Source organism: uncultured Ruegeria sp. (assembly GCF_947500045.1).
In the GTDB taxonomy this organism is placed as follows: Bacteria; Pseudomonadota; Alphaproteobacteria; order Rhodobacterales; family Rhodobacteraceae; genus Ruegeria.
Map to the genome: position 1 here is coordinate 1 of NZ_CANMQQ010000001.1, position 111,426 is coordinate 111,426.

Consider the following 111,426-nt stretch of genomic DNA (forward strand, 5'->3'; position numbering starts at 1 on the left):
AAGTCGGTAGGCCGGGCTTCAGCCCGGCTCATCGGTGAGACTAATGAAGGCCGCTCCACATCGGGGCGGCCTTTTTCTTTTTGAAACGTGTTAGCTATTTCTAAGAAAACCCACGCCTTCGCGCAGCCATAGCGCGACCGTCACGTATGCTCATCCCCATTAATGTCAGGTTTGTCGCCCCGGCGATCAATTCGATAACTTGGATTAAGTAAAAGCTAGTATCGAAAGACCCCGCAGCAGCCTTTGCGTTCAGATAGAGAGCGGCAGGAACAAGGATGAGCAAGCCGTTTGCAGCGATGAACGGCATTCTTTTCTTTTTTGCCAATGCCTGAGCGTCTTTACGACGACGCCCCATCGATATTCCGGTTGCACCTACAATTGCCATTGCAGGAATCAGTAGAAACAGGCCGTTTACGATCATGGATTTAACGACTGCAACGGTCGAGTAGGATGTGAATAGCTCGCTGATTAGCGTGGAAGTCCAGAATGTCAGGATTGTTAAAAACCCAACAACTCCGGCGATGGGGTGGATTACCCTAACCATGTGTCACCTTTGAATTTGGCACTATGCAACGCAGTGATTGTCGACGGACAACTTCCGTAGAAGGTGGGGGCGCGTTACTGCGCTTTCTGGGTAATCAGCAATGCGACGCTGGAACTCAGGATTGGTAAAAGCGTCGCGAAAGCTTTTGACGTCTTGCCAAACGGCATAGTTCACAAAGGTCGAACTGTTAGCGATGCCTTTGTGAAGCTGGGTTGAGATATATCCCGGTTGGGATTTCATAAAGTTGGCGTCATGAGTCCATGCGCTCAACAGGGCCTCTTCGTCGTTGGCGTCAACTGTAAACAAGTTAATAAGAACAATAGGACCTTCATCAGTTTCCATCTGATCACCTAGGGTTGCGATATTGTCCAACTCTTCAATGCGCGCCATCTCGTTCTCCTTTCGGCAATTAAAACATAGCAAGCTATATAATATTGCATAGCTAGCTATGCAAGTGTAAATTGATCGTATGAAGTTCGAAAAAGAAGATTCAGCTGGATATTTGATCAACCACATGGCGCGATTGTTCGCGAAAGAACTGCAGCAGCGTATTTCCCCTTTGGGTATCGTAGTAGGGCAGTTCCCAATCTTACTGGAGCTTTGGCTGAAGGACGGCGTATCCCAAAAAGACCTGCTGAGCAAAATTGATGTTGAGCAGGCAACCCTTGCTAATACTCTTAGTCGAATGGAGCGGGATGGTCTGATAAAGAGGACCAAGAACCCTGCCGATGCCAGGGCTCAATTGATATGGTTGACTGAAAAAGCCGCAGCTCTTCGCAATGATGCCTACCAGTCAGCCCAGAACGTAAATTTGCAAGCCCTGACGGTTCTTAACTCCACGGAACAAACCCAGTTCTTGGAGTTAATGCGCCGAGTAATTTCCGGCATGCGAAAGTAACAACAGGTCGACTTACTCAGATTTCATTTCCCCCTTGCCAAACCCCTCACACCCCTGTAGATCGCGCGAGTTCTCTACAAGAACATCAAGGCGGGGTGATTCCCGCCTTTTGGGTTCGATGAGGGTTGGCGATGCGCGCTTGTCCTCCTCTCAACCTCAACGCCTGATAAAAGGCTGTTATTATGCAAAGCCAAAATATCCGTATTCGGCTGAAGGCATTTGACTATCGCGTTCTGGATGCCAGCACGCAAGAGATCGTCAACACTGCCAAGCGGACCGGCGCGAACGTGCGCGGCCCGATCCCGCTGCCGAACAAGATCGAGAAGTTCACGGTTCTCCGTGGCCCTCACGTTGACAAGAAATCCCGCGACCAGTTCGAGATCCGCACGCACAAGCGTCTGCTCGACATCGTTGATCCGACCCCCCAGACCGTTGACGCGCTGATGAAGCTCGACCTCGCTGCTGGTGTGGACGTCGAGATCAAGCTGCAGTCGTAAGATCGGAGGGTATAGATTATGCGCTCTGGTATTATCGCAAAAAAAGTAGGCATGACCCGCCTGTTCATGGAAGACGGAAAGCAGATTCCTGTGACCGTTCTTCACCTGGACAACCTGCAGGTCGTTGCACAGCGCACCGATGACAAAGACGGCTACACCGCCGTTCAGTTGGGTGCCGGTGCTGCCAAGGCAAAACGCACCTCGAAGGCCATGCGCGGCCACTATGCCGCTGCCAAGGTCGAGCCCAAGCGTAAGCTGGCCGAGTTCCGCGTCTCTGCTGATGGCCTGATCGAAGTGGGTGCCGAGATTTCGGCAGAACACTTCCTGGAAGGTCAGAAGGTTGACGTTTCGGGAACCTCGATCGGTAAAGGCTTTGCTGGTGCAATGAAGCGTTGGAACTTTGGTGGTCTGCGCGCCTCGCACGGTGTTTCGATCAGCCACCGTTCGCACGGTTCAACTGGCCAGTGTCAGGACCCGGGCAAGGTGTTCAAAGGCAAGAAGATGGCCGGTCACATGGGTGCCGCCCGTGTTACCACCCAGAACCTCGAGGTTGTCAAAACTGACGCCGACCGTGGTCTGGTCTTCATCAAAGGCGCCGTTCCCGGACCGAAATCGGGCTGGGTTACCGTCAAGGACGCCGTCAAGAAGAAAGCACCCGAAGGTCTGCCTTTCCCGGCAGCCGTAAAAGGTGCCGCAACTGAAGCACCTGCGGAAGAAGCTCCCGCGGAAGGTGGTGAAGCATGAAACTTGATGTAATCAAACTGGACGGCGGCAAAGCCGGCAACATCGAGCTGGATGCAGACCTGTTCGGCCTCGAGCCGCGCGCAGACATCCTGCACCGTGTGGTCCGTTGGCAGCGCAACAACGCGCAGGCTGGCACCCACAAGGTAAAGACCCGCTCGGAAGTGTCCTACTCGACTAAGAAGATCTATCGCCAAAAAGGCACCGGTGGCGCTCGCCACGGCGCTCGCTCGGCACCGATCTTCCGGGGTGGTGGCGTTTACAAAGGTCCGGTCGTGCGTTCGCATGGTCACGACCTGCCGAAAAAGTTCCGTAAACTCGGTCTGCGCCACGCGCTGTCTGCCAAAATGGCAGCTGGTGAACTGGTCGTGATCGAGAACGCCGAAGCCGAAGGCAAGACCGCCGCTCTGGCCAAACAGGTTGCAAACCTGGGCTGGAAACGCGCTCTGGTCATCGACGGGGCGACCGTGAACGAAGGGTTCCTGAAAGCGTCCAAGAACATCGAAGGTCTGGATATCCTGCCGTCGATGGGCGCAAACGTCTATGACATCCTCAAGCGTGACACCCTGGTGCTCACCAAAGCGGCTGTCGAAGCACTGGAGGCTCGTCTGAAATGAGCGCGAAGGCAGAACACTACGACGTGATCCGCAAGCCGATCATCACCGAAAAGTCGACCATGGCGTCCGAGAATGGCGCGATTGTCTTTGAAGTGGCGATCGACAGCAACAAACCGCAGATCAAAGAAGCGGTTGAATCGCTGTTTGGTGTCAAGGTGAAGGCGGTTAACACCACCATCACCAAAGGCAAGGTCAAGCGGTTCCGCGGCCAATTGGGCAAGCGGAAAGACGTAAAAAAAGCATATGTGACCTTGGAAGAGGGTAACACCATCGACGTATCCACCGGTCTCTGATCGGAATTGTCTTTGGAGAGATCAAGGCCCCTGCGAGAGCGGGGGCCTTTTTTTGTGGCCGAGACACCAAGAATTGAATGAGAAACCATCGCCTCATTGAGAATTCACTTGCCTTGCCGGGGTGGTAGTCTATCCGGTTCCTAATAACCAGAAGACATGGCAGGCGTATGACCAAACCCTCTCTCCCGACCCGGAACAAGCCGGATGTAACTGCCGCGCGTGATTGGGTGACGACGCTTGCCAAATACCGAGAACCTAATCAATTGCGCAGCTCGTTCGAGCTTGGCATAAGCGTAATCCCCTTCTTCGCACTCTGGGCGATATCCTGGGCATCGCTGTCGTTCAGTTATTGGCTGGCTTTGGGGTTCTCAGTCTTGAACGCCGCTTTTCTCTTGCGACTGTTTGCTATTCAACATGATTGCGGGCACGGAGCGTTCTTCAAAAACCGAGCCGTCAGCGACTGGGTCGGGCGTTTGATCGGAGTGCTGACCCTGACCCCATATGATGTCTGGCGACGTACACATTCCACCCACCACAACTCGTCTGGAAACCTGGACAAGCGCGGCATGGGTGACATTCACACGTTGACGGTGGCCGAATACCGCAGGCTGACACCCATGAACCGATTTTGGTACCGATTGTATCGCCATCCTATTACCTTGTTCGGCTTTGGCCCCGGTTACTTGTTTCTGTTCCAGAACCGGCTGCCGCTTGGCCTGATGGGAAGCCTAAAATTCTGGGTCAGCGCGATGGCGACAAATGCGGCCATTCTGTTTGCGCTAATTCTTATCTACTATTTTGGCGGCCTGATGCCGGTGCTGTTGATTTTCCTGCCGTCGACTCTGATTGCCGCAACGGCCGGAGTATGGCTGTTTTACGTCCAGCACCAATTCGAAGAAACGCAATGGGATCCCGATAAGGATTGGCAACTGCACGAAGCCGCGCTGCACGGAAGCTCGCATTATATCCTGCCATCCGTATTGCAGTGGTTCAGCGCCAATATCGGCATCCACCACGTTCACCATCTGTACAGCCGTATTCCATTCTACCGTCTGACCGAGGTTCTTCGCGATCATGATGAGCTGGCCAACAGCAACCAGATGACCATCCGCGAGAGCCTCGCCAATGCGCGACTGCACCTGTGGGACGAACAGAACCGCCGTCTGCTATCATTCGCTGAGGCGCGCGCGCTTTATGGGTGATGTGCGTCCCTGAAAGACGGCAACGCCATCGACGTGTCTACCAATATCTGATGAACCTGTCTTTGGAGACAGGTCGATAGTTCCCCGAATGATGGGGGCCTCCGCCATGTGGTTCTGAATTGCGCTGGCTGTCTGGGTATCCGTTAGTTTGGACAGGTTTGGTTCTGCTCCGCCTCGATGAATGCCTGCCAACCGTCTGCCTTGCCAAATGTGCGCATCCGATCATGCAGCATAGGGCCGTAGATGGACCACATGCGTTTCCGCACGTCTCGGCCCTTTTCAGTGATTTTCAGAACTTTGCCCCGCCTGTCGCTGCCGAGTTCGACAAAATCGATCAGACCTTCCGCTGCGATACGCTTGCTCAGATGGGACAGGTTCGACTGTTCGAATATGGTGTCCTGTGCAAGCTCAAAGGGGCGCAGTTGTCCACCGTGGCGTTCAAGCGACCAAAGCACATCGTACCACTTCAACGGTGGAAGACCCGCTTCCTTCAAGGCCGCGCTGATATCCGACTGGATGCGCCGGGTGGCCCGGTTCATTGCCACCCATATATCTGTTTCAGAATCCGTCGGGAGATCGTTCTTCACAACTTCGTGTTCATTTCAATTCTGATTGCTGTCTTTGCTCGATTCATTTAGATGAAAATTCATCTAAAATCCAGTGCCTATCGGATGAAAGGAATACCACCATGACATTCAAGTCCATGATTGCCGCCGCTGCCTTGACAATTGCTGTTACACCGGCCTTTGCACAGACCTACAAAACCGATCAGGGGCACACCGAAGTCCGGTTCGGTTGGAGCCACGCAGGCGTCTCAACCCAACATGGAGAATTCACCAAAGTTGACGGCGTGCTGGATCTGAATGCCGATGATATAGAGGCTTCGACGCTGAACGTGACGATTGACACCAGCAGTTTGGCTTCGGGCTTTGGGCCGTTGGATGATCACCTGAAATCTGCGGATTTCTTCGAGGTTGAAACCTATCCCGAGATCACGTTCGTCAGCACCGAAATCAAACGGACCGGCGATTCCACAGCAGACGTAACCGGTGACCTGACCATCCATGGCGTGACCAAACCCGTGACCCTGCAGGCGACGCTGACCCATCAGGGCGAGCACCCGCTGGGCAGTGCCATCGAATATTACGCGGGTGACTGGGTGGCATTCACGGCGGAAGGTGAGATTGACCACACCGAATTTGGCGTAGGGCCATTCTCAACCGGGCCGATCACCATCGAGATTGCGACTGAAATGAAGGCTGACGGCTAAGCTGGGCAGTCGGAAAGACGTCAACAAAGCATATGTGACCCGCGAAGAGCGTAATCCCATCGACGCATCCACAGCTCTCTGATCGGACCCGTCTTTGGAAAGAGATACCGACCCCCGCGAACGTGGGGGTCTTTTGTCATGCGAACGTCTGTTCTGAAACTGCGCTCTCAGATTGCCCTGCGATCCTGCCGTTGCTTCGAGTGCGCCGAGCAGATAGGCATACACGCATGAAACATGTCCCCAAAGAAACTACAGATGACGCCCTTATTCAGGAGTTCCTGGATAAAGGAGGCAAAGTAAGCGTCGGCAAGACCAAACCCGCGCCCGCTGAGCTTGGTCTGAGTAAGAATGTCTGGAACGCCAAGCTGACCAAAGAAGAGAAGGCCGCACGCGACAAGAAGTGATCGTGCGAGGCCAGTTGGGCAGGCGGAAAGACGTCAAAAATCGCATCTGACCCGGGAAGAGGAGCGCACTCGACGTGTCCAGCGCTCTCTGATCGAACCCGATTCCGGAGCGGCAAAGGCCCCAGCAAAAGCAGGGGCCTTACTTCGTGAGGATTGACACAAAACTGTTTTTGGCACGCTGACCGTGTCTAGTAGAGGTCGCCGTCCGAAGCCTGCAGGATATTGACCACGCCTTCGTCGATCATCTCTTGCAGAACGCTGAGGCGGTCAAAGTCTTCGGGGCTGTTGTAGTTCTGCACATGTACCATGACGATGCCTTTGACACCGCTGTCATCTTGCAGCTTCTTCATGTCTTCGGGGAACATGTGGTAGGCGCCGATGACCTTCACTTTTTCTTCCTCGGACTGACCGCCCCACGGTGCAAACTTGATGTTCTTGCGGGTGATACCTTCGACAAATAGCAAATCGGCATCCTTGGATGCATTCACCAGCCCTTCTGAATAGTGTCCGTCGCCGCCAAAGACGAGAACACGGCCGTCGGGTTTGGTCGTAAACCTGTAGGCGTGGGTGTTCTCCAAAAACCCGTGCGCTGTGGGGAAGGCTTCGACCAGAACATTGTCATCTTCGAATATCTTACGTCCGTTGACGTCAACATGTGGCCAAACCGGCACCCCAACTGCGGTCGCACCGTCGAATTTCTGCACCGTCGACCCTTGTGCCATTTCGTTGCGGTCTATGCGCCACGCGTCGTTGATGCTGGCCATCATCTCGTCGACACCGGCGGGGCCGTAGACCTTCTTGTCGACGACAGCCAGGTTCGACCCGAATTTGAACGGATTTAGAATGAAAGACGGCAACCCAACGGTATGATCTTCGTGCAGGTGGGTCAGGAACATGTACTTGATGTTCGGCACGTTCATGATTGTTGCCAGATCCATCGCGTCCTGAGACTGAACCGATTTACCTAGTGCGCGCCACCAGCCTTCTCCAGCGTCAATGAAATAAGGATAGTCGTTTACGATGACCGCCAGAGCCGGGCCATAACGATAGGGGTTTGGGTTTGGGTCGCCGCTTCCCATGACCAGAACTTTGGACGGCTTGTCGGCAGGCGAACGATCCAGTGGTCCTCGGTTCTCAAATATCGGCCAGTTTCCGGGCGAACTGAAAGCGGTCTTCATGTTCTTCATCTGCGTGAAAGGCACGTTGAGATGGTTCTGTTCGGTTGTGGCAGCACCTGCGGCAAGATTTTCTTCCCAGGTTTGCGCAGTTGCAGTTGCGGCAATGACGCAAGCTGTCGCGAGTGTCGCTGATAAAAGTTTCTTAGGCATCGTACATCCCCCTTGAGGTCTGAAATCCCCATCCATTCGAATATGTATGGAGGGTACCTAATGGTATGCTCCATACCTAATAGTCTGTAAAGTACTTTTTGGTATGTATGTCTTGACGGCACGCAATTATGGCTTAAAAACAAGGCATGCGCGACACTCAAAAATCACCACCTCTTCCTCGATATGACCGCGAAAGATGGTTAGAAACAGCCCTTAATGTCCTTGCAACTGAGGGGGGTGCGCGGCTGCGAATCGACTCTCTCGTCAAAAACCTTGGCGTCACGAAGGGCAGTTTTTACCACCACTTCAAAAACCGTGATGAGTTTGTTCGGGCGCTGATCGATTACTGGTCCAAGGAGTTTACGGAATCGGTCATCAACGATGTCAATACGTCCGAGGCTTCACCTTCAGAGCGCCTGTTGTCGTTAACGCAATATGTCGAGGCTGAAGGGCTTGATCAATTTGATATCGCTTTCCGATCCTGGGCGGCTCAGGACCCCGTCGTGGCCGAAGCCCTGAGAGAAGTCGATCGCAGACGATATGAGTTTGTGAGGGGAGTCTTTGCGGCTATTGGCTTTGAGGGGGCCGAACTGGAAATGCGGGTCAGGCTGTTTCTTGTATTCATCAGCGCCCGCCGATCTGTTTACACGCCCCAAAGCGCGTACGATTCAGCAAGTGAAACACTCCTGAGGCATGAGTTCCTCACTCAAAAACATTAATTGATATGCAAACAAATAAGAGGCTCGAAAAGTTCTTCTTCGTTCAGTGGGTGAATGGGAGTGAGACGCATACACAATGTTTCTGATTCCTATAGACACCCACCCCCAACACGGCTATATGCACCCAATCTTACGGCCTCGGATTCGTTCCGGGGCCTATGATATTTGAAACCGGGGACCTTCGGGGCCCTATACCCTTGGCACCTACGGGGGCCTATCACATAGCGGGGAAATCCCCGCACTTGCTAAACGGAAGACAGAAAGCATGGCACTCAAGTCGTACAAGCCGACGACGCCGGGCCAGCGCGGGCTGGTGCTGATCGACCGTTCGGAGCTTTGGAAAGGACGTCCGGTCAAGTCTCTCACTGAGGGTTTGACCAAATCGGGCGGCCGGAACAACACCGGACGGATCACTTCACGCCGCCGCGGCGGTGGCGCAAAGCGTCTCTACCGGATCGTTGACTTCAAACGGAATAAATTTGATGTCGCGGCAACCGTCGAACGGATCGAATATGACCCGAACCGGACCGCATTCATCGCACTGGTAAAATACGAAGACGGCGAGCAGGCATATATCCTGGCTCCGCAGCGTCTGGCTGTTGGTGACAAAGTCGTGGCATCCGCCAAGGCCGACATCAAGCCGGGCAACGCAATGCCGTTCTCGGGCATGCCCATCGGTACCATCGTCCACAACATCGAGATGAAGCCCGGCAAAGGCGGTCAGATCGCACGTGCGGCCGGTACTTACGCTCAGTTCGTTGGTCGCGATGGCGGCTACGCTCAGATCCGTCTGAGCTCGGGCGAGCTGCGCATGGTCCGTCAGGAATGCATGGCCACCGTCGGTGCCGTGTCCAACCCCGACAACAGCAACCAGAACCTCGGTAAAGCCGGTCGTAAACGCCACATGGGCGTGCGTCCGTCAGTTCGTGGTGTTGCAATGAACCCGATCGATCACCCGCACGGTGGTGGTGAAGGTCGTACCTCGGGTGGCCGTACACCGGTTACTCCATGGGGTAAGGACACCAAGGGTAAGCGTACCCGCAACAAGAACAAAGCGTCCCAGAAGCTGATCATCCGCTCGCGGCACGCCAAGAAGAAGGGACGTTAATCTATGTCTCGCTCTGTTTGGAAGGGTCCTTTCGTCGATGCTTACGTGCTGAAAAAAGCCGAAGCAGCGCGCGAGTCGGGCCGCAACGAAGTCATCAAGATTTGGTCGCGTCGTTCCACCATTCTGCCCCAGTTCGTGGGTCTGACCTTTGGTGTGTACAACGGCCATAAGCATATCCCCGTCAACGTCTCGGAAGACATGATCGGTCAGAAGTTCGGTGAGTATTCGCCAACTCGCACCTATTACGGTCACGCCGCTGACAAAAAAGCGAAACGGAAGTAAGTCATGGGCAAGGAAAAGAACCCCCGCCGCGTGGCCGAAAACGAAGCAATGGCGAAAACGCGCATGCTCCGTACCAGCCCGCAGAAACTGAACCTGGTTGCGCAGATGATCCGCGGCAAGAAAGTTGAGAAGGCTCTGACCGACCTGACTTTCTCGAACAAGCGTGTCGCGCAGGACGTCAAGAAGTGCCTGCAATCTGCAATCGCCAACGCCGAGAACAACCACAACCTGGATGTCGACGAGCTGATCGTCGCCGAAGCCTGGGTTGGCAAGAACCTGGTCATGAAGCGCGGTCGTCCGCGGGCCCGTGGCCGTTTCGGGAAAATCCTGAAGCCGTTCTCGGAGATCACCATCAAGGTGCGTCAAGTTGAGGAGCAAGCCTAATGGGACATAAAGTCAATCCGATCGGCATGCGCCTTCAGGTCAACCGCACCTGGGACAGCCGCTGGTATGCAGATACCAAGGACTACGGCGATCTTCTGCTGGAAGATCTGAAAATCCGTGAGTTCATCAACAAAGAGTGCAAGCAAGCCGGCATCGCCCGTGTGATCATCGAACGTCCGCACAAGAAGTGCCGCGTTACGATCCACACAGCACGTCCGGGTGTCATCATCGGTAAGAAAGGCGCGGACATCGAAGTTCTGCGCAAGAAAATCGCTCTGATGACCGACAGCGAACTGCACCTGAACATCGTCGAAGTGCGCAAGCCCGAGCTTGACGCACAGCTGGTTGCCGAGTCCATCGCTCAGCAGCTGGAGCGCCGGGTTTCGTTCCGTCGCGCGATGAAGCGTTCGGTTCAGAACGCCATGCGCATGGGCTCTCTGGGTATCCGGGTGAACGTCGCTGGCCGTCTGGGCGGCGCCGAAATCGCACGGACCGAGTGGTACCGCGAAGGCCGCGTGCCTCTGCACACCCTGCGTGCCGACATCGATTACGCACAAGCCGAAGCGATGACTCCTTACGGGATCATCGGGATCAAGGTCTGGATCTTCAAAGGTGAGATCATGGAGCACGATCCGCAGGCACGTGACCGTAAAGCACAGGAACTCCAGGACGGCCCTGCACCTCGTGGTGCTGGTGGCGGTCGTCGCTAAGGAGGGAAAGATATGCTTCAACCAAAGCGTACTAAATTTCGCAAGATGCACAAAGGCCGGATCAAGGGCGAAGCCAAAGGCGGCTCTGATCTGAACTTTGGCACCTATGGCCTGAAAGCTCTTGAGCCTGAGCGTGTAACTGCACGCCAGATCGAAGCTGCACGTCGTGCCATGACGCGTCACATGAAGCGTCAGGGCCGCGTCTGGATCCGCATCTTCCCCGACACTCCGGTCACTGCAAAGCCGATCGAAGTTCGTATGGGTAAAGGTAAAGGTTCCGTCGATCGTTGGGCCTGCAAGGTCAAGCCTGGCCGCGTGATGTTCGAGATCGACGGCGTCAATGACGACATCGCCCGCGAGGCCCTGCGCCTGGCCGCGATGAAGCTGCCGATCAAGTCCCGCGTCGTGGTTCGCGAAGACTGGTAAGCGACCCGGGGCAACCCCGTTCGTGACAAGATTAACCCCCGTCGGGACACCGGCGGGGGTTTTCTTATGCGTCAGCCTAATGTGACCCGTCCCATCGTTTCGTGAAAAAAGTCGACGTTTGTCCATGGCCCCCATAGGCTGCCAATTGTGAATGGGAGGGTCTTATGTTTCAGCTGCGCAAGAAGGTGTTCATCAAAGAGGTCATAACCACCGACCAACTGGGGCAACCATGTGCTCCGGTTTGCCGGGTCGCAGCTTTGGCAGTCATACAGAACCCACTCGCAGGTAAATTTTCGGAAGACTTGTCCGAGCTGTTTGAAATAGGTGGTGCGCTCGGCGCAGACCTCGCGGCCGAGGCTGTTTCTCAACTTGACGGTGCTCCGATTTCATACGGTAAAGCAGCGATTGTTGGCTTAAATGGCGATCTGGAACAAGGCGGCGCACTGATCCACCCGAAACTTGGCGCTCCTATGCGCGCTACAGCGGGTGGGGGCGAAGCGGTCATCCCGTCCAATGCCAAACTTGGGGCACCGGGATGTGCGATCGATCTGCCGCTTGGGCACAAGGACAACCCATGGTCCTTTGACCATTTCGATACCATGACTTTGAATATTCCGGATGCGCCGAAACCGGACGAGATTGTTATGTGTCTGGCCTACGCAGATGGCGGACGCCCGATCCCGCGCTGCGGTTCAGGGCCGGTCAAAAACTGAAGGCTGGCTGGGGCTGGTCTTGGATCAGGGCTTGGGCTATGCCCGACCCATGGCACAGATTGAATCACTCTTCGTCACCCGTCTTTATCGCGCAGCCTTGTCCGAGTTCGATCCCAAGATCGACCCGGAAGAGTTGGAAAGCTCCTGCCTTGTCATCGCCGAGGATGATGAAGCCGGGCAGGAGTGGTGCGAAGAAAACGGCTATCCCGGGTACACCAGCTATGCCTCGCTGACAGATTTGCCCTGGCGGTTTCCGATCTTCGCTGATCTGGTCGCGGCACTGGATCTGCATGTCGCGGCGTTTGCCAAGGATCTGGAATTCGATCTGGGCGAAGGTGAGCTAAAGCTTGAAGACCTGTGGATCAACATCCTGCCCGAGGGCGGGATGCATTCCAGCCACCTGCACCCGCACAGCGTCATTTCAGGAACGACTTATGTGGCCATGCCCGAAGGGGCGAGTGCCCTTAAGCTGGAAGACCCCCGCTCCGGCCGCATGATGGCCGCACCGACGCGCCTAAAGGGCGGGCGGCGCGATTTGCAGCCGTTCATCTATATGAAGCCTAAGGTGGGTGACGTCCTGCTGTGGGAAAGCTGGCTGCGCCATGAGGTGCCGATGAACATGGCCGAGGACGAGCGGATCAGCGTCAGCTTCAACTACCGGTGGGACTAGCAAACTGTCGCCGAAGGCATTCACTTTTCAACCTAATTTAGGAATATGTCTTGCAATATAGCCCGACATGACCCATGTGAGGCGCGCTAACGTTTTTCTTTTTCGACCACTGTCTCCCGTTCTTCGGCGTTCAGTCTCTCGATCCAGACCGACTACGCCGCGCTGTCGCAATTCCGCGGACAGCAACTTACTAGGAGACTACGGATATGGCCAATGGCACCGTAAAATGGTTCAACACAACTAAAGGTTTTGGCTTCATCGCACCGGAGACCGGTGGCAAAGACGTGTTTGTACACATCTCTGCTGTCGAGCGCTCGGGTCTGACCGGCCTGGCCGACGACCAGAAAGTAACATTCGACATCGAACCCGGCCGTGACGGTCGCGAGTCGGCTGTGAACATCGCTCTGGCGTAAGTCACTCAGACTTAGACAGTTGAAGACGCGGTCTCGTGCAAACGAGGCCGCGTTTTGCGTTTTTCTGCGGTAGGTTTAGATGTGAGCAGATTAGTGCCAGATTTTAGCATTAATTTAGCTGCCTCTGTTGTATCGGCGCTGATCGTTATCAAATCTGCAACTAGATCGATGATAGAGCAATGAGGCTTGCGAAGAACAAAAGTACTGACCATATTAGTTGTGTGTTGAGGAAATAACTGATGGCAACGGCAGCAAAGAAGACGACGGTCAAAGGCGGCTATATCGTCCGGGACGCAAAAACAGGACGTTTTACGGAAGTGAAATCTTCGTCGGGTGTCAAGAAACCCGGCTTCAAATCTGTATCTGCTGTCAAGGAGGCTTCGAAAAAACGTCATTCTGCGTTGAAGCGCTTGGCCGATAGGTAAGAAGCACTACACAGTAACTTTGGCTGACGCGATTGCTGCGCATGATGAGGCTTTGACTTTTGGCGGTCGCGACGGTGTGGCGAGCCTTGATCTCGTAGAGTCTGCGTTGGGCCGCCCATATTCCGGATATCATCGTTCTATTTCCCGCAAGGCAGCGGCACTATTGCAAAGCATGATCGGCAACCATGGTTTTGTTGACGGCAACAAAAGAACCGCTTGGTTGGTTGTTGAGATTCTTATCGAAAGAAGTGGTTATTGCCTAGAAATAGACGATGACGAACCCATCGACGATTTGGTCGTTGCCGTTGCCGCCGGTGAATTGGGTTTTGTTGATCTTCATGCTTGGTTTAAGGGGCGATTGAAGAGGGTTTCGTAAGCCCTCAGAATCTTTCCCTTGCCACCCACCTCCTAACCCCCTATAGAGCGGCATCTTGCGGTCCCCCGGCTGAGTCGGGGGATTCGTATGTCTATCATTCATCCACCAGGTCAAAGGTGACCCGTATACGGGGCCTTCTGGTGTTTTGAGCAAAGGAAAAGGCGATGAACGCCCAAGAACTGCGTGACAAGACCCCCGACCAGCTCCGCGAGGAACTGGCCAACCTGAAGAAAGAAAGCTTTAACCTGCGCTTTCAACAGGCAACCGGTCAGCTGGAAAGCACCGCCGGCATCAAAGCGGCCCGCCGCAATGCTGCCCGCGTCAAAACCATTCTGAACGAAAAGGCCGCTGCTGCGGCATCGGAGGAGTAATCCTATGCCCAAGCGTATCCTGTCCGGCACCGTAACCAGCGATGCCAACGCACAAACCGTAACCGTTTCCGTCGAGCGTCGCTTTACGCATCCGGTTCTGAAGAAAACCATCCGTAAGTCCAAGAAATACCGGGCTCACGATGAGAAGAACACCTTCAAGGTAGGTGACAGCGTCCGCATCATCGAATGCGCACCAAAGTCGAAAACCAAACGCTGGGAGGTTCTGGAGGCATAAGCCTACAGAACTTTTCCAATTTGTCGAAACCCTGGGGGATTTAACTAGACCAGCCCTCACAGGTCGGGAGAAACCACATGATCCAGATGCAGACCAATCTGGATGTCGCTGACAACTCCGGCGCACGCCGAGTTCAGTGCATCAAGGTCCTGGGTGGTTCCAAGCGTAAATACGCCTCCGTCGGCGACATCATTGTCGTCTCGGTGAAGGAAGCCATCCCGCGCGGCCGCGTAAAGAAAGGTGACGTCCGTAAGGCCGTCGTCGTACGCACCGCCAAAGAAGTCCGTCGCGAAGACGGCACCGCGATCCGCTTTGATCGCAACGCCGCCGTCATCCTGAACAACAACAACGAGCCCGTAGGTACACGTATCTTTGGCCCCGTTGTTCGTGAACTGCGTGGCAAGAACTTCATGAAAATCATCTCGCTTGCTCCGGAGGTGCTGTAATCATGGCTGCTAAACTCCGCAAAGGCGACAAGGTCGTCGTGCTGGCCGGCAAGGACAAGGGCAAAGAGGGTACGATTACCTCGGTTAACCCCTCTGCCGGTAAAGCTGTTGTTGATGGCATCAACATCGCCATCCGCGCCACCCGTCAGACCCAGAACAATCAGGGCGGCCGTTTGCCTCAGGCAAACCCGATCGAGCTGTCGAACCTGGCTCTGCTGGACAAGAACGGCAAAGCAACTCGCGTTGGCTTCCGCATGGAAGGTGACAAGAAGGTACGCTTCGCCAAGACCACGGGGGACGTGATCGATGCTTGATACTGCAAACTACACCCCGCGTCTGAAAGCTCAGTACGCTGAAACCATCCGTGCCGCTCTGAAAGAAGAGTTTGGCTATAAGAACGATATGGAGCTGCCCAAGCTGGAAAAAATCGTTCTGAACATCGGTTGTGGTGCAGAAGCTGTTCGTGATTCCAAGAAAGCCAAAGCGGCTGTCGAGGATCTGACGGCGATTGCCGGTCAGAAGGCTGTTGCGACGCTGGCGAAAAAGTCGATCGCGGGTTTCCGCGTCCGGGAAGATATGCCGCTGGGTGCCAAGGTAACCCTGCGCGGTGACCGGATGTATGAATTCCTGGATCGCCTGATCACCATCGCGATGCCGCGTGTTCGTGACTTCCGCGGTGTGAAACCGTCTTTTGATGGTCGTGGCAACTTTGCCATGGGCATGAAAGAGCACATCGTATTCCCGGAAATCGACTTCGACAAGGTCGACGAGGTCTGGGGCATGGATATCGTAATCACCACCACAGCGAACACCGACGCTGAAGCAAAGGCATTGTTGAAAGCATTCAACATGCCGTTCAACGCGTAAGCGCCGGGAGGATTGAGACATGGCTAAAAAAGCAATGATCGAACGCGAGAAGAAGCGCGAACGCCTGGTGGCCAAGTATGCCGCAAAGCGTGCCGAGCTTAAAGAGATCGCGAATGACGAGAGCAAGCCGATGGAAGAGCGTTTCAAAGCGCGTCTGAAACTGGCGAAATTGCCGCGCAACAGCTCGGCAACCCGTCTTCATAACCGCTGTCAGCTGACCGGTCGTCCTCATGCTTACTATCGTAAGCTGAAGGTCAGCCGTATCGCGCTGCGCGAGCTGGGTTCTGCAGGTCAGATCCCCGGCATGGTGAAATCGAGCTGGTAAGGGAGAGAATGATATGAACGATCCTATCGGCGATATGCTCACCCGTATCCGCAACGCGCAAATGCGCGGCAAGTCCACCGTTTCCACCCCAGCTTCTAAGCTGCGCGGTTGGGTTCTGGACGTGCTGGCGGACGAAGGTTACATCCGTGGCTACGAGGCGACGACTGGTGAAAATGGTCATCCGGCCATCGAAATCAGCCTGAAATACTACGAAGGCACCCCTGTTATTCGCGAACTGAAGCGGGTCTCAAAGCCCGGTCGCCGCGTATACATGGGCGTCAGTGACATCCCGCAGGTCCGTCAGGGCCTGGGCGTGTCGATTGTCAGCACTCCGAAAGGTGTGATGTCGGACCAGAACGCACGCTCCAACAATGTTGGCGGCGAAGTGCTATGCACCGTCTTCTAAGGAGGTCTGTCAATGTCTCGTATTGGTAAACGTCCGGTCGAATTGCCCAGCGGTGTAACCGCTTCGGTTTCCGGCCAGACCATCGAAGTCAAAGGCCCCAAAGGCGCCCGCAGCTTCACCGCGACTGACGACGTTACGCTGTCAGTCGAAGACAACGTGGTTACAATCAACCCTCGCGGCATGTCCAAGCGCGCGCGCCAGCAGTGGGGCATGAGCCGCACTATGGTCGCTAACCTGGTGGCCGGTGTGACCGAAGGCTTCAAGAAAGAGCTGGAGATTCAGGGTGTTGGTTACCGGGCTCAGATGCAGGGCAATACCCTGAAGCTGAACCTGGGCTACAGCCACGACGTTGATTTCGTTGCTCCGGAAGGTGTCACCATCACCGCACCGAAGCAGACCGTTATCATTGTGGAAGGCAACGACCAGCAGCAGGTGGGCGAAGTCGCGGCGAAGATCCGCGAATGGCGCCGTCCCGAGCCCTATAAGGGCAAAGGCATCCGCTACAAGGGCGAGTTCATCTTCCGCAAAGAAGGCAAGAAGAAGTAAGGACGCAAACAATGGCAAACAGCAAAAGAACCCTGTTTCTGAAGCGCCGCCTGCGCGTTCGGAACAAACTTCGCAAGGTCAACGCGGGTCGTCCGCGTCTGTCCGTACACCGTTCGAACAAGAACATCTCTGTTCAGTTGATCGACGACGTACGTGGCGTGACCCTGGCCTCGGCCTCGAGCCTGGAAAAAGACCTGGGTCTCGTTGGCAAGAACAACGTCGAAGCGGCCACCAAAGTGGGCGCGGTCATCGCCGAGCGTGCCAAGAAGGCAGGCGTCGAAGAGGCCTATTTCGATCGTGGTGGCTTCCTGTTCCACGGCAAAGTGAAGGCCTTGGCCGACGCTGCGCGTGAAGGTGGTCTGAAGATCTAAGACTTGCGGGCAGCTTTGCGGCTGCCCCGATGATCCGGGGGCCTCGGCGACAGTCGGGGCTCACTTGGATTGAACAAACGGCGCCGATAGCGCCACAGTATAAGGGATGCCAAAATGGCAGAACGTGATAACCGCCGGGGCCGTGGTCGTGACCGCGATGAAACTCCGGAATTCGCAGATCGTCTGGTTGCGATCAACCGTGTGTCGAAAACCGTAAAAGGTGGTAAGCGCTTTGGCTTCGCCGCTCTCGTGGTTGTCGGCGATCAGAAAGGCCGCGTCGGCTTTGGTAAGGGTAAAGCGAAAGAAGTACCCGAGGCCATCCGCAAGGCAACTGAACAAGCCAAGCGTCAGATGATCCGCGTGCAACTGCGCGAAGGTCGGACCCTGCACCACGATATCGAAGGCCGTCACGGCGCCGGTAAAGTTGTCATGCGCTCGGCACCTGAAGGTACCGGTATCATCGCCGGTGGTCCGATGCGTGCCGTGTTCGAAATGCTGGGCGTCAAGGACGTTGTGTCCAAGTCGCTGGGCTCGCAGAACCCGTACAACATGATCCGCGCAACCATCAACGGCCTGACCAAAGAGCAGAGCCCGCGTTCGGTTGCACAGCGTCGTGGCAAAAAGGTTGCTGACATCCTGCCCAAGCGGGACGAAGCACCAGCTGCTGCTGAAGCAGAAGCATAAGGAGAGCGACCCATGGCAAAAACCATCGTCGTCAAGCAGATCGGTTCCCCGATCCGCCGCCCCGCCGAACAGCGCGCAACCCTGATCGGTCTGGGCCTGAACAAGATGCACAAAACCCGTGAGCTGGAGGATACTCCTTCGGTCCGCGGCATGGTCAACAAGATCCCGCATCTGGTAGAGATCATCGAAGAGCGCGGCTAAACGCGGCTCGTTCGAATGAAAAGAAACGCCTCCGACATCGTCGGGGGCTTTTTTTGTTACGACAGCTTTGTGCAACTTCCTTTTTTGATCCCATGCCGGGTAACTCTACAAGCGCAGCATGTCCCGCTTATCTTTCCGAGTGAGCGTCAACAGCAGCTTGGCATCTACCCGGCAACGCTCTCATAACGCTGAACTGGAAAAACGTGCGTGGGCTGGGAGGCGGGTCCAAATCTGAAGAAACCTGTCGCAAAACCCCGGCTATGGCGGGTTGGGCCGCAAGAACGATGCCATATTCACGCTCGGCGCACCGAGCCACCACAAATCCTGGTTGTTGGCTGTCGGTTAAGTCAGCACTTCCCGCCACCTTCAGGCTACTATCATACCAAGCCCGGGCCGCTTCTTCGACTTCGTCCCACTCGGCCCAGTCCTGCCAATCGTTAGCGTATTCAGCTTCAAGGACAGGACTTTTCCCCCACAAAATGCAACCCGTCACATTATCAACTGGTGAAGGGAAAACGTCGGCGACAAGCGTTCCTTCAACGGTATCAAGTCGAATCCGCTGCCCACGTTCATTATGGTCGAGTTCGACGCCAAGGCTTAGCAAAGGCGTGTTCGTGCTCTCAACAACGCTGGCTTCGCAAGCGGCAAATGCATCGTTTAAAGATACGTCTGCATTCGCACCGACTGGTAACAAGCTTAAGCCACAAAAGACAACCACAGCAAAGATCAGTCGAGACAATTCGATTCTTCCTTCAGCAAAAGCGATTTTCGACTTCAGTACGGCGGACTAACTGTCGCCAGTGAATACCGGTGTCGCGCCCCGCAGTCGATGCGAGAAAATGTCCGACGCTGTTGCGCTACGCGGGTTAGAGCAACAATCGGCGTCAGGTGCCAATCGTGCTCCGCCATTCCCAAAGCGCATACCGGCTAGACCGAAACTCCCGTTGTTAGCGTTAGCCACCGCGCCTATCTCAATCCTGTCCGAACAAGGAACAAATAAGTGACATCGGGGAATGCGCCCCGACATTCGAAAGGAATAATGATATGGCACATACAGCTACACTGACACATGGCGGCTTCAACCTGACCGCTCGTATTGCAAACCTGATCGAGCGCGTGAGAGAAAACCGCGCCCGGGCGAGCGAGTACAATCGCACTTTCCGCGAACTGCAAAGTCTGACCAACCGCGAGCTGGATGATATCGGCCTGCGCCGCTGCGACATCGCAGACATCGCGCATGAGCACGCATACTGCTCGTAACACATCACCGCTCACCAACACAGAGGCGCCATTAGGGCGCCTCTTTTCGTTTCAGGTGCGGCGTGACAACAAACCTTGCAACCGAAGGCGCAACGCTGTACAGCGCTCCGGTGGCATTGTGCCCACGAGAATCAAAACCAAGAAATGCCGCGTCTGACCCATCACGCTTCGGGGTCATTTCCGGCGAAGGAGAAGCGAAATGAAACTGAACGAATTGCGCGATAACCCAGGCGCCACACCGAAACGGACCCGCGTTGGCCGTGGTCCCGGTTCCGGTAAAGGTAAAATGGGTGGCCGTGGTATCAAAGGTCAGAAATCCCGTTCGGGTGTGGCCATCAATGGCTATGAGGGCGGCCAGATGCCGCTGTACCAGCGCCTGCCCAAGCGCGGCTTTAACAAGCCGAACCGCAAGGCATTTGCCGTCATCAACCTGGGCCTGATCCAGAAATTCGTCGACGCCGGCAAGCTGGACGCCAAGGCAGCGATCACCGAGGACGCGCTTGTTGCGTCCGGTCTGGTCCGTCGCAAGCTGGACGGTATCCGTGTTCTGGCCAAAGGTGAGATCAGCGCCAAAGTGAACCTGGAAGTAACCGGTGCTTCGAAATCTGCCGTTGAGGCAGTTGAAAAAGCTGGCGGTTCACTTACGGTCACAAAAGCGGCTGCGGCAGAGTAAGCGCTTGTGAGCGGGCAAAGACCCGCTTACATAGACCACAGAGTTTTCCAAGACGCCGCCCGAGCCGGAAAACGGTTCCGGGCGGTGTTTTCATAAGAGAGACCGATTTATGGTATCAGCAGCAGAACAAATGGCAGCCAACACAAGCTGGTCTGCCCTTGGTAAAGCCACCGATCTGCGCAACCGCATCCTGTTCACGCTTGCATTGCTGATCGTCTATCGTCTGGGCACCTTTATTCCGGTGCCAGGGATCGACGGTGCAGCCCTGCGCGAGTTCATGGAACAAGCGGGGCAGGGCATCGGCGGCATGATTTCGATGTTCACCGGCGGGGCGCTGGGGCGGATGGGTATCTTTGCCCTCGGCATTATGCCCTATATATCGGCCTCGATCATCGTACAGCTGCTGACCTCGATGGTTCCCGCGCTTGAGCAAATCAAGAAAGAGGGTGAACAAGGGCGCAAGAAGATCAACCAGTACACCCGTTTCGGCACCGTGGCGCTGGCCACCGTTCAGGCCTATGGTCTGGCCGTTTCGCTGGAATCGGGCGATCTGGCCACCGATCCGGGCCTCTATTTCCGCATGTCGACCATGATTACGCTGGTTGGGGGCACCATGTTCCTGATGTGGCTTGGTGAGCAGATCACCGCACGCGGCATCGGCAACGGTATCTCACTGATCATCTTCGTGGGCATCATCGCCGAAGTTCCGGCCGCGCTGGCCCAGTTCTTTGCAAGCGGTCGCAGCGGTGCGATCAGCCCAGCCGTGATTGTGGGCGTGATCTTGATGGTGATCAGCGTGATTACCTTTGTGGTGTTCATGGAACGCGCCTTGCGCAAGATCCACATCCAATATCCGCGCCGTCAGGCCGGTATGAAAGTTTATGAGGGCGGCTCCAGCCACCTGCCAGTCAAGGTGAACCCGGCGGGCGTGATCCCGGCGATCTTTGCCAGCTCGCTGCTGCTGTTGCCGGTCACGATCTCGACCTTCTCGTCTGGCGTGACCAACGGGCCGGTGATGTCCTGGCTGCTGGCCAACTTCGGCCCCGGTCAGCCGCTGTATCTGCTGTTCTTCGCTTCGATGATTGTGTTCTTTGCGTATTTCTACACGTTCAACGTATCGTTCAAACCGGATGATGTGGCGGACAACCTGAAAAAGCAAAACGGCTTTGTGCCTGGCATCCGTCCCGGCAAGAAAACCGCCGAGTATCTGGAATACGTGGTCAACCGCGTGCTGGTACTTGGTTCGGCCTATCTGGCGGCTGTCTGCCTGTTGCCGGAGATCCTGCGCGGTCAGTTTGCCATTCCGTTCTATTTCGGCGGCACCTCGGTTCTGATTATCGTCTCGGTGACCATGGACACGATCCAACAAGTCCAGAGCCATTTGCTGGCGCATCAATACGAAGGGCTGATTGAAAAGTCCCAGCTGCGCGGCAAAAGCAAGAAACGCGGCAGAAAGGGAGCTGCTCGTCGATGAACATCATTCTTCTGGGCCCCCCGGGGGCAGGCAAAGGAACGCAGGCGCGTCACTTGGTTGAAACCCGCGGCATGATCCAGCTGAGCACAGGTGATATGCTGCGCGAGGCGCGGACCAGCGGCACAGAGATGGGCAAGAAGGTTGCGGCCATCATGGACGCAGGCAAGCTTGTCACCGACGAGATCGTAATCGGCCTGATCGAAGAGAAGCTGACCACCGAAAAAGGGGCCGGATTCATCTTTGACGGCTTCCCCCGCACATTGGCACAAGCCGACGCCCTGTCGGCCTTGCTAACCAAGCTGGGCCAGTCGCTTCACACGGTGATCGAGATGCGCGTCGACGATGATGCGCTGGTGGACCGGATCACCGCACGTTCGACCTGCGGAGGGTGTGGTGAGGTCTATAACGACAAGACCAAGCCAATCCCCGCCGATGGCGTCTGCACCAATTGCGGCCAGAAGAAAGAGTTCACACGCCGTGCCGATGACAACGAAGACAGCCTGCGCACACGGCTGATGGAATACTACAAAAAGACCTCCCCGCTGATTGGCTATTACTATGCCAAAGGTGATCTGCGTCCAGTGAATGGACTGGCTGATATCAGCGAAGTGACCGCGTCGATTGAGGCTGTGCTGGGTTGAAGCCAGACACCGCGGTTGATGTTCCGACTGAACTAAGCGCTGCGTTTGATCGTTATGGTGACCTTCTAAGGCTCGAACTACGCTTGTGTGGGCTTGTCCTTGTCATCGGCTTTCTGGTGTTCTTTCCAGCGGCGGCGCTTTTTTTTGAGTGGTATGCTGCACCCCGATCCTTTAGCGATCTATCGTTTTTGTCGTTGAGTTATTGGGGAATATTCATCGTTGGCATCTGGGTAGTCGTTCGAATTATCTGGAGACCCATCGAGGAAAAGAAGAGAGTAATTGAAGCCGAGTTTTCGCAACGCGGGCTTCGAATTTTTCAAGTCAAAGGTACAAAGTTTGACATTGCAGAACTCGAAGATAAGTGAAGCTGCCAAATGGCCTTGACGCCAGCGCCAAAAGCCCATATCGACCCCCATCCCTAAAGGGAATCAAGATCGCATGTGGGATTCGTCCCAAATGCCCCGACCACCTCGAATAATACTGGGCCCGCTGGCGTCACTGCCAAGGTCGAGTGTTGTGAAAAAAGGTTCCGGAGTTACGGAACCGCAACAAAAAGGAAAGTGACACGTGGCACGTATTGCCGGCGTAAACATCCCGACTGCAAAGCGGGTACCTATCGCCCTCACATATATCACCGGTATCGGAAACACCTCGGCGCAGGCCATCTGCGAAGCCGTAGGCATTGAAGCGCACCGTCGCGTTAATGAGCTGTCCGACGCCGAAGTTCTGGCCATCCGCGAGCACATCGACGCAAACTTCACCGTTGAAGGTGACCTGCGTCGTGAAGTTCAGATGAACGTCAAGCGCCTGATGGATCTGGGCTGCTATCGCGGTCTGCGCCATCGTCGTAACCTGCCCGTTCGCGGTCAGCGTACTCACACCAACGCTCGTACTCGCAAAGGCCCCGCAAAGGCCATTGCCGGTAAGAAGAAATAAGGGGGGTCTGACTGATGGCACGCGAAAAGACTCGTACCAAGAAAAAAGAGCGCAAGAATATCGCATCGGGCGTCGCCCATGTGAATTCGACCTTCAACAACACCAAGATCCTGATCTCGGACGTGCAGGGCAACGCCATTGCATGGTCGTCGGCTGGGACCATGGGTTTCAAAGGGTCGCGTAAATCTACTCCGTATGCTGCTCAGATGGCTGCGGAAGACGCAGGCAAGAAAGCACAGGATCACGGCGTCAAGACGCTGGAAGTCGAAGTTCAGGGCCCCGGTTCGGGTCGTGAATCGGCTCTGCGTGCACTGGCTGCAGTGGGCTTCAACATCACGTCGATCCGTGACGTGACCCCGATTGCTCACAATGGTTGCCGTCCGCCGAAGCGCCGCCGCGTCTAAGCGAATTAGAATTGAGCTGGGGCCCGCGTTTTCGCACGGCCCCAGCACGTCATTTTGAACCTCGGGCGTCTGCACCTTGTTGGTCATGGGGCGCGGACAGGAATGGAGGGATTACATGATCCATAAGAATTGGGCAGAATTGATCAAGCCAACCCAGCTGGATGGTAAGCCGGGCAACGATCCCGCACGTCAAGCCACTCTGGTCGCCGAGCCGCTGGAACGTGGCTTTGGTCTGACATTGGGCAACGCGCTGCGCCGCGTATTGATGAGCTCGCTGCAAGGCGCGGCCATCACCAGCGTTCAGATCGACAACGTTTTGCACGAGTTCAGCTCGGTCGCAGGCGTTCGTGAAGATGTCACCGACATCATCCTGAACCTCAAGGGCGTGTCGCTGCGCATGGAAGTCGAAGGGCCCAAGCGCCTGTCGATCAATGCCAAAGGCCCCGCCGTTGTCACCGCTGGTGACATCAGCGAAAGCGCTGGCATCGAGGTTCTGAACCGCGATCACGTCATCTGCCACCTGGACGATGGCGCTGACCTGTTCATGGAACTGACCGTCAACACCGGCAAAGGTTATGTCTCGGCTGAAAAGAACAAGCCCGAAGACGCACCTATTGGCCTGATCCCGATCGACGCGATCTATTCGCCGGTCAAAAAGGTTGCCTATGACGTTCAGCCGACCCGTGAAGGTCAGGTTCTGGACTATGACAAGCTGACCCTGAAGATCGACACCGACGGTTCGATCACACCCGAGGATGCGCTGGCCTTTGCCGCGCGCATTCTGCAGGACCAGCTGTCGATCTTCGTCAACTTCGACGAGCCGGAATCGGCAAGCCGTCAGGACGACGACGATGGTCTGGAGTTCAACCCGCTGCTGCTGAAGAAAGTGGACGAGCTGGAGCTGTCGGTCCGTTCGGCAAACTGCCTGAAGAACGACAACATCGTTTATATCGGCGATCTGATCCAGAAAACCGAAGCCGAGATGCTGCGCACCCCGAACTTCGGCCGCAAGTCGCTGAACGAGATCAAAGAAGTGCTGTCCGGCATGGGCCTGCACCTCGGCATGGATGTCGAGGATTGGCCGCCCGACAACATCGAAGATCTGGCGAAGAAATTCGAAGACGCTTTCTAAGCCAACGGGTGGGGAAATCCCCACCTCAAGGTTTGTACAACACGGACGCTCCGCCATCTGCGGGGCGTACAACACGAAAGACCCGGGCAATCCCGCCCCAAGGAGAGCCGGTGACACGCATCGCCGGCCAGACAAAGCAAAAGCTTAAGAAGGAAAAAAGAAAATGCGTCACGCACGTGGTTACCGCCGCCTGAACCGTACTCATGAGCACCGTAAGGCTCTGTTTGCAAACATGGCAGGCTCGCTCATCGAACATGAGCAAATCAAAACAACTTTGCCCAAGGCAAAAGAACTGCGCCCGATCGTTGAAAAACTGATCACTCTGGGCAAGCGCGGCGACCTGCACGCCCGCCGTCAGGCCGCATCGCAGCTGAAAGAAGACCAATACGTCGCAAAGCTGTTCGAAGTTCTGGGCCCCCGCTACGCCGAGCGTCAGGGCGGTTATGTCCGCATCCTGAAAGCAGGCTTCCGCTATGGCGACATGGCTCCGATGGCGATCATCGAATTCGTTGATCGTGACGTCGATGCCAAAGGTGCGGCTGACAAAGCCCGCGTCGCCGCCGCAGAGGCCGCAGACGAAGAATAAGTTCCGGAACATAAGTCGGATAAGAACCTCCGCGCGGGCGCCCGGGCGGAGGTTTTTTGTTTCTATGGTGCCAGTTCCAGAATACTCAACGACTGCGGCGCACGCGCCAATCCCAATGGCCCAGCCACCGCATCGCAGATCATAGGCACTTGCATTCAGCGCCCCGGCTTCGCATATCTTCGACCATTCCTGACTGGAGGTCGCATGTTCCGCAGTATTCTAGCTATGTGTCTAATGGCGTTCGCAGCGACTGCCTCTGCCGAAACGAAGGTACCTCGATCGCAGGCCGAGATTGGATTGGGGTTTGCCCCGGTGGTCCGCAAGGCTGCACCGGCAGTGGTCAACATCTATGCCAAGATCATCCGGGAAGGGCGGACCAATTCGCTGTTTACCGATCCGTTTTTTCAGGATTTCTTTGGTCGGGGTTTTGGAGAGCCGCGCCAGCGAGTGCAAAACTCACTTGGGTCTGGCGTCGTTCTGTCCGAAGACGGGTATGTCGTGTCGAATTATCATGTGGTTGGTACGGCTACTGAAATTCGTGTGGTGACCACAGATCGCCGTGAGTATTCGGCCAAGGTTGTGCTGGGCGATAAGGAAAGTGACATTGCCATCCTTCGACTGGAAGAAGCGGGCGAGCTGCCTTTTCTGCATCTGCGTGATTCCGACCAGGTTGAGGTCGGGGAACTGACGCTTGCCATTGGAAACCCATTTGGCGTGGGGCAAACTGTGTCTTCTGGCATTATCTCGGGGTTGGCGCGAACCGGAACTGCAACCGGGAACGCGCGTGGTTATTTTATTCAGACCGATGCCGCGATCAATCCGGGCAACTCCGGCGGCGCATTAATCGATGTGAATGGCGAATTGATTGGAATAAACACGTCGATTCTGACCCGGTCGGGTGGATCGAACGGAATCGGTTTTGCAATTCCGGCAAATCTGGTGGCCGAGTTTTTGCGTCAGGCACGGGCGGGGAACGAAAGATTCGTTAGCCCGTGGGCAGGGATGGCCGGGCAGCACATGAGCGCGGATATTGCCGAATCTCTAGGCATGGTCATCCCGATGGGCGTTGTGGTCTCAGACCTGCATGCGCTTAGCCCATTGGCCGAAGCAGGTCTGCGGGTGGGTGATGTGGTTACCCATGTGGATGGGGATGAGGTGAACTCTCCTGCGGAGATGAAGTTTCGCATGGTGGTCGCAGGAGTGGGGGGGAAGTCGGTTCTGACCCGATTGCGAGGCGAAGACCGCGCGGATATCGAGATTGCGTTGATCAAGGCACCCGAAACACCGGCGGCCAATGAAACGACTTTAGGAGAAGATACGGCGCTACCAGGTTTAATTGTGTCCGGGATCAATCCTTTGGTCATCGTGCAGCACGGATTGAAACTGTCCCAAACAGGTGTCGTTGTTGTTGATCCCGGGCCGTATGGCGCACGGGCCGGGTTGCGCGCTGGTGATGTATTGGTGGGCATCAACGGCGCCAAAATCGATACCTCCGAGGATGCCACTGAGGCTTTGACCGACACGGGTCGCCGGGTCCAGGTTGAGATCGAACGAGGCGGCCGGTCAATTTCTTTACGGTTCCGGTTGTAGCCCGTGAGTGATCTGTTCGATACGGGGTCTTCCGAACCCACGGCCTCGCCCCACCGACCGCTGGCGGATCGACTGCGTCCGCAATCCTTGTCTGAGGTGATCGGGCAAGAACAGGTGTTGGGACCGAATGCGCCGCTGGGTGTGATGTTGGCCTCGGGCAGCCTGTCCAGCCTGATCTTCTGGGGGCCGCCCGGGGTTGGTAAGACGACCATTGCCCGATTATTGGCGCAGGAAACCGAACTGCATTTCGTGCAGATCAGTGCGATCTTTACCGGTGTCCCGGATCTGAAGAAGGTTTTTGAGGCTGCCAAGATCCGTCGACAGAACGGGCAGGGCACCTTGTTGTTCGTGGACGAAATCCACCGTTTCAACAAAGCACAGCAGGACGGGTTTCTGCCGCATATGGAGGATGGGACTATCTTGCTGGTCGGTGCGACCACCGAAAACCCTTCGTTCGAGTTGAATGCAGCGCTTCTCAGCCGGTCTCAGGTACTGGTTCTCGAACGTCTATGTCTCAGTGATCTTGAACGCTTGACCCATCGTGCCGAGAAAGAACTGGAACGGGCTCTGCCCCTGACCCCTGCGGCCCGTGAAGCACTACAGGAGATGGCAGATGGGGACGGTCGGGCGCTGTTGAACCTGATTGAACAGATTGCCGCCTGGAAAGTGGATGCAGCTCTGGACGCGGAGGCATTGTCGACGCGTCTGATGCGGCGGGCCGCGAAATACGACAAATCCGGGGATGAGCATTACAACCTGATCTCGGCCCTGCACAAATCGGTGCGCGGATCGGACCCTGACGCAGCGCTCTATTGGTTCGCGCGGATGCTGACAGGCGGGGAAGATCCGAGATATCTGGCCCGCAGGATCACACGGATGGCGGTTGAGGATATCGGCCTGGCCGACCCGCAGGCGCAGTCGATCTGCCTGCATAGCTGGGAAACCTACGAAAGGCTGGGGTCGCCTGAGGGTGAATTGGCGCTGGCGCAAGCGCTGGTCTATCTGGCGCTCGCCCCGAAATCGAACGGGGCTTATGTTGGATACAAAGCTGCGATGCGGCTGGCCAAGCAATCGGGCAGTGAACCACCGCCCAAGCATATCCTGAATGCACCCACATCCCTGATGAAGGACCAGGGATATGGCGCAGGCTATGCTTATGATCATGATGCCGAGGATGGCTTTTCGGGGCAGAATTATTTCCCCGACGACATGGACCGCCCCACTCTTTATCAACCGGTCGAGCGTGGTTTTGAGCGTGAATTGAAAAAGAGGTTGGAGTATTTCGCCAAACTGCGGTCTCAGCGTAATCCGGGCTAGGCTTGACTCTGCATCCGATGCGCGCGACAGACGCGCATGATTTCTAGGGCACTGAAACAGGCACAATCCGGGCGGATCAGCCGTGCGGAACAAGGGGCAATGGCATGAGCGGCGTACAGGTGATCACCATAGCAGAGGGCGATGGCGACCAGCGGCTGGATCGCTGGCTGCGGCGTCTGTTCCCACATGTCAGCCAGGGCCGGATCGAGAAGATGTGCCGCAAGGGCGAACTGCGCGTTGATGGTGGGCGGGTCAAGGCCTCGACCCGGCTGGAGGTTGGACAATCGGTGCGCGTGCCTCCATTGCCGGATGCCGATCATAAGCCGGCTGTGGTGAAGCATCGTATCTCCGATGCGGATGCAAAATTGATTCAGTCCTGCGTGATCTACAAGGATGATCAAGTTCTGGCACTGAACAAACCGCATGGGCTGCCGGTGCAGGGCGGAAGCGGTCAGACCCGCCACGTGGATGGCCTGTCCGAGGCTTTGCGATTTGGCTACGATGAGAACCCTCGCCTTGTGCATCGGCTGGATAAAGACACAACCGGTGTTCTTCTGATGGCCCGCACGCGAGAGGCGGCCAAAGGGCTGACTGCCGCGTTCCGGCACCGCAATACGCGCAAGATCTATTGGGGGCTCGTGGCCGGGGTGCCGACCCCGTATCTGGGTGAGATCAAGACCGGTTTGGTCAAGGCATCGGGTCACGGTCCGCAGGGCGAAGGCGAGAAGATGATCGCCGTGCACCCCAGTGAAGTGAACGATACACCGGGCGCAAAACGCGCGCATACGCTTTATGCAACGCTCTACCGTGTTGCCGGACGGGCGGCTTGGGTCGCGATGGAGCCGGTGACCGGCCGGACCCATCAATTGCGGGCGCATTTGGCGGCGATCGGCCATCCGATCATCGGAGATGGAAAATATGGTGGCTCAGGACAGGAGAATCTGGGCGACGGCTGGGGCGCGCAACTGGGCGGCGTCATCAGCAAGAAACTTCACCTGCATGCCCGCAGCCTGTCCTTCGAACACCCTGAGACCCGCAAACCCATCACGATAACGGCGCCTCTGCCCGCGCATATGACGCAAAGCTGGGAGATTCTGGGCTGGACAGAGGACCTTGCGGCAGTCGATCCATTCGAGGAATTGCGATGAGCCCCGCGTTGCGGTTGGTCCTGTTTGATGTGGATGGCACGTTGGTTGACAGTCAGGGCGCGATCGTATCGGCCATGACCGCCAGTTTTCAGGCGCAGTCTTTGCCGGTGCCGGACCGCACTGAAATTTTGTCCATCGTTGGCTTGTCACTTCCCCATGCAATGGCACGCCTTGCCCCGGATCAATCCGATCAGGCGCAGAACGTGCTGGTTGAGGGATACAAACAGGCCTATCACGCCCAGCGATTGGAACAGGGTGCGGCAAGCTCACCGCTTTATCCCGGTGCCCGGGAAGTGATTGAGACACTACACGCCAAACCCGAAGTGTTGTTGGGTGTCGCCACCGGTAAATCCCAGCGCGGGCTGGATGCCCTGCTGGAGGCGCACGGGCTGGAGCAGTACTTCGTAACCCGACAGGTTGCCGACCATCACCCCTCGAAACCGCATCCATCGATGATCGAAACGGCAATGGCCGAGACGGGCGTGAGTGCCGCCCAAACAGCCATGGTTGGCGATACCAGCTTTGATATGGAGATGGCCGCCGCCGCCAAGGTTACTGCGATTGGGGTTAGTTGGGGATATCACGACCGATCAGCCCTAAGTGCCGCCCATCAGGTGATCGACGGTTTCGAACACTTGCCAGAGACTCTGGCCAATATCTGGGACTGAAGAGATGAGTGATTTGAAACCGAAACGCTTCTGGACCTCTGGCGCAGTAGTCGAAACTGAAGGGGGTTATACAGTCGAACTGGACGGTCGACGCGTTAAAACACCCGCAAAAGCTGCGTTGGTCCTTCCCACGCATTCCATGGCAGAAGCTGTGGCCGAAGAATGGGACGCACAGGAAAAAGAGATCGACCCGACCACAATGCCCTTCACCCGTTCGGCCAACGCCGCCATCGACAAGGTACAGCATCAGCATGGCGAGGTTGCCGAAATGTTGGCGGATTATGGCGATTCGGACTTGCTGTGTTACCGGGCAACTCACCCGGAAACTCTGCAAAAACGGCAATCAGAAGCATGGGACCCTGCATTGGATTGGGCCGCCGAAATGCTTGGTTCAAGGCTGATTCCGATTGCTGGGGTGGTTCATCAACCACAGGACGACAAGGCACTGCGACGGTTGCGCAGTCGTGTACACGCTCTGAACGCGTTTCAATTGGCGGCGTTCCATGATCTGGTCAGCTTGTCGGGGTCATTGATACTTGGATTTGCCGCTGCACAGGATTGGCGTGAACCAGATGAGATTTGGCAAATTTCCCGATTGGACGAGATTTGGCAGATCGAACAATGGGGGTATGATGACGAGGCGCACGCTGCTGCCGAGGCCAAGAAATCAGCGTTCCTGCACGCGAAGCGATTCTATGACCTCTCGATCTGAGACCAAATCAGCTCAAATCGTGATTTTACACCTCATTTTGCCCAAATTTACCAATCGTTTTCCCTGATCCAGCCCTTGACGTTTGTTGATGAATGCGCCCAAACTCGGGCCACTAAAGGGGAGAGACCTTTTGGGTAACCTTTCTGGCGTGCGCGCCGGATCGAACCGTCCCGCTAAGGGATGGAAAATCAGGAAGAGGTAAAAATGAAAAAATCCGTAATCTTGGGCATGGCAACAATTGCCGGCCTGGCTGCTGGCGCAGCTGCGGCGGGTACCGTTGACGACGTCAAAGCACGCGGCAAGCTGAACTGCGGTGTGACCACCGGTCTGGTCGGTTTTGCTGCACCCGACGCAAATGGCGAATGGAAGGGCTTTGACGTTTCGCTGTGCCGCGCTGTTGCAGCTGCTGTTCTGGGCGATGCAAGCGCTGTTGAATTCGTTCCGACGACCGGTAAAACACGCTTTACAGCGCTGGCTTCGGGCGAGATCGACATGCTGGCCCGTAACACCACCTGGACCTTCAGCCGTGACGTAGACCTGAAGTTCGAATTCACTGGCGTCAACTATTATGACGGTCAGGGCTTCATGGTTCCAAAGGCACTGGGCGTGACCTCGGCCAAGGAACTGGATGGCGCAACCGTCTGCATCCAGACCGGCACCACCACCGAGCTGAACCTGGCGGATTTCTTCCGCTCGAATAACATCAGCTACGAGCCGGTTCCGATCGAAACCAACGCCGAAGCGCAGCAGCAGTACCTGGCTGGTGCATGTGACGTTTACACCACCGACGCATCGGGCCTGGCCGCAACGCGCGCCACGTTCGAAAACCCCGGTGACCACGTTCTGTTGCCTGAAATCATCTCGAAAGAACCGCTGGGCCCGCTGGTCCGCCACGGCGACCACGAGTGGGGCGACGTTGTCCGCTGGACCCTGAACGCGCTGGTTTCGGCTGAAGAGCTGGGCGTGACTTCGGCCAATATCGATGAGATGGCAGCTGGCACCGACAACCCGGAAGTAAACCGTCTGCTGGGTACCGAAGGTACTCTGGGCGAGATGCTGGGTCTGGACGCCGACTGGGGAGCCAAAGCCATCAAAGCCGGTGGTAACTATGGTGAAATCTTCGCCACGAACATTGGTGAAGAAACTCCAATTGGTCTGGCACGCGGCCTGAACGCACAATGGACCGATGGTGGTCTGCTGTACTCGCCGCCGTTCCGCTAAGACATCGACAGAAGAGGGCGCGGGGCAACCCGCGCCCTCTTCTCATCAAAATGCTGCGGACAGCTCATGAGCAGGGAAAACCCTGCCGATAATTAAGAGTCCGCAAGCCACGGGGATCCCAAAATATGTCGACTATGACTGACCCGCCGAAATCTGATTTTCGGCTGTCGATGCTCATAAATGATACCCGCTATCGCTCTCTTACGTTTCAGGTGATCGCGGCTGTCGTTATTGCGCTTTCCATCTGGTATCTTGGCAATAACCTGATCCAGAACCTTCGGGCCGCAGGGCTCAATATTTCCTACTCATTTCTAGGCGACCCTTCGGGGTACGATATCAACCAGCGTCTGATTGAATATGACAGCCAGTCTTCGCACGGGAGTGCTGCGATAGTCGGCCTACTGAATACGCTTCTTGTCGCATTCCTGGCCTGTATCACTGCCACTGTTTTCGGTGTGGTTGCGGGTGTGCTGCGCCTGTCGAACAACTGGCTCGTCTCAAAAATTATGGCGGTCTATGTCGAAATATTCCGGAACATTCCGGTTCTGATCTGGATCATTATCATCTTTACCATCATGACGGCTGTATTGCCCGGGCCAAGAGCCTTCCGTGGCGATAGCCCCACATCCAGCATGCTGTTCGACCTGTTCGCCTTTACCAACCGTGGAGTCTATATTCCACGACCTGAATTCGCGAATGGCTTGTTTGGTTCTACGTTCTTGAACTGGCTGTTGGTCATTGCTGTGCTTGTCGGTTCCTTGTTCGCATCGCGTGAAATCGAGAAGCGCGCAACACTTAAACAAGAGCAAACCGGTGAGCGTCCCAAGACTGGTCTGGTGAAGTTGGCTGTTTGGCTGGTTCCATTGGCCATTCTGATGGTGATCATGGGTCTGACCTGGAATGTGCCTGCGCTGAAAGGTTTCAACTTCAGCGGCGGTATCAAGATCGGCGGGCCGCTGATTGCTTTGTGGTTTGCTCTGTCGATTTATACCGGCGCATTCATCGCGGAAAACGTGCGCGCGGGTATTCAGGCGATCTCAAAAGGCCAGACCGAGGCCGCAGCTGCGCTGGGCCTACGTCAGGGTCGAATAATGAACCTCGTGATCCTGCCACAAGCGCTGCGGGTGATCATCCCGCCTCTGATATCGCAGTATCTGAACATCACCAAGAACTCCTCTCTGGCGATTGCCGTGGGGTACGCGGATATCACCGCGACCTTGGGTGGCATCACACTGAACCAGACCGGGCGTGCGATTGAATGTGTTCTGTTGCTGATGCTGTTCTATCTGACAGCCTCACTGCTGATCTCGACTGTGATGAACGTCTATAACGCATCCGTCAAGTTGAAGGAGCGCTGAGCCATGGCTGATCAAACAACAAATCCGATCGCCTTCGTGGCTGATGGCACCATTCCTCCGTCGCCTCCACCGGCGAACCAGACGGGTGCGGTTAAATGGCTGCGCGAGAACCTGTTCTCGGGCGTGTCAAACACGATCCTGACAGTTCTGTCGCTGATCCTGATCTATGTGCTTTTGAAGAACACGATGCCATGGATCTTGAATGGGGTGTGGAACGCAAACTCTCTGGCTGAATGTCGCGAGATCCTCGCCGGCAAGACCGGGGCGTGTTTCGCGGTTCTAACCGAACGCTGGCCTCAGCTGATCTATGGGTTTAAATACCCTGTTGATGCGTACTGGCGCCCAAACTTGGCCTTTGTGCTGATGCTTGTAGCCATTGCACCGGTCCTGTTCTTTGACCTTCCGCGCAAACTTCTGATCATTACGGCGCTCTATCCCTTTGTCGCTTTCTGGCTGATTTGGGGTGGCACGATTCTTGTGCCCATCGTTGCGTTGGTTGGCTGCGTTGCTGCGGGGGCTGTCTTTCAGAAGTTCGGGAAGAACAGTTTTGCTGCTGGATTCTTCGGGGCCATCATCGTTGCATTGGTTGTCTGGAAGCTAGGCGGTGCGTTGATCCCTGAAGGCGCGTCCGACGGGGCATGGCTTTCGGCTGTTCCCAGCCGCGATCTGGGGGGCTTTATGCTCAACATGATGCTGGGCCTGGCCTGCGTGTCGTTGTCTGTGCCTTTGGGGATTGCGCTAGCACTGGGTCGTCAGTCGAACATGCCGCTGATCAAGTGGGTTTGTGTCATCTTCATCGAATTCATTCGCGGTGTGCCTCTGATCACGCTGCTGTTTGTGGCTTCGGTGATGTTGTCATACTTCTTCCCGCCTGACAGCACTGTCGACCTGTTCCTGCGCGTTGTGATCATGATCACCATGTTCTCTGCCGCCTATATCGCCGAAGTGATCCGAGGTGGATTGGCAGCGCTTCCGCGCGGACAGTATGAAGCAGCGGACAGTCTGGGTCTGGATTACCCCCAGGCCATGCGACTGATCATCCTGCCACAGGCATTGAAGATTTCAATCCCAGGTATCGTGAACGTGGCCGTGGGCCTGTTCAAGGATACCACACTGGTTTCGGTCATCTCGATGTTTGATCTGGTGGGTATGATCCGGGGTCCCATCCTGGCGTCGACCGAATGGAACGGCGTCTATTGGGAGCTTCTGGGCTTTGCCGCACTTCTGTTCTTTGTCGTCTGCTACGGCATTTCTCAATATTCACAGTGGCTCGAGCGTCGTCTTGCCACTGATCATCATTAAGGAGTTCAACACATGTCTGAACTTGCAATTGACCGCGAAATCGACCGCTCGAAGATGCAGGTGAGCGATGAGATCGCCATCGACATTAACCAGATGAACAAGTGGTACGGATCTTTCCACGTGCTGCGCGACATCAATCTGACCGTCAATCAGGGCGAACGGATCGTTATCGCGGGACCGTCCGGTTCCGGAAAGTCCACTCTGATCCGCTGCCTGAACGCGCTGGAAGAACACCAGCAGGGCACAATCATCGTGGATGGGACAGAGTTGTCGAATGACCTCAAGAACATCGACAAGATCCGCTCCGAGGTTGGCATGGTGTTCCAGCACTTCAACCTGTTCCCGCATCTGACCATTCTGGAAAACTGCACGCTGGCCCCAATCTGGGTGCGCAAGACGCCCAAGAAAGAGGCGGAAGAGCGCGCGATGCACTTCCTTGAGAAGGTGAAGATTCCGGAGCAGGCGGATAAATATCCTGGCATGTTGTCCGGTGGTCAGCAGCAGCGTGTGGCAATTGCCCGCTCGCTGTGCATGATGCCGCGGATCATGTTGTTTGATGAACCGACCTCGGCGCTTGACCCTGAGATGATCAAAGAGGTGCTCGACACCATGATCGAGCTGGCCGAGGAAGGCATGACCATGCTCTGCGTGACGCACGAGATGGGCTTTGCCCGTCAGGTCGCCAACCGCGTGATCTTTATGGATGCGGGTCAGATCGTTGAGCAAAACGAACCGGAAGAGTTCTTTAACAATCCGCAAAGCGAACGGACCAAACTGTTCCTGAGCCAGATTTTGGGGCACTGAACCCTTTGCAATCGCGAAAAAGGCGGGGCTTCGGTCTCGCCTTTTTCTATTCAAGAACCTCGCGTGGGATGGCAAATTCCAGCACTTTCCCACTGCGCCATTTAACGTCCGACCAATCCTCATGGTCGAACTGGATCACCGTTGTCGCGCAGGTTGGATAATCCAAAAACCGGTCATGATCCGGGGCGTGCGCTACGATACGGTTGGCGAATTCAGCAATGCCCGGGTTGTGCCCAAGCATCAGAACCGACCTGCCCGATGCCTCGGACAGGCGGGTTAGCATTGTGTCTGGGCTTGCCAGATACAATGTGGGGAGAAACCGCATGGTCCTGGCGGTCATACCCATCAACTGCCACGTCTCTCGGGTTCGGATGGCCGTTGAGCTGATGACCTCGTCGGGCATCCATCCTTGGCGCTGCAACCACGCGGCCATTGCAGGGGCTGATTGGCGTCCGCGCTTGTTCAGTGGTCGATCATGATCGCTGAGTGCCGGGTCATCCCAACTGGATTTTGCGTGGCGCATCAGGATCAACAGGCGGGTCATGACGGGTGGAACGCGTGCATATGGTGTGCAGATTGTTCTGGATCACGCTTCGCCCCGGCACTGAGTGGGCACGCTAATCGAGCGAGGCATCCGCCGGTCATGCAGGTCTGGCCCTCTTCCGTGTTCAGGTGATCATGGCAAGCGGCGACATCATAGAAACTGCGTGCGTTTAGCGCCCTAACTGGGCAAGCTGTTGCGCAGGGGGCGGGGCAGTTGATACAGGGCGAGGCATTGCGGGCTTCCGGAATTGCGAATTCTTCTGCGAAATGCAGCGCACCCCGGTACGAGATCAACATCCCCACTGTGTCATGCACCAAGGCCCCAACCGGACTGCTAAAAGTCCGGCCGGATTTGAGCGCCCAATCTATGAAAGGCGCGTAGGGTGGACCGCCAAAGGGGAAATGTGCCTCAGCGCCGAGCGTTTGCGCCATCTGGCCAATAACGCGTGTCGACCACCGATCTACCGGATCTGATCCCTGCCACTCCGGGGCCTGTTTCAGCACCGGCCAGAATGCGCCAGCAGTTCCCAGCAGTATCAGAGTGCCCGTCTCAAGCTGTTTGGCTTCGGTTGAACGAGGGTGCAATGCGCCCATGATGATGAGGCCTGCGGCCTCTGTGGCTTGCTTGACGCGTGCGAACTCAGGGCTGGTATCTGATGAGGTGTCTGATTGGTCCATCATCGTAGCCCCCATCGAAGCGGTCAGTCGGGTCGGATCAAAGAACCGGCGCCATGTTCCGTGAACAGTTCCAGCAAAACGGCGTTTGGGGCGCGGCCATCCAGAATGACCACCGCCCGCACACCGCTGTGCAGGGCGTCGAGCGCGGTTTCGGTCTTTGGGATCATGCCGCCTGCAATCGTGCCCTCTAGCGTCATCTCACGGATCTGACCAGCCTTCAGCTCGGTTACCACGTCTCCTGCGGCGTTCTTCACGCCAGACACATCGGTGAGCAACAGAAGGCGATCCGCCTTGAGCGCCGAGGCAATCGCACCCGCAGCCGTGTCGCCGTTGACGTTGAATGTCTCGCCCTCGCGACCCGCGCCCAAGGGGGCGATCACGGGGATCACGTCGTGCGAGAACAGATCATGCAGAACCTTTGGATTCATCTCGGACGGTGAGCCCACAAAGCCCAGCGATGGATCGGTCTGGTCGCAGATCATCAGATTGGCATCCTTGCCCGATAGACCCACGGCCGAGCCGCCCTGACTGTTGATCGCCTGCACGATACGTTTGTTCACGAGACCCGAGAGCACCATCTCGACCACTTCAACGGTGGCATTGTCTGTCACGCGCTTGCCGCCCACAAATTCGGACTGAATATCCAGCTTATCCAGCATTGCGTTGATCATCGGCCCGCCGCCATGAACAATGACCGGGTTTACGCCCACCTGTCGCATCAGAACGACGTCGCGGGCAAAGCTCTCCATCGCTTCGTCGCTGCCCATGGCATGCCCACCCAGTTTGATGACGACAATTGCGCCATCATAACGCTGCAGGTAGGGCAGGGCGCTGTTCAAAGTTGCGGCTGTGGCGATCCAATCCCGGTTCATATCTCGTGTCTGCATAGCTAAAGTTCCTCTGACACACCGTGTTAGGGCCTTTGAATGGCGCTGCCAAGGGTGAAGCTATTCCAGATGTGCGATGATCGAACGGAGTGTCGGAATCCCGTCGCTTTTCTCGGACGAAGTCAGCACAATCTCGGGGAATGCGGCGGGATGTTTGGCCAGCGCACCGCGCACCTGATCAAGCACTTTCTCACGTTCATTTGCCTTTACCTTATCTGCTTTGGTCAAGACACATTGGAAGGTGACAGCGCTGGTATCCAGCAGCTTCATAATCTCGGCATCGACAGGCTTTACCCCGTGGCGCGCGTCGATCAGCACAAAGGCGCGCCGCAGGGTTTGACGCCCGCTGAGATATTGCTTCAGCAGTCGTTGCCACTTTGCCACGACCTTCACCGGTGCATTGGCGTAACCATAGCCGGGCAGGTCAACCAGATAGAGCTCTGGTCCTTGGGTGAAAAAGTTGATCTCTTGCGTCCGGCCCGGTGTGTTCGACGCGCGTGCCAGCCCCTTGGTGCCGGTTAGTGCGTTGATCAGGCTGGACTTGCCAACATTCGAACGCCCCGCAAAGCAGACCTCGAGCCGGTCGGGCGCGGGTAGGCCATCCATTGCGACGACACCTTTGACAAACTCGGATGGTCCGGCAAACAGCTTGCGCCCGGTTTCCGTTGCGAATTTATCCGGGGTTTCTGCCAGTGGGAAACGAAGCGTGGTCACAGCACCTGTACCTCGTCTCCGGTGCGGATGGTGCCGCCTTCCAGAACTTCGGCGTAGACACCAAAATCCTGATGGTCCCAGCTGCTCAGCGCACCCAATGTGTCTGCATCGCGTTCACCCGTTTCCGGGTTGGCGGTCGTGGCCAAACAACGAGTGATGCGTTCGCGGATGTGAAAGATAGCCTCGCCAATGCGAATGTTACGGCCCAGCCAATCGAACTCTTCCCACAGGGGCAAGCCATCGAACCAGATGTTGCCCCGCCAGCGCGCGATGGACAGGTCACAGCCTAGTTTTTGTTCGACTGCACGGTGCGAAGCCACATTGCAAAGGCTGATCGAGGGGAACGGGCTGTCGGTCATCCCGCGCCCGGGAACGCGTATGATCCGGGTCGAAGCGGCCCGGTCGGCGGGCATCAACGGCTTGACCCAATCCAGAAACGCGTCCTGTTGGGTATCGGGCTTAAACGTCAGATCAGGGCGATCAGGATGTCGAAGCGTGACACTGTCATCTTCCAACTTTGCCCAGATAGCCATTAGTAGAGGCGCTTTCGCGCCGCGGCTGAAATTGGCGCAAGACACCCATTCCGACCCATCGGCTTTGGACGCTTCATGTGCCACCGCCCAAACACGATCCCCGGGCATGGTCTGCCCGGGGGTCATGGTGACGTGATCAAGGCTTTCGCGCCCATGGCTTTTGATCGGGTGCCGCCACAGGCTGGTGACTGCCCCGCTCATTTGTCATCCGTCTTTGGCGTTCGTTTAAAACCCGACTTAATGTTGCCAAACACATCAGGTTTGTAGCCCTGAGTGCGCATGATCAGGTACTGCTGCGTAAAGGTGATCGTGTTGTTTGCAATCCAGTACACAACCAGACCGCTTGCGAAACTGCCCAGCATGAACATGAACACCCATGGCATCCAGGCAAAGATCATGGCTTGTGTCGGATCGGTTGGTGCCGGATTCAGCTTTTGCTGCAGCCACATCGAGATTCCCAGCAGCAGCGGCAAAATGCCAAGGAAGATGGTCGCCATCAACGTGCCGGGCTCGGGCCCCGCCCAAGGCATCCAGCCAAAGAAGTTCATTATTGAGGTCGGGTCAGGCGCGCTGAGGTCACGGAACGGGCCGAACCAGGGGGCCTGCCGCAATTCGATCGTGACAAAGATCACCTTGTAGAGCGAGAAGAAGATCGGGATCTGCATCAAGATCGGCAGACAGCCCGCAGCGGGGTTCACCTTTTCCTTCTTGTACAGCTCCATCATGCCCTGCTGCACCTTCTGACGGTCGTCGCCTGCAGCTTCTTTCAGGGCTTCCATCTGCGGCTGCAATTCCTTCATCTTCGCCATCGAGACGTAGGATTTGTACGCCAGCGGGAACAGGATCGCTTTGATGATCAAGGTCAGGCCGATAATCGACCAACCCATGTTACCGATCAGTGCATTGATGTTGTGCAACAGCCAGAAAATCGGCTTGGTCAGGAAGAAGAACCAACCCCAGTCGATGCTATCAATGAACTTCTGAACGCCTTCTGATTGATATTCCCGGATTGCTTCCCATTCCTTGGCACCAGCAAACAGGCGGGTCGTTACCTCGGCGGAGGCACCTGGGGCAACCGTCACTGTCGGCATGACTGTTTCGGTCTGATAGATTTTGCGACGCGAATCGTATTTTGCCGCCGCTTTGAATGTGGTGCCCGGCTCGGGGATCAGCGTGGTCATCCAGTAATGGTCCGTAAAGCCGATCCAGCCATCTTCCTTGACCTGATAAACCTCGGCCTGCGCCCGTTCATTCGGGTCGATATCAAAATCGCGCACATCGCCATAGTCGACCTCGGACAGCGTGCCGTCCGCCATGCCGATTACACCCTCGTGCAGGATGAAAAAGTTCTTCAGGCCCGGAAGATCGCCATCCTCACCAATGCCGTGCCGGGCGAGGATGCCGTAGGGTGCCATGCCCACTTCGGATTGCGTCGCGTTTTCAACCGATTGGGTGACGGTGAACATATAATCCTGATCGACCGATATGGTGCGGCGGAAAGTCAGGCCATTGCCATTTGCCCAGACCAAAGTGACCGGGCTATCCACACCAAGTGTCTCGCCCTGTTCCAAGGTCCACAGCGTGTTGGGGCCGGGAACATCCGCACCCGCAAGACCCGCGCCCGGGGCCCAGCCGTAGATGGCATAGTAGGCTGATTCCGACCCGACCGGAGAGAGAAGCTCGACAATGGGTGCGCCTTCTTCGATGGAAACCTTGTAATCCTTCAGGGACAGCTCATCGATCCGTCCGCCCGACAAGGACAGGCTGCCCTGCAGACGTGGTGTGTCGATCGCAACACGAGGGGCCTGTTCTTCGGGCAGAGTTTCTTCGGTGGTTGCCGTTGCCTCACCCACAGTGCTGGTGGCGCTGGGTGTTTGCACCGCTTCGCCGTCCAAAGCCGCAATTTCCGCTTGATCCTGCAGCGTGGATGGTTCCGGCGGCGGAAACAGCACGAACCAAACTAGGATCACCAGAAAGCTGAGCGCGGTTGCTAGGATGAGATTTTTGTTCTGATCGTCCATCGGGGACAGCCACCTTGAGCAGTGAAACACACCCGGTGGGTTCAACAGAGTGCAGCCCCAAAGGTCAAGCGGAATCGCCCCCTAAATCGCCGCAGCATTGGATTTGGCGTAACGAAACGACTGATTTCATCCCATTTTGCGGCCGATCTTGGGCGCGCCCTGTAGCTTGGCGCGATGTGTCTTGATCCATTCCACCGTCTGTTCGAACGGCATCGGCTTGGCAATCCCGAACCCTTGCACGTGGTTGCTGCCCAATTGCGCCATCAGCGCGTGCTCGCCGGGGGTTTCAACCCCCTCAGCAAGAGTCTCAAGATTCAGTCGTTCAGCCATAGTCAGAATTGCGCTGACAAGTTGCTGCTGGCTGGGATCCAGATCGGATTTCGCGACAAAAGTTCGGTCAATTTTGATGCGAGAGACATCAAATCGCTTGATCGACGCGATCGAGGCATGACCAGTGCCGAAATCATCCAGATCGATGCAACATCCGAGCGCCGCCATGCCTGCGACGTTCCGCGTGATCACATCATCGGGCCGGCGCGAGAATACGGTTTCCAAGATCTCAACAGCCAGCCTGTCGGGCGTAAGTTCAAATTGATCCAGCTCCCATTTCAGACGGTCGAGCAGGCCGGGATTGCGTAGTTCATCGGACGAGAAATTTATGCCAATCCGGGGTATGACAGTCCCGACACTATCCCAAGTGCGCATGGCCTCAAATGCGTGGTGGCGCATGACCTGCCCCAATCGTTCCATCAGCTCGGCCTGTTCGGCGAAAGGTAAAAACACCTGCGGTCCAAGGACACCCTTGACCGGATGTTCCCACCGGGCCAGCGCCTCGAACCCTGTGATGTTACCAGTGTCGGTCGACACCTGAGGCTGGAACCACGGCCGGATTTCTCCATCGTCCAATGCCGCCTCGAACTCCTTCCGTAGATTGGCCCGAACCAGCGACCGCCGTCTGGTCGCGATTGAATAGGCGCGTATAGTCGAAGGCCCGCTTCGTTGCGCCTCGGCAAGGGCTGCGCTTGCCGCGCCGATCCATTCGTCAACCTCGGCCTGGCGCAAATCAGAGAGCAGACAGAATCCAATAGAACAGGATTGATAAACACCTGCGCCATTCAGCAAAAGCGGTTCTTCGATGGCGCTTTGGATGCGACCTGACATTTGAATGCAGGCTTCTAGGTCAAGATGTGTGGATGGATGTAGGCCGATCAGAAACCGATTCTGGTCGATCTGGGAAAAGATATCCTGATCGCGAATGATCGAGAGTATGCGGTCGCTGAACTGTTGCTTTACGTGATCGGCGGCGGCCTGTCCGTGTAAATCCTGAAGGTCTGCATAATCATCTAACGCAATTGCGATGCAGGCGGCATTCTCGCCCCGGTTTTTTGCCGCTTCACTAATTAGCTGCAACTCAGACTGAAACACGTCATATGTGACCGAGCCGCTGGGCCGCATTCCTGAGCTGTGGGCGCTGTAGGATCGACTGCCCCATTTACCGGTTAGGGCAAGAACAAGTGGCAAACCAAGCGCTGTGATGACAAGGGCGCGTTCACCACCCAGCCAGAACGCGGCCAGGCAGACGGCCGGGACAAAGGCCAGGATCTGAGGCCCGGTAAAGAGAACTCGCAATGCATCAAGGCATTGATCAACAGAGAGATTTTTCCGCATCGGTTTTACGGCCTTCGGCTTGGGCAGGGATCGCGCAGGCCAACCGTAGGAAATCAATCTGAGTCAGTCGTTAACGTAGCTTGGGAATTTCGTCCGAATTTTCGTCTTTTTGAATCGGATCAAGCGAAAGGTTAGCAAAATCAAAGAGCTTTGGGTCCAGCAGATGTGAGGGGCGGGCGTTTGTCAGCGCCCGGAACATCACCTGCCGCCGCCCCGGCGCGTTCTTTTCCCATTGGTCGAGTATTTGTTTGACCTGTTGGCGCTGCAGCCCGTCCTGACTGCCGCACAGATCGCATGGGATAATGGGATAGTTCATCGCGTTGGCGAACTTCTCGCAATCTGCCTCGGCCACATGCGCGAGGGGGCGGAAAACGAACAGATCACCCTCTTCATTCACCAGTTTGGGCGGCATGGTTGCCAGGCGCCCACCGTGGAACAGGTTCATGAAAAAGGTTTCAAGGATATCGTCGCGGTGATGGCCCAACACCACCGCAGAGCAGCCTTCTTCGCGCGCGATGCGGTAGAGGTTGCCCCGGCGCAGGCGCGAACACAGCGCGCAATAGGTGCGCCCTTGTGGGACTTTATCCATCACAATCGAATAGGTGTCTTGATATTCAATCCGATGCGGCACGCCCATGCGTTCAAGAAACTCGGGCAAAACAGTCGCGGGAAAGCCCGGCTGGCCTTGATCCAAATTACAAGCCAGCAAGTCGACCGGCAGAAGCCCGCGCCATTTCAGTTCATAAAGTACCGCCAGAAGGGTATAGCTGTCCTTGCCGCCGGAAAGGCAGACCAGCCAGCGGGGTGTGGCGCCTTGTTTGCGGTCCACCATCCCGTAATGCTCGATCGCTTCGCGGGTCTGGCGCACGATGCGTTTGCGTAGCTTCTTGAATTCCGTGGTCGAGGGCGCACCGGAAAAGAGCGGATGGATGTCGTCTGCTTCATCAAACATGGGCGGGGCCTATCGCAGAAGGGTGAACCGGGCAAGGGTCAGGGTGTTTCGTCCGGCACAGGGTCATAGCCGTCGCCGCCCCACGGATGGCAACGTCCGACGCGTCGGACGGCCAGCCACGTGCCTTTGATGGCGCCGTGCTTTTCCAGTGCTTCCAGTGCGTAGGCCGAGCAGGTGGGTTGGTAGCGGCAGTTAAACCCAACCCAAGGGCTGAAGATCAACCGATAGGCTCGGATCGGCAGGGCAAGCATATGTGAAACTAGCGTCATTTGCCGCCGTGCAATTTGCGCAAGGCATAGCGCAGATCGTCTTTCAAAGCGTCGAAGGGGCGGGCGGCGGTGACCTCGGCGCGACCTATCAGAACATAGTCCCAACCCTCACGACCCTGAACAGACAAAACGGCCCGTGCGGCTTCGCGCAGGCGGCGCTTGGCACGGTTGCGGGCCACGGCGTTACCTACCTTTTTTGAGCAAGTGAAACCAACGCGGATACCGGGTGCTTCATCGGTACCGCGCTTGCGCGCCTGCACCATCATCGAAGCCGTGCCCTGCCGTTTTGACCGCGCGGCCTGCAGAAAGTCCGCGCGATTCTGCAATACGGTCAGTGTTTTTGGCGCACAAACGGACGCCGCCGGGGGCTTGACCCTCGGTTGGTTGTTACCATCCTCAGGGGCCTCCGGCGGCGTCATGTTCATAACCTGACAGGTCGAGCGGCTTTATGCGCTCAGCGACTTGCGGCCACGTGCGCGGCGCGCGTTCAGGATCTTACGGCCGGCTTTGGTGGCCATGCGCGCGCGGAAACCGTGGCGGCGTTTGCGAACCAGGTTCGAAGGCTGATAGGTGCGTTTCATCGCTCCGTCTCCAATCTATAGCGGTCGGGTGCGGCGCGGATTCGCCTGGCCCTAGTGTTCGAAGCCCGTCCTCTACTGGGTCACGGGTGCTAAGTCAAACCCCTAGGTGGGGGTTTTAACGCCTTTTGCAACAATTCTGTAACCGGCACCGGCAAAAGGTTTCAAATAGCGTGCTTTAGCGCCCTTAATCCTCACATTACCGACCCCAAATATCAACGCCGCGTGAGGCCTCTGTATTAAGGCCCACAGTCGTCGCATGTTGTAGGCAGAATGAAGCGTACCAAACCGGACAACATGATGAGTGACACAACTCAGACTGCGCGCAACAGATTTGCGCGCCACATTCCATTGCTGGTGATTCTTGTCGTGGCTGCGGTCGGGTTCTTCACCCTGGGCGACTACCTGACATTCGAGACCCTGCGCGACAACCGCGAGGCGTTGTTGGCGTGGCGCGATGCCAATTACTGGGCCATGGCTGCCGCGTTTGTTGGATTATACATTGTGATCGTAGCGTTCTCGCTGCCCGGTGCCGCCGTGGCTTCAATGACCGGAGGTTTCTTGTTCGGGCTGTTTGCCGGGACTGCATTCAATGTGTTTGCCGCCACCATCGGAGCCTCGGCCATTTTCCTGGCTGCCCGCTGGGGGCTGGGTGAGTCGCTCACGGCGCGGCTGGAATCCTCGGAAGGGACGATCAAAAAGCTGAAGGACGGGCTGCGCGAAAATGAAATCTCGGTCCTGTTTCTATTGCGTCTGGTCCCCGTGGTCCCTTTTTTCGTGGCCAATTTGGTGCCCGCGCTGGTTGGGGTAAAGTTCCGTAACTTTCTGATCACTACTGCGCTGGGCATTATCCCGGGCGGCATCGTTTACACTTGGATCGGCGTCGGGCTTGGCGGTGTATTCGATCGGGGCGAGACGCCGGACGTCTCTCTGCTTTGGGAACCGTTTGTCATTGGGCCTATCATTGGCTTGTGTGTCCTGGCGGCGTTGCCGATTGTCATCAAATCCCTCCGTGGCCGAAAGGACGCCTGATCGATGCAAGAGTTGAAGACCGATATTCTGGTGATCGGCGCCGGATCAGGCGGGCTGTCTGTTGCAGCAGGTGCCAGTCAGATGGGGGCAGATGTTGTCCTGCTGGAAGGGCACAAAATGGGCGGCGATTGCCTGAACTTCGGTTGCGTCCCGTCGAAGGCTCTGATTGCCAGCGGCAAGGTTGCCTATGGGCAGGCCCATGCCTCTGCCTACGGCATCGCGGATGTGGTGCCACAGATCGATTACGCCGCAGCCAAGGATCATGTTCATGACGTGATCGCCCAGATTGAGCCGATGGACAGTCAGGAACGCTTTGAAGGCTTTGGCGTCAAAGTGATCCGCGAATACGGCAGCTTTGTCTCTCCCACACAGGTACAGGCCAAAGATCACTTGATCACTGCCCGTCGTGTTGTGATCGCCACCGGCTCGTCGCCGCTGGTGCCGCCTTTGCCCGGGTTGGATCAGGTGCCTTATTATACCAACGAAACCATATTCGACCTGCGCGACAAGCCCGAGCATTTACTGATCATCGGCGGAGGCCCCATCGGCATGGAAATGGCGCAGGCGCATATCCGGCTGGGATGCAGGGTGACGGTGATCGAAGGCATGAAGGCGCTGGGCAAGGACGACCCCGAGGCGGCTTCGGTCGTGTTGGACAGCCTGAGGGCTGAAGGTGTTGCGATCCATGAAAACGCCATGGTCGCCCAGATTCGTGGCAATGCGGGTGCTGTCGAGGTGGTGACTGAGAATGGTGAGATCTTTGCGGGATCCCATCTGTTGTTGGCGGTCGGACGCAAGGCCAACATCGAACAGTTAAATCTTGAGGCTGCCGGGATCGAAAGAACACGCACAGGCGTTAAGGTCGATGCCGCGCTGCGGACATCCAACCGAAAGGTCTATGCGATCGGAGACGTGGCGGGTGGTATGCAGTTCACCCATGTGGCCGGTTATCAGGCAGGTGTCATTATCCGTTCGGCGCTGTTCGGGCTGCCCTCCAAGGCAAAAACGGCACATATTCCTTGGGCCACATATACCGACCCGGAACTGGCGCAGGTTGGTTTGAGCGAAACGCAGGCGCGCGCGCAGCACGGTGAGACGCTGGAGATTGCCCGCTTTGATTATCACCATAATGACCGCGCCATTTCCGAGCGGAAGACCAAGGGATTTATTAAGGTGATGGTCGTAAAAGGCCGGCCTGTCGGGGCGACAATTGTCGGACATCAGGCCGGAGAGTTAATCAACTTGTGGTCGCTAGCCTTGGCCAATAACCTCAAGATGAGCCAGATCGCCGCGATGGTTTCGCCCTATCCGACGATTGGAGAGCTTAACAAACGCGTGGCAGGGGCCTATTTCTCTCCAAGGCTGTTTGAGAATCAAACGGTTAAAACGGTGGTCAGGTTCGTCCAACGCTGGATTCCCTGACCCGAGGAGGAGTGCAAAGTGAACTCGCTGTCGGGCCGATTTCTGATCCTGACGACGGTCTTCGTCATGTTGGCTGAAATCCTGATCTTTGTGCCCTCGATCGCGCGCTTCCGCGAGGATTTCCTGCTGAACCGGCTGGAACGGGCGCAGATCGCCTCATTGGCACTGCTGGCTGATGACATGCTGGCCGAAGAGCTTGAGGCTGAGCTGCTGGTCAATGCGGGCGTCTATAACGTAGTGCTGCGGCGCGATGAGGTGCGGCAGCTCATGCTGTCTTCGCCCATTCCAGATCAGATCACCAGAACCATTGATCTGCGTGACGCCAGCGCATGGGTGTTGATCCGCGATGCAACCCTGCGTCTCTTTACGCCTGAAAACGAGATAATCCGCGTCTTCGGCGCACCCGTGAAGGATGCGGGCTTGCTGATCGAAGTGACGATGGACAGCGATCCACTGCGCATGGCGATGACGGATTACGGATTGCGCATTCTGGGTCTGTCCTTTGTGATTTCGATCATTACAGCCTCGTTTCTGTTTCTGGCCGTGCGTGTGGTTCTGGTCCGGCCGATCAAAAGTGTGGTGGGCTACATGCAGCGCTATGCCAGCGCGCCCGAAGATGCGCGCGGTATCATCTCGCCCAATTCCAAGGTGACCGAGCTACGTGAAGCCGAAGAGGCTTTGAAGATGCTTCAGACCGATTTGACCCAGGCCTTGAAACAACGCGAACGTCTGGCGCAATTGGGGGGGGCAGTTGCCAAAGTCAGCCACGATCTGCGCAACATCCTGACCTCGGCGCAGCTGTTTACTGATCGGATTGAGGCAAGCAATGACCCGCTGGTGGCACGCATGGCGCCCAAGCTTGTCAACTCAATCACCCGCGCTGTTTCTCTGTGCGAAAGCACTCTGGCCTTTGGTCGCGCGGAAGAGCCCGCCCCGACATTGACCATGGTGCGCTTGCGAGATATTGCCGAAGACGTCGTCAGTAGTGAGAGGCTGGCGCTGGCGGATGCCTGTATCGAGATCGCAAATGACGTGCCCGAAGACCTTGTGATCCGCGCTGACCCCGAACAGATATTCAGGGTCATAATGAACCTTGTGCGCAATGCCCGGCAGGCGCTGGTGACGTCCGGCAAGCCGGGTGGCATCTCTGTAGCTGCCTGTGAGCTGGATACCGATTGGTGTATTGAAATCAGCGATACGGGTCCGGGTCTTCCACCCAAAGCGCGCGAGAATCTGTTCACCCCGTTTCAAGGAGGTGTACGCAAAGGCGGCTCGGGGCTGGGGCTGGCAATCTCCCAAGAGCTGGTACGAGGTCACGGTGGGGAACTGCTTCTGAAAGACACCGGGTCCGAGGGGACAACCTTTGAAATAAGGCTCCCGCGCGGGGAAATGACTTTTTGAAGTATTTTTGCAGAATCGACTTGCGCGCACCGACCCTCAGGTCTAAATACCGCCTCACCAACGCGGACCGATAGCTCAGCTGGATAGAGTACTTGACTACGAATCAAGGGGTCGGGGGTTCGAATCCTCCTCGGTCCGCCACTGGTTTCCCCTAAAGTATTGAAAATAAACAACTTTTTATTTTTGAGGTTCGAATCCGTCGGGGGGATTCAAACCGATCCCGCAACAAATCCCGCAACATTTGTGTGCAATAGCCATTCCTGACTTAGTTCAGAAATCCGTAGCTCCACCTGAGTCCATATGTAATACAGGACTAAAAAGAGGTTTGAGCAGTGAGTACATTTCGAATTGGTTTTGACGGGCCGTCGGTCGACAATGGTGAAATTGACGTTGCAGACCTAGCACCTTCTCTTCTCGCCCTTGGCGATCTATTTGAAGCAGCCAATCGCGCGTTGAACAAAGATCGCAGCGAGGTGAAGCTAAAAATAAGAGCGAGCGAGAAGGGCAGCTTTATTGCTCTTCTTTCGCTGGATGTGAGCTTCATAGCTGACATGCTCGATTTGGTTGCCGCCCATCCTGATCGCATGACTGCGGCCAATCAGCTTTTGGATTTGATTATCAAAGGCGGTACCATCGCTGGAGGCACTTTTGGTTTCTTCAAAACTCTAAAATGGCTGAATGGCGGTAAACCGGACAGCGCTGCCAAGAACGATGATGGGACCACCTCACTTACCAAAGGCGGGACAACAATAATCGTTGATCAGCGCACCATCATATTGCTGGAAGACTTATCCACGCGAGAAGCAACGGAGAAGTTCGTCAAAACCTCCTTCAAGCCAGAGGGCATCCAGAAAGTGACATTGGACGAAGGTGACGAGGCCGACGATGAGCCCAATCTAGTATTGACCAAGGGCGACGTTGGATCAGCATTGGTTCCTGAGCCGTCGGAAGAGGAAGTTACCGAAACCAGCGTCGAGCGCGAAGCTCTGCTCAAGATAGTCAGCGCGCAGTTTGAAGAAGGTTACCTTTGGCGTTTTACCGACGGTACAAACACTTTCACAGCATCAATGGAAGACGAAGCGTTTGTTATGCGCTTGGACAAGTCAGAAGTGGTGCTTTCGAAAAATGACACCTTGCGTTGTGCAATCGAAGAAAAGCAGCAACTGACTGGATCTCGCCTCAAAACGGAGACTAGGATCATCGAAGTCAGAGAACACATCTCAGGCGCAAGACAGCTAAAGCTATTCTGAGAAAGTTTGAATAATCCCGCAACAAATCCCGCAACATTTTTCCTGCAGGATGGCTTTAACATGTTGATAAATAACGTTTTTGAAAATTGGCTGTCTCCTCCTCGGTCCGCCACTTTTTCGCCTAAAAAAGTGGCAGCGTTTGGAAAATAAAGCAAAAACAATATGTTATCCTTAGATTTTCCGATTAAAAATTAGGTAATCCCGCAACATCTGAAATCCCGCAACATTGTCCGCAACAAATCCTGTGAAGCGACACATAGTTTGTCCTTTTGGGACAGAACCTTTCCTTTTGCGACGCATAGTCTTGCCATTGATCTGTGCGGACTGACGGATCATCCCATCCCCTTTAGAATTGGTTTTGGACGAAGCCCTTCAGGGCGCTCGTCTCTAAAACCTGCTCCCGGCGAGGGTTGGGGGTAGCAAGCGCAAAATAATTCGAAAGGGTTGGTGCGGCCCGCAGGCACGGCCCTGTCTAATTGTGTTGCGGGCGCGTGGGGACGAAGTCCCCTAGCTCTTCTCTAAATGGGAAGGGTGGGAATACCTGGTCCAAGCGAATTGGTCTATCTTCCCGGATAGCGGCTTCGATTTCTCTGTCGATACCGTCCAACGCGTCCACCCTTGAGAGGTTGTGCGGTCCCAGCTTGCATGTAGCGATTGATACGATCCTGATGCTCTGCCGAGGAAACTACCCAGAAGCTGAAAAGCTGAAATATGAGGCGCAAACGGCTTTTAGAAACATAACCAGTAAACACTCACTCAACCGGGAAAAACTGAACCGATTAGGTGTACGGTTTCCTCAAGAAATTCAAGTTGTCGCCACTTAGAGTGCGCCGAAACGATGAAAAAGCCGAAAACGTTAACAGTTTGATAGTCATTTGCCTCTTTGTTTCCGGTTTCTATCATTTAGAACAGCTGAAACGCACAAAACGCGAGAAAGTCTGGGCGCTTGGATAGTTCATCCTTTAGATTGGGTGTTGTGATATCGCGGCCTGCAAGTAGGAGGCCTTTTTGCCGAAAGTTGTAGATCTACTGCATCTTCGGAAGTGTATTTGGTAACGAGTGTGCTGTTCTGATCGTATGATCGGGACAGCATTTTCTATTTTTGGAGTTGCATTGGCAATATGCAGGCTCCCTCTTTTTACCGCAGGTGGTTTCGAGTTTGCCATGAGGTCATGTAATTTTAAGGTTAACTTTACTGCGGAAAATCCGCTCTGAAACCGTGGGATTCCTTCGAAATAACCTAGTGATGTGCCATCGAACTTGCCCAGTGGGATTCGGCTAAAGTTGCTTGGATTGCATGGCGCAGGGTAGTGAGGTGTGCTCGTCTTCGGCGGAACCTTCTTCATGCCCGCTTATCGCAGGAAGCATAATAAAAAACTCTGAGCCTTCACCAAGTTTGCTTCGATAGTCTATTTCTCCTCCAAAATGCTCCACAATTTCCTTTGAAATGTGCATCCCGAGCCCTGTACCGCCTGCGTGACGTTCATCGGAAGAGTCGATCTGGGAAAAGCGATCGAAGACTTTGTCCTGGCACCCCTCGGGTATGCCGATGCCGTGGTCTTTGACGAAAAGGCGAACCTTCCCACCGACTTTCTCGCATCCGACGATAATCTCGCCTCCATCAAGGGAAAATTTGGCTGCGTTGGAGATCATATTGGCCAACACCTGAAGCAGGCGTGACGCATCACCTTTAATGAACAGATCTTCGTTTCCCCTTATGTCTTCCACAATTTCTACGTTGTGAGCACTGGTGTACCCGGTGTTAACGGAAATCGCTTCTTGAACCAGAGTATGTACATCAACGGTTCCTTCGCGGTAGTTCATCTCGCCCGCTTCCATTTTTTGAATGTCCAGCACATCATTGATTAAGGATGCTAGCCGTTCGCAGTTTTTACCTGCTAGATGTATGAGGCTTTGCATTGATTCTGGAACTTCACCCAATGCGCCTGTGTTGATTAGGTCAAGTGATCCCTTGATCGATGTAAGAGGCGTACGCAGTTCATGGCTGACTGTCGATATGAACTGAGTTTTCGCAATGTAGGCCGCTTTTGTTCTTTCGTGCTCTGCTTTGAGCTTTTCGAGTTGTTCCAAATTCCTGCGGTAGAGTTTCAGAAACACCATCGAACAGTCGATCAGAAAATACATTACAAAGATAACGGTGAAGAAGTGCAGCCAGAGCTCAGATGAAAGTCCGGGGCGTTCGGTCCAGATATCCTTGACGACAATCAACATGAAGGAAACGCCGTACATGGCCAGACGGACAATCATCGCCCACAGAAACTGATGGTTGTTCATTGCCGCAAACAAAGCTGCAGCAAACAAGAAGAACATAGGAGTAAAGTGACCACCGGCGGGCTGTGCGAAAGCAACTGAAACAGCATACAGGCAAATTGCAGCTGAGCTAAGGATCGTGTTCAACAGAATCCAAACAACCATCATACCAATTGCTTTGTGCTGGTCTGGCTTTAAGCGCGGTACGCGTTTGGCCAGCAATAAATCTTGCGCTTCACAAATGAGGATGGTCCCATAGAACAGCATGGCGTTAATGGGATCGAAGAAGAACGCAGTCAAAATGGTCGTGGCCAGATAAATAGCTTGCCGCTGCCACAGAAGCGCAAAACTCATGGCAGTATAATCTATGATGTTTTGCAGAAGCCGGTTTTCCGTTTCACCGGAGTCCCGGTCCGGCAGATTGGCGTCGATGGCTGTCATCCAAATGTCTTCGTTTTTCGCGCTTGGAAAGTACTATTACCTGTACAATGAGGACTTAGTTGGTCCAAATTGGGTTCACAGTCTGGCGCCAATCCCTTGAAGTCATCGCGATTGTTGGGCGATTCACGCAAGTTTCTGGCATCGGAGATCGCAATTTTTTTGCACAATTGCAGAGCAGGGTACCCAATATCGAGGATCTCGTTGCTAAGTGGGGAATTTTTCACCTTAATGTGTCCGAAAGAAGGAATAATTCTAAAAGGGTTGGGGTTTGACTGCAGTTGAAATTACGAAGTTGAGGCAGGGTACTGTCGCTCCTGTTACCGCTAGGCTTGCGACAAAGCCAGTGACACTGCTTCAGTTTGCAAGGTCAGCTGGCCGCAACATGTTTGAAGTCATCCCGGCAGAAACTCTGCGTGAAACATATGTTCGTGGGCCTTTGAACATACATTATATCTGCGATCCTGAAATGGTAACTGAATTACTCGTCGGCCAGGGCCGTTCGTTTCCCAAAGCCAAGTTCACAAAAGACATTATTGGATCGGCTGTAGGCAACGGTTTAATACTCTCAGAAGGGGAAAAATGGCGTCAACAGAGGCGAAGGTATTCTCCATTGTTCGCCGCCAGAAACCTCCCGGTTCTGGCCCGGCATTTTGCAGAGACTGGTGTCGAGATTGCAGACTCATTGGCGGAACACGAAGGCCCTGTAGATATTGCACAAATTGCGCCTGCATCAACATTGACGAATATTTCTAGAGTGATTTTTTCAGGTAATAAGGAAGTCAGTTCAGAGCAGGTACGAGTGGGGCTGATCAAGTATTTCGAGTACATTTCTGATCTGTCCCTTTTCGATATAATGGGATTGCCAAAGTGGTTACCGCGTAAAAATTGGCTACGCAGCTTGGCCCCGGTTACTAATATGCGAGACCTCGCCAGACAGGTCATAGATCAGCGTCGGGCCGAAGACCGTAGCGAGCCATTGGACTTCCTCGATTTCATGATTGAGGCGTTGAAAACCGATTTCGAAGATGAAGCGACAACTGTTGACAACCTTTTGACTTTTGTCGTCGCTGGTCATGAAACTTCCGCTAACACATTGGCCTGGGGATATTATCTGTTGGCCATGCACCAAGATATGCAAGCTAGGGTTAGACAAGAAGTTCGATCTGTTCGCCCAGAAGGCCTCGTGGAATTTTCGGACCTGGAGGCAATGCCACTCTTGCGCGCGCATGTTAAAGAGACTCTGCGGCTTTATCCCTCCGCTGCGTTTTTTGCCAGAGACGCAGCTGCGAACCTTGAAATTAAAGGGGTAAAGATTGAAAATGGCGATGCGTTGTTTTTCCCAGTTTACTCTTTGCACAGAAATGAAAAATTATGGGATGCTCCCAACGACTATCGGCCGGAACGGTTCCTGGGATCTACACTACCTCGTGGTCAGTACATTCCGTTCGGAGATGGTCCTAGAATCTGCATTGGCGCTCAGTACGCTGAAACTGAGATCATGGTGCTTATGGCTTCGGTGCTCCGTAGAATAAATTTTTCGACTACTGAGTCAGAAATACCGGAACCAGTTTTGACGTTCACCATGCGTACCAGTGGCCCACTCATCCTCAATGCCGAACGGGCTCGCGACTAAAGTTGATGTCTAAACTCTAGTGCTTGACCTCTGGTCGAGGTCGGCCTTTGCCAAAGACAAAGCTTGCTACCGGCGATTGAGGTAAGTGTCATCGCCGTACATTTCACGCAGGACTGTATCAAACAATCTATTGTTGACCATTTCTTTGCGATGCGGCGTGTGCTTTGAAATCGAGGGGCAGGTTGCAACCAGGCCCTTTCTGAGATTGGTCTCACGAAGATTCACCATTTTAACAGCCATTTCCAAAGATGCGAATGCTCCAACCTTTGTAATTGAACGAAGCGATACCGGTGTACTCTTCACCACTTTAAGATGGACAGAGGCGCAACGGTTACTGAGAACAGTCCTTAGTTCTTGGTTTAGAAAAGCTTCGGTTGGAATATTCTGGGTGCGTTCCCGTCCATGTGTAATAACGAGAAAAACGCCACTCCCTCGATAGGAATAGATTCCTCCGGCGGCCTGTGTTGTCTTTTGAATGCAAAATCCGATGTCGGAAACAGCGCGCCGAAAATCACCAAATTCCTTTAGATCAAAGTGATATCCCGCATCGCGAAATTTGATTGCTGTTACCCAGGAGTCAAATCGGCGCCCCCGTGAAAGCTGCTCCACATAGTTGTCGAACTCGACATACCCCACGCACTGTTCCTGCTCGTCGATAGACAGGGGGTCCTCAAAACTGAATTTCTGATTAAAATCCAGTTCACTACGAAGACTTTCTATCGACGCTGAAGAGGATTGGGTTTTCTTTCTCTCCCTCATCAGAAGATGGGCGGCGTTCATACGGCTTCGCAATTCAAAGAAATCGAAGGGCTTAGTTATGTAATCAAATGCGCCTTCTAAAAATGCCTTCTCGATGTTCTGTCTGTCATCTAGAGCAGTTAACATTATGACAGGTGTTTCCCGGTTATCCGGCAGGTTTCGGATTTGTGAAAGCAAATCTATACCTGTGGTTCCAGGCATCTGAATGTCAACGAGCAGACAGTCGAACGGGGATTCCGCTGCTTCTATCTGCCGAAGCGCTTCATCAGCAGAACTGGCAACAACCACTTTGCAGTTTTCGAGTTCAGGGAGAGCTGATTGGAGTAATTTCAAAATGTCAGGATCATCATCAACCGCCAGCACGGTAAGTGCGGTCTTTCGGTGTGCTCGAAGCTCCAAATTTCTTTGGAACCGATCACTTTCGAATGTGGAATGTCTCATAACTGGTGAACCGCCGATATCCTCATAACGGGTTAAACTTATGAGGCGAGTGGGTCGAAACAGCGGCGAAAATGGAGGAAATTGTCGTAGAAAGGGGTTTTTTCTTGACCTTTGTTGGGCGCCAACGGCCTCAACGACGAGTCGCCAGTTCTTGTTGTGAACTACCGTAGCATTCTCTAAACGCTATTTTTTGGCAATTTGTTCGTGTCTAATAGCGGTCTACGATCGCAAAACTACGGAATTGAAAAACGTTGGAAATCTAAGCATCAATTCTGGATACCCCACTAACATGCAAAACAGCCGCGGTTTCCCAACGGTCTGAAAATCAATCTTAGTTGCAATGAAACCTGCGTCGGGTGTCCAAGAGTACAAAAGACGCTCTAGTGGCTGAATTGTTCCATTTACTTGTGGATGTTGAACAAAACCGACTGACTGACGGTACCATCGATGGAAAACTTTGCGCCGACAGGCGAGGCATTGACGCCCAGTCGCCGTGACCACCGTGCCCAGACTGAGGGGACGATGCCCAGTATGCTGGTTGCGCCACCGTCCATCGCGACAGTAGCCATCTGGTGAAACAACTCCTGTTGAACCAGCAGCCTGCGTGACGATGCAACATCCTTTGCCACGAAGAAACGGGATGCTTCCCAAACAGAGTGCTTTACCGGCGCGTCAATAAATAGAACGTCAGATGGTATTCCTTTTAGGAGACCTCTTTGCGCGTCGCGCAGCATATAACTGTATATTCCGCATTTTGCAGTCGTGGGCAGAAGTCGCACACCTCCCAAAACTTCACCGAATTCATGCAACACAACCCATCGACAGGCTGGCGTGTCGTATTGGTCGAACTCCATCCCGTCAGCTTCACCAACTTGCCACTTCAACTGGTCAATGAAAATTGATTTTCTGGTTTCAAGGTATTTTGCCAGCAGGGTGCCATGCTCGTAAATATTGCGAAAATTAAGTGTAGTCGCGCGAATATTGCCAATGTCACCACGTGGCGTTGGCGGACTGCTTTTGACAGCAAAAATTTCTAGTCGCGCCAAAGAACTTGGTGCGCCTGAAGTGCCGTTAGCAGGTGTCAGTTCCGGAAACCCCTCCGGGACCGGGTATGTCTGCTTAAACCTGAGTGGTCGGTCCATATTTTACTCATAATTTTGACACACTTATGGCAAGATTCAGTTCGGCAAGTCCACAACCCTATGCGGTATTTGACCGAATAGATGGATAGGTGTGTCTAAATCTCCTCCCTCCCTATGGTTGAGTTCGCTGACCGACCAAAAACTCTAGAAATGTTCTGGGCTTTCTTTCTCCCGCAGGCTTCATTTATTTCCTCGTGTCTGGTAACATTTTGAAAAAAGACAGCTTCTTTTGCGTATTCCTTTCGAATTCACGATGGATCAGGCGCAGCGCTGCTGTCCGACAAACTTTCGAGGCAGTCGTGACGGTTGATAGGAGAAACGTCAAAATGGCATCAAGAATTGGAGGGATTCACTTTTCAATTTGCGCCCTCGCGCGGGAAATATTGTACAAATAAAAAAAATGTACAGACATAAGGAAGCCCGCCTTATGTCACCGTTTTGCCGCCTTCGTAAAAGAGGATGAGTAAATCCTGAGTGTATTATGCGCCAGCCAACCGTTGCCTTAAGTCTGCAATGCCCAACGTTTGGTGAGGTGTAAAAGGTTGGTGAAAAGTTATGCGTATACTTGCTGTAGATGACGATCCGAGCATCCTGGAGTTGCTAGATAAAGTTCTGGACGCGTTCGGGTACAAAGATGTCGTCACCGCCAGAAGTGGGCGAGAGGCCCTTGAAATACTGTCGAGACCTAACGAAGCGTTCGACTGCTTGCTACTGGATGTGCAGATGCCGCAAATGAACGGCATTGCTCTATGCGAAGAAGTACGAAAATTTCCAGAACATACGTACACGCCCATTATCATGGTGACCGCCATGGTACAAAAAGAGTACATCGACGAAGCATTCGAAGTTGGGGCCACGGATTACGTTACAAAGCCTTTTGAGTTCTCTGATCTGAAGCAGAGGTTGTCCGACGCCTATAGGCTGGCAGCGGAACGCAGAGCCGCAATCGAGGTGCTCGAAGCTGAAGCGGATATTGAGTTGTGTTTTGACAATAGTCCGGACGTTCGTTTAAGTGACCCGCAATGTTTCGGAGATTTGCCCGGTTTCATTGGGTTAGCTGAATTTGAGAACTACGTAATTCAGCTTTCAACAATGCACGCCATGGCTGCAAAACTTGTGGCGGTGAAATGCACAGGCGCCGAACAAATCTATAATACGAGCACGGTCAGTGAATTCCGTAGTGCCATGACTATAGCTGGTACCGCGCTTCTGTCAGCCAATCAGGAAGGGCGTAAAGTAGCGACCTATTGGGGAAATGGCGTGTTCTTGGTGATCTACGACAATCAAACTAATTTGAGTGTGGACCAATTGGGTGCACCGCTTATGGAAGCATTGAAAGATATTTCCAGTGATGCCACTTCTGGTCGGCCAATTGGCTTCCAAGTGAGCGAAGAAGTTATGCTTAAAGCCAATACGAAGATGGAGGCGTTGTTCTTGATAGACACGGCCGTCGAAATGGCTGAAATGTCGGAAGGTCGAGCGGCGAGTATCGGTTGAAAAACTGCATATAAGGATGGTAACTAAGACCAGTCTGATGGCGGAAAGAGCACCTTAAAATGAATTAGTCTCGATGTGATCTGAGACTAATTCAATTCACGACCAATGCGGCTGACATCTGGAGTTGATAGACGGCCGCTACGGTCGCCGGTATGCATCCGAATTCCTGATCCGCTGAGTAGAGTGAAGTGGTTTGAATCATCGCGGCACCTACTTTCCGATCATGATGCCAGTAGCACTCTCAGCGGCTCTTTGTACGTCGGGTCATGAACAAAACGCTTCCAGCTCCGCAGGCTCCAGTAACCTGATCTTCTTGTAGGCGACATCGATCCACCCATTTGATGCAAATTGCTTGAGAGTTCGATTGACAACGTCTCGCGCGGCATTGGCCAGCTCACCGATCTGCTCCTGCGTTAGTCCCGAAATGACGGCCGTGCCTTCTTGTCCTGCGTCGAAGCGATGCGCAACAGCGTCGAGGCACTGCGCTGTTGGACATTGGGTATCAGAAGATCGGAGACGGTCGCGATGGCAATGTCCATGCCATAAGACGCGACCTTGGTCAGGGCTTGGTGATAACTCGGGTCGGATGCAGCTAATGGGCACGTAAGCGCCTTCGCCTCTAACCAAGAATCTAAAGTGGCGGGGTTGCTGGTAGCGGAGGAGGGACTTGAACCCCCGACACGCGGATTATGATTCCGCTGCTCTAACCAACTGAGCTACTCCGCCACGAGTGTCAGGCGATTTAAGCGAGGGGCCGGGGAGGGTCAAGAGGGAAAAGCCTGCTGGCGAAGATTCTTTGGCTGCCCCTGTCAGAGGAGCGGTTATTTTGCAGTCGGTGCACAGGTTCTCTTGGCAATTTGGCGGATGAAACGCGCGCAGGCTTGGGGTTCGGTGATGAGGATCATATGGCCACAGCGCTCCAATTCCTCAAAGCCTAGGCCGTGTTCTATCATTGTTGCGCCATGTATATCAGCTGACAGGATCGGGTCTTCGCTGCCGAACAGGATGCTGCCGGGGACGTGCAGATTATCATAGCGTTGGGCCAATGTACCCATGCTGGCCTCGACCCCGATAACGTCCTGTGAGGCGGTGATGAAGGCTGATGGGCGCAGGCCTAGGGCACCTCCGGCACGGCCCAGAAAGTCTGCGGGTGCGGGCTCGGGGGCGAAGACGTCTTTCAGGACCAAGGGCGCGGTTTTGCGGGCCATGGGGACAGCGATGGTGTGGCCAATGAGGTTGCGCAGCCATTCGGTACGGATTTCCAGCGGTTTAAAGACGGCGGGTGTTTCGGGCATGTGTTGTGTCAAAGGAGCCAGTAACGCCAGAGCCGAAGTGTTGTCGGGATAGTCCAAAGCCATCTCCAGAGACACTGCACCGCCGAGAGAGTGGCCAACCAATATGGCCTGGCCCACGTTCTTGGACTTTAAAAACTCGTGAATCATGCGGGCTTGTTCAGGCAAGGTGGCCAGTTGAGCCGCGTCGCGGGTGGAATAACCACAGCCCGGACGGTCGACCGCGAGAACGTGATAATCCTGCGCAAGATCATCTACCAGCGCGTAGGTGAAATGCTGCAATTGGCCCGAAAGGCCGTGGATCATGACAATGGTCGGGTTGGCTGGGTCGCCTTTTTCAACATAGTGGACGCTGCCGCCCTGAACAGGCACAATCTGACCCAGTTGCGGCACCATATCGGTTCCTTGTCGTGTGAGGCGGCGGGTCCATAGGTACATGCCCAGCAAGAAGGCCGCGGGCAGCAGGACAAGCATCAGCAGGATCGACATCATGGGACTCCAGTTGCTTTGATGACGAGATGGTATTGCTTAGGCGCAAACTGCGCCATGGCTTTCATAAATGCGGGTAGTGTGCCCGGTCCCACTGACGTATTGTGTGTGCTCGCATCTTGAGACCTGATTATGTAGCTGCCCCGGGAGGGGCTGCTTTATTATCAACCGCTTCCGCTCAGCACGGCTGCCGAAGGACGCGGTAAGAGGTCAAGCAGGCCGAACACGCTGTCGCGACAGGCGGGGCCAACCCAATCCGGGGGGTAGAAGGCCGAGGGCAGGTCCGGCTGGCGCAGTACGACGCGGCGCCATCGATGTACCAACAATGTGCGCAAAGTCGCGCTTTGCAAGGGGGTGGCTGTCCACGCTGCGGGACGTGATTCTGAGGCACGCTGGACCGCCGTCAAAAGCGCCTGACACGAGGCGCGCAGCTCTGGCGGGCACAACCGATCCTGAACCCATTTGGGGGCTGTTTGTGGGGATATGTTCAGTGCAAGCAAGCCGTCCGTCTGATCCGGAGCCGGGCCCGCGCCCATCGCCACATTGCGCCCTATGGGGGTATAGTCTTGGCTAAGCATCACGTCTTCAAGCACGGGTGTTCCGGACCCGTCTTCAGCAATCAGCAGGTGCCAAAGCTCAATGGGATCCTGATCTCGGGCATAGATGCGCGGGGTGACGGCCGCCGACTGGGTGCGGCCATATTCGGTCAGTACATGGCGTGACACGCGACCGAATCGATCACTCTCGATCCAGCCATCTTTGCGCAGACGGTGCAGAGCGACCCGGATCGCCTCGGGTTTGATGCCCATCGGTTCAATAATCCGGGTCAAGGCCCCGCCCGAGATCTGCGCGCCGGGCTCCTGCGCCATGTCGCCAAACAGCGAGACAATGATCGACCACACCCGCTGGTCTTGCGGGTCCGTCAACTCGGCCACAGCCGTTTCGAACCACGAGTTTTGTTCGGTCATGAGATCAGTTTAACTCATTAGACCCAATAAGAAAAACACGTATGTGCAGCCCTTCAGCGCGCGTTCATGGTCAGAAGCTCGTATTCTGCCACTGGTTCGTCATCCTGATTGGTCAGGGACACATGCCAGCGAACCTCACCATAATCGTCATTGCGTGGGGTTTTCTGCTTTACGGTCAAGCGCACCTTAATGCTGTCCCCGGCAACGACGGGCTTCATAAAGCGCAACCCGTCCAGCCCGGTATTGGCCAGCACCGGCCCCTCGTTCGGCTCGACAAACAGTCCCGCTGCGAAACTGAGCAATAGATAGCCATGCGCCACACGACCGGGGAAGAACGGGTTTCGCGCCGCTGCGTCGTCATCCATATGGGCATAGAACGTATCGCCGGTGAAGTTGGCGAAGTGTTCGATGTCGTCGAGCGTGATCATGCGTGGTGCGGTGTGCAGTGTCTCTCCGACTTGCAGCTCACCGAACTTGCGGGTGAACGGGTGCGTTGGACCTTTGATTTCAGGCGCTCCGGGCACCCATTTGGTGCCGATGCGGCTGAGCATCCGCGGCGAGCCCTGAATGGCCGTGCGCTGCATATAGTGTTTCACACCGCGCACGCCGCCCATCTCCTCACCACCGCCGGCACGACCCGGCCCGCCATGCACCATATGCGGCAAAGGTGAACCATGCCCGGTCGATTCCGCCATCGAATCTCGATCATTGATGTAAATTCGCCCATTATAGGCTGCAGACCCCATCACCACGTCGCGCGCGACGTCGGTATCATGGGTAATCAGCGATGTTACCAGAGACCCCTGACCGCGATTGACCAGCGCGACCGCATGATCCAGATCGCGGTAGCCCATGAGGGTCGACACGGGGCCGAAGGCCTCGGTGTCGTGCACGCGCTGCGCGTTGTCAGGGTCAGCACAATGAAACAGCATTGGGGGCACAAAAGCTCCGGTCTCAGGGCCGTGCAGGTCGAATGCATCGGGGTTGCCGAACACTCGCTCAGCCTCTTGCCCGATCAGGTTGGCTTTTTCCAAAACATCCGCCTTTTGCCCGTTCGACACCAGCGCGCCCATGCGCGTGGTCTCTTGCCGGGGGTCGCCGATGGTGATCTTGGCCAACCGGTCCGATAGCGCGTCTATCACTGCGTTAACCTGTGCCTCGGGTGCTATGATCCGACGGATGGCCGTGCATTTCTGGCCCGCCTTGGTGGTCATCTCGCGGGCAACTTCCTTGACGAACAGATCAAATTCGGGCGTGCCCGGCACTGCATCCGGGCCGAGGATCGAGGCATTCAGGCTGTCCTGTTCCGCCACAAACCGTACCGAGTTCTGCTGGATCGCTGGCGTTTGGCGCAGCGACAGCGCGGTGTTGGCCGAACCGGTAAAGCTGACCACATCCTGGCAACCCAAGTGATTCAGCATATCTCCCAATCCGCCCGAGACCAACTGCAGTGCGCCAGCAGGTAAGATACCGCTGTCCAGCATGATCCGAACCGCCAACTCGGTGACATAGCAGCTGTTGGTTGCTGGTTTCACGATGGCGGGGACGCCTGCCAGCAGTGTTGGGGCCAGCTTTTCCAGCATTCCCCAAACCGGAAAGTTGAATGCGTTAATATGGATCGCCACGCCTAGCAAAGGGGTGCAGATGTGCTGCCCCAGAAACGTGCCGTTGCGCGAAAGTTGCTCGATTTCACCGTCCAGATAGACCTGCGCATCCGGCATCTCGCGCCTACCCTTAGAGGCGAAGACGAACATTGTGCCGATGCCACCGTCAATATCGATCAGATGGTCTTTTTGGGTGGCTCCAGTCTCGAAACTCAGATCGTAGAGTGCCTGTTTATGTGCCGAAAGCTCTTGTGAAAGGGCTTTGAGCATCCTCGCGCGGTCATGGAATGTGAGCTTGCGCAAGGCGGGACCGCCGGTATTGCGTGCAAAATCAAGCATGGCCTGAACATCGAGCGCCGCGTTTCCAGCGGAGGCAAACGGCGCGCCGGTGATGGCGGATGCGATGGTACGTGCGCCTTCGCCAGGCGCGACCCAAGTGCCAGCGGCAAAGCTGGAGATTTGATGCAGGGACATGGTGTTCTCCTGTTTGACTAGGTGGGGTCTAGTGCCCCAATGCGCCCATTTGCTGCGGCAGGTACAGAACCACGATGGGTACCAGTACGATCAGCGCGAGGCGGAAGATATCGGCGATCCAGAATGGCGTGACGCCTCGGAAGATGGTGCCGGTCGAGACGTCGCCAACCACGCCTTTCAGGATGAAGACGTTCAGCCCTACGGGCGGGGTGATTAGCGAGATTTCGGTGACTACCACAACGACGATGCCGAACCAGATCGGGTCATAGCCGAGTGACGTAACCAACGGGAAAAAAATCGGGACTGTCAGCAACAGCATCGATAGGGATTCGAAGACGCAACCCAGAATGATATAGATCCCAAGGATCATCAGGATCACCACAAAGGGGGCGACGTCATACGCTGTGACCATCGCGATCAGCGCTTCTGGTAAACCGGCCAGATTGATGAAGTTAGAAAAGATCTGCGCGCCGATAAGCACTGCGAACAAGGCGGATGCTGTGAAACAAGTCTCTTTCAAGACATCGAAGGTTGAGCCGATTGTCAGGCCACCACGAAACAGGGCGATCAGGAAGGCACCGGCAGCGCCCATGCCTGCGGCCTCGGTGGGTGAGAAAGTCAGGTTCAGGGGTTCAAAGTCGAAGGCTCCATAAAGCCCGCCGATCACCAGAAAGAACAGCAACAGCACGGCCCAAACTGAACCGAGCGCACGGATACGTTCGGGCCAGCTGGCGCGCTCCCCGGCCGGTCCGGCATCGGGGTTGCGCCAGACGGTCCAGCGCACTGCGAAGAGGTAGAAGAGGATGCCCAGGATGCCGGGAATAATCCCCGCCATGAACAGTTTTCCGATCGAGGTTTCCGTCAGCAGGCCGTAGATGACCAGAATGACCGATGGCGGGATCAGAATGCCAAGTGTGCCACCTGCAGCAATTGAAGCCGTCGACAGCTCATCAGAATATCCATATCGGCGCATCTGCGGCATCGCGACCTTGGACATGGTTGCAGCGGTGGCCAGTGAAGATCCACAAATGGCCGAGAACCCGCCACAGGCTGCTACGGTCGCCATGGCGATGCCGCCGCGCATGTGGCCGAGAAAAGCGTTGGAAACCGCATAAAGCTCGCGTGCCATGCCGCCCTTGTTTACGAACAGGCCCATTAGAATGAACAATGGCACGACCGACAGGCCATAATCCTGCGCGGTATCGGTGATCTGGCGGCCGACCATGGACATGGCAGCCTTCAACCCGCGCTCGGACAGAATCGAGCCGCCGCGTTCGTAGGCAAAGCCCAATGTGCCGACCAGTCCCATGGCGAAAACAATGGGCAGGCGCACCAGCACCAAGATCAAGACAATTGCAAATCCGATCAGCGCAGCGGTCATTGCAGGGGCTCCGACAGAATGTTGGGGGCAAAGGCTTTCAGCAATCCCGTGGCGATCATCACCAGTGCGGTGATGGCAACGGACAGTGCGATGAACCAGCCGATCAGGTAGGTAGGGATCGAGAGATACTCGGTCACGTCCCCATAATCTCGTGCGCGTTCGGCCAGAACCCAGACGCGCTGTACCGGCCAGAACAGCATGATGCCGCTGACCACGTAAATTAAAACGTCGCGCGCGCGCGATAGATGAAAGCGACTAAAGAACCCATCCGTCAGGTCGACCGCGATATGGCCATTGGTGGTAGAGACAATAGGGAGAACCGAGAACACCATTACGGCCATCAGAATGCGCGTCAGTTCGGTTGCAGCCTCAATGGGCGCGTTAAAGACCGAGCGCAGGATAACGTCGCAAAAAGTCATCACCATCAGGATGAACAAGGCAATACAGGCCACGATCACGGGGAGGGCGCTGGCACGGCGCACAAGCTGGATTATCGGGGTCATGGGAAACTCGCGCAAGGTGGGGCAGGGCGGCGCAGATGGCCGCCCCGCAGTCGGATCAGTTCGAGGACATTTCCGATTTGATCATGTCATAGGCGGCCTGGGCGTCGACGCCTGTTGCGTCAACCTCAGTGATAACCTTGCCACGGATGTCTTCGGCGATGGCCGAGAATTTCTCCATATCCGCGTCACTGGCCGCGTTGATGGCATTGCCTTCAGTGGCTTCAGTCGCTTCACGACCGGTGGCGTCGATCTCATCCCAGATTTTACCGATCTCACGGCTGAGCGGTTCACCAAATACCTTTTCGTCCAGCGCCGCCTGCAAATCTGCTGGTAGATCAGCGAAAGTGTCTTCGTTCATGATGAATGCAAATGAACCACGATAAAGGCCACCGGGCATCTCATAGACGTTCTGCGCAACTTCAGTCAGTTTGAAGCCCTTGCGAGATTCCAGCGGCATAACAACACCGTCAGCAGCCTTCGACGCCAGCGTTTCATAGACTTTCGGGGCAGGCACCTGAATGCCAGTTGCACCCAGCGCCGCGCCAACGTCGCCGCCAACACCACCCGGAATACGTACCTTCAGGCCCGAAACTTCATCCAATGAAGTCACAGGCGTGCTGGAATGCAGCTGCGCGGGTCCGTGGGTGTGCAGGGCGATTACCTTCACACCGCGATGTTCGTCAGCGGCTTTGAGGTGCTGATCATAGGCACGCCAATAGGCAACAGATGCATCCTCGGCCGAACCTTCATAGCCCGGAAGTTCGATCAACTTTGTGGTGACGAAGCGCCCTGGCTGGTAGCCATGGAAGATGATCGAGGCATCGGCTGCGCCGTCCATGATCAGGTCCATTTGTGCGGGCGGCGGAGCGATACCCAGTTTGAGTTCCGCGGTGACTTGTCCGTCGGTGGCCTCTTCTACCATCTCGACGAATTTGGGCCACATCTTTGCGTTTATGCCATGGGTGGGCGGTGCCCAGCTGGAAATCGTCAGGGTGTAGTCCGCCGCAAAGGCGATGGTGCCTGATACCGCAAGTGTTGCGGACGCCAGCAGTGTTGTGAACTTGGTGAATTTCATGACCGGGTCTCCTCCTCAAAAGCGCAAGTCGTGATTTGGTATTGGTTCGATTTGTAACTATCAACAGGGGCTAAACAAGTCTTACCAGTCTGCCGAGTCACAAACGCTTGGAGAATTTATTGACCAACCGTTCGGTTTATGCAAGAAGTTTGTTGTAACTTATGAAAAGCGAACCGGGTATGTCCGACACGATTATTTCGCAGAATATGGGGCAATGGGTTGAAATCACACTTAATCGCCCAGATCGCCTAAACAGTTTCACCGATGAGATGCACTATGCCCTGCGCGCCGCACTTGAGGCTGCGCGCGACCAAGGGGCCCGGGCTGTGTTGCTAACCGGGGCCGGGCGCGGATTCTGTGCGGGACAAGATTTGGGGGATCGAAACCCTGCAACGATGGATGGTCCGCCGGATTTGGGTAATACCGTGCGTACGTTTTATGCGCCTCTGGTACGCCTGATCCGTTCGCTTGAGTTTCCCGTTGTTTGTGCCGTCAATGGTGTCGCTGCTGGAGCTGGCGCGAATCTGGCCCTGGCCTGTGATGTGGTACTTGCTGCCGAATCTGCCAAGTTCATCCAGTCATTTTCCAAGGTCGGTCTGATCCCCGACACCGGAGGCAGTTGGCATCTGCCGCGCCTGTTGGGTGAGGCGCGGGCCAAGGGGCTGGCCCTGACCGGGCAGCCATTGCCTGCGCAACAGGCCGCAGATTGGGGGTTGATCTGGAAAGCAATCCCAGACGCCGATTTGATGACCGAGGCTCGCACGCTGGCGGGACAGTTCGCCGATGGCCCGACGCTGGGGCTGGGCTTGACGAAACAGACGATTCAGGCGGCTGTTACGAACACTTTGACTGATCATCTGGAAATTGAGGCTGACGCGATGAAAACCTGTGGCGAAAGCGCAGACTATGCCGAGGGCGTTACCGCGTTTCTGGAAAAACGCGCGCCGAAGTTCCGGGGAGAATGACATGACGCCGAAGGAGCGCGCTCAGAAAGCAGCCGCGGCCATGTGGGGCCGGGACAATGCCTCGAAATGGGCAGGAATGGAACTGGCAGAGGTGGATGAAGGGACGGCTACTTTGACGTTGCAGGTTGCTGACCATCATTGCAATGGGCACGGTATCTGCCATGGCGGCGTGACTTTCATGCTGGCAGACAGCGCCTTTGCCTTTGCCTGTAACAGCCGCAACCAGTCCACGGTCGCGCAGCACAACGTGATCAGTTTCATCGCCCCGGCACAGTCCGGCGACCTACTGACGGCCCGCGCGACAGAACAAAGCCTGACCGGGCGCAGTGGCATTTATGACGTAACCGTAACCAACCAGACCGGCCAAAAGATCGCAGAGTTTCGGGGCTTTTCCCGCGCGGTCAAAGGGCCGGTGTTTGACGAGACCTGAGACGAGAGGGATTGCATGAAGGATCTTACCCCGAACAAGGCGGATCTTGATCCGATCGAGATCGCCTCGATTGATGAAATACGCACGCTACAGCTGGATCGGCTCAAGTGGTCGCTCCGCCATGCCTATGACAACGTACCCATGTACAAGCAGCGGTTTGACGAGGCCGGGGTGCACCCGGATGACCTGCAATCTCTGAGCGATCTGGCGCGTTTCCCGTTCACCTACAAGAACGATTTGCGAGAAAACTACCCGTTTGGCCTGTTCGCCGTCCCGCGCGAGCAGATTATCCGTGTCCATGCCTCGTCGGGAACCACCGGTAAGCCGACCGTTGTGGGCTATACTCAGGGCGATATCGACAATTGGGCGGATCTGGTAGCGCGCTCCTTGCGGGCTAGCGGCTTGCGCCGTGGTGACATGGTACACAACGCTTATGGCTATGGCCTGTTCACCGGCGGTTTGGGCGCGCATTACGGGATCGAGCGTCTGGGGGCCACGGTTGTCCCGATGAGCGGGGGGCAGACAGCCAAGCAGGTAGATCTGATCACCGATTTTAAGCCGGACGGGATCATGGTGACGCCGTCCTACATGCTGAACATTCTTGAGCAGTATCATAAGATTGGCCTCGATCCACGCGAATGCTCGTTAGCCGTCGGCGTCTTTGGTGCTGAACCTTGGACTGATTCGATGCGGGCCGAGGTTGAGCAGGCCTTCGACATGCATGCTGTCGATATCTACGGCCTGTCCGAGATCATGGGGCCGGGTGTTGCTAATGAGTGTGTTGAAACCAAAGACGGGCCGGTAATCTGGGAAGATCACTTCTATCCCGAGATCATCGACCCCGTGACCGGCGAAGTTCTACCAGATGGTGAGATTGGCGAACTGGTCTTCACTACGCTGACCAAAGAAGGCCTTCCGATGGTCCGCTATCGCACCCGTGACCTGACGCGGCTGCTGCCCGGCACGGCGCGGTCGATGCGACGGATGGAAAAGATCACCGGACGTTCGGACGACATGATCATTCTGCGCGGCGTCAACGTCTTCCCGAGCCAAATCGAAGAGCAGGTTCTAGCCACGGGCGGCCTTGCACCCTATTACCAGATCGAGCTTTACAAAGCCGGTCGGATGGACGCGATGCGCGTACATGTCGAGGCGACACCGGACGCGACAGATGAACTGAGCAAAACCGCTGCTGCCCGGATGCTGTCACGACGGATCAAAGAGGTGGTTGGCATCTCGACCGAGATCGATATAGGCGAACCGGGCGAGGTCGAACGTAGCCAGGGCAAGGCCCGCCGCGTGATCGATAATCGGGACAGTTAACGCAGAGACGGAGTGTAGTGTTTTGGCGCGCACAATAGCAAAAGACCACGACCACAAACGGACCCGTATCCTGAAATCCGCTGCACGCGTTTTCGCGCAGGAAGGATTTGATCGGGCGTCGATGTCCCAACTGGCGCGGGAATGCGGGATATCCAAGGCCAATATCTATCACTACTACGACAGCAAGGACGCCATTCTGTTCGACATGCTCAACAGCTACTTGCTGCAGCTTCGTGACCAGGTTTGTGGTCTGTGCCTTGAAGGGCTGGAGCCTGCAGATCGCCTGAGGCGCGTGGTGCTGGAAATCCTGCTGGCTTATCAGGGTGTGGATGATGAGCACCGTGTGCAAACCAGCGGAATGACTGCGTTGCCCGAGGAACAGCAAAAACTGCTGCGCGGCTATCAGCGAGATATGGTTGTGTTCGTCAGCGACATCATCGCCAGCATTTCGCCCGCGACTTTCAAGAATGATGCGGCCAAGCTTCGGGCAACCACTATGTCCGTCTTCGGGATGCTGAACTGGTTTTATATGTGGAATGCTGGCGCGGATGCCAATGCACGCAGCGACTACGCCGCGCTAGTCAGCGATCTGACACTGTCGGGTGTTAACGGTCTTTGACGCAGGGTTTGGTTCAAAGTTAATTAGCCTCTGTCGTATGAATGGGTCGTTATACAGCAGTTCCCTCGCCGCAAGAGCCAGCCTCAGAGGCTAGGGTGCTTTGAGCCCTAGTTTAGCGATTTGCTCGGTCGCTTTGCCAATCCAAAGATCTTTCATCTCGACCCCGGTCAGCTGCCGTAGCCCCAGCTTGCGGAGGGCGCCGGTTCTATCCGTAGCCCCGGTGCCGAAACTGGCCGCCACGCGGGGCCACCAATAATCGACCGAGACCTGCATCGTAGCAGCCTTCCCCTGTTCGATCAGCTTGATCGCGCCTTCAACGGCAAGTTCCCCATGACGTGCCTCAATTGGGGCGATGTCGCGGAAGGCTTCGGCCAGAGGCTGATAGGATATCTGTGAGAATTCGGCGAGTTGAACATCAACAGCCTGACTCATCAGCAAGTTCATCACCACAGCATCCTCCCATCCTTCAATGGGATAGTTGAACACCGCTAGGCGCATATCATGTTCGGACCGCGTCGCCCCGATATCCGCATCGCGATCCAGTCGTGTGGTCCAAGGGTGGTGATTGGCATAGCGGTCGGTATTGGCCCCGAACTCGCCCATGATTTTCAGAACACGATCCGCATTATCGGTCTTTTCCAACACGATCTTTGCCGCAGCGATGCGTTCCTTGATGCCAGGCCCCTGATTGATGATATCGGCAAACCCCGCAGCCCCTGCCAGTTCGCTATCCACGAAGGTCGCCATCAGCTTCATGAGCTCTGCGCGATAGCGTGGCGGAACATTGGTCGGGTTACTCAGTACGCCACCTGCTGCCAGATAACTCTCGATTGTCATGTCTTCAGCCATCATTCTCTCCGTCTACTGGTCGTAGTCCACGACCACAGTGTCTGTCAGCGGATAGGCCTGACAACTCAGGACATAACCTTTCTCGACCTCGTAGTCTTCCAGTGCATGATTTGCGATCATCTCAACATCGCCTTCCAGCACCCGGCAGCGACAGGTCGAGCAGACCCCGGCCTTGCAGGCGTAGGGCGCGTCCATCGCGTTCTCCAAGGCAGCTTCAAGGATCGATTGGTCCTTGGGCATGGTGATTGTCTGCGTTGCCCCGTCCATGGTGACCGAAGCTTTGGTCTGGTTCGCCTGAGACGCTGTGCCCGACCCGCTCACCTTGCGTTTGGCCCGACCGGGTTGCGCGCTTGCAAACAGTTCAAACTTGATCTGCCCATCTTCCAATCCATGCGCGCGCAACGCAGAGGCGATGCCCAGCATCATGGGCTCGGGTCCGCAGATAAAGGCCGTATCGACGTTCTGGATGTCGATCCAGTGCTCGAACAGTTCGGCGCATTTCTCTTGCGTGACCAGCCCAGTGAAAAGCTCAATCTCTTGCGCGTCGGTTTCCAGAATGTGGATGACGTTTAGGCGCCCCATGTAGAGGTTTTTGAGGTCTTCAAGCTCTTCGCGAAACATGATCGTGTTCACGCCCTTGTTGGCATAAACCAATGTGAAACGGGAATGTGGCTCTTGCGCGAGTGTGGTTTTCAGGATCGAAAGAACCGGGGTAATGCCTGACCCGCCTGCAAAGCCCAGATATTGCCTTTCGGCGGTCGGATCGATTGCGGTGTGAAAGCTGCCCATCGGAGGCATCGCTTGCACCGTATCGCCGACCTGAAGATCGGTGTTGGCCCAAGTCGAGAACGCGCCACCATCCACGCGCTTGATACCCACCTGCAAAATGCCGTCATCCTTACCCGCACAGATCGAATAGGACCGGCGCAGCTCTTCCCCGTCGAATTTGCGGCGGAAGGTCAGGTACTGACCTTGAGTGAAGTCGAATTCTTCGGCTGAACCATTCACTGGCTTCAACGTCACTACCACCGCATCGCGGATGGTTTTTTGAACATCGGTGACTTCCAAATCATGAAAGCGTGCCATCCGGTGATCCTCCCTCAGATGCACTTGAAATAGTCAAAAGGTTCCAGGCAATCGGTACAGCGCCAATGGGCCTTGCACGGGGTCGATCCGAACTGACTGACCTTCTCAACCGCCTTGCTGCCACAACGGGGGCAGCGTTCTGGACCGCCAGCAGGCTGAGGCGGAGCAATGCCGTACTCTTCCAGCTTGGCGCGACCCTTGTCGCTAAGCCATTCGGTGGTCCAGGCAGGTGCGATGCTGGTTTCAATCCTCAGATCGTCGATCCCATTGTCACGCAGCGCAGTTTCGATATCCATGCTGATGATTGCGGTCGCCGGGCAGCCCGAATATGTCGGGGTAACAGTCACCTTCAGCGTGTCATCATCCCACCGTACATCACGCACGATACCCAGATCGACGACCGAGATCACGGGGATCTCGGGGTCGGGAACGGCACCCAGCCATTCCCACACCTGATCTGTTGAGACCTGCATTCGCCGTTACCACGTCGCGCCGGGGTAGGCGCGTTGCAGCCATTGCATCTGTGTCAGCAAGTGCCCCAGATGTTCGGTATGCATGCGACCGTCACGCCCGCCTTTGTGGGCAAAGCGGCTTTCAGGAATGGTCAAGGTTGCCGCTGTCAGCACTCGCCCGACCAACGCATCATACTCATCACGCAGGTCTGCCGGGTTTGGCGCGATCCCCGCCGCAACCATTTCGGCATCGACGTCGTCGCTGGAAAACATCTCGCCCACATAGGGCCAGAGATAATCCAAGGCCTGTTGCATCCGATCGTGGCTTTCGTCGGTCCCGTCGCCAAGCCCCACAACCGTGTCGCCCGAGCGTTCGAGGTGATAGGTGACCTCTTTACTGGCCTTGGCGGCAATCGCGGCAACACGTTCGTCAGAGGATTTCATCAGCCGCCCCAACATGATCAAATGCCACGCATCGAACAGGAATTGGCGCATTAGTGTGCGACCGAAGTCACCATTCGGCACCTCGACCAGCAGTACATTGCGGAAATCCCAGGCATCGCGCAGGAAGGCGATGTCATCCGCGCTCTTGCCGCCATCGATCTCTCCGGCAAGGCCCAGCCACATCTGGGTTTGGCCGATCATATCCAACGCTGTATTGGCCAAAGCGATATCTTCTTCGAGCACCGGCGCATGGCCACACCATTCACTGACGCAATGGCCGAGGATCAGGGTGTTGTCCCCCATCCGCAGCAGGAATTGCAGGAATGCTTCATCCCGGTCCATCACATTGCCCCCACTTCGTCGGGAATGTCGAAGAAGGTCGGGTGACGATAGACCTTGCTTTCGCTGGGCTCATAAAGCGGACCTTTGTCGCTGGGTGACGAAGCGGTGATGTTGTTGGCCTCTACCACCCAGATCGACACACCTTCATTGCGCCGTGTGTATACATCCCGCGCATTTTTGATCGCCATTTCCGCGTCAGGCGCATGCAGCGAGCCGACGTGGCGGTGGCTCATACCATGCTGTCCGCGGATGAAGATTTCCCACAGGGGCCATTCGTTGTTCATAAGGTGTCCTCCTTGGGTTTACTCGGCCGCTAGATTGCGCGCGCGTTTCTTGCGGGCATGGGCCAGCAGCCCATCACGCACCCACGCGCCGTCGTCCCAGGCTTTGTTACGCGTGGCCAGTCGGTCGACGTTGCAGGGGCCGTTGCCTTTGATCACATCGAAGAATTCGGACCAGTCCGGGTCGGTGTAATCGTAGTGTCCCCGCTCTTCGTTCCATTTCAGGTCCGGGTCGGGGATGCTAAGGCCCAGATACTCAGCTTGCGGCACGGTCTGATCGACAAATTTCTGGCGCAGCTCGTCGTTAGTGTTGATCTTGATCTTCCACGCCATGGATTGCGCCGAATGCACACTTTCCTTATCCGATGGGCCAAACATCATCAGTGACGGATACCAAAGCCGGTTCAGCGCATCCTGTGCCATCTTTTTCTGTTCCGGAGTGCCCTCGGCCATCTTGCGGATCGCGTCATAGCCCTGACGCTGGTGAAAGCTTTCTTCTTTGCAAATTCGGATCATCGCGCGTGAGTATGGTCCGAAGGACGTCCGCTGCAGCGGAACTTGGTTCATGATAGCGGCCCCGTCGACCAGCCATCCGACCGCGCCGATGTCGGCCCAATTCAAAGTCGGGTAATTGAAGATTGACGAGTACTTCATGCGCCCGTCCAGCAGCATCTCGGTGATTTCATCCCGGCTGACGCCCAGCGTCTCGGCTGCACAATAAAGGTACAACCCATGCCCAGCTTCATCTTGCACCTTGGCCAGCAGGATCGCCTTGCGTTCCAACGTCGGCGCGCGGGTGATCCAATTGCCCTCGGGCAGTTGACCGACGATCTCGGAATGCGCGTGCTGACCGATCTGACGGATCAGGGTCGCGCGGTAGTCGTCGGGCATCCAGTCCTTGGGCTCGATCTTGATATCAGCGTCGATCTTGTCCTGAAAGACGCGTTCCTGCTCGGACATCTCCTCGCGGGATTTCACACCGGTTCCAGCTGATTTTACCATCTGAGCATACATGTCGGGTCTCCTCCCTTACACGCGTTCGAGAATAAGTGCGGCCCCCTGGCCAACGCCGACACACATTGTACACAGCGCATAGCGTCCGCCCGTTCGGCGTAGTTGATAGGCGGCGGTCATGACCAATCGCGCACCGCTCATCCCAAGTGGATGGCCTATCGCGATTGCGCCACCATTTGGGTTCACATGCGGCGCATCATCTGGCACTCCCAGTTCGCGCAGTGTGGCCAACCCTTGCGATGCAAAGGCTTCGTTCAATTCTATCACATCCATCTGTTCGATGCTCAGCCCTGCACGGGCCAATACTTTGCGGCAGGCCGGAACGGGACCGATCCCCATTATGCGCGGCTCAACGCCTGCGACGGACATTCCTACGACACGCGCAATTGGCGTCAGACCGTTATTGGCAGCCGAGGCTTCATTGGCCAGCAAAAGTGCGGCTGCTCCGTCATTCACGCCCGAGGCATTCCCCGCAGTGACAGTTTTTTCAGGGCCGTTGATCCCCTTCAAACCTGCAAGCTTTGCGGCAGTTGTTCCGGGGCGCGGATGCTCATCCGTGTCAACGACAATCGGATCGCCTTTACGCTGTGGTATGGTGACCGGGGTGATCTCCTCCTGAAACACCCCGGTCTGGTGCGCCGCGGCCCAGCGGGCCTGGCTGCGTTCGGCAAAGGCGTCTTGATCGGCGCGGCTGATACCGTAAGCTTCCGCTACGTTATCGGCAGTTTCGGGCATCGAGTCGATGCCGAATTCCTGCTTCATCTTCGGGTTTACAAACCGCCAGCCGATCGTGGTGTCATATACGGTGTTTGCGCGCGAAAACGCGGATGTTGCTTTGGGCATAACAAAAGGTGCGCGCGACATGCTTTCGACGCCCCCCGCAATCGCCATGTCAAAATCCCCCGCCTTGATGGCACGGGCAGCCATTCCCACCGCATCCATGCCAGAAGCGCAGAGCCGGTTGATCGTTGTACCCGGAACCTCGACCGGCAGACCCGCCAGCAATGCCGCCATGCGTGCCACATTGCGATTGCTTTCACCGGCCTGATTTGCGTCACCATAAATCACATCATCGAGACGCGCCCAGTCCACCTGAGGGTTTCTGGCGACCAAGGCGGCCAGCGGTAGCGCGGCCAGATCATCCGTGCGCACCTGGCTTAGACTGCCGCCATATCTTCCGATAGGCGTGCGCTGGGCGTCGCAGATAATGGCGTCCATTTATCGAACTCTCCGAATTTGATGTCTCGTCAATAAGTGACCGATAGGTCGGTTAATAAGCGCTCCTGTGATTCGCGGCAAGAAAAATGTAACGTATTTTGCCGATTCCTCGAGAATCGGTAACATATTGAGTTTGCGCCAACTAAAAGCCCGCACAGGTGCGGGCCTTTGTTTGGCAAGAGGGGTGCAGAAATTTAAACCATTGCAAATATGCGGGCCGGACCGCCGGAACCGCCACGATGGGCCGGCGCGCCGACAATCAGCGTGGCGCCGCTGGCAGGGACCTTGTCCAGGTTTGCAAGGTTCTCGATGCCGTACCGATTGGTGGGCAACCAGGCATAGTGGGTTGCAAAATCGGCGGATGGCCCATGATCAAGAGACAGAGAATCTACGGCCAGCGCGACCGCACCTGTTTCATCCATCAGCATTTGTGCGGCTTCGACATGAAAACCGGGGAAGTGCATTTTGCCCTCGGCATCGGCGTTTCGGAAATCCGGTGTTGCGGTTTTTGCACCCCATCCGGAATGCATCGCGACGCAGGCACCATCAGGGATCGGACCATTGGCTGCAATCCATGCGTTCAGATCATCCGGCGTGACCTGGGCGTCTGCGTCCTCGGCCGCCCGCGCCGCGATGTCAATCACACAGAGCGGGCATACCAGATTGGAAACAGGGATTTCATCAACCGACTGACCATCCGCCGAGAAATGTAGCGGGGCGTCAATATGCGTGCCCGTGTGCTCATTTACGGAGAGATTGAAAAGATTGAAACCGTGGTCCTTGATGTTGAAGGCCTGCGTGGCCTCAATTCCGGGCGCGTCAAAGTAAGTGGGAAACTCCGCATCATATATATGCGTCATGTCGACGACCTCGCCATGTCCCATGGCCATTGCCGGGGTCGTCGCAGAGGTGCCCAGTGCGGTTCCGGTGGCCATTGCTGCGCTTGCTTTGAAGAACGAACGCCGTGACAACATCCGGTCCTTTACGGCAGCCATTACGCATACATCACACATTTTGGTTCTCCATGATTTTTCGACACCGGAGCAGGATACTGGTCCGACATTCCGGATTAGGTCCAATTCAATACTTGCTGGTTCAGATTAGCCTGATGCTGATGACGTGGGATTCACATGTTTGTCACCGGCTGATTTAGAGGAAAAACCGAACGATTGGTCGATTAAAGGGTTGAATACTCAGGCGGACCGGGTCAGTCTTTGTCCGGCATCATCTCGGGCATCTCGGGTTGTGCTGGCGGCAAAGCAATATTGTTCAGGAGGCAGGAACATATGTCCCAGGTTATTGGCTATGAGAAAGTGGGCGATATCGCAGTTTTGTCGGCGAATAATCCACCAGTAAACGCATTGGGGGTGGATGTACGTCGGGGCCTCTTGGCTGGGATCGAGCGTGCGGAAACCGAAGGCGCGCTGGCAGTTCTGATCTATGGAGAGGGTCGGACTTACTTTGCCGGTGCCGACATCCGCGAATTTGGCAAACCGCCGCAGGAACCATGGCTACCCGCGCTCTGCGATCGGATAGAAGCGTCGCCGCTGCTGGTGGTCTCGGCTTTGCACGGCACGGCCCTTGGCGGTGGGCTTGAGGTTGCCCTATCCTGCCACTACCGCATAGCAACCCCGTCGACGAAAGTTGGGTTGCCGGAAGTCAACCTTGGTATCATCCCCGGCGCAGGTGGAACCCAGCGCTTGCCGCGTATCGCGGGGGTTGAGGCTGCATTGGATATGATCACCACCGGGCGGCATGTTCAGGCGCCTGAGGCGCTTAAAATGGGCGTTCTAGACAAGGTTCAGGACGGCGACCCGCGTGACATCGGTTTGGCCTATGTGCAAGACCTGCTTGAGGCAAACGCGCCGCGTCGTCCGGTCTGCGAAATGGCCAGACCCGCCGCGATCGACTTTGATGCAGCCTATGATGCTGTGTTGAAGAAAGGCCGGGGTCAGCTATCGCCCGCGATAGCGGTGCGCGCGGTGCAAGCCAGTTGCGAGTCTGCGGATTTTGCCACAGGGCAGGCACGTGAACGAGAACTGTTCATGGAATTGATGGCTTCGGATCAGCGCAAGGGCTTAATCCATGCGTTCTTTGCAGAACGAGCGGTTTCGAAATTGCCGGAGTTGCAGGGCATTTCCCCCCGAGACCTTCACAAAATTGGTGTGATCGGCGGCGGCACGATGGGCGCTGGTATTGCCACCTCGGCTTTACTCGCGGGACTTGCAGTTGTGTTGCTTGAGATGTCGCCAGAGGCGGCCCATGCCGCAAAAGACCGGATCGCAGCAAACCTGGCCGGTGCGGTGAAACGCGGAAAACTAAGCGCGGCTGAGCATGACGATATCCTGCAGAACAGGCTGACATTGGCGACGGACTATGATGCGCTCGGCGACGTTGATCTGGCGATCGAGGCCGTCTTCGAAGATATGGAAGTAAAAAAACAGGTTTTTGCGCGGCTGGATGCCGTCTGTAAGAAAGGGGCGGTGTTGGCGACCAACACCTCGTATCTCGACATAAACGAGATTGCGGGATCGGTTAGAAGGCCTGGCGACGTGATCGGTCTGCATTTTTTCTCACCCGCTCATGTGATGAAACTGCTCGAGATTGTCGTGGCGGATCAGACTGCGCCCGAGGTCGCGGCAACAGGGTTTGCGCTGGGCAAGCGGTTGGGAAAAGTATCGGTCCGGGCAGGTGTGTGTGACGGGTTCATCGGGAACCGAATTCTAAACACCTACCGGAGTTGTGCCGATCACATGGTCTTGGACGGCGCGAGCCCTTTCCAGATTGATACCGCACTGACCGAGTTTGGATTTGCAATGGGCCCCTATACGGTATCTGATCTGGCCGGGTTGGATATTGGTTGGGCCGCACGCAAGCGCAAACGAGCCGCGGGGCTGGACCCGCGCGCGCGTGACAGCTTCTACGCGGACAAACTGTGCGAAGCGGGGCATTTTGGTCAGAAAACCGGCAAAGGCTATTATGTCTACGAAAAGGGTAAACGCGGTGGAACGCCGAACCCCGATGTTATGCCTTTGATCGAAGCCGAGCGTGCAGAACAGGGTATTTCACCCCGCACGTTTACAGATAAGGAAATCGTGCGTCGTTACATGGTCGCAATGGTAAACGAAGCGGCAAAGGTTGTTGGCGACGGTATCGCTCGTAGGCCGTTGGATGTGGATGTCACACTGCTCTATGGCTACGGGTTTCCTCGGTATTGGGGTGGGCCAATGAAATGGGTCGATCTCCAGGGTTTGCCGACTGTGCTTGATGATATCCGAAAGTGGTCTGAGGAAGACGCCTTTTATTGGCAGCCTGCGCCACTGCTTGAGCAGCTGATCTCTGAAAATCGTAGCTTTGATGACCTCAACAGGGAAACCTGAGATCATATGGCGAAGGCTCCCGCACCCGCACAACATTGGCTATGCCAATATTGTTAGCGGCCTTGGGCCCGGCATCGCGCTTTGCGCGATGCCGGGCCCAACAGGAGGAGGCGTTTCGACAGAAATGTCGACGACTGGCGGGAGGGCTTTGGGTTAGCTTTGCGCTGCTTCGGCAGCAGATCGCACGGCGCGAATGTTGTCTCCGTAAACCGAAGGGTTCGAGACGGACCCGCCCTTGAAAACAGCCGATCCAGCAACCAACACGTCTGCACCCGCAGCAGCGACCAGAGGTGCGGTCTTGGGGTCGACACCACCGTCGATCTCGATATGCACCGCGCGGTCCCCGATCATCTGGCGCAGGCGTTGCACTTTTGATGTCATATCGATGAATTTCTGCCCGCCGAAGCCGGGGTTAACGGTCATGACGCACACTAGGTCAGCCAGGTCCAGAAGATGCTCGACCGCCTCGGCGGGCGTGCCTGGGTTCAGAGCAATGCCCGCTTTCATCCCGGCAGCGCGAATAGCCTGAAGCGTGCGGTGCGAGTGGGGTCCGGCCTCGACATGAGCCGTCAGAATATCGGCTCCGGCATCGGCATAGGCCTGTATATAGGGATCGACCGGAGTGATCATCAGATGCACGTCCATAACCGTTTTCACATGCGGACGGAACGCTTTGACCGCGGGAGGGCCGAACGTGAGGTTGGGTACAAAGTGTCCATCCATCACGTCCACATGAACCCAGTCCGCTCCTTGCGCTTCGATGGCCTGAATCTCCTGTCCGAAATTGGCAAAATCGGCAGACAGGATCGAGGGGGCGATCTTAATGGAACGGTCAAAGCTCATGACAGGCCTCATGTGGATGTGCGGTTGCGACGGCGTATAACTCCGACTTGGGTCGAAGGATAGGCCTTACGGTGCTGATTTTGAGGGATGCGGTTGGCGTACATTCCTGATGCCCTCGGCAATTTGCGTAGAGGCAAATCAATAACTGTTCAGGCACGATAAAACAGATACCGGCCCGGCGCGATCGTTTCAGGGCCCTGTATCTGAGAGAAGCATGTCAAAGGTTGCCCTGATATCAGCAACCCGCCAGGTCGCATAACCTGTGCGATCAGAGGGCTGAGGCGTGCCGCCTCTGCGACGTCTTCGGATTTGATCCCGCGACCGAAATCATAATGCGCCAGTGCAATTGTTCGCCCGGCTTCTGCCAATTTCCTCAGCATCGGTTCGGCCTCTCCCTGCAAGAAATCCTGAGCAGGGGGCCTGCTGTCCGGGTGGCATTGCAATACCCGGTCCATTACCCAGATCCGACGTTGGGGCAGCATCTCGCGCAAATGGTCATAGGTGCGTCCGTTGCCCAGTCCTAGGTCCAGAACGTCTCCGTCCATGTTGTCGATCTGCGCGGCGGCCCAGTTCAGCCCGTCGCGTTGCGCGGTCAGGCGGCGCAGCATGGAATCCAGTCGACTCATTCGGGCTCTCCTTGCGGGTTCAGTTGCGTGGCGCGGTCCAGGGCGTGCCCGGCCCTTCAAGCAGCCTGTGCAACAAGTCCTGTGTAAACGTCCAGATGTCCTGATCATGGACCAGATGATGCGTCAACACCCCAAATGCTTCGGAATTGTCTGCCCGTCCGGTGCGTCGGTCTTGCAGCAGTGCAACTATTTGCGAAATCAGCTTTTCGGGGTCGACCAAACCGCGTGTTCCGCGCCAATCGATGGGGTCGAGATGCGTGTTTACCTGCTCGAGTCCGGGTGCCGCGAATACTGTTTTCCGGGGCGTTGCAGTCGACAGTATCCGATAGCCCAACCCGCTAAGTTTAGCTGCGACTTCAGGATCGATCCGGTTCCAAGGGGGCACGAATACCGGACGCAACCGATCACCAAACAACCGCTGTAGCCCAGCCAGCCCCGCTGCGGCGTCGGAAACCACAGTTTCTATGGGCCTGTGCAGACGGAATTCAGCTTTCTTCTCGCCGGTTGGCGCGTGGTTTTGATGCGCCCAACCATGCACAACCGGGATTAGCGTTGGTTGATCTGACACATAATCCGCAAGTGACACCTCCGCCGCCTGGGGGATCACAGCCAGATGAACGGGCAAACCGAGCTCAACAGACATTGTGGTCAATTTTTCAAGCTGTGGTGTTACTGTGATCGCATCGTCGTCACGCCACCACAACGGCAACGTCAGCCCCGTGTCCTGCCAGCGCTGCAATTCGATCTGCAAGGGATACCAATTAAGGTTCATCGGCGGGCCTCGAACAATTCCGTTGCAATTTCTACCGAGCGGTGCGCGCCATTAAAACCTTCGGTCATAGGGGGCCGAACGGCACCCGACAGGGCACGGCCCAGCGCATTGGCCAATGTGGGTCCGGATAGGTCTGAACTGTTCAGCACCTCGATACCGTCCAAGTGCGAAAGCGCGCGCGCGCGCAATCCTTGCTCAACCTCCTGACCATCATCGAACGGGATCAGAACCGCCGGGGTACCGCTTTGCAGCACATCCATGGCCGTGTTGTATCCGCACATACTGACCGAGGCTTCAACCAGTGGCAGCATCTGCCGAAAATCAGGCCGGACGGGTTCCAGAATGATTGATGCACCTTCGGCCAATTGCGAGAGCTTAGCAATCCGCGCTTTAGCATCCTGTCCACCCACCAACAGGCGCCAGCGCTTGTTGGGCATCTTGCGGGCGGCCTCGATGGCCGCCTGAAAGATCGGCTGGCCCACAGATCCGCCACCTGCGCTGACCACGATCTCACCTTGGCCAATACCGTCCGGATGATGTGGCGGCGCGGTTGGCGCGACGAAGCCGGTGTAGTGCAGGCGTGAAGCCAATTGAGGCGTGACAGGCCAGCTGACGCTTAGCGGCGTGATTTCAGGATCGGAATGGACCAGAACACCGTCATAATACTCTGCGATGATCTCATCTGCCTGAATTGCTTTTGCAGGTTTCGAGGGGGGTGCGAGAATATCACGGATCGAACTCAGGATGATCGATGGTTGAGGTAATTCTCGTGCGGCCTTCAGTGCAGCCCGAAACTCTGCGGCCAGAGAACGTCGCCCAAACGGATAGAGTTCGGTAATCAGAATCTGCGGCCCGAACCTGCGTATCGCCTGTGTCAGCCCGGTTGTGCGGGCGTCGAAATAGGCGGCGTCGGCAACTGCATCGTTCTGATCAAGCAGCCGGGTGAAATCAGTTCCATCCGACCGTAGCGGTGGCAAGCTCAGCAAAGTTAATCCGCTCGTGTCCAGCTGAGGGGCAGGCATACCGCCCGAGATCACAAGCACATCGTGGTTCTGCTCGGTGAACGCGCGTCCCAATATGAGAGCCCGGCTCAGATGACCGGTGCCCAACAGGTGGGTAACGACGATCATCACCTTCATGATCAGCCCTCACGCGCAACGAGGCGGATGGGTTCAGGTTCGGCCCGCATAGGGTCCAGTTCCAGAATAAATAACCTGTTGCGCTTGATCTTGAACGGGGCGGGGCCCGCAAAGTTCCATCCCCAGGCTTTGGCCAAAATCACGCGCATGATGCCGATATGGCAGACCGCCAGATTGTCGCCCTTCAGGTTGGTCAGCCAGGGCGCGAGTCTTGCCCAGATCTCGGCCGGGCTTTCGCCCTTAGGCGGCCGATAATCCCAACCCCATTCTTCGATATGACGATATCCACTGTCGGGGATTGCAATCAGATCTACGCCACGTTTGCCTTCCCATTCCCCCCAATTCATCTCGGTCAATGCATCAGACGTTTTGGGAGCTTGGCCAGACACCAGCTGGGCGGTTTCAGCGGCACGGCTCAGGGGGCTGGACCAGATTGATGCTGTGTCCCAAGGCGATGGCAGGCGATACCCCCCAAGCTCAGCGCGGGCTTCGGCATCCAAGGGTATGTCGCTGCGACCCTGAATGCGGCCTGCGCGGTTCCAATCTGTGTGTCCATGGCGCAAAAGGGCGAGGCGGCTCATGATTTTTCCTCCAACAAGGGGCGAACGGCGGTCCAGAATTGTTCGGTAGCTGACGAGATTAAATGGCGTTGTGCGATGTATGCCCGGGCATGTTCGCCTTCAGACCGTCGCAGGGCAGGATCGTCCAAATACATCTGTATGCGTGCAGCCAACGCTTTGGCACCCAACCCGACGCTTGGATGATCTGAGGGCATCAGCACGTCCCGCACGCCGGGGCGGTCTTGTGCTACGACCGGCACACCGCTGGCCTGAGCCTCAAGATAGACCATGCCATAGGCTTCGTTGACACCTGGCCAGACGAATATTGATGCTTGACGGTAGAGGGCCTGCAAAGCGCTTCGATCCAACTGGCCCAAAAACTGGACCCGGGCTCCGAACCGCGCCATCAGTTCTTCGACCTCTTGGCGGGCAGGGCCGTCGCCTGCTACGTCCAGCGCCCAATCCCCGGTCAGATGCTCTAACGTCTCGGCCAATATTGTGTACGAGGCCAGCTTGTCCCCCGGACGCATCATGCCCACGGTCAGCATCGCGCCATCGCGGGTCGAAACAGGGGGCAATTCGGCGACGGGCAGAAACGGAGGTAACTCCACCAATGACTGAGAGCTGAACCTTTCCCGCTCTAACGTGATCAGATCGTTGGCGGTGTGATAAAAAATCACCCGCGCTGTGTCGCAAGCGTGGTGAGCAGCATGGGCAAAGTCAGCCCATGGGCCCGAGAGCCGACTGGTGGCACGGGTGCTTTCCAGCTGGACATAGGGAATACCCCTTGCGCGGCTCACTTCGGGGCCCAACAGGTCAGGGGCCTTGTAGTAGTTGTGATAGGTCACCCAAAGGTTGGTGTCCGGTGGCAGGTCCGAAATCAACCGCGCGGCCTCAACCTTTGCCTTTTGGCGCAACTCCTCCTGAAGGTCCTGGTCACCTGATTTGTCATAAATGCGCATTTGCGATGCGAGGTCGATACAATCACCCCGGGCACTGATCGCAGCGATCAGATTACGGGCCATTTCACGATCACCCGAAGGTTTTGAACTGTCGGGGGATTTCATCGGCGCGTAGAAAGCCACCCGGGTCATCACAAGCCGTCCGCGCACAATGCGTTTAGCCGCTTGGACAGGCGGCGGATGCCGGGATCCATGCGAAAGTCAGCGATGAGCCGGTCAAATGCGGCCTCTGCCATCCCCGCGGTTCTGATCGGGTTCACGGCCATATCGGTAATTGCTGTGGCCAACGCGGACGGGTCGTCTGAGGCCAGAACTCCGTGGACGCTGGTTTCGATAAATTCCGGGATCGCCGATACAGGTGTTGACAGGATCGGAAGGCGCTGAGATGCCGCTTCCATCAAAACATTCGGCAAGCCGTCCCGGTCGCCATCTTCCGCAATCCGGCTTGGCAACACAAACAGATCGGCATTGCGCATTTCGGCAATGACTTCGGGCTGATCACACGCTCCCATCCATGTGATCCGCTCGGACAGACCTGCAGCGTCAGCTTGCGCACTCAACATTTTAGCCAAGTTTCCACCGCCGATATGGGTCCAATGCCAGTTCAGGGTCTTGGGGAGACGTGCGAAAGCTTCAATAAGTCGGTCAAAGCCTTTCTTTTCAACCAAACGCCCGACCGAAAGCATGCGAAAGGGCGCATTTGTTGCACGTATGTTCCGTTCCGGCGGTGCAGGGAACCGGGACAGATCCAGCCCGTGATAGATCAACTCAACCCGCTCAGGATCGTCGGCCAAATCGCGTAGATGCGCGGCGCCAATGGCCGTGCAGGTTGCCCCGAAGGCAGCACCATGAGTGGCCAGTTGCAGTTTTTCCCGCTTTTCCCAATCTGGTGAGGTCCAGATATCCTTTGCGTGGGCCGAAAAGCTCCATGGCAGACCACGCATGATCGAGGCATAGCGCGCAACCGATGAGGGCGTGTGCATAAAGTGCGCATACAAGGCCTGAGTTTCCTGAGGCAGCTCTGCCGCCAGAACGCAGGCCTGACCAAACCGGCGGATGCGATTATGGCTTGGGTCTCGGCGAAGATCTTGCCGCCAGACGCGATAGGCGTCCCCGTACCCGGGCAAGCGAGATGCGATGGTGCGCGCGGCAGCAATCCGTTCAGGTTCTTCGAACAGGTATTCCGGCAGATAATGCACCTGCCCGTTAAAGCGATCGTGCAACGGATGTCGCTTTGTATCGGTCGGGTGGCGCAGTGACCAGATATCGAAGCTGTGCCCAGCCTCCTGCAAGGCCACTAATTCCTGCGCTATGAACGTCTCGGACAGGCGCGGCCAGCCTTTGACCAGCACCGCTAACTTGGGGGCTGCAGATGTCATCCGGTGGCGCGCTCTTGTTCTGCGCCCAGCAGTGCATTGATGCGGTGGGTGACGTAGTTCAGCCCGTCCAGCAACCCGGCGCGAATCGCCTGTGAGGGCAATGGCTGATGAGGAAGGTTACGGATCGCGCGGATCATAGAGTCTGCTGTCAGGCCGTCGCGGTTTTCATCCAGCATTTGCACCAGCCCCAGATCCTCGGCGCGTGAGGCGCGAATCCACTGTTCCAACCGCGGCGTCGTCCGCGGGACAATCACGGCGCGCTTATCAAAGGACAGAACCTCGCAAAAGGTGTTGTAGCCGCCCATGCAGACAACACCGGCCGCTCCGGCGAACAGAGTTTCAATCTGGGATTCAAAGCCAACGGCGGTAACCCGACCATTCAGCGCGGCAACCCGTGTCTCAAAATCTTCGCGCAGTTCTCCTGACAGGAAAGGCCCGTAGACCAGAACCGCACGCGGCGATAGGTCTGGGTCTTTCTCATAAGCAGACAACACAAGATTAACCATCGCTTTGCCATCACCACCGCCACCGGGGGTGATCAGGATATAGGGTTGTTCGGGCGGTTCGCCGATAGGCCCCAGATCTCGCCGCAGATACCCCGTCCAATGAATACGTTGCTGCGTCGCCGGGCTGAGCGGCAGGCCTTGCGTCGGGTCGTAGACGGACCGCAGCCCATACACCCATATCTCATCATAGAACCGCTCGGTCGCGGCGATGGCTTCTTTGCGTTTCCATTCGGCGGCCAGAACGTCGGGCTCATCCAGAACATCGCGCAAGCCCAGTATCAGCTTGGTGGAACATGAGTTTTCAAGATATTCAAGCGTCGGCAGCAGTTCGCCACGAAATCCGGTTGGTTCTTTGTCGACGATCAGAACATCAGGGTCGAATTGCTCAACTGCTGTCTGAATTAGGCTTGAACGCAGCTCGGTCACGTCGTCGATTCCCATACCGATGGTCTGCGAGGCATATGAGCCATCTGCACGCTTGGTGACACCGGGCAGGCGAACGTGGTCGACCCGGTGCGGGAACGTGAACCGGCCTGCCACGGGCGAGCCGGTCAGAATCAAAGCCGAGGCACGCTGATCAGCTTGAGTAATGGCGGCAGCCAGAGCCCGAGACCGGCGCAAATGACCCAGACCGAACGTGTCGTGACTGTAGAGCAAGATGCGAGGCGCGCGGCCGTGATGTTCGTTTTTGTTACCTAGGCTCATGCCTTCGCCCGTTTTGGTTCCGATGCAACTCCGCGCGTTTGCACCTGATTATCCCATTTCTTTTGCGTCCGCTTGCCCAAGGCAGGGAATTTGCCTTGCAAATGCGCCAAACATTGCGATTTGGCAACAGCATAATGGCCGATCAGCCACCAAAGTGCCGCGCAAACTAAAGTGGCGATTACTTAATCTGACCAAATAAGCGTGCACAATTATCGCATAGGCGGTGATATTCAATTTTTGAATGTTTGGAAACACTTTATCCAGTCGATTGCGCAGAAGTCACTGACCTTACACGAAGTCGTATACTTACGCGCGGAAAATTTGAACAGCCGAGCGAGGTTCTGTAGTCTTGCCTACAACTGTGAATTAGGTGCAACACACTATGAAAATGAATGTTCTGGCCGGGCTGGTTCTGGCGCTTTGGGCTGCGATGCTTGCGTGCGTCTCCGAAGCGACGGCACAAACCTCGCTGATACCGGGATATCCCACAGGATCATCCGAAGAAACCAGCACAACCGCCTCGGATGAAGAGGGCGATCTAGCCGCTGCCATCCGTTCAGCCACCGAAGCAGGCGCAAGCGTTATTGTCATTGATAGCGTCGGGCAATTGGTTTCGACGCCCGGAGGTACAGACGCTACGGCCGCGTCGGAAGATGCTGATCCGATGGCGGATGGTTCTCAGTTGATGAGGGCGCAGGAGCGGTTCTCGAAATTCCGGGACTCTGTCCGATCACGACTGGAGGCGTTGCCGTATTCCGTTTTTGAGGTGCAGTACGTCCTGAGGCAAACAAGCCCGGATGGCCGTATTCAGACCTATGTCGAGGTTTTGGCCTGGAACATTGTTTTCCTTCTGTTGGGTCGTTGGCTATCGACCGAAATCTACGGCAAGCGGTTCGCCAAGCGGTGGGTCGTGGCCCGTATAAAGGAAAACCCCATAGGCTATCGCGAAAAGATGCCCTTTCTGGTTTATCGTTTCGTGATGGGTATCGGCGGTACGGTCTTTGCCATGCTGATGGCGCTGATCGTAGGATATCTGTTTTTCGGAGAAGCCGAGGATATATCCATTCAGTTCACAGTCACGGCGATCTTCACCGCGTTTTTCCTGTCGCGCACGGTTGCAGATCTATGGCGGATGATCCTGTCGCCGTTTCTCAGCCAATATCGCTTGCCTCCGTTCTCAGACCGAGATGCGAAGCGGTTGTACAGGTGGGCCTCAGCTATCGCGACTTATGACATCTCGGTCGTTTTGTTTGCGACCTGGGTGGCGGATTTCGGATTAAACTACAATGTCTACGCTATGGTTTATGGTGGTCTGACACTGGTTGGGGCGCTGGGCAATGTCCTGATGATCTTGTTCAATGCACGTGCGATTTCGCATGCGATCCGAGGTGGACGCATGCCTGATCAGGTCTCTTGGATCTTGCGATTTATCTCGTTCGCTTGGGCTCCGGTTTTGATGCTGTACATCGTATTTAGCTGGTTCAAACTGGCGGTGGACCTGGTTCTTGAAGTCGAGGATTCGATCCCGATCGTCGCCAGCAGCTATGCAATCTTCATGTCGGTTGTTGTTGCCTATGGTGCGATGAATTACCTGCTGGAGCGTTATTTCGACCGCAATCGTCAGATTGAGGAACTGAACGCCGATGCAGATGAAGCCGATGCCGGAGATATGGCTGAGGTCGCCACGCCCGAAGCTGAAAAGCGCAAATACGCTATTCTGACTTACGAAGACCTTGCCCGCAGAGTCGCTGGCATACTGGCTTTTGTCGTTGGGCTTTATGCGTTGGTTGTCATTTGGAACCCGCAAGCCAATTGGAGCGATGACCTACCAGTCGAGCGGGCGCTTGATATGATGGTGATCCTGTTCATCGGCTATATTCTGTTTCACTTCTTCCGTGTCTGGATCGACAGCAAAATCGCGGAAGAGGTTGTCGACGGTGCCGCTGATGCGGAGCTTGGTGACGAAGGTGGGGAAGGCGGGCAAAGCCGGCTGGCAACTCTGCTTCCTTTGTTCAGGGGAGCTATTCTTGCCGTTGTCGTAGTCACCATAGCCTTGATTGCTCTGATGGAACTTGGGATCAATGTCAGCCCGCTGTTTGCCGGTGCCGGCGTCGTTGGATTGGCTGTTGGATTCGGGTCTCAAACGCTGGTGCGTGATATCTTTTCAGGGGCGTTCTTCCTTATGGATGACGCCTTCCGAAAGGGTGAGTATATCGACATCGGGGATGTGAAAGGGACTGTCGAGAAAATTTCGATCCGTTCATTTCAGTTGCGCCATCATTTGGGGGCGTTAAACACGATTCCCTTTGGTGAGATCAAAGTGCTGACGAACTATTCTCGTGACTGGGTGATCATGAAGTTACCGCTGCGGGTGACTTACGACACCGATGTCGAGAAGGTGCGGAAACTGATCAAGAAGCTGGGCCAGGAATTGCTGAGCGATCCTGTGATCGGTGAAAACTTTATTCAGCCGTTGAAATCGCAGGGTGTGATTGAAATGCAGGACTCGGCAATGATCATCCGGGTCAAGTTCATGACCAAGCCGGGCGATCAATGGCTGGTGCGCAAAAAGGTCTATCAGGATATTCGAGAATTGTTCGCCCGCGAAGGTATCCGGTTCGCGCATCGCGAAGTCACTGTGCGATTGGCAGATGGTAAGGAGGCAGAAGATCTGACACCGAAACAGCGTGAGGCGGTGACAGGTGCTGTCCAAGCGGCGATTGACGACGATTATCTGGATGATATCGGCCCCGGCGGAGACGACCGCTAGGAGGGCTCCCGCCGCTTTGGATAGCGTCTCTGACGAGACGCCAACCAAAGCGTTGGGCCGAGCCGCGCGTTCCGCGCGGCGGTTGGTCTTCGGTGCGTCCAGTTGTCCTTGAACTATGTATACCGGTTTTTTCTTCCGATCGATGGGAGAGGTAGGAACCTGAAATCCAACGAAATCTATAAGTGCGTTAGGTGGACAACGACGGCCATACAGGCCTTGACGTTCCCAGCTTTGAGGCGGGCAGCGGCCATTGCATCTTGGCAGGCCCGACGGTCAGAGCCGGTTTCAGCCGGTACCCTGTCCCCCAACCGGATTGTTCAGACGCATCCGAATAATCGGTGGGTATCGCCCCGGTGATATCTTCACCAGTATCGCGCTTGGCGAGGGTGGCTAGTAACTCGGCAGTCCGTGCCAGCGAGAGCCGGGCGTCCATGACAGCCTGTCCGGATGCGGCCTCAGCCAGGGCTGATAGGACGGCGGCGGCCATCAGGTATCCGGTCGCGTGATCCAAGGCCTGCACGGGCAGCGGCGTCGGCTTGTCAGCCCCCGCCCATTCCATTCCAGCATGCGCGATCCCGGCGCTCATCTGCACCAGACTATCAAAGCCGCGTCGCGTCGCCCAAGGTCCTTGCCAACCATAGGCGTCAAGCGTGACTTCAACCCTGTTGGGCGCAAGCTGATCGCGCGTTGCCTTGTCCAGACCAAGCGCATCCAGCGCACCGGGGCGGTATCCATGGACAAGTACATCCGCCTGCTTCAGCAGCTCTTGAAGTTGTTCTTTTCCGTCGGATGACTTCAGGTTCAGATAAGCGCAGTGTTTGCCCAATGAGATGTCGGGGATGACGCCGGGCTCGTCCCATTCGGGTGGATCGATCCTCAGGACTTCGGCGCCAAAACCTGCGAGTGTTCTTGTGGAAACCGGTCCGGCCAGAATACGGGTCAGGTCAAGTACGCGCAGTCCAGCAAGAGGGCGCGCGGCGGTTGCCTGAGGCCGGTCGCGCAACTTGATATTGCGTGGGCCCTGCCACCCGATCAACGGTTCGCGCGCCAGTACGCGCCCTTGCGGATGGTCTTGCCATTCCGAGCGGCTGCGCATAGCGGCGGCGACGCCCCCTTCGGCGACAATCGCAGCTTCCAGACCAGCAATGGGCCAATCTCGGATGGCGCGTTCCACCAACGGCCTATCAGGTTTGACCTGCAACACCTTCAAGGCTGCAGCACGATGATGAGGCAGGTTGGTGTGCAGCCTGATCCACCCATCGGAGGCCTGATAATCGCCTGCAATCGCGTCCCAAAGGCTGGGCATGTCCCACCCTTCAGGTTTGAACGAAAAGCCATACCATAGTGACGCCAATCGATGATCCACAGAAATTTCCGGCGATTCTGGCGACAGATTCAGGGCAATCACGAAGCGTGAAAGTTCCTTTCCGACCGCTGCAAAGCTGGCTGTTGCCAGTTCCGAGACCGCAAATGCGCTGGGTCGCGCACCCGCCCCGTTGACCAGATATGTGTCAGGTGAGGGGAGGGCGGACAGCAAGCTCATTGCTGGTAGGGGTCCAGACTGTCACGCAGCCCGTCGCCAAGGAAGTTGAAGGCCAGCACGATGACGATGATCGGCAACATCGGGATAGCGGTCCAGGGATAGATTTCGATCGAGGCGAGGTTCTGCGCGTCATTCAGCATCACCCCCCAGCTGACGGCCGGGGCCCGCAGGCCGAGGCCAAGAAAACTGAGCGCTGTTTCACCGAGGATCATCGCGGGTATCGACAGCGAGGCCGAAGCAATCAAATGAGACATGAAGTTGGGTAGCAGGTGCTTGCGGATAACACGGCCCGAACTTGCGCCCATCATCTCTGCCGCACGAACGTATTCCTCTTCCCGTAGGGACAGGAACTTTGCGCGTACTGATCGGGCAAGACCGGGCCAATCCAGAATGCCGAGGATGATTGAGATGATGAAGAACACCGCAACGGGGCTCCAATTCGACGGCACGGCTGCGGACAAAGCCAGCCAGAGAGGCAATTCCGGCAGAGAACGCAGAATTTCGATCACGCGGTTGATGACCCAGTCGATACGCCCTCCGAAATATCCGGCGATCGATCCGAAAAGGATACCAAGGAAGAATGATACCGAGATGCCGATCAGGCCCACCGTCAGCGATAGTTGTGCGCCATAGAGAATTCGGCTGAATACGTCACGGCCCAAACGGTCTGACCCCCAGAGGAAAAGGGTGGCGCCTTCGGGCGCGCAGAACAGATGGGTGTCTGACCTGATCAGGCCTGCCAGCTTGTATTCTGATCCTTCACAGAAGAACCGGATCGGGCGCGGATCATCCGTGTCTGGCGCGAATTTCCATTGGAAGGTCTCAAGGTCCGCTTCCGCGACGATAGGATAGACATAGGGGCCGATGAATTCACCCTCATGGAACCAGTTGACCGACTGGGGCGGGGCATAAAGATGCTCTCCGTTCCGGTCATTTGGGCCATAGGGGGCGATGAAACCCGCAAAGGGTAGCATCACATAGCAAAGCAGCAGGAAGATGCCCGAGATCAGGCCCAGCTTGTGTGTTCTGAACTTGCGCCAAACCAAGACCCAATTGGGGGCATCAAGATCTGCACGCTCAAGCTGTTGGATCGAGGCTTGCGGATCGAATGGGGCTTCGTCGACATAGCGACCATCGGGGCGTTTGCTCATGCTTCTCGCCCCTCATAACGGATGCGCGGGTCGAGCATGACCAGCAAGATGTCGGAAATCATAGTGCCGATCAGGGTCAGCAAAGCCACGAACATAAGAATGAACGCCGAGAGGAATTGGTCTTGTGTTTTGAGCGCCGTCAACAGGGTTGGCCCAATGGTCTGCAGACCCAAAACGACTGAGACCAGAACCGATCCCGAAACCATGGAAGGCAGCAGGTTACCAATGTCGGCAACAAAGGGGTTGAAGGCCACACGCAGCGGATATTTTGTCAGCATGCGCGAGGGGGCCATCCCTTTGGCGATGGCGGTTTCCACATAAGGTTTACCCAGCTCATCCAGCATATTGGCGCGCAGGCGTTGCATCATGGCAGATGCGCCTGAGGTGCCGATCACAAAGGTTGGTACGATCAGGTGAACAAGGATGGATTTCAACTTGTCCCAGCTCATCGGTTCCCCTTCAAAAGAAGGGTCCATCAAGCCGCCGATGGGTAGATTGAAATAGCGATGGCCGTAGTAGAAAAGGATCAGTGCCAGCAGGAAGTTTGGCGTAGCGAGCCCAAGATATCCGACAAAGGCTGACGTATAGTCGATCCAGGTCCGTGATTTTGCCGCTGCGAGGACGCCGAGTGGCAAAGCGACGGCATAGACGAACAGGATGGCTGCCAGATTGACGACCACCGTCAGCCAGAGTGTATCACCGACGATTTCCGCGACAGGACGGTCAAATTCGAAGGACCATCCGTAATTGCCCTGCAATAAGCCTTCGAACCCGTGTGGGCCGGGCCAGAAGCCTGCCCAGATCAGATATTGTTCCGGCAAAGAACGGTCCAGAGAATACTCTTTGCGCAGAAACTCGGCTTTGGCGACACCTGCGGACTGACCCGAGGCCTGCAACTCGGCGATCTGGTTGCTAAGGTAATCACCTGGGGGAAGGTTGATGATCACGAAAACCATGACCGACACCACCAATAGTGTCAGCAGCATCGTGAAAAAGCGATACACCGCATAGCGCAGCATTACCATTTAGCTGCTCCTGCTCAGTCGGCGAAGAAGAACTCGTCCGGACGGTGAATGCCGAAATGTGCGCCAGGCTCCCACGCCCACATCGCCTGCTCGGGTACGTTGCGCAGGCGGTTCGACACCACGATCGGTTGCGGTGCGCCGTTCAGAATACCTATGGCATACAGCTGATCCGCATGGATCTTCAGCATCTCGGTCCAGACAGCAGCGCGTTCGTCATCCGTTGTGGCGACTTCCCAATCATGGGCCAGCTTCATGAGAAGTTCGGCCTCGGGCATGTCTGGCGGCTCACCCGAGCCTCCATTGGTCTGATAATACTGGCCCCATTTCGGCCAAGACAAAAAGACCTGATCAGTGGGGGCAAGATAAGCAGGTGAAGTATGCATCTGCGGGATGCCGTCATCCCAGCCGAACCAGACCGATGCCATGGTATTCCCCGAAAATACGCGGTTACGCAGAATGTCCCGGTCCAATGGTCGCATCACAAGGTCGACCCCGATTTCACGCCAGGTATCAGTGACGATCTGAAGGGCGTTTTCTACCTCTTGCCGTTCGCCGGCGGTTTCGATGACCAATTCCATCGGGCGACCGTCGGGCAAAAGGCGAACGCCGTCTCGGTCGCGCTCGGTCAATCCGGCCTCGTCCAGAAGTGCATTAGCCATGTCGACATCATATTCCGCCCACGCTTTTGCATTTGCTTCGTCATAGAAAGGCGACGTCGGCAGAACTGACATCGCGCCGGGATGAGCAAGCTTGAAATAAAGCGCCTGATTGATCGTTTTGCGGTCAATCGCTAGCGAAAGAGCCCTGCGGACACGAACATCGCGCAGTATGTTGCGCCAAGCCTCATCTTCAAAATTCAGGTTGGGATAGATAGCGATTTGTGACGCGACACCGGTTTTCCACAAAAGCGTTTTGTAGCCGCCCTCAGCCTCACCTTTTTTCAGGATCGAAGCGTCGCGGAATGCCAGCCCGCGCCCCTGCAAATCGCTCTCGCCCGCGTTGGTCTTGGCCGCAACGAGGCCTGGGGCCACGATCTCCATCTCGACCACATCGATATAGGGCAATTGCACTCCGTTTGAATCGACCCTGTGGTAGTAAGGGTTACGGATGAAACCGTACCGGATTTTCTTACCCGAACTGGCATTGAACCAAGGCTGCAATGTGGGCAGTTCGTGATTGTCGTACTTATAAAGGTTATCCAGTTTGTTGTGCAGCGCCGCCCAGCTTTTGACTCGGGCATCTTCGACATGGAATGCTAATTCTTCAGGGTCGGCAAACTTCTCATGGTATTTTTTGAGGAATTCGGACGGGCGGTAGATAAAGGGTGGGCGCGCCTGGGCGAGCGATTGCAGAAAGTCGGGGTTCGGATTTTCCCACTCAAACATAATCGTCGTTTCATCGGGGAAGGAAACCGTAGGCGGCTTGCCTTCAACCAGTAGAAAATCTGGTGGGCCTGAGGGGCTGAGCAATTCGTTATTTGCTACGTCCTCCCACCAATAGCGGAAATCCTCGGACGTAAATGGAGTGCCGTCCGACCATTTGTGGCCGGGACGCAGGTTCAGAGTGAACTTGCGATTGTCCTCATTTTCAAATGAGGCCAGCAAATCGGGTACGATGTCATAGTCGTGATCAAACCCCACAAGACGCGCGTAGCCATAGACCACCATCTGACGAATGTCCTTGGACCGGGTGACCATTGTGCGCAGTGTTCCACCGGGCGTCCCGAAATCGCGCCCCTTTGCCGCCAGATCAACGATCAGAGGCTCTTGCGGGATGCGTTCGGCGATTGGTGGCAAGCCGCCGCTCTCAACCTCAGCTTCCCAATAGGGGGTTTCCTGAAGATTGGCAGGGATTTCTGCCGTGGCGGGCAGCCCTGATATGGTGACCAGTGCGGCCGCCAGAAACATACGATGAGTGGTCTTAAACATGGCAACGTACCTTATGGCCGGGCTCCAATTCTACCAACGAGGGTATCACGGAGTCGGAAAATCGAAAGGCATCATCCCAACTGTCGGGTGAACCAGCACCCAACGCAACCAGTTTCAGGTCAATCGGGCGATTGATATCCGGTTCCGGTTGGGCGGCGATCAATGCCTTGGTGTAGGGATGACGTGGATTGTAGAACAGGGTTTCGGGCGGGGCTTGTTCGACCACAAGGCCCCGGCGCATAACGGCAACTTCGTCGGCGATGCGCGCGACAACTGCCAGATCGTGCGAGATGAACAGATAAGACAGGTTCAGACTGTCCTGCAGGTTTTCGAGCAGGGTCAGAATCTGCTCCTGAACGGATACATCCAAGGCCGAGGTTGGTTCGTCACAAACGATCAAGGCAGGGTCCAGCATCATTGCCCGCGCGATTGACAGGCGCTGCCGCTGCCCGCCTGAAAACGCATGTGGATAGCGTTTGAGCATATCCTCATTCAGTCCGACCCGCTGCAACATCTCGGCCGCTTTATCACGCTGCTCGGATACGTTGCCGAGGCGATGAATCTCCAACGGCTCGGTCATAGCATCCTGAATGCGCATTCGAGGGCTGAGAGAGCTATAGGGATCCTGAAACACCATCTGTGCTTTGCGCTGAAAAGCGGTGCGTTCAGCACGTGTCATGTGGTGAACCGTTATCGGTTCGGAGTCTTTGGTCGTTCGGAACAGAACTTTACCGCCGGGGTCTGGAAGTTCAGCGCCCAGAGCGATCCGTGCCGCTGTGGTTTTGCCCGATCCGCTTTCACCTACAATCGCAAGAGTTTTACCGCGCGCAAGTTTCATATCAACGCCCCGGCAGGCGTGTATCAGTTTTTCCGCCTTCCAGCCTTTGCTGGACCGCATTGTATAGGTTTTAGACACATCGGTCATCTGCAGGATCAGGTCTTCGTCAGGCATAGGTATGCCGACCGAATCCTGATCGGGTATCTCGGGTGCCGCGTCGAATAGTTGCTGGGTATAAGGATGCGCCGGTTCATTCAGGATAAGCGCGGCCGGACCGGCTTCCATCACGCGGCCCTTGTGCATGACAACGACATGCTCGGCCATGTTGGCGACCACACCAAGATCATGGGTGACCAGGATCAGCGCCATGCCGGTTTCGCGCTGCAGTTCTTTGATCAGCCCAAGAACCTGCGCTTGGGTAGTCACGTCCAGCGCCGTCGTGGGCTCGTCAGCAATCAGCAGTTCAGGTTTCGCAACCATCGCCATGGCGATCATCGCGCGCTGGCGCATGCCGCCGGACAATTCGAACGGATAACTGTCATAGGCGCGGGCCGGGTCAGGGAAGCCGACCCTCTCGAACTGGGTCAGAACCTCTTTGCGTGCCTCTGAATCGGACGCACCGCGATGCAGCCACAGAACTTCGCTGACCTGATTTCCGATCTTGTGGAGCGGAGACAGAGACCGCATCGGCTCCTGAAAGATCATCGAGACACGATTGCCGCGAATGCTACGCATCTGGCGTTCGCTGAGCTTCATCAGATCAGCCGCGCCGTGGGAATCGTTCAATGTAATCGTACCGCTACGAATCTGAGCGGTGCGCGGCAGAATACGCAGTGCAGCCCGACATGATATCGTTTTGCCCGACCCGGATTCTCCGACCAATGCTAGTGTCTGCCCTGGTTCGACATCAAAGCTGACGTCACGGACAACAGATGGGCCCGAGCCGAAGCCGATGCTGAGATCCCGAACGGACAACAACGCACTCATTCGGGTTTTCCACCCGTCTGGCCGCTAGATAACATCGGCTTTGTGAACTCCCTGTCTTTTTTCCGCAGTTTCGCGCGGTTCAGGCGAGGTAGTCAAACACCTTCTTCACCTGAATCGTCGCGGAATCGTGAATTCTTTATCGCGCGCCTACACATTCCCTTGAGAATTTGCCACTACCAGATCAAAGGGCACAGTTTAGGTGTCGTTTCTATAAACAGGGGTTATAGCCGTGCCGGAAGCTCAAAGTCGTCTAGATTTGTTCATCGACCGCATGGTCTCGCAGCGCACCTGTCTGGATTATGCAATCGCGCAGACGACAGGACAGCCCGGTCCGGTTTTTGAGCTGGGGCTGGGCAATGGGCGCACGTATCATCACATGGTTCAGCATATTCAGGATCGCCCCGTATATGTTTTTGAACGTGCGGTAGCCTCGCATCCCGATTCAACCCCGCCCAATGATCTTGTGATTCTGGGCGATGTGCGCGAGACGCTGCCCGCATCGGTCGCGCGATTTGGCGCGTCGGCCAGCCTGATCCATGCTGATCTGGGTGGGCATAACCGGCAAAAGAACGATGCGTTTGCGCGCCTTGTCTCACCGTTGATCGAGCCGCTTTTGGCGCAAGGTGGGCTGATGGTTTCGAGCGATCGTATGTATTTCGAACAACTGACCGAGCTGCCGCTGCCAGAAAGCGCGGTTGAGGGGCGCTGTTTCATTTATCAACGCTGATCTGCCGTGGGGTCACATTGTGATCGGACTCGCGCTGCCGTGGTGGGGCGGTCTAACATCTGAGTCGTGAAGTTTCATAAGGGACCGTCAATATGCTGTTCTACGACTGCTCGACCGCTCCAAGCCCACGCCGTGCCCGGATGTTTATCGCGGAAAAAGGGTTGGAGTTTGAGAGCCGAGACATCTCAATCGCCAAGGGCGAACAGCTCGGTGATGCGTTTCGGGCTGTGAACCCCGGTGCGACCATCCCCGTTCTGGTCACGGATGAAGGCACAACACTGACAGAGAACCTTGGCATCGCCGCCTATCTCGAGGCACTTTTTCCGGAACCGCCGCTAATGGGTCGAACCGCGGATGAAAAAGGCGAAGTTCTGATGTGGAACGCCATCGCCGAGCAGCAGTGCGGAGCGCCAATTGCAGAAACGCTGCGCAACACCCATCCCTCGTTCAAGGATCGCGCGATCACGGGGCCTGCAAACCACGCCCAAATCCCTGAACTGGCGCAACGGGGTGCCGAGCGGGTGCGCACCTTCTTCGATCTTCTTGAAACCCGCCTGCGCGAAAGCGATTTCGTAGCGGCGGGTTCATTTACGCTGGCCGATATCACTACATTTGTTTTTGTCGATTTTGCACGCGTCATCAAGATGCACATTCCTGCCGAAAATGCAGCGACATTGGCTTGGTTTGACACCATCCAAGCGCGCGCCAGTGCGCAGCGATAACTTCGCACGCGCAGAAGACCTGGAACTTTGCAAAGGTGCCCAGAAAGCGTTATCGGCACCTCTGGCATCCGAGCGGGGTCGCTCGGCACAGGCCAGGCGGGGTTCACCATGGTCTGCCGTTTCTTAGTTCCCGGTTAGGTGGTCAGTGCGCGCGCTTTCTGAAAGCTTTCTGCGCGCACAGGTCCGTAACCTCGTATCTGGTCCGCAGTTGACAACGCTTCCAGCCATTCTGCCTCGGATCGATTTGCGGGGTTGGTTAGATACGTGTCCAACAGCGTCTCAAACCAACGCAGGATATCCCGGTGCAGCCGCGCTTCGGCGTGATACCCAAACGGGTTCAGGGCTGATCCGCGCAAACCACGCAACCGCGACAGCCCAAGCAGAACCGGGCGCATCCATGAACCCAGTCCAAACTTTACGGGCCTTCCCCTCTCATCCTTGCGCCAACTCAGCATTGGCGGGGCGAAATGGTATTTGGTTTTGAAGTTTCCTTCGAATTGCTGCGCGAGTTCATCCGCGAAGGTAGAAGATGTTTGTAACCGCGCCACTTCGAATTCGTCTTTGTAAGCCATGAAACGGAACAGGTTACGGGCGAGGGTTTCAAGAATTGGGTCCGAGATGTCCGGCTTTGACGCCCGGATCGCCCCGATCCGCTGCGCATAGCGCTCAGCATAGACGGCATCCTGATAGTCGGTCAGATACGCAATCCGACGCGCGATCATCTGATCCAGCGTTTCTTCTGTTTCAGTCGGCTGCGCCAACCCCTGAACCCGACTGGGGTCAACCGCGAGGCACCGCCCAACCGCAAAGGCGAGCCGGTTCTTTTCAACTGCAACACCGTTCAGTAATATGGCCTGTGCCAGAGCGGTTTGCGACACAGGCACCAATGCCCTTTGCCACGCGTAGCCCAACATGATGACATTGGCGAAGACCGCATCCCCCAACAGGGCCTCGGCCGTAGCGTTTGCGTCAAGGCTGGCCAGATTGTCCGTACCCACCGCATCGGCAATCGCCTGTTCCCGTGCGTTGACCCTAAGTTGGGCATCACGATGCAGCACGAGGTCTCCGGTGGGCATCTCGGCCCGGTTCAGCACGACACGTGTTCCTCGGGCATAATGTGCCGATGCTTTGGGGGCCGAACTGACCACCACATCGCAGCCGATCACAGCATCCGCCGCGCCCTGATCAATGCGCACCTGATTAAGCACATCGGGAGCGGCACCAAGTCGGATATAGCTCAGCACAGTTCCAAACTTCTGCGCAAACCCGGTGAAATCCAGAACCGAGGCGCCTTTGCCTTCCAGATGCGCCGCCATGGTGATCAAGGCCCCAACAGTGACCACCCCAGTGCCGCCAACACCAGTCACCAGAAGGTCAAAGGGTTCCCCCAAAGATGGAAGCGAGGGAGTTGGTAGTCCGGCTTCAAGCGCATCAAGGTCCAGCTTTATAGTCCTCTTTCGCCGGGTTGCGCCCTCGATCGTCACGAAGCTTGGGCAGAACCCGTTCAGGCACGAGAAATCCTTGTTGCAGGAGCTCAGATTGATTTTGCGCTTGCGGCCTAGCGGGGTTTCGCGCGGTTCAACGCTCAGGCAATTCGAGGCGACCGAACAATCGCCGCAGCCTTCGCACACCAAATCGTTGATCCAGACAAATTTTTGAGGGTCCTTCATCGTGCCGCGCTTGCGGCGGCGACGTTTCTCGGTGGCGCAGGTTTGTTCGTAAATCAGGGCCGTGACACCGGGGATATCGCGCAATTCGCGTTGTAGGCCATCCATCTCTGCCCGGTCGTGAAACGTGGTCCCCGTCGGGAAATCGGCGCGGTGGAACTTGGTGATGTCGTCCGAGACCAGCGCGATCCGCTTTACCCCTTCGGCGCGGCAGGTTTGCGCGATGCCAGCAACACTGATGGGTCCATCCACCGGTTGCCCACCGGTCATTGCGACCGCATCATTGTAGAGGATTTTGTAGGTGATATTCGTCCCTGCAGCGACCGCCTGACGGATGGCGAGAGAGCCCGAATGGTACCACGTCCCCTCGCCAAGGTTCTGAAAGATATGTTTGCCACCGTTGAATTGTGAAGCGACCACATGGGGCACGCCCTCACCCCCCATCTGGGCATAGCCCACCGTATCGCGATCCATCCACGAGGCCATGACGTGGCAACCAATTCCGCTGGCGGCCGTGGAACCTTCGGGAACCTTGGTTGAGGTATTGTGCGGGCAACCTGAGCAGAAATAGGGCGTCCGCACAGCGCCCGCGACATTTATGATCGGTGGTGGCGTCTCGGTCAAAGCCTGCGCCTTTGCGGGCAGATTTTCTTCTGGGAAGAATGTATCCAGACGGGCGGCCACAATGGGGGCGAGCATCAACGGGCTGAGTTCCCCGGTCCATGGGATCAGCGGCTCACCATGGCTGTCATATTTTCCGACCATCTTGTGAGGTTTGTCGCCGGGCCAGTCATAGAAATACTCCTTGAACTGGCTTTCGATGATGCCGCGTTTTTCCTCGACGACGAGAACTTCGGCCTTGCCCTTTACAAAGCGCAACGCGTTACGGCGCGCCAGTGGCCAAACCATGCCGACCTTGTAGATGTCGATCCCCAGACGGCGGCAGGCCGCTTCATCCAGACCCAACAGGCGCAAGGCTTCCATCAGGTCCAGGTGGCCTTTCCCGGTGGTCACAAAGCCGAATTTGGCGTTGTCGATGTCATAGATGCGCCGGTCGATGGGGTTTTCTTCGGCAAAGGCTCGAACGGCGCGCAGCTTGTGCTGGATGCGAGTTTCAATCTCGGGCGAAGGCAAGTCTGCGGTCCGCACATGCAAACCCAGTTCGGGCAGGTCAATCTGTGGCAGGGTAAAGCTGCGATCCGGGGGCAGATTAACCGAACGCGCGCTTTCAACCGTTTCCGAGATGGCCTTGAACCCAACCCATGTGCCCGAGAATCGCGAGAGGGCGAAGCCGTATTCGCCAAACTCAAGGTATTCCTCGACCGAGGCCGGGTTCAGTGTCGGCATGAACCAGGCCATGAAGGCCACATCCGATTGGTGCGGCATGGATGAGCTGACGCAGCCATGGTCGTCGCCTGCAACAACTAATACACCACCTTTGGGCGAGCTCCCGTAGGCATTCCCGTGTTTCAGCGCATCACCCGACCGATCAACGCCGGGGCCCTTGCCGTACCACATCGAAAAGATGCCCTCGACCTCGCAATGGGGATCCAGGGTTGCCTGTTGTGCACCCAAAACCGCCGTCGCGCCGAGGTCTTCATTCACCGCGGGCATGAATGTGATACGGTTGGTTTTCAGCCGCTCATTCGCGCGCCATAGCTCAAGGTCCAAACCACCCAGTGGTGATCCGCGATAACCCGAGACAAATCCCGCCGTTTTCAGCCCTGCTTGCCGGTCACGCCGTGCCTGATCCATCATGATTCGGGCCAGTGCCTGCGTGCCAGTCAGAAAAACGCGGCCCTCTGCCACGTTATAGCGATCTTCAAGCTGATAGGTGCGGTAGTCAGCGTCGTGGTGACTCATTGCTTTGATTCCATGAGTTTATGCCGTTGGTGCGGTGATTTTAACCTGCGGAAATCGGTTATCCGTTCCAAACTGTGTGTAGATTCCGGAAATAGTGAAAAAAATCCCCACAAATTTCAGAAAATATGGTTAAAGTAGCCACCATGACAACGTTTGATGACAGGGACCGCCGTATTCTGACGCTACTGCAGAATGACAGCCGAATTTCAAATGCCGAGTTGGCTGATGCGGTGGGGATGTCGGCTTCGGCGCTTTGGCGCAGGGTGCGTGCGCTTGAAGAGGCGGGTGTAATAGAACGCTACGGCGCTTTGGTGAATCCGCCAGCGATGGGTCTGACCTTCGAAGCGATCGTGCATGTGCATCTGACGCGGCATGACCCGGACAAAATCGTCGATTTCATTCGGGCGGTGGGGATAAGCCCTGAAGTGCAGGAATGCTATGCCACTACAGGCCAGGCGGATTATCACCTGCGTGTCCTGTGTCGCGATCTTGCGGCCTACAATACGTTTCTGGAAGATTTCCTGTTTCGGTTGCCGGCGGTCGCCAGCGCGCAGACCAATGTTGTGCTGCGCACGATCAAGCGGAACCGACCTGTCGTGCCCTGATGCTCAGGCTGCGAACGCAACCCAGGCCCAGGCCATGCCAATATAGGTCAGATTGTGAAACAACTGATCCAGACCAGCGGCACGCCAAAACGCGGCCTGATTGGGCTGCAATTGTTTGCGGTCGGAATAGTTGGCTTTCGCAAAATCGATGTGGAAATGCACAATCCATTCCAATGCAGCGATGATCAGGATGAACTCGGCTGGCGCACGAAAAACAGCAAATATGATGACCGAACCCACAACATGCACAGCTGCATGTTGCGCGCGTCCCATATGGAAATACGTGCCCCGCCCAGAAAGCATTTTGGGCGTCTGTAAGTAATAGTCGGCGAACATATGTTTGATCTGAAGCAGACAGAGCAACAGAAACACAGCGCCATAACTGGCAGGCAAATGAACCCTCCCGATATCGTCCTGAATCAGAAGATTAGGGGGTAATTGTCTGCCACGCAAATGAACTTGTTCACACAACGCAATTTAGGCGCAAATCGGAATTTCATTTGCGTCGAGGGATACGATCGCGGTAAATTCGTCCCGTTGTATTCACGCCAAAATCAGTAAACTGAGTGGCGGATCACTAGTAGGGGCGGGTTCAATCGAGCGCACTATATTTCGGTTTATCTGGAAATACTCAAAACGCGACCAGTTGATTCTTCTGGCCGTGACGGCAACGCTTTTTCCGTTGCTCTATCTGACGCTGGAACTGCCCAAGCGCATAATCAATGATGCGATCGGCGCCACCAGCCAGATAGTCGATGTCTGGGGATACAGCCTGCCGCAGACCACATTCCTGATGATCCTGTGTTTTGCCTTTTTGGTTGCGGTGCTGGCGCATGGCTTGATGAAGATGCGCATCAATACCATGAAAGGCGTTCTGAGCGAACGAATGCTGCGCCGCCTCCGCTATCTGTTGATCAACCGCGCGCTTAGATTTCCGCAGCCTTATTTTGAGCGGGTGAGTCAGGGCGAAATGGTGTCGATGATCACCGCCGAAAGTGAGCCCATGGGCGGGCTGATGGGGGACGCGATCAGTCAGCCTGTGCTGCAAGCCGGGCAGATGATCACGATCCTGTCCTTCCTGTTCCTGCAAAGTGTGTGGTTTGGATTGGCTGCCGTTGCGTTGATCCCGTTGCAGGCATGGCTGATCCCGCGCCTGCAGCGTCAGATCAATCTTTTGAATAAGCAGCGCATCCAAGAGGTGCGCGTGCTGGCCGCGCAGATTGGCGAGAATGCAGCCGGGGCCTCAACCCTACGTGCCAACGGTGGTTGGCGGTATCGTCGGGCGATGATTTCGGATCAGTTGGGGCGGCTGTTCGCAATTCGGTTCGATATTTACCAGAAGAAGTTCTTTATGAAGTTCATCAACAACTTCATATCGCAACTTACGCCGTTCATGTTCTACTTGGTGGGCGGACTTCTGGTGCTGCAAGGCTCAGTTTCACTTGGGGCACTCGTGGCTGCGCTGGCGGCTTATAAAGACCTGAGTTCGCCCTGGAAGGAATTGCTGACCTACTACAATCAGACGCAGGACATGTCGCTGAGATGGGACGTTGTGATCGAGCGTTTCGCGCCGGATGGCATGATTGATGAAAAACTGTTCGAGGGAGAGCCAGCAGAGCGCCCCCAACTGAACGGGGACATTGTCCTGGATAGGGTTTCGGTTCGCGATATCGACGGCAATCAGGTGTTGGACGATCTGAACCTGACGTTCCCTGCGGGTCGGACCATCGGTATCTCTGCTACCAGCGAAGAAGACCGCAACGCGTTGACTGAATTGCTGACCCGAGAGATCGTGCCAACCTCGGGCCGGATTGAAGTTGGCGGCATCAACATGGCCGACCTGCATCAAGGCGTTGTTGCCGCGCGAATAGGTTTGGCAACCTCTCGCCCGGTGATGTTTCAGGGTACTTTGGGCGAAAACGTGATGATGCCGATGCGGTCTCGACCCTTGTCAGCGTCAACAGAAGACCCGGATTTTCCGGAAACTATACGTGCTGGTAACAGCGCCGATCCTTTCGACGTCGAATGGGTTGATCCCGGACTGGCCGGTTTTGATGATACGGCCCGATTGCGCGACTGGTGGCTGCAATTGATCGACGGCATGGGCTCGGGTGCGGCGCTGTTTCAGCGCGGGGCTGAACAGGCCTTTGATCCGAATGAACACCCAGACCTGGCAGCCAAACTGATCGAGCTGCGACCGTTGGTACAAAAGGAAGTACAAAAGGCTGGCCTGACCGAGCAGGCGTTGGTTTTTGATCGTTTAGCTTACAATCCGGCACTCCCGGTTGCTGAAAACCTCTTGTTTGCGACGCCCTGTGTGCCGGTCACGCGGCAATTTCTGGCACAGCAGACTGTTTTTCTTGGCCAGTTGCGAGAATTGGGGTTGGATGAAACGTTGGTCAGCCTGACACGCGACGTGATTGAATTGCTGCGCCAGATCTTTGGGCTGGATGGGACCGATCACCCCCTATTTCGCAAACTTGGGTTAGAGGCCCAAACCTACGAGGCGGCGGTTGAACTGGTCGAGCAAACCCGCAAGGAAGGCGCGCGCGGACTTGATGACGAGCAATTGGCCAGCTTGTTGTCGGTACCGTTTGTGATCTCTGCAGAACAAATTGGCCCAGCGTTTTCAGATGAGCTTAAGAACCGTATTCTTGAGCTGCGCCACAGCCATTCCGACAAACTGCTGGAACCTTTGCACGATGTTTTTGTGCCCTTGGACGAGAACGCGTTTGCACCCGGTCTGACGGTCATGGAAAACGCGTTGTTCGGCAAGGTCAGCCAGATTGGCGGTGCGCGGACCGATGAAGCGCGCAAGAAGATCGTCGATGTGCTGGCCGAAAATGGCGCGCGCCCGATGGTGGTCGAGCTGATCTATGATGTACCAGTCTCGCTTGGTGGTCAGAATCTTCCAGCCGTATTTGCGGAACCGTTGGCCTTTACCCGCGCGACGATCAAGAAGCCCGATATTCTGATCCTGGAAACCGCACTTGCCAGCTATGACATGGAGACACAGGTCGCCGTGTACAAGAATTTGCGTGAATTGCTGCCCGAAACCACGGTAATCTACCTGAATGACACGTTCGAGAATCCAGATGTTTTCGACATGTATGTTGAAATCCGTCAGGGCCGGGTGGTGACAGGCGAAGGTCCAACCGACGTCGAAGGTGACGGCGCGGCGTCTGCCGATCTTGTGCGCAAATTACGTGCGCTGGAGCAAACACCGTTGTTCTCTGGTCTGGACCGCCGCCAGCTTCGCCTGCTGGCTTTCGGTGCACGCTGGTTCGAGGCCAAACCGGGCCAGGTCGTATTTCTCAAGGACGATCAGCCGACCGATGGGGCCTATGTCGTTCTCGAGGGAGAAGCAGGCCTTTACTTGCCGCGTTCGGGTGAGGCCGACCAACTTATTGCAACCGTTGGTGCCGGTGCGCTGGTGGGCGAGCTGGGGTTGATCCGTAAAGAACCCCGGGCGTTGAGCATGGTTGCGGAAACCGAGTTGTCTTGCCTGCGTATCGGTGAAGAAGAATTTCTGGCGGTGGTCGAGAATGACGCTGCCACGGCCTTCAAACTGCTGCAGGTGATCGCGGGCTACGTCTCGAACTGATTGTCTTAGTTTATTTGCCAAATGTTACGACTCGGTCGCGGGTGCGCCGCCCTGAAACGCGTTTCCGTTTACATAGTCGCACGGTGCTTCTTGCATTTGCAGGTGCAGCCCGTCGTCAGAGTAAGGATGGGCGCGGGCGAGGCTTTCATCAATCTCGATACCGAGACCAGGCGCGGTCGGAGGTGTGACGAACCCGCCCTCGACGCGGATGCTTCCTTTGATCAGCTGATCGTGGAACGGGGTCTCGATGCTTTCCAGAAGCAGCAGGTTTGGAATTGATGCGGCCAAATGAATGTTGGCGGCCCACTCGATCGGACCTGCATATAAATGGGGTGCCATCTGCGCGTTGAACACCTCGGCCATGGCAGCCACTTTCTTCATCTCCCAAATGCCCCCGGCGCGGCCAAGTGCGGGCTGCAGGATTTCAGCGGCGCCTGCGCGCAGGACCGCACCAAATTCGGCCTTGGTCGTCATCCGTTCACCTGTCGCAACAGGGATGCGGACATTTCGCGCGACGCGGGCCATGTCCTCGATCATGTCCGGAGGGGTAGGTTCTTCGAACCAGAGCGGCGAATAGGGTTCCAACGCTTGGCCCAGACGAATGGCCCCGGCTGTATTGAACTGACCGTGGGTGCCAAACAGAAGATCGGCCTTATCCCCGACCGCCTCGCGGATGGCTTTACAGAATGCAACCGAGAGAGAGATGTCAGACATCGCAGGCATATGCCCGCCGCGGATGGTATATGGCCCTGCCGGATCAAATTTCACTGCCGTATAGCCGCGCCGCACCATTTCCGCAGCGCTTTCACCAGCCTGTTCCGGTGAAGTCCAGAAGTCTGTCAGATTGTGCTGGGGAAGCGGATATAGGTAAGTATATGCCCGGATACGATCATTCATCAGCCCGCCCAACAGCGCGTAGACCGGGCGATCACGATCTTTGCCGAGGATATCCCAGCAGGCGATCTCAAGCCCTGAAAACGCACCCATGACGGTTAGGTCCGGGCGTTGAGTGAACCCGCTGGAATAGGCACGCCGGAACATCAATTCGATATTCTCCGGGTTCTCACCCAACATGTGCCGTTCGAACACGTCGCGGATGACATGGGCCATCGCGCCCGGTCCGACTGACGAAGCATAACATTCGCCCCAGCCAGTGACGCCTGTGTCAGTGGTGACCTTTACTAGTATCCAATAGCGCCCTCCCCAACCCGGTGCCGGAGGGGCGGTGACGATGACATCGAGATCTTGCAGTTTCATCGGGCGCTCCTTTCAGGGGATCAATCGTTGTCGAACAGGATCACGTTACGCTTTGCGGCACCGGATTTGGTATCCTCAATGGCCTCGTTGATCTGAGCAAGTGACCAGCGCCCTGAGATCAGTTCATCCAGTTTCAAACGCCCTTGTTCATAAAGATCAATCATCCACGGGATGTCGCGCTGGATTACCACATCCCCCATTTTCGATCCGACCATGCCTTGGCCAAGCGCGGCCAGAACGACGGGTTCATAGCTGGACATATCACCCGAATGCGGCATCCCGATCATGATCGCTTTGCCGCCCCGGCCCAGATAGCGCGGGGCTTGGTCGTAGGCGGGAATTGCGCCGACGGTGATCAGGACCGCATCCGCGCCGCGCCCGCCGAGCGCTTTGTAAGCGGCCTTCCACGGCTCTTTCAGGCTGCCCAGAACGCCATGGGTCGCGCCGAATTCCATTGCGATGTCCAGCTTATCCTCAGTCATGTCGACGGCAACGATACGGCGCGCGCCTGCGATGCGTGCGCCTTGTATGGCGTTCAGGCCAACCCCGCCCGCACCGATCACGACGACATCCTGTCCGGGACGCAATTCTGCTGCGTTGACCGCTGCGCCAACTCCGGTGATCACTCCGCAGGACAGCAGGCTGGCGAGATCTTTGGGGAGGGTTTCGGGGATCTTGACGATTTGCCGATGACTGACCACCACTTTCTCGGCAAAGGCCCCGCAGGCCATGGCCTGTTCCAGCGCGCTACCATCCGCAGTGCGCAATGGGCCTTTGACCGTGTCATACGGGGTTTCGCAAATGGTGGGTTTGCCGCCAGCACATGACGGGCAGGACCCGCAAGCGCGGATCAGGGTCACGACAACCGGGTCGCCGACCCGGAAGTCTCCGGCAGCGTCGCCGATGGCCGAGATTATCCCGGCTGCCTCATGCCCGTAGACTGCGGGTAGATGTCCGCCCCATGCCCCGCTGGCGAATGAGATGTCCGAGTGGCAGATTGCCACCGCGTCCAGTGTGACCTCGACCTCGCCCATTCCGGGTGGTGCGATCAAGATGTCTTCGATGACCAGCGGCTCGCCGAAAGCCCGGCACACGGCTGCTTTGATGGATTGCATGCGTTTCCCCGTTCCCAATTGGAATCACGGTGACCCGTAGCAAACTTATCTGCAAGGTGGATTCCGCCACAGATATGTCGTTGTTATGCCAACGTGAAGCGCATGCGCAGAAAAGCAACAGCCCGTTGTCCATCTCGCTGCTCACCCCGACCGTCCGAACCCGCAGATGGAACAAGAGCCTCGCTACATCCGAGTTGCGATCTGGTGAATCAAACCTGCCAGATGCTCGGGGTGCGAAAAGAACGGCGAATGAGAGCTATCAATGGTCAGGCTTGTATCTGGGGCTGCACAGCCCGCCATTTCGGCCTGATATTCGGTTGGAACGGTCCGGTCATCGGTGGTTCTGATGTACCCTTTGGGCACGCGCGCGAAGTTTTCGCTTGTATCCAAGGGGGTTGCCTGCGGCGCGATCGCTTGCGGGCACAGGCGACCGAACGCGTAGGCCACAACCTCGCGCGGGCAGTCATGATAAAACAGTTCATGCACCCGATCCGGCACGACAGTGTACGACAATCCGTCAGCAGACTTCTCGACCGCGTCACCGATCAATTGGCGTGGGGCGCGTTTACGCATATCGATCATTGAAAGCCCCGATTGCGGGACATATGCGCTAAGATAAATCACACCTCGCATAGCATCCGGGTTGGCCTCGGCAGCCGCGCTGACGGGATAACCACCCCACGAGTGCCCCACGAGAATCGTTTGTGGCGTCGATGCTTGCAAAATTGCATCCCGGCACGAGCTGAGTGTTACATCCCGAATTGGCGTCGGGTCTGAACCATGACTTGGCATGTCGATGGCGCGGGCGGTATGCCCGAATGTGGTCAGTTCCGGGATCAGGTCACGCCAGCACCAGGCACCGTGGCATGACCCATGAACAAGCAAAAAGTCCGCCAACAAATCTCTCCTTCAGATATGTCCGATCTCGGACAGGAAACCGCCTAGCAGTTCGGCATATTCCTCCGGACGTTCGACGCAGGGCAGGTGGCCCGCGCCTCGGATCAACGCAAAACGCGATCCCGGGATCAGATCAATCGTTTCGCGCACTAGATCGGGCGGGGTCGAGCCATCCTCGCTGCCCGCAATCCCCAGGGTCGGCAGACGCAAGCCACTGGTGGGGGTGTAGAAATCCGTGCCCGAGATTGCAGCGCAACACCCCAGGTAACCATCAACCGGTTGTCGAACCATCATGGTACGCCACAAATTCATCTCAGTGCTGGCGTGGAACGATTTTGAGAACCACCTTTCCATTGTCGCATCTGTCAGTGCCTCGATCCCGCCGGCGCGGACGGCGTCAATGCGATCCTGCCAGACTTTGGGTGTACCAATCTTGGCCGCGGTATTTGACAGCACCAGCCCGCGGATTTGGTCTATACGCTTCACCGCCAATCCTTGTGCAATCATGCCTCCGACAGACAAGCCAACAAATACACAGTCTTTGACCTTCAAGTGATCAAGAAGACGTTCCGCATCGCGCACCAGATTGCCCATCGAATAGGGAGCCGTGGGTGCGGATGACAAGCCGTGCCCGCGTTTGTCATACCTTACGATGCGCAAACCTTTGGGTAGCAGCGGTAAAATCGGGTCCCAAAGGCGCATGTCGGTACCCAGCGAGTTGGCAAACACAATGGGGGCACCATTAGGGTCACCGTCAATTCGGTAATGTATCCTGACGTCTTTCAGGTCAGCGATGTGCATAGGTATGGTCCCCATCCGCTCAGGGTGCCGGAATAATAGGTTACCATCGGAGTTTGCATTGGTTACTACCGATTGTCAGGTAAGGAATTCCAACGCTTGTCCAAATATTTGTGGATCTACGTTGCCGCCTGAGGCCACGACGATCACGGCATCCCCTTCAATTTGGTCACTGTGAAATAGTGCAGAAGCCAGTGAGACAGCGCCCCCCGGTTCCAACACGATCTTGAGACGCAGAAACGCGAGGGCCATGGCGTGCAAGGCTTCCTGTTCAGACACCGAAAAACCGGGGCCGCAAAGCCGTTTCAAAATCGGAAAGGTGATCTTCCCCGGCTGCGGCGTCAGAATCGCGTCGCAGATATTCCCAGAAGTGGCATTATTGATTTGGATCGCGCCAGTCGCCAAAGAGCGTTTCACATCTTCAAACCCTTCAGGCTCGCACGGGCGGGCGCGCAAGCCGGGCGCGTGGTGTTCCAAGGCCAGCGCGATGCCTGATGTCAGTCCGCCACCGCCGCAACAAATCAGGACATCACCGTCAGTTACGCCAAGCTCGCGTGCCTGCCGGGCCAATTCCAACCCTGTTGTCCCTTGGCCCGCGATCACCTGTGGCTCATCGTAGGGCCGGATCAAAGTCAAGCCACGCTCGGCGGCCAGCGCTTCGCCGATATCTTCTCGGCTTTCACTTGCACGGTCATAAAGGACGACCTCGCCACCCAAGGCTCGGGTGTTCTCAATTTTCAGCTGTGGTGCATCAGACGGCATGATGATGACCGAAGATATTCCATGTTTCGTCGCCGCGTAGGCAACGCCTTGCGCGTGATTGCCCGAGGAATAAGCGATAACGCCCCGGTTTCGCGCTGTGTCATCCAGCGCCGAGATCGCTGACCAAGCGCCGCGAAACTTGAAGCTGCCGGTGTGTTGCAGGCATTCAGGCTTTACCAGCACGCGGCGACCCGCGATTTCATCCAGGAATGGCGATGACAAAAGCGGCGTCTCGCGCGCATGACCTTTCAGTCGCTTTGCTGCGGCTTCGATCAATTCAATGCTGCTCATGTGGCGTCCAGTATTTTGCGGATCAGGTCTAGGGATTGCGGTTCATTCAGGAAAGGAACGTGGCCTCGGTCCGGCACTTCGCAGGAAATCAGCCCCGGGCGGCGTGCGTGCATGTCTTGCAGAGTGGTCGCGCTGAGCAGATCAGAATTTGCACCCCGGATTACTCCGGTCGGGAGGTCGCGCAGCGCGTCGAACAGCGGCCACAGGTCGGGGGCCGGGGTAACGGCAGCCTGCTCGATCAGTGCCTGACGAAGGGCGGGATCGTAGCGCAGTTCTAGTCCTGTATCAGTCTGAATGTACTGATGCTCAACCTGCAGTCTCCAGATGTTCAGGGGGACGTCTGGGAATTGTGGTTCCAACATCGCGTGCAGGGCGCGCGCCGCCTCGTCATAGGTTTGCGAGGTCGGCCGATTGCCAACATAACCCATGATCTTGGCAATACCGCTGGGTTCGATCACCGGTCCAACGTCATTCAGGATGACCCCGGACAGTCGGTCAGGATGGCTCATGGCCAGCACCATCGCGATCAGCCCCCCGCGCGACGTGCCCAGCAGCGTTACCTGATCCAAGCCCAGATGATCGAGCAGCTCGATCGCATCCTGCCCTTCGCGCAGGATGTTGTAGTTCAAATATTCCGCATCGAAATCGGATTTCCCGCGCCCGCGATAGTCCATCGCGATCATGCGAAGGTCTGCCATATGGGGTGCAAGGAAGGAAAAATCGCAACTATTGCGGGTCAGACCCGCCAAGCAAAGCAACGGCTGGCCTGTGCCTGTATCTTTGTAATAAAGGCGCTTGCCATCCGAGGTGGTGAAGAACGCCATTAAAGCCCTGCCAGTTTGGGGATCGTGGTCAGGTCCAACAGGACATGTGCTGGTTTCCACGGCAGGCGATCCATCGGCTCTCCCGCGCGGTTCACCCAGGCGGTGACAAACCCATAGCCGCTTGCCCCGGCTGTATCCCAACCATTTGAGCTGACAAATAGCACTTCATCCCGTGCGCAGCCGAACCGGTTCTGTACCAGATCATAAACGCTTGAATGAGGTTTGAAGACGCCGACGCTTTCGACAGACAACACATCATCAAGCGCGTCTCCGATTCCGGCCGATTGTACCGCCCCGTCCAGCATCGGCGGCGAGCCGTTGGACAAGATGGCGGTCTGCATCCCGCCAGATTTTAGTGCCTTCAGCATCTGGGGAACTTCGGGGTAGGCCTGCAATTCCCAATAAAGGTCCAGCAGGCGCTGCCGCAGGGTGGCATCCCCTTGCAGCCCAACCGCTTCCAGAGCCCAATCCAACCCGTCTTGCGTCACATCCCAAAAATCGCAATGCGCATCAGCAACCGCCCGCAGCCAAGTATATTGCAGCTGCTTCAGACGCCAGTGGCTGGCCAATTCCGGCCATTTGTCTGCCAACGCTTCGAACC

General features: G+C 56.1%; 119 protein-coding genes, 2 tRNA genes and 1 pseudogene (1 of these 122 only partly in view). 65 read left to right on the plus strand and 57 right to left on the minus strand.

Features of this window, described 5'->3' with window-relative positions:
* Positions 1-100: 100 nt before the first annotated feature.
* A complete protein-coding gene (locus tag Q1B46_RS00005; RefSeq protein WP_299943169.1) occupies positions 101-421 on the minus strand; it encodes a hypothetical protein in 321 nt (106 codons plus the stop codon).
* A gap of 144 nt (positions 422-565) precedes the next feature.
* Positions 566-934 (minus strand): antibiotic biosynthesis monooxygenase family protein, encoded by a 369-nt coding sequence (locus tag Q1B46_RS00010; protein ID WP_170781614.1) that lies wholly within the window; start codon positions 932-934, stop codon positions 566-568.
* A gap of 79 nt (positions 935-1,013) precedes the next feature.
* Here Q1B46_RS00010 and Q1B46_RS00015 point away from each other — a divergent pair, with 79 nt between their 5' ends.
* The 6 genes from Q1B46_RS00015 to Q1B46_RS00040 all read left to right on the plus strand — a co-directional run bounded on the left by Q1B46_RS00015 (position 1,014) and on the right by Q1B46_RS00040 (position 4,792).
* A complete protein-coding gene (locus tag Q1B46_RS00015; protein ID WP_299667476.1) occupies positions 1,014-1,442 on the plus strand; it encodes a MarR family winged helix-turn-helix transcriptional regulator in 429 nt (142 codons plus the stop codon).
* A 182-nt stretch (positions 1,443-1,624) separates the two neighbouring features.
* A complete protein-coding gene (gene rpsJ / locus Q1B46_RS00020; protein WP_008756422.1) occupies positions 1,625-1,939 on the plus strand; it encodes a 30S ribosomal protein S10 in 315 nt (104 codons plus the stop codon).
* An 18-nt stretch (positions 1,940-1,957) separates the two neighbouring features.
* Positions 1,958-2,683, plus strand: a complete 726-nt coding sequence (gene rplC, locus Q1B46_RS00025; protein WP_074736220.1) for a 50S ribosomal protein L3 — start codon at positions 1,958-1,960, stop codon at positions 2,681-2,683.
* Complete coding sequence (gene rplD / locus Q1B46_RS00030) at positions 2,680-3,297, plus strand: 50S ribosomal protein L4 (protein ID WP_282022293.1); 618 nt, start codon at positions 2,680-2,682, stop codon at positions 3,295-3,297. The genes rplC and rplD overlap by 4 nt, the downstream gene beginning before the upstream one ends.
* Positions 3,294-3,590: a 50S ribosomal protein L23 gene (locus tag Q1B46_RS00035; RefSeq protein ID WP_058272362.1), complete on the plus strand. Its 297-nt coding sequence runs from the start codon at positions 3,294-3,296 to the stop codon at positions 3,588-3,590. The genes rplD and Q1B46_RS00035 overlap by 4 nt, the downstream gene beginning before the upstream one ends.
* 167 nt (positions 3,591-3,757) lie before the next feature.
* Positions 3,758-4,792: a fatty acid desaturase gene (locus Q1B46_RS00040; protein WP_299943180.1), complete on the plus strand. Its 1,035-nt coding sequence runs from the start codon at positions 3,758-3,760 to the stop codon at positions 4,790-4,792.
* A 143-nt stretch (positions 4,793-4,935) separates the two neighbouring features.
* Here Q1B46_RS00040 and Q1B46_RS00045 read toward each other — a convergent pair whose 3' ends face one another.
* Entirely contained in the window at positions 4,936-5,331 is a 396-nt protein-coding gene (locus Q1B46_RS00045; protein WP_299943183.1) for a MarR family winged helix-turn-helix transcriptional regulator, read from the minus strand.
* A 164-nt stretch (positions 5,332-5,495) separates the two neighbouring features.
* Between Q1B46_RS00045 and Q1B46_RS00050 the strand changes: the two are divergent.
* Together Q1B46_RS00050 and Q1B46_RS00055 are read left to right on the plus strand one after the other, a co-directional pair.
* Positions 5,496-5,993 (plus strand): annotated as a pseudogene (locus Q1B46_RS00050) (YceI family protein); the annotation flags it as partial.
* Between the two features lie 296 nt (positions 5,994-6,289).
* The gene (locus tag Q1B46_RS00055) at positions 6,290-6,466 is read left to right on the plus strand and encodes a hypothetical protein (RefSeq protein ID WP_200818576.1); all 177 of its coding nucleotides are present in this window, start codon (positions 6,290-6,292) and stop codon (positions 6,464-6,466) included.
* 188 nt (positions 6,467-6,654) lie between these two features.
* On the opposite strand, the gene Q1B46_RS00060 is transcribed toward Q1B46_RS00055, so the two are convergent.
* Entirely contained in the window at positions 6,655-7,794 is a 1,140-nt protein-coding gene (locus Q1B46_RS00060) for an MBL fold metallo-hydrolase (RefSeq protein WP_299943187.1), read from the minus strand.
* A 146-nt stretch (positions 7,795-7,940) separates the two neighbouring features.
* On the opposite strand from Q1B46_RS00060, the gene Q1B46_RS00065 reads away from it, so the two are divergent.
* The 22 genes from Q1B46_RS00065 to rpmD all read left to right on the plus strand — a co-directional run bounded on the left by Q1B46_RS00065 (position 7,941) and on the right by rpmD (position 18,472).
* Entirely contained in the window at positions 7,941-8,513 is a 573-nt protein-coding gene (locus tag Q1B46_RS00065) for a TetR/AcrR family transcriptional regulator (protein ID WP_299943190.1), read from the plus strand.
* Between the two features lie 265 nt (positions 8,514-8,778).
* Positions 8,779-9,621, plus strand: a complete 843-nt coding sequence (gene rplB, locus Q1B46_RS00070) for a 50S ribosomal protein L2 (protein ID WP_074736212.1) — start codon at positions 8,779-8,781, stop codon at positions 9,619-9,621.
* Between the two features lie 3 nt (positions 9,622-9,624).
* Positions 9,625-9,903, plus strand: coding sequence for a 30S ribosomal protein S19 (gene rpsS, locus Q1B46_RS00075; protein WP_010437056.1), 279 nt, complete (start codon positions 9,625-9,627; stop codon positions 9,901-9,903).
* Positions 9,904-9,906: 3 nt separating this feature from the next.
* Positions 9,907-10,287 (plus strand): 50S ribosomal protein L22, encoded by a 381-nt coding sequence (gene rplV, locus Q1B46_RS00080; protein WP_008756532.1) that lies wholly within the window; start codon positions 9,907-9,909, stop codon positions 10,285-10,287.
* Positions 10,287-10,997 carry a 30S ribosomal protein S3 gene (gene rpsC / locus Q1B46_RS00085; protein WP_037311761.1) on the plus strand — a complete coding sequence of 237 codons (711 nt, stop codon included), beginning with the start codon at positions 10,287-10,289 and terminating at the stop codon, positions 10,995-10,997. Before rplV ends, rpsC begins: the two co-directional genes overlap by 1 nt.
* 12 nt (positions 10,998-11,009) lie before the next feature.
* A complete protein-coding gene (rplP, locus tag Q1B46_RS00090; RefSeq protein WP_113791489.1) occupies positions 11,010-11,423 on the plus strand; it encodes a 50S ribosomal protein L16 in 414 nt (137 codons plus the stop codon).
* 164 nt (positions 11,424-11,587) lie between these two features.
* Complete coding sequence (locus Q1B46_RS00095) at positions 11,588-12,136, plus strand: amino acid synthesis family protein (RefSeq protein ID WP_299943230.1); 549 nt, start codon at positions 11,588-11,590, stop codon at positions 12,134-12,136.
* A 49-nt stretch (positions 12,137-12,185) separates the two neighbouring features.
* Complete coding sequence (locus tag Q1B46_RS00100) at positions 12,186-12,806, plus strand: 2OG-Fe(II) oxygenase family protein (protein ID WP_299944703.1); 621 nt, start codon at positions 12,186-12,188, stop codon at positions 12,804-12,806.
* A gap of 206 nt (positions 12,807-13,012) precedes the next feature.
* Positions 13,013-13,219, plus strand: a complete 207-nt coding sequence (locus Q1B46_RS00105) for a cold-shock protein (protein WP_010437077.1) — start codon at positions 13,013-13,015, stop codon at positions 13,217-13,219.
* Between the two features lie 239 nt (positions 13,220-13,458).
* Positions 13,459-13,644 carry a hypothetical protein gene (locus tag Q1B46_RS00110; RefSeq protein WP_299943234.1) on the plus strand — a complete coding sequence of 62 codons (186 nt, stop codon included), beginning with the start codon at positions 13,459-13,461 and terminating at the stop codon, positions 13,642-13,644.
* A 19-nt stretch (positions 13,645-13,663) separates the two neighbouring features.
* The gene (locus Q1B46_RS00115) at positions 13,664-14,020 is read left to right on the plus strand and encodes a type II toxin-antitoxin system death-on-curing family toxin (RefSeq protein ID WP_299943237.1); all 357 of its coding nucleotides are present in this window, start codon (positions 13,664-13,666) and stop codon (positions 14,018-14,020) included.
* A gap of 164 nt (positions 14,021-14,184) precedes the next feature.
* The gene (gene rpmC / locus Q1B46_RS00120; RefSeq protein WP_037311745.1) at positions 14,185-14,391 is read left to right on the plus strand and encodes a 50S ribosomal protein L29; all 207 of its coding nucleotides are present in this window, start codon (positions 14,185-14,187) and stop codon (positions 14,389-14,391) included.
* A 4-nt stretch (positions 14,392-14,395) separates the two neighbouring features.
* Positions 14,396-14,626 (plus strand): 30S ribosomal protein S17, encoded by a 231-nt coding sequence (gene rpsQ / locus Q1B46_RS00125; protein WP_299667514.1) that lies wholly within the window; start codon positions 14,396-14,398, stop codon positions 14,624-14,626.
* Between the two features lie 77 nt (positions 14,627-14,703).
* Positions 14,704-15,072, plus strand: coding sequence for a 50S ribosomal protein L14 (gene rplN / locus Q1B46_RS00130; RefSeq protein WP_008757934.1), 369 nt, complete (start codon positions 14,704-14,706; stop codon positions 15,070-15,072).
* Between the two features lie 2 nt (positions 15,073-15,074).
* Entirely contained in the window at positions 15,075-15,386 is a 312-nt protein-coding gene (rplX, locus tag Q1B46_RS00135) for a 50S ribosomal protein L24 (RefSeq protein ID WP_299667517.1), read from the plus strand.
* Positions 15,379-15,939 (plus strand): 50S ribosomal protein L5, encoded by a 561-nt coding sequence (gene rplE / locus Q1B46_RS00140; protein ID WP_299667520.1) that lies wholly within the window; start codon positions 15,379-15,381, stop codon positions 15,937-15,939. Before rplX ends, rplE begins: the two co-directional genes overlap by 8 nt.
* A gap of 19 nt (positions 15,940-15,958) precedes the next feature.
* Positions 15,959-16,264 (plus strand): 30S ribosomal protein S14, encoded by a 306-nt coding sequence (rpsN, locus tag Q1B46_RS00145; protein WP_010437098.1) that lies wholly within the window; start codon positions 15,959-15,961, stop codon positions 16,262-16,264.
* 13 nt (positions 16,265-16,277) lie between these two features.
* Positions 16,278-16,670, plus strand: coding sequence for a 30S ribosomal protein S8 (gene rpsH, locus Q1B46_RS00150; RefSeq protein ID WP_074736201.1), 393 nt, complete (start codon positions 16,278-16,280; stop codon positions 16,668-16,670).
* 12 nt (positions 16,671-16,682) lie between these two features.
* Positions 16,683-17,216 carry a 50S ribosomal protein L6 gene (gene rplF / locus Q1B46_RS00155; RefSeq protein ID WP_113791482.1) on the plus strand — a complete coding sequence of 178 codons (534 nt, stop codon included), beginning with the start codon at positions 16,683-16,685 and terminating at the stop codon, positions 17,214-17,216.
* Positions 17,217-17,227: 11 nt separating this feature from the next.
* Positions 17,228-17,587 carry a 50S ribosomal protein L18 gene (rplR, locus tag Q1B46_RS00160; protein ID WP_299943251.1) on the plus strand — a complete coding sequence of 120 codons (360 nt, stop codon included), beginning with the start codon at positions 17,228-17,230 and terminating at the stop codon, positions 17,585-17,587.
* Positions 17,588-17,701: 114 nt separating this feature from the next.
* Positions 17,702-18,271, plus strand: a complete 570-nt coding sequence (gene rpsE / locus Q1B46_RS00165) for a 30S ribosomal protein S5 (RefSeq protein ID WP_299667529.1) — start codon at positions 17,702-17,704, stop codon at positions 18,269-18,271.
* Positions 18,272-18,283: 12 nt separating this feature from the next.
* Positions 18,284-18,472, plus strand: a complete 189-nt coding sequence (gene rpmD, locus Q1B46_RS00170) for a 50S ribosomal protein L30 (RefSeq protein WP_008757946.1) — start codon at positions 18,284-18,286, stop codon at positions 18,470-18,472.
* Positions 18,473-18,599: 127 nt separating this feature from the next.
* Here rpmD and Q1B46_RS00175 read toward each other — a convergent pair whose 3' ends face one another.
* Positions 18,600-19,211: a hypothetical protein gene (locus Q1B46_RS00175; RefSeq protein ID WP_299943254.1), complete on the minus strand. Its 612-nt coding sequence runs from the start codon at positions 19,209-19,211 to the stop codon at positions 18,600-18,602.
* Positions 19,212-19,516: 305 nt separating this feature from the next.
* Between Q1B46_RS00175 and Q1B46_RS00180 the strand changes: the two genes are divergently transcribed.
* The 18 genes from Q1B46_RS00180 to Q1B46_RS00265 all read left to right on the plus strand — a co-directional run bounded on the left by Q1B46_RS00180 (position 19,517) and on the right by Q1B46_RS00265 (position 35,698).
* Complete coding sequence (locus tag Q1B46_RS00180) at positions 19,517-19,732, plus strand: DUF1127 domain-containing protein (protein WP_299667531.1); 216 nt, start codon at positions 19,517-19,519, stop codon at positions 19,730-19,732.
* A gap of 199 nt (positions 19,733-19,931) precedes the next feature.
* A complete protein-coding gene (gene rplO, locus Q1B46_RS00185; protein WP_299667534.1) occupies positions 19,932-20,405 on the plus strand; it encodes a 50S ribosomal protein L15 in 474 nt (157 codons plus the stop codon).
* 109 nt (positions 20,406-20,514) lie between these two features.
* On the plus strand, positions 20,515-21,879 hold the full coding sequence (secY, locus tag Q1B46_RS00190) for a preprotein translocase subunit SecY (RefSeq protein WP_299943258.1): 1,365 nt from the start codon (positions 20,515-20,517) through the stop codon (positions 21,877-21,879).
* Positions 21,876-22,520, plus strand: a complete 645-nt coding sequence (locus tag Q1B46_RS00195) for an adenylate kinase (protein WP_299943261.1) — start codon at positions 21,876-21,878, stop codon at positions 22,518-22,520. The genes secY and Q1B46_RS00195 overlap by 4 nt, the downstream gene beginning before the upstream one ends.
* Positions 22,517-22,885, plus strand: a complete 369-nt coding sequence (locus tag Q1B46_RS00200) for a hypothetical protein (protein WP_299943264.1) — start codon at positions 22,517-22,519, stop codon at positions 22,883-22,885. The genes Q1B46_RS00195 and Q1B46_RS00200 overlap by 4 nt, the downstream gene beginning before the upstream one ends.
* A 202-nt stretch (positions 22,886-23,087) precedes the next feature.
* Complete coding sequence (gene rpsM, locus Q1B46_RS00205) at positions 23,088-23,456, plus strand: 30S ribosomal protein S13 (RefSeq protein ID WP_074736181.1); 369 nt, start codon at positions 23,088-23,090, stop codon at positions 23,454-23,456.
* Between the two features lie 14 nt (positions 23,457-23,470).
* Complete coding sequence (rpsK, locus tag Q1B46_RS00210; protein WP_037311698.1) at positions 23,471-23,860, plus strand: 30S ribosomal protein S11; 390 nt, start codon at positions 23,471-23,473, stop codon at positions 23,858-23,860.
* Positions 23,861-23,975: 115 nt separating this feature from the next.
* Positions 23,976-24,992, plus strand: coding sequence for a DNA-directed RNA polymerase subunit alpha (locus Q1B46_RS00215; RefSeq protein WP_299667546.1), 1,017 nt, complete (start codon positions 23,976-23,978; stop codon positions 24,990-24,992).
* A gap of 163 nt (positions 24,993-25,155) precedes the next feature.
* Positions 25,156-25,578: a 50S ribosomal protein L17 gene (gene rplQ / locus Q1B46_RS00220; RefSeq protein WP_299667548.1), complete on the plus strand. Its 423-nt coding sequence runs from the start codon at positions 25,156-25,158 to the stop codon at positions 25,576-25,578.
* Between the two features lie 204 nt (positions 25,579-25,782).
* Complete coding sequence (locus Q1B46_RS00225; protein ID WP_299943269.1) at positions 25,783-27,168, plus strand: trypsin-like peptidase domain-containing protein; 1,386 nt, start codon at positions 25,783-25,785, stop codon at positions 27,166-27,168.
* 3 nt (positions 27,169-27,171) lie between these two features.
* The gene (locus Q1B46_RS00230) at positions 27,172-28,485 is read left to right on the plus strand and encodes a replication-associated recombination protein A (protein ID WP_299943272.1); all 1,314 of its coding nucleotides are present in this window, start codon (positions 27,172-27,174) and stop codon (positions 28,483-28,485) included.
* A 104-nt stretch (positions 28,486-28,589) separates the two neighbouring features.
* Positions 28,590-29,633: an RluA family pseudouridine synthase gene (locus Q1B46_RS00235; protein WP_299943275.1), complete on the plus strand. Its 1,044-nt coding sequence runs from the start codon at positions 28,590-28,592 to the stop codon at positions 29,631-29,633.
* A complete protein-coding gene (locus Q1B46_RS00240; RefSeq protein WP_299943278.1) occupies positions 29,630-30,301 on the plus strand; it encodes an HAD-IA family hydrolase in 672 nt (223 codons plus the stop codon). The genes Q1B46_RS00235 and Q1B46_RS00240 overlap by 4 nt, the downstream gene beginning before the upstream one ends.
* Positions 30,302-30,305: 4 nt before the next feature.
* Positions 30,306-31,013: an ATP12 family protein gene (locus Q1B46_RS00245; RefSeq protein ID WP_299943281.1), complete on the plus strand. Its 708-nt coding sequence runs from the start codon at positions 30,306-30,308 to the stop codon at positions 31,011-31,013.
* Between the two features lie 204 nt (positions 31,014-31,217).
* Entirely contained in the window at positions 31,218-32,234 is a 1,017-nt protein-coding gene (locus Q1B46_RS00250) for an amino acid ABC transporter substrate-binding protein (RefSeq protein ID WP_299943284.1), read from the plus strand.
* A gap of 125 nt (positions 32,235-32,359) precedes the next feature.
* Positions 32,360-33,592 (plus strand): ABC transporter permease subunit, encoded by a 1,233-nt coding sequence (locus Q1B46_RS00255; RefSeq protein WP_299943289.1) that lies wholly within the window; start codon positions 32,360-32,362, stop codon positions 33,590-33,592.
* 3 nt (positions 33,593-33,595) lie between these two features.
* Positions 33,596-34,894, plus strand: coding sequence for an amino acid ABC transporter permease (locus Q1B46_RS00260; protein WP_299943292.1), 1,299 nt, complete (start codon positions 33,596-33,598; stop codon positions 34,892-34,894).
* 12 nt (positions 34,895-34,906) lie between these two features.
* On the plus strand, positions 34,907-35,698 hold the full coding sequence (locus Q1B46_RS00265) for an amino acid ABC transporter ATP-binding protein (RefSeq protein WP_299667575.1): 792 nt from the start codon (positions 34,907-34,909) through the stop codon (positions 35,696-35,698).
* A gap of 46 nt (positions 35,699-35,744) precedes the next feature.
* On the opposite strand, the gene Q1B46_RS00270 is transcribed toward Q1B46_RS00265, so the two are convergent.
* From Q1B46_RS00270 to rpmH, 11 genes are all read right to left on the minus strand, one after another.
* On the minus strand, positions 35,745-36,242 hold the full coding sequence (locus Q1B46_RS00270; RefSeq protein WP_299943296.1) for a histidine phosphatase family protein: 498 nt from the start codon (positions 36,240-36,242) through the stop codon (positions 35,745-35,747).
* The gene (locus tag Q1B46_RS00275; protein ID WP_299943299.1) at positions 36,239-36,922 is read right to left on the minus strand and encodes a ferredoxin; all 684 of its coding nucleotides are present in this window, start codon (positions 36,920-36,922) and stop codon (positions 36,239-36,241) included. Before Q1B46_RS00275 ends, Q1B46_RS00270 begins: the two co-directional genes overlap by 4 nt.
* Before the next feature lie 20 nt (positions 36,923-36,942).
* The gene (gene argB, locus Q1B46_RS00280; RefSeq protein WP_299667584.1) at positions 36,943-37,806 is read right to left on the minus strand and encodes an acetylglutamate kinase; all 864 of its coding nucleotides are present in this window, start codon (positions 37,804-37,806) and stop codon (positions 36,943-36,945) included.
* Between the two features lie 60 nt (positions 37,807-37,866).
* Positions 37,867-38,520: a ribosome biogenesis GTP-binding protein YihA/YsxC gene (gene yihA / locus Q1B46_RS00285; RefSeq protein ID WP_299943302.1), complete on the minus strand. Its 654-nt coding sequence runs from the start codon at positions 38,518-38,520 to the stop codon at positions 37,867-37,869.
* Positions 38,517-39,254, minus strand: a complete 738-nt coding sequence (locus Q1B46_RS00290; protein WP_299943304.1) for an MOSC N-terminal beta barrel domain-containing protein — start codon at positions 39,252-39,254, stop codon at positions 38,517-38,519. Before Q1B46_RS00290 ends, yihA begins: the two co-directional genes overlap by 4 nt.
* A complete protein-coding gene (gene yidC / locus Q1B46_RS00295; protein WP_299943307.1) occupies positions 39,251-41,074 on the minus strand; it encodes a membrane protein insertase YidC in 1,824 nt (607 codons plus the stop codon). Before yidC ends, Q1B46_RS00290 begins: the two co-directional genes overlap by 4 nt.
* A 126-nt stretch (positions 41,075-41,200) precedes the next feature.
* The gene (locus Q1B46_RS00300) at positions 41,201-42,742 is read right to left on the minus strand and encodes a GGDEF domain-containing phosphodiesterase (RefSeq protein WP_299943310.1); all 1,542 of its coding nucleotides are present in this window, start codon (positions 42,740-42,742) and stop codon (positions 41,201-41,203) included.
* Between the two features lie 70 nt (positions 42,743-42,812).
* Positions 42,813-43,694, minus strand: coding sequence for a tRNA 2-thiocytidine(32) synthetase TtcA (ttcA, locus tag Q1B46_RS00305; protein WP_299943313.1), 882 nt, complete (start codon positions 43,692-43,694; stop codon positions 42,813-42,815).
* Positions 43,695-43,732: 38 nt separating this feature from the next.
* Positions 43,733-43,963 (minus strand): membrane protein insertion efficiency factor YidD, encoded by a 231-nt coding sequence (gene yidD, locus Q1B46_RS00310; protein ID WP_299943316.1) that lies wholly within the window; start codon positions 43,961-43,963, stop codon positions 43,733-43,735.
* Entirely contained in the window at positions 43,960-44,382 is a 423-nt protein-coding gene (gene rnpA, locus Q1B46_RS00315; protein ID WP_299943319.1) for a ribonuclease P protein component, read from the minus strand. The genes yidD and rnpA overlap by 4 nt, the downstream gene beginning before the upstream one ends.
* 27 nt (positions 44,383-44,409) lie before the next feature.
* A complete protein-coding gene (gene rpmH / locus Q1B46_RS00320; protein WP_005980833.1) occupies positions 44,410-44,544 on the minus strand; it encodes a 50S ribosomal protein L34 in 135 nt (44 codons plus the stop codon).
* A 294-nt stretch (positions 44,545-44,838) separates the two neighbouring features.
* Here rpmH and Q1B46_RS00325 point away from each other — a divergent pair, with 294 nt between their 5' ends.
* From Q1B46_RS00325 to Q1B46_RS00345, 5 genes are all read left to right on the plus strand, one after another.
* The gene (locus Q1B46_RS00325; RefSeq protein WP_299944705.1) at positions 44,839-45,573 is read left to right on the plus strand and encodes a TVP38/TMEM64 family protein; all 735 of its coding nucleotides are present in this window, start codon (positions 44,839-44,841) and stop codon (positions 45,571-45,573) included.
* Positions 45,574-45,576: 3 nt separating this feature from the next.
* A complete protein-coding gene (locus Q1B46_RS00330; protein WP_299943322.1) occupies positions 45,577-46,995 on the plus strand; it encodes an FAD-dependent oxidoreductase in 1,419 nt (472 codons plus the stop codon).
* Positions 46,996-47,013: 18 nt separating this feature from the next.
* On the plus strand, positions 47,014-48,396 hold the full coding sequence (locus tag Q1B46_RS00335) for a HAMP domain-containing sensor histidine kinase (protein ID WP_299943325.1): 1,383 nt from the start codon (positions 47,014-47,016) through the stop codon (positions 48,394-48,396).
* Positions 48,397-48,460: 64 nt separating this feature from the next.
* Positions 48,461-48,537 (plus strand) — tRNA-Arg (locus Q1B46_RS00340).
* Positions 48,538-48,728: 191 nt separating this feature from the next.
* The gene (locus tag Q1B46_RS00345; protein WP_299943327.1) at positions 48,729-49,646 is read left to right on the plus strand and encodes a hypothetical protein; all 918 of its coding nucleotides are present in this window, start codon (positions 48,729-48,731) and stop codon (positions 49,644-49,646) included.
* Between the two features lie 1,278 nt (positions 49,647-50,924).
* Here the strand turns inward: Q1B46_RS00345 and Q1B46_RS00350 are convergent.
* On the minus strand, positions 50,925-52,358 hold the full coding sequence (locus tag Q1B46_RS00350) for a HAMP domain-containing sensor histidine kinase (protein ID WP_299943329.1): 1,434 nt from the start codon (positions 52,356-52,358) through the stop codon (positions 50,925-50,927).
* 382 nt (positions 52,359-52,740) lie between these two features.
* Between Q1B46_RS00350 and Q1B46_RS00355 the strand changes: the two genes are divergently transcribed.
* Positions 52,741-53,991: a cytochrome P450 gene (locus tag Q1B46_RS00355; protein WP_299943332.1), complete on the plus strand. Its 1,251-nt coding sequence runs from the start codon at positions 52,741-52,743 to the stop codon at positions 53,989-53,991.
* 66 nt (positions 53,992-54,057) lie between these two features.
* On the opposite strand, the gene Q1B46_RS00360 is transcribed toward Q1B46_RS00355, so the two are convergent.
* Both Q1B46_RS00360 and Q1B46_RS00365 read right to left on the minus strand, forming a co-directional pair.
* Positions 54,058-55,113 (minus strand): response regulator, encoded by a 1,056-nt coding sequence (locus tag Q1B46_RS00360; protein ID WP_299943336.1) that lies wholly within the window; start codon positions 55,111-55,113, stop codon positions 54,058-54,060.
* A 479-nt stretch (positions 55,114-55,592) separates the two neighbouring features.
* Positions 55,593-56,333, minus strand: coding sequence for an acyl-homoserine-lactone synthase (locus Q1B46_RS00365; RefSeq protein WP_299943339.1), 741 nt, complete (start codon positions 56,331-56,333; stop codon positions 55,593-55,595).
* 555 nt (positions 56,334-56,888) lie between these two features.
* Here Q1B46_RS00365 and Q1B46_RS00370 point away from each other — a divergent pair.
* Entirely contained in the window at positions 56,889-57,830 is a 942-nt protein-coding gene (locus Q1B46_RS00370; protein WP_299943342.1) for a response regulator, read from the plus strand.
* Between the two features lie 264 nt (positions 57,831-58,094).
* Here Q1B46_RS00370 and Q1B46_RS22175 read toward each other — a convergent pair whose 3' ends face one another.
* From Q1B46_RS22175 to Q1B46_RS00405, 8 genes are all read right to left on the minus strand, one after another.
* The gene (locus tag Q1B46_RS22175) at positions 58,095-58,433 is read right to left on the minus strand and encodes a helix-turn-helix domain-containing protein (RefSeq protein WP_366871324.1); all 339 of its coding nucleotides are present in this window, start codon (positions 58,431-58,433) and stop codon (positions 58,095-58,097) included.
* Between the two features lie 46 nt (positions 58,434-58,479).
* Positions 58,480-58,556: transfer RNA gene (locus Q1B46_RS00375), tRNA-Met, on the minus strand.
* 95 nt (positions 58,557-58,651) lie between these two features.
* The gene (locus Q1B46_RS00380; protein WP_299943345.1) at positions 58,652-59,611 is read right to left on the minus strand and encodes an alpha/beta hydrolase; all 960 of its coding nucleotides are present in this window, start codon (positions 59,609-59,611) and stop codon (positions 58,652-58,654) included.
* A gap of 164 nt (positions 59,612-59,775) precedes the next feature.
* Entirely contained in the window at positions 59,776-60,579 is an 804-nt protein-coding gene (locus tag Q1B46_RS00385; protein WP_299943348.1) for a PaaX family transcriptional regulator C-terminal domain-containing protein, read from the minus strand.
* Positions 60,580-60,632: 53 nt separating this feature from the next.
* Positions 60,633-62,657, minus strand: a complete 2,025-nt coding sequence (gene paaZ, locus Q1B46_RS00390; protein ID WP_299943351.1) for a phenylacetic acid degradation bifunctional protein PaaZ — start codon at positions 62,655-62,657, stop codon at positions 60,633-60,635.
* A gap of 28 nt (positions 62,658-62,685) precedes the next feature.
* Complete coding sequence (locus Q1B46_RS00395; RefSeq protein ID WP_299667111.1) at positions 62,686-64,038, minus strand: TRAP transporter large permease; 1,353 nt, start codon at positions 64,036-64,038, stop codon at positions 62,686-62,688.
* Positions 64,035-64,541, minus strand: coding sequence for a TRAP transporter small permease subunit (locus tag Q1B46_RS00400; RefSeq protein WP_299943355.1), 507 nt, complete (start codon positions 64,539-64,541; stop codon positions 64,035-64,037). The genes Q1B46_RS00395 and Q1B46_RS00400 overlap by 4 nt, the downstream gene beginning before the upstream one ends.
* Before the next feature lie 55 nt (positions 64,542-64,596).
* Positions 64,597-65,616 (minus strand): TRAP transporter substrate-binding protein, encoded by a 1,020-nt coding sequence (locus Q1B46_RS00405; RefSeq protein ID WP_299667116.1) that lies wholly within the window; start codon positions 65,614-65,616, stop codon positions 64,597-64,599.
* 179 nt (positions 65,617-65,795) lie between these two features.
* On the opposite strand from Q1B46_RS00405, the gene paaG reads away from it, so the two are divergent.
* Genes paaG through Q1B46_RS00425 form a run of 4 tightly spaced genes read left to right on the plus strand, consistent with a single transcriptional unit; the run spans position 65,796 to position 68,953 of the window.
* Positions 65,796-66,581, plus strand: coding sequence for a 2-(1,2-epoxy-1,2-dihydrophenyl)acetyl-CoA isomerase PaaG (gene paaG / locus Q1B46_RS00410; RefSeq protein WP_299943359.1), 786 nt, complete (start codon positions 65,796-65,798; stop codon positions 66,579-66,581).
* 1 nt (position 66,582) lies between these two features.
* Positions 66,583-67,011 (plus strand): hydroxyphenylacetyl-CoA thioesterase PaaI, encoded by a 429-nt coding sequence (gene paaI, locus Q1B46_RS00415; RefSeq protein ID WP_299667122.1) that lies wholly within the window; start codon positions 66,583-66,585, stop codon positions 67,009-67,011.
* 15 nt (positions 67,012-67,026) lie between these two features.
* A complete protein-coding gene (gene paaK / locus Q1B46_RS00420; RefSeq protein ID WP_299943362.1) occupies positions 67,027-68,334 on the plus strand; it encodes a phenylacetate--CoA ligase PaaK in 1,308 nt (435 codons plus the stop codon).
* 22 nt (positions 68,335-68,356) lie between these two features.
* On the plus strand, positions 68,357-68,953 hold the full coding sequence (locus Q1B46_RS00425) for a TetR/AcrR family transcriptional regulator (RefSeq protein ID WP_299943364.1): 597 nt from the start codon (positions 68,357-68,359) through the stop codon (positions 68,951-68,953).
* 90 nt (positions 68,954-69,043) lie between these two features.
* Here Q1B46_RS00425 and Q1B46_RS00430 read toward each other — a convergent pair whose 3' ends face one another.
* From Q1B46_RS00430 to Q1B46_RS00465, 8 genes are all read right to left on the minus strand, one after another.
* On the minus strand, positions 69,044-69,802 hold the full coding sequence (locus tag Q1B46_RS00430) for a Phenylacetic acid catabolic protein (RefSeq protein ID WP_299943367.1): 759 nt from the start codon (positions 69,800-69,802) through the stop codon (positions 69,044-69,046).
* A gap of 12 nt (positions 69,803-69,814) precedes the next feature.
* The gene (paaE, locus tag Q1B46_RS00435; RefSeq protein ID WP_299943371.1) at positions 69,815-70,888 is read right to left on the minus strand and encodes a 1,2-phenylacetyl-CoA epoxidase subunit PaaE; all 1,074 of its coding nucleotides are present in this window, start codon (positions 70,886-70,888) and stop codon (positions 69,815-69,817) included.
* A gap of 14 nt (positions 70,889-70,902) precedes the next feature.
* Positions 70,903-71,361, minus strand: a complete 459-nt coding sequence (gene paaD / locus Q1B46_RS00440) for a 1,2-phenylacetyl-CoA epoxidase subunit PaaD (RefSeq protein ID WP_299943374.1) — start codon at positions 71,359-71,361, stop codon at positions 70,903-70,905.
* Positions 71,362-71,367: 6 nt separating this feature from the next.
* Positions 71,368-72,126 carry a 1,2-phenylacetyl-CoA epoxidase subunit PaaC gene (gene paaC / locus Q1B46_RS00445; RefSeq protein ID WP_299943377.1) on the minus strand — a complete coding sequence of 253 codons (759 nt, stop codon included), beginning with the start codon at positions 72,124-72,126 and terminating at the stop codon, positions 71,368-71,370.
* Positions 72,126-72,410, minus strand: coding sequence for a 1,2-phenylacetyl-CoA epoxidase subunit PaaB (paaB, locus tag Q1B46_RS00450; protein WP_170686513.1), 285 nt, complete (start codon positions 72,408-72,410; stop codon positions 72,126-72,128). The genes paaC and paaB overlap by 1 nt, the downstream gene beginning before the upstream one ends.
* Before the next feature lie 18 nt (positions 72,411-72,428).
* Complete coding sequence (gene paaA, locus Q1B46_RS00455) at positions 72,429-73,421, minus strand: 1,2-phenylacetyl-CoA epoxidase subunit PaaA (protein ID WP_299943387.1); 993 nt, start codon at positions 73,419-73,421, stop codon at positions 72,429-72,431.
* 15 nt (positions 73,422-73,436) lie between these two features.
* Positions 73,437-74,639, minus strand: coding sequence for a 3-oxoadipyl-CoA thiolase (gene pcaF / locus Q1B46_RS00460; RefSeq protein ID WP_299943390.1), 1,203 nt, complete (start codon positions 74,637-74,639; stop codon positions 73,437-73,439).
* 194 nt (positions 74,640-74,833) lie between these two features.
* Positions 74,834-75,652: a cyclase family protein gene (locus Q1B46_RS00465; protein WP_299943393.1), complete on the minus strand. Its 819-nt coding sequence runs from the start codon at positions 75,650-75,652 to the stop codon at positions 74,834-74,836.
* 273 nt (positions 75,653-75,925) lie between these two features.
* On the opposite strand from Q1B46_RS00465, the gene Q1B46_RS00470 reads away from it, so the two are divergent.
* Complete coding sequence (locus tag Q1B46_RS00470; RefSeq protein WP_299943396.1) at positions 75,926-78,019, plus strand: 3-hydroxyacyl-CoA dehydrogenase NAD-binding domain-containing protein; 2,094 nt, start codon at positions 75,926-75,928, stop codon at positions 78,017-78,019.
* 153 nt (positions 78,020-78,172) lie between these two features.
* Here the strand turns inward: Q1B46_RS00470 and rpe are convergent, their stop codons facing one another.
* From rpe to Q1B46_RS00510, 8 genes are all read right to left on the minus strand, one after another.
* Positions 78,173-78,862 carry a ribulose-phosphate 3-epimerase gene (gene rpe / locus Q1B46_RS00475; RefSeq protein WP_299943399.1) on the minus strand — a complete coding sequence of 230 codons (690 nt, stop codon included), beginning with the start codon at positions 78,860-78,862 and terminating at the stop codon, positions 78,173-78,175.
* A 149-nt stretch (positions 78,863-79,011) separates the two neighbouring features.
* Positions 79,012-79,488, minus strand: coding sequence for a class I SAM-dependent methyltransferase (locus tag Q1B46_RS00480; RefSeq protein ID WP_299943401.1), 477 nt, complete (start codon positions 79,486-79,488; stop codon positions 79,012-79,014).
* 19 nt (positions 79,489-79,507) lie between these two features.
* Positions 79,508-80,260 carry a polysaccharide deacetylase family protein gene (locus tag Q1B46_RS00485; protein WP_299943404.1) on the minus strand — a complete coding sequence of 251 codons (753 nt, stop codon included), beginning with the start codon at positions 80,258-80,260 and terminating at the stop codon, positions 79,508-79,510.
* Positions 80,257-81,399, minus strand: coding sequence for a glycosyltransferase (locus tag Q1B46_RS00490; protein WP_299943407.1), 1,143 nt, complete (start codon positions 81,397-81,399; stop codon positions 80,257-80,259). The genes Q1B46_RS00485 and Q1B46_RS00490 overlap by 4 nt, the downstream gene beginning before the upstream one ends.
* Positions 81,400-81,401: 2 nt before the next feature.
* Positions 81,402-81,980 carry a histidine phosphatase family protein gene (locus tag Q1B46_RS00495; RefSeq protein WP_299943410.1) on the minus strand — a complete coding sequence of 193 codons (579 nt, stop codon included), beginning with the start codon at positions 81,978-81,980 and terminating at the stop codon, positions 81,402-81,404.
* Positions 81,977-83,053 (minus strand): glycosyltransferase family 4 protein, encoded by a 1,077-nt coding sequence (locus Q1B46_RS00500; RefSeq protein ID WP_299943413.1) that lies wholly within the window; start codon positions 83,051-83,053, stop codon positions 81,977-81,979. The genes Q1B46_RS00495 and Q1B46_RS00500 overlap by 4 nt, the downstream gene beginning before the upstream one ends.
* Positions 83,053-84,300 carry a glycosyltransferase gene (locus tag Q1B46_RS00505; protein WP_299943416.1) on the minus strand — a complete coding sequence of 416 codons (1,248 nt, stop codon included), beginning with the start codon at positions 84,298-84,300 and terminating at the stop codon, positions 83,053-83,055. The genes Q1B46_RS00500 and Q1B46_RS00505 overlap by 1 nt, the downstream gene beginning before the upstream one ends.
* Positions 84,297-85,511: a hypothetical protein gene (locus tag Q1B46_RS00510; RefSeq protein ID WP_299943419.1), complete on the minus strand. Its 1,215-nt coding sequence runs from the start codon at positions 85,509-85,511 to the stop codon at positions 84,297-84,299. The genes Q1B46_RS00505 and Q1B46_RS00510 overlap by 4 nt, the downstream gene beginning before the upstream one ends.
* A gap of 382 nt (positions 85,512-85,893) precedes the next feature.
* Here Q1B46_RS00510 and Q1B46_RS00515 point away from each other — a divergent pair, with 382 nt between their 5' ends.
* On the plus strand, positions 85,894-88,281 hold the full coding sequence (locus tag Q1B46_RS00515) for a mechanosensitive ion channel domain-containing protein (RefSeq protein ID WP_299943422.1): 2,388 nt from the start codon (positions 85,894-85,896) through the stop codon (positions 88,279-88,281).
* A gap of 187 nt (positions 88,282-88,468) precedes the next feature.
* Here the strand turns inward: Q1B46_RS00515 and Q1B46_RS00520 are convergent, their stop codons facing one another.
* The 5 genes from Q1B46_RS00520 to Q1B46_RS00540 are packed head-to-tail and all read right to left on the minus strand — an operon-like array spanning position 88,469 to position 95,693.
* A complete protein-coding gene (locus tag Q1B46_RS00520; protein ID WP_299943425.1) occupies positions 88,469-89,824 on the minus strand; it encodes a CoA transferase in 1,356 nt (451 codons plus the stop codon).
* The gene (locus Q1B46_RS00525; RefSeq protein WP_299943428.1) at positions 89,821-90,975 is read right to left on the minus strand and encodes an ABC transporter permease; all 1,155 of its coding nucleotides are present in this window, start codon (positions 90,973-90,975) and stop codon (positions 89,821-89,823) included. The genes Q1B46_RS00520 and Q1B46_RS00525 overlap by 4 nt, the downstream gene beginning before the upstream one ends.
* Positions 90,972-92,000, minus strand: coding sequence for an ABC transporter permease (locus Q1B46_RS00530; RefSeq protein WP_299667190.1), 1,029 nt, complete (start codon positions 91,998-92,000; stop codon positions 90,972-90,974). Before Q1B46_RS00530 ends, Q1B46_RS00525 begins: the two co-directional genes overlap by 4 nt.
* Before the next feature lie 14 nt (positions 92,001-92,014).
* Positions 92,015-93,928: an ABC transporter substrate-binding protein gene (locus Q1B46_RS00535; RefSeq protein ID WP_299943432.1), complete on the minus strand. Its 1,914-nt coding sequence runs from the start codon at positions 93,926-93,928 to the stop codon at positions 92,015-92,017.
* Positions 93,921-95,693, minus strand: coding sequence for an ABC transporter ATP-binding protein (locus Q1B46_RS00540; RefSeq protein WP_299943435.1), 1,773 nt, complete (start codon positions 95,691-95,693; stop codon positions 93,921-93,923). The genes Q1B46_RS00535 and Q1B46_RS00540 overlap by 8 nt, the downstream gene beginning before the upstream one ends.
* Positions 95,694-95,922: 229 nt before the next feature.
* Here Q1B46_RS00540 and Q1B46_RS00545 point away from each other — a divergent pair, with 229 nt between their 5' ends.
* Both Q1B46_RS00545 and Q1B46_RS00550 read left to right on the plus strand, forming a co-directional pair.
* Positions 95,923-96,420: a class I SAM-dependent methyltransferase gene (locus Q1B46_RS00545; RefSeq protein ID WP_299943438.1), complete on the plus strand. Its 498-nt coding sequence runs from the start codon at positions 95,923-95,925 to the stop codon at positions 96,418-96,420.
* A 92-nt stretch (positions 96,421-96,512) separates the two neighbouring features.
* Complete coding sequence (locus Q1B46_RS00550) at positions 96,513-97,142, plus strand: glutathione S-transferase (protein WP_299943441.1); 630 nt, start codon at positions 96,513-96,515, stop codon at positions 97,140-97,142.
* A gap of 134 nt (positions 97,143-97,276) precedes the next feature.
* Here the strand turns inward: Q1B46_RS00550 and Q1B46_RS00555 are convergent, their stop codons facing one another.
* Positions 97,277-100,672, minus strand: coding sequence for an indolepyruvate ferredoxin oxidoreductase family protein (locus tag Q1B46_RS00555; RefSeq protein ID WP_299943444.1), 3,396 nt, complete (start codon positions 100,670-100,672; stop codon positions 97,277-97,279).
* Between the two features lie 143 nt (positions 100,673-100,815).
* On the opposite strand from Q1B46_RS00555, the gene Q1B46_RS00560 reads away from it, so the two are divergent.
* Positions 100,816-101,277, plus strand: coding sequence for an Lrp/AsnC family transcriptional regulator (locus Q1B46_RS00560; RefSeq protein WP_299667202.1), 462 nt, complete (start codon positions 100,816-100,818; stop codon positions 101,275-101,277).
* Between the two features lie 3 nt (positions 101,278-101,280).
* Here the strand turns inward: Q1B46_RS00560 and Q1B46_RS00565 are convergent, their stop codons facing one another.
* A complete protein-coding gene (locus Q1B46_RS00565; protein ID WP_299943447.1) occupies positions 101,281-101,670 on the minus strand; it encodes a DUF3307 domain-containing protein in 390 nt (129 codons plus the stop codon).
* 169 nt (positions 101,671-101,839) lie between these two features.
* Between Q1B46_RS00565 and Q1B46_RS00570 the strand changes: the two genes are divergently transcribed.
* Positions 101,840-104,881, plus strand: coding sequence for an ABC transporter transmembrane domain-containing protein (locus Q1B46_RS00570; protein WP_299944707.1), 3,042 nt, complete (start codon positions 101,840-101,842; stop codon positions 104,879-104,881).
* 24 nt (positions 104,882-104,905) lie between these two features.
* Here Q1B46_RS00570 and Q1B46_RS00575 read toward each other — a convergent pair whose 3' ends face one another.
* The 7 genes from Q1B46_RS00575 to Q1B46_RS00605 all read right to left on the minus strand — a co-directional run.
* On the minus strand, positions 104,906-106,138 hold the full coding sequence (locus Q1B46_RS00575) for a mandelate racemase/muconate lactonizing enzyme family protein (protein WP_299943450.1): 1,233 nt from the start codon (positions 106,136-106,138) through the stop codon (positions 104,906-104,908).
* A gap of 20 nt (positions 106,139-106,158) precedes the next feature.
* Positions 106,159-107,253: a Zn-dependent alcohol dehydrogenase gene (locus Q1B46_RS00580; protein WP_299943453.1), complete on the minus strand. Its 1,095-nt coding sequence runs from the start codon at positions 107,251-107,253 to the stop codon at positions 106,159-106,161.
* 183 nt (positions 107,254-107,436) lie between these two features.
* A complete protein-coding gene (locus Q1B46_RS00585) occupies positions 107,437-108,150 on the minus strand; it encodes an alpha/beta fold hydrolase (protein WP_299943456.1) in 714 nt (237 codons plus the stop codon).
* A gap of 12 nt (positions 108,151-108,162) precedes the next feature.
* On the minus strand, positions 108,163-108,951 hold the full coding sequence (gene pcaD, locus Q1B46_RS00590) for a 3-oxoadipate enol-lactonase (RefSeq protein WP_299943459.1): 789 nt from the start codon (positions 108,949-108,951) through the stop codon (positions 108,163-108,165).
* A gap of 75 nt (positions 108,952-109,026) precedes the next feature.
* Entirely contained in the window at positions 109,027-110,001 is a 975-nt protein-coding gene (locus Q1B46_RS00595; RefSeq protein ID WP_299943462.1) for a threonine/serine dehydratase, read from the minus strand.
* Positions 109,998-110,825 (minus strand): alpha/beta hydrolase, encoded by an 828-nt coding sequence (locus Q1B46_RS00600; protein WP_299943465.1) that lies wholly within the window; start codon positions 110,823-110,825, stop codon positions 109,998-110,000. Before Q1B46_RS00600 ends, Q1B46_RS00595 begins: the two co-directional genes overlap by 4 nt.
* Positions 110,825-111,426, minus strand: the 3' portion of a protein-coding gene (locus Q1B46_RS00605) for a haloacid dehalogenase type II (protein WP_299943468.1). The gene runs 85 nt beyond the window's last position; only the last 602 of its 687 coding nucleotides appear in the window; the start codon falls outside the window, past its right edge; it ends in the stop codon at positions 110,825-110,827. Before Q1B46_RS00605 ends, Q1B46_RS00600 begins: the two co-directional genes overlap by 1 nt.

What these genes read in the sequence shown, in the direction of transcription:
- Q1B46_RS00005 (WP_299943169.1), bottom strand. Translation starts at nt 421, where the DNA reads ATGATCGTAAACGGCCTGTTTCTACTGATTCCTGCAATGGCAATTGTA.
- Q1B46_RS00010 (WP_170781614.1), bottom strand. Translation starts at nt 934, where the DNA reads ATGGCGCGCATTGAAGAGTTGGACAATATCGCAACCCTAGGTGATCAG.
- Q1B46_RS00015 (WP_299667476.1), top strand. Translation starts at nt 1,014, where the DNA reads ATGAAGTTCGAAAAAGAAGATTCAGCTGGATATTTGATCAACCACATG.
- rpsJ (WP_008756422.1), top strand. Translation starts at nt 1,625, where the DNA reads ATGCAAAGCCAAAATATCCGTATTCGGCTGAAGGCATTTGACTATCGC.
- rplC (WP_074736220.1), top strand. Translation starts at nt 1,958, where the DNA reads ATGCGCTCTGGTATTATCGCAAAAAAAGTAGGCATGACCCGCCTGTTC.
- rplD (WP_282022293.1), top strand. Translation starts at nt 2,680, where the DNA reads ATGAAACTTGATGTAATCAAACTGGACGGCGGCAAAGCCGGCAACATC.
- Q1B46_RS00035 (WP_058272362.1), top strand. Translation starts at nt 3,294, where the DNA reads ATGAGCGCGAAGGCAGAACACTACGACGTGATCCGCAAGCCGATCATC.
- Q1B46_RS00040 (WP_299943180.1), top strand. Translation starts at nt 3,758, where the DNA reads ATGACCAAACCCTCTCTCCCGACCCGGAACAAGCCGGATGTAACTGCC.
- Q1B46_RS00045 (WP_299943183.1), bottom strand. Translation starts at nt 5,331, where the DNA reads ATGAACCGGGCCACCCGGCGCATCCAGTCGGATATCAGCGCGGCCTTG.
- Q1B46_RS00055 (WP_200818576.1), top strand. Translation starts at nt 6,290, where the DNA reads ATGAAACATGTCCCCAAAGAAACTACAGATGACGCCCTTATTCAGGAG.
- Q1B46_RS00060 (WP_299943187.1), bottom strand. Translation starts at nt 7,794, where the DNA reads ATGCCTAAGAAACTTTTATCAGCGACACTCGCGACAGCTTGCGTCATT.
- Q1B46_RS00065 (WP_299943190.1), top strand. Translation starts at nt 7,941, where the DNA reads ATGCGCGACACTCAAAAATCACCACCTCTTCCTCGATATGACCGCGAA.
- rplB (WP_074736212.1), top strand. Translation starts at nt 8,779, where the DNA reads ATGGCACTCAAGTCGTACAAGCCGACGACGCCGGGCCAGCGCGGGCTG.
- rpsS (WP_010437056.1), top strand. Translation starts at nt 9,625, where the DNA reads ATGTCTCGCTCTGTTTGGAAGGGTCCTTTCGTCGATGCTTACGTGCTG.
- rplV (WP_008756532.1), top strand. Translation starts at nt 9,907, where the DNA reads ATGGGCAAGGAAAAGAACCCCCGCCGCGTGGCCGAAAACGAAGCAATG.
- rpsC (WP_037311761.1), top strand. Translation starts at nt 10,287, where the DNA reads ATGGGACATAAAGTCAATCCGATCGGCATGCGCCTTCAGGTCAACCGC.
- rplP (WP_113791489.1), top strand. Translation starts at nt 11,010, where the DNA reads ATGCTTCAACCAAAGCGTACTAAATTTCGCAAGATGCACAAAGGCCGG.
- Q1B46_RS00095 (WP_299943230.1), top strand. Translation starts at nt 11,588, where the DNA reads ATGTTTCAGCTGCGCAAGAAGGTGTTCATCAAAGAGGTCATAACCACC.
- Q1B46_RS00100 (WP_299944703.1), top strand. Translation starts at nt 12,186, where the DNA reads ATGGCACAGATTGAATCACTCTTCGTCACCCGTCTTTATCGCGCAGCC.
- Q1B46_RS00105 (WP_010437077.1), top strand. Translation starts at nt 13,013, where the DNA reads ATGGCCAATGGCACCGTAAAATGGTTCAACACAACTAAAGGTTTTGGC.
- Q1B46_RS00110 (WP_299943234.1), top strand. Translation starts at nt 13,459, where the DNA reads ATGGCAACGGCAGCAAAGAAGACGACGGTCAAAGGCGGCTATATCGTC.
- rpmC (WP_037311745.1), top strand. Translation starts at nt 14,185, where the DNA reads ATGAACGCCCAAGAACTGCGTGACAAGACCCCCGACCAGCTCCGCGAG.
- rpsQ (WP_299667514.1), top strand. Translation starts at nt 14,396, where the DNA reads ATGCCCAAGCGTATCCTGTCCGGCACCGTAACCAGCGATGCCAACGCA.
- rplN (WP_008757934.1), top strand. Translation starts at nt 14,704, where the DNA reads ATGATCCAGATGCAGACCAATCTGGATGTCGCTGACAACTCCGGCGCA.
- rplX (WP_299667517.1), top strand. Translation starts at nt 15,075, where the DNA reads ATGGCTGCTAAACTCCGCAAAGGCGACAAGGTCGTCGTGCTGGCCGGC.
- rplE (WP_299667520.1), top strand. Translation starts at nt 15,379, where the DNA reads ATGCTTGATACTGCAAACTACACCCCGCGTCTGAAAGCTCAGTACGCT.
- rpsN (WP_010437098.1), top strand. Translation starts at nt 15,959, where the DNA reads ATGGCTAAAAAAGCAATGATCGAACGCGAGAAGAAGCGCGAACGCCTG.
- rpsH (WP_074736201.1), top strand. Translation starts at nt 16,278, where the DNA reads ATGAACGATCCTATCGGCGATATGCTCACCCGTATCCGCAACGCGCAA.
- rplF (WP_113791482.1), top strand. Translation starts at nt 16,683, where the DNA reads ATGTCTCGTATTGGTAAACGTCCGGTCGAATTGCCCAGCGGTGTAACC.
- rplR (WP_299943251.1), top strand. Translation starts at nt 17,228, where the DNA reads ATGGCAAACAGCAAAAGAACCCTGTTTCTGAAGCGCCGCCTGCGCGTT.
- rpsE (WP_299667529.1), top strand. Translation starts at nt 17,702, where the DNA reads ATGGCAGAACGTGATAACCGCCGGGGCCGTGGTCGTGACCGCGATGAA.
- rpmD (WP_008757946.1), top strand. Translation starts at nt 18,284, where the DNA reads ATGGCAAAAACCATCGTCGTCAAGCAGATCGGTTCCCCGATCCGCCGC.
- Q1B46_RS00180 (WP_299667531.1), top strand. Translation starts at nt 19,517, where the DNA reads ATGGCACATACAGCTACACTGACACATGGCGGCTTCAACCTGACCGCT.
- rplO (WP_299667534.1), top strand. Translation starts at nt 19,932, where the DNA reads ATGAAACTGAACGAATTGCGCGATAACCCAGGCGCCACACCGAAACGG.
- secY (WP_299943258.1), top strand. Translation starts at nt 20,515, where the DNA reads ATGGTATCAGCAGCAGAACAAATGGCAGCCAACACAAGCTGGTCTGCC.
- Q1B46_RS00195 (WP_299943261.1), top strand. Translation starts at nt 21,876, where the DNA reads ATGAACATCATTCTTCTGGGCCCCCCGGGGGCAGGCAAAGGAACGCAG.
- rpsK (WP_037311698.1), top strand. Translation starts at nt 23,471, where the DNA reads ATGGCACGCGAAAAGACTCGTACCAAGAAAAAAGAGCGCAAGAATATC.
- Q1B46_RS00215 (WP_299667546.1), top strand. Translation starts at nt 23,976, where the DNA reads ATGATCCATAAGAATTGGGCAGAATTGATCAAGCCAACCCAGCTGGAT.
- rplQ (WP_299667548.1), top strand. Translation starts at nt 25,156, where the DNA reads ATGCGTCACGCACGTGGTTACCGCCGCCTGAACCGTACTCATGAGCAC.
- Q1B46_RS00225 (WP_299943269.1), top strand. Translation starts at nt 25,783, where the DNA reads ATGTTCCGCAGTATTCTAGCTATGTGTCTAATGGCGTTCGCAGCGACT.
- Q1B46_RS00235 (WP_299943275.1), top strand. Translation starts at nt 28,590, where the DNA reads ATGAGCGGCGTACAGGTGATCACCATAGCAGAGGGCGATGGCGACCAG.
- Q1B46_RS00240 (WP_299943278.1), top strand. Translation starts at nt 29,630, where the DNA reads ATGAGCCCCGCGTTGCGGTTGGTCCTGTTTGATGTGGATGGCACGTTG.
- Q1B46_RS00245 (WP_299943281.1), top strand. Translation starts at nt 30,306, where the DNA reads ATGAGTGATTTGAAACCGAAACGCTTCTGGACCTCTGGCGCAGTAGTC.
- Q1B46_RS00250 (WP_299943284.1), top strand. Translation starts at nt 31,218, where the DNA reads ATGAAAAAATCCGTAATCTTGGGCATGGCAACAATTGCCGGCCTGGCT.
- Q1B46_RS00255 (WP_299943289.1), top strand. Translation starts at nt 32,360, where the DNA reads ATGTCGACTATGACTGACCCGCCGAAATCTGATTTTCGGCTGTCGATG.
- Q1B46_RS00260 (WP_299943292.1), top strand. Translation starts at nt 33,596, where the DNA reads ATGGCTGATCAAACAACAAATCCGATCGCCTTCGTGGCTGATGGCACC.
- Q1B46_RS00265 (WP_299667575.1), top strand. Translation starts at nt 34,907, where the DNA reads ATGTCTGAACTTGCAATTGACCGCGAAATCGACCGCTCGAAGATGCAG.
- Q1B46_RS00270 (WP_299943296.1), bottom strand. Translation starts at nt 36,242, where the DNA reads ATGACCCGCCTGTTGATCCTGATGCGCCACGCAAAATCCAGTTGGGAT.
- Q1B46_RS00275 (WP_299943299.1), bottom strand. Translation starts at nt 36,922, where the DNA reads ATGATGGACCAATCAGACACCTCATCAGATACCAGCCCTGAGTTCGCA.
- argB (WP_299667584.1), bottom strand. Translation starts at nt 37,806, where the DNA reads ATGCAGACACGAGATATGAACCGGGATTGGATCGCCACAGCCGCAACT.
- Q1B46_RS00290 (WP_299943304.1), bottom strand. Translation starts at nt 39,254, where the DNA reads ATGAGCGGGGCAGTCACCAGCCTGTGGCGGCACCCGATCAAAAGCCAT.
- yidC (WP_299943307.1), bottom strand. Translation starts at nt 41,074, where the DNA reads ATGGACGATCAGAACAAAAATCTCATCCTAGCAACCGCGCTCAGCTTT.
- Q1B46_RS00300 (WP_299943310.1), bottom strand. Translation starts at nt 42,742, where the DNA reads ATGCGGAAAAATCTCTCTGTTGATCAATGCCTTGATGCATTGCGAGTT.
- ttcA (WP_299943313.1), bottom strand. Translation starts at nt 43,694, where the DNA reads ATGTTTGATGAAGCAGACGACATCCATCCGCTCTTTTCCGGTGCGCCC.
- yidD (WP_299943316.1), bottom strand. Translation starts at nt 43,963, where the DNA reads ATGACGCTAGTTTCACATATGCTTGCCCTGCCGATCCGAGCCTATCGG.
- rnpA (WP_299943319.1), bottom strand. Translation starts at nt 44,382, where the DNA reads ATGACGCCGCCGGAGGCCCCTGAGGATGGTAACAACCAACCGAGGGTC.
- rpmH (WP_005980833.1), bottom strand. Translation starts at nt 44,544, where the DNA reads ATGAAACGCACCTATCAGCCTTCGAACCTGGTTCGCAAACGCCGCCAC.
- Q1B46_RS00325 (WP_299944705.1), top strand. Translation starts at nt 44,839, where the DNA reads ATGATGAGTGACACAACTCAGACTGCGCGCAACAGATTTGCGCGCCAC.
- Q1B46_RS00330 (WP_299943322.1), top strand. Translation starts at nt 45,577, where the DNA reads ATGCAAGAGTTGAAGACCGATATTCTGGTGATCGGCGCCGGATCAGGC.
- Q1B46_RS00350 (WP_299943329.1), bottom strand. Translation starts at nt 52,358, where the DNA reads ATGACAGCCATCGACGCCAATCTGCCGGACCGGGACTCCGGTGAAACG.
- Q1B46_RS00355 (WP_299943332.1), top strand. Translation starts at nt 52,741, where the DNA reads ATGTTTGAAGTCATCCCGGCAGAAACTCTGCGTGAAACATATGTTCGT.
- Q1B46_RS00365 (WP_299943339.1), bottom strand. Translation starts at nt 56,333, where the DNA reads ATGGACCGACCACTCAGGTTTAAGCAGACATACCCGGTCCCGGAGGGG.
- Q1B46_RS00370 (WP_299943342.1), top strand. Translation starts at nt 56,889, where the DNA reads ATGCGTATACTTGCTGTAGATGACGATCCGAGCATCCTGGAGTTGCTA.
- Q1B46_RS00380 (WP_299943345.1), bottom strand. Translation starts at nt 59,611, where the DNA reads ATGTCGATCCTGCTGATGCTTGTCCTGCTGCCCGCGGCCTTCTTGCTG.
- Q1B46_RS00385 (WP_299943348.1), bottom strand. Translation starts at nt 60,579, where the DNA reads ATGACCGAACAAAACTCGTGGTTCGAAACGGCTGTGGCCGAGTTGACG.
- paaZ (WP_299943351.1), bottom strand. Translation starts at nt 62,657, where the DNA reads ATGTCCCTGCATCAAATCTCCAGCTTTGCCGCTGGCACTTGGGTCGCG.
- Q1B46_RS00395 (WP_299667111.1), bottom strand. Translation starts at nt 64,038, where the DNA reads ATGACCGCTGCGCTGATCGGATTTGCAATTGTCTTGATCTTGGTGCTG.
- Q1B46_RS00400 (WP_299943355.1), bottom strand. Translation starts at nt 64,541, where the DNA reads ATGACCCCGATAATCCAGCTTGTGCGCCGTGCCAGCGCCCTCCCCGTG.
- Q1B46_RS00405 (WP_299667116.1), bottom strand. Translation starts at nt 65,616, where the DNA reads ATGAAATTCACCAAGTTCACAACACTGCTGGCGTCCGCAACACTTGCG.
- paaG (WP_299943359.1), top strand. Translation starts at nt 65,796, where the DNA reads ATGTCCGACACGATTATTTCGCAGAATATGGGGCAATGGGTTGAAATC.
- paaI (WP_299667122.1), top strand. Translation starts at nt 66,583, where the DNA reads ATGACGCCGAAGGAGCGCGCTCAGAAAGCAGCCGCGGCCATGTGGGGC.
- paaK (WP_299943362.1), top strand. Translation starts at nt 67,027, where the DNA reads ATGAAGGATCTTACCCCGAACAAGGCGGATCTTGATCCGATCGAGATC.
- Q1B46_RS00430 (WP_299943367.1), bottom strand. Translation starts at nt 69,802, where the DNA reads ATGGCTGAAGACATGACAATCGAGAGTTATCTGGCAGCAGGTGGCGTA.
- paaE (WP_299943371.1), bottom strand. Translation starts at nt 70,888, where the DNA reads ATGGCACGCTTTCATGATTTGGAAGTCACCGATGTTCAAAAAACCATC.
- paaD (WP_299943374.1), bottom strand. Translation starts at nt 71,361, where the DNA reads ATGCAGGTCTCAACAGATCAGGTGTGGGAATGGCTGGGTGCCGTTCCC.
- paaC (WP_299943377.1), bottom strand. Translation starts at nt 72,126, where the DNA reads ATGGACCGGGATGAAGCATTCCTGCAATTCCTGCTGCGGATGGGGGAC.
- paaB (WP_170686513.1), bottom strand. Translation starts at nt 72,410, where the DNA reads ATGAACAACGAATGGCCCCTGTGGGAAATCTTCATCCGCGGACAGCAT.
- paaA (WP_299943387.1), bottom strand. Translation starts at nt 73,421, where the DNA reads ATGTATGCTCAGATGGTAAAATCAGCTGGAACCGGTGTGAAATCCCGC.
- pcaF (WP_299943390.1), bottom strand. Translation starts at nt 74,639, where the DNA reads ATGGACGCCATTATCTGCGACGCCCAGCGCACGCCTATCGGAAGATAT.
- Q1B46_RS00465 (WP_299943393.1), bottom strand. Translation starts at nt 75,652, where the DNA reads ATGTGTGATGTATGCGTAATGGCTGCCGTAAAGGACCGGATGTTGTCA.
- Q1B46_RS00470 (WP_299943396.1), top strand. Translation starts at nt 75,926, where the DNA reads ATGTCCCAGGTTATTGGCTATGAGAAAGTGGGCGATATCGCAGTTTTG.
- rpe (WP_299943399.1), bottom strand. Translation starts at nt 78,862, where the DNA reads ATGAGCTTTGACCGTTCCATTAAGATCGCCCCCTCGATCCTGTCTGCC.
- Q1B46_RS00480 (WP_299943401.1), bottom strand. Translation starts at nt 79,488, where the DNA reads ATGAGTCGACTGGATTCCATGCTGCGCCGCCTGACCGCGCAACGCGAC.
- Q1B46_RS00485 (WP_299943404.1), bottom strand. Translation starts at nt 80,260, where the DNA reads ATGAACCTTAATTGGTATCCCTTGCAGATCGAATTGCAGCGCTGGCAG.
- Q1B46_RS00490 (WP_299943407.1), bottom strand. Translation starts at nt 81,399, where the DNA reads ATGAAGGTGATGATCGTCGTTACCCACCTGTTGGGCACCGGTCATCTG.
- Q1B46_RS00495 (WP_299943410.1), bottom strand. Translation starts at nt 81,980, where the DNA reads ATGAGCCGCCTCGCCCTTTTGCGCCATGGACACACAGATTGGAACCGC.
- Q1B46_RS00500 (WP_299943413.1), bottom strand. Translation starts at nt 83,053, where the DNA reads ATGACCCGGGTGGCTTTCTACGCGCCGATGAAATCCCCCGACAGTTCA.
- Q1B46_RS00505 (WP_299943416.1), bottom strand. Translation starts at nt 84,300, where the DNA reads ATGACATCTGCAGCCCCCAAGTTAGCGGTGCTGGTCAAAGGCTGGCCG.
- Q1B46_RS00510 (WP_299943419.1), bottom strand. Translation starts at nt 85,511, where the DNA reads ATGAGCCTAGGTAACAAAAACGAACATCACGGCCGCGCGCCTCGCATC.
- Q1B46_RS00515 (WP_299943422.1), top strand. Translation starts at nt 85,894, where the DNA reads ATGAAAATGAATGTTCTGGCCGGGCTGGTTCTGGCGCTTTGGGCTGCG.
- Q1B46_RS00520 (WP_299943425.1), bottom strand. Translation starts at nt 89,824, where the DNA reads ATGAGCTTGCTGTCCGCCCTCCCCTCACCTGACACATATCTGGTCAAC.
- Q1B46_RS00525 (WP_299943428.1), bottom strand. Translation starts at nt 90,975, where the DNA reads ATGAGCAAACGCCCCGATGGTCGCTATGTCGACGAAGCCCCATTCGAT.
- Q1B46_RS00530 (WP_299667190.1), bottom strand. Translation starts at nt 92,000, where the DNA reads ATGGTAATGCTGCGCTATGCGGTGTATCGCTTTTTCACGATGCTGCTG.
- Q1B46_RS00535 (WP_299943432.1), bottom strand. Translation starts at nt 93,928, where the DNA reads ATGTTTAAGACCACTCATCGTATGTTTCTGGCGGCCGCACTGGTCACC.
- Q1B46_RS00540 (WP_299943435.1), bottom strand. Translation starts at nt 95,693, where the DNA reads ATGAGTGCGTTGTTGTCCGTTCGGGATCTCAGCATCGGCTTCGGCTCG.
- Q1B46_RS00550 (WP_299943441.1), top strand. Translation starts at nt 96,513, where the DNA reads ATGCTGTTCTACGACTGCTCGACCGCTCCAAGCCCACGCCGTGCCCGG.
- Q1B46_RS00555 (WP_299943444.1), bottom strand. Translation starts at nt 100,672, where the DNA reads ATGAGTCACCACGACGCTGACTACCGCACCTATCAGCTTGAAGATCGC.
- Q1B46_RS00560 (WP_299667202.1), top strand. Translation starts at nt 100,816, where the DNA reads ATGACAACGTTTGATGACAGGGACCGCCGTATTCTGACGCTACTGCAG.
- Q1B46_RS00575 (WP_299943450.1), bottom strand. Translation starts at nt 106,138, where the DNA reads ATGAAACTGCAAGATCTCGATGTCATCGTCACCGCCCCTCCGGCACCG.
- Q1B46_RS00580 (WP_299943453.1), bottom strand. Translation starts at nt 107,253, where the DNA reads ATGCAATCCATCAAAGCAGCCGTGTGCCGGGCTTTCGGCGAGCCGCTG.
- pcaD (WP_299943459.1), bottom strand. Translation starts at nt 108,951, where the DNA reads ATGCACATCGCTGACCTGAAAGACGTCAGGATACATTACCGAATTGAC.
- Q1B46_RS00595 (WP_299943462.1), bottom strand. Translation starts at nt 110,001, where the DNA reads ATGAGCAGCATTGAATTGATCGAAGCCGCAGCAAAGCGACTGAAAGGT.
- Q1B46_RS00600 (WP_299943465.1), bottom strand. Translation starts at nt 110,825, where the DNA reads ATGGCGTTCTTCACCACCTCGGATGGCAAGCGCCTTTATTACAAAGAT.